General features: G+C 64.1%; 106 protein-coding genes, 6 tRNA genes and 1 riboswitch (1 of these 113 only partly in view). Of the genes, 53 read left to right on the forward strand and 59 right to left on the reverse strand.

The genetic code is table 11. The features are described from left to right. From VK98_RS07590 to rsmD, 6 genes are all read right to left on the reverse strand, one after another. On the reverse strand, positions 1-222 hold a 222-nt coding region (locus tag VK98_RS07590), incomplete at its 3' end, for a GTP-binding protein (RefSeq protein WP_048413476.1). A gap of 40 nt (positions 223-262) precedes the next feature. Then, a tRNA-Thr gene (locus tag VK98_RS07595) sits at positions 263-337 on the reverse strand. 22 nt (positions 338-359) lie between these two features. Then, a tRNA-Gly gene (locus VK98_RS07600) sits at positions 360-433 on the reverse strand. Positions 434-486: 53 nt separating this feature from the next. Beyond that, positions 487-571: transfer RNA gene (locus tag VK98_RS07605), tRNA-Tyr, on the reverse strand. Positions 572-709: 138 nt separating this feature from the next. Further along, positions 710-961, reverse strand: coding sequence for a YfhL family 4Fe-4S dicluster ferredoxin (locus VK98_RS07610; RefSeq protein WP_019100314.1), 252 nt, complete (start codon positions 959-961; stop codon positions 710-712). A 103-nt stretch (positions 962-1,064) separates the two neighbouring features. Beyond that, positions 1,065-1,622, reverse strand: a complete 558-nt coding sequence (rsmD, locus tag VK98_RS07615; RefSeq protein ID WP_048413477.1) for a 16S rRNA (guanine(966)-N(2))-methyltransferase RsmD — start codon at positions 1,620-1,622, stop codon at positions 1,065-1,067. A 236-nt stretch (positions 1,623-1,858) separates the two neighbouring features. Here rsmD and ftsY point away from each other — a divergent pair, with 236 nt between their 5' ends. The 4 genes from ftsY (at position 1,859) to rpoH (ending at position 5,666) form a co-directional block, all read left to right on the forward strand. Further along, on the forward strand, positions 1,859-2,998 hold the full coding sequence (ftsY, locus tag VK98_RS07620; RefSeq protein ID WP_048413478.1) for a signal recognition particle-docking protein FtsY: 1,140 nt from the start codon (positions 1,859-1,861) through the stop codon (positions 2,996-2,998). 60 nt (positions 2,999-3,058) lie between these two features. Further along, positions 3,059-3,712, forward strand: coding sequence for a cell division ATP-binding protein FtsE (gene ftsE, locus VK98_RS07625; protein WP_043592279.1), 654 nt, complete (start codon positions 3,059-3,061; stop codon positions 3,710-3,712). Further along, positions 3,709-4,617 (forward strand): permease-like cell division protein FtsX, encoded by a 909-nt coding sequence (gene ftsX / locus VK98_RS07630; protein WP_048413479.1) that lies wholly within the window; start codon positions 3,709-3,711, stop codon positions 4,615-4,617. The genes ftsE and ftsX overlap by 4 nt, the downstream gene beginning before the upstream one ends. 185 nt (positions 4,618-4,802) lie before the next feature. Further along, entirely contained in the window at positions 4,803-5,666 is an 864-nt protein-coding gene (rpoH, locus tag VK98_RS07635; protein ID WP_048413480.1) for an RNA polymerase sigma factor RpoH, read from the forward strand. Between the two features lie 77 nt (positions 5,667-5,743). On the opposite strand, the gene VK98_RS07640 is transcribed toward rpoH, so the two are convergent. The 4 genes from VK98_RS07640 to VK98_RS23265 form a co-directional block, all read right to left on the reverse strand. Continuing rightward, positions 5,744-7,528, reverse strand: coding sequence for a PglL family O-oligosaccharyltransferase (locus VK98_RS07640; RefSeq protein WP_048413481.1), 1,785 nt, complete (start codon positions 7,526-7,528; stop codon positions 5,744-5,746). Positions 7,529-7,603: 75 nt separating this feature from the next. Further along, positions 7,604-9,442, reverse strand: a complete 1,839-nt coding sequence (locus VK98_RS23255; RefSeq protein ID WP_156187793.1) for a PglL family O-oligosaccharyltransferase — start codon at positions 9,440-9,442, stop codon at positions 7,604-7,606. A 23-nt stretch (positions 9,443-9,465) separates the two neighbouring features. Continuing rightward, positions 9,466-9,903 (reverse strand): pilin, encoded by a 438-nt coding sequence (locus VK98_RS23260; protein ID WP_082158819.1) that lies wholly within the window; start codon positions 9,901-9,903, stop codon positions 9,466-9,468. A gap of 12 nt (positions 9,904-9,915) precedes the next feature. Further along, the gene (locus tag VK98_RS23265) at positions 9,916-10,335 is read right to left on the reverse strand and encodes a pilin (RefSeq protein WP_082158821.1); all 420 of its coding nucleotides are present in this window, start codon (positions 10,333-10,335) and stop codon (positions 9,916-9,918) included. Positions 10,336-10,528: 193 nt separating this feature from the next. Here VK98_RS23265 and VK98_RS07645 point away from each other — a divergent pair, with 193 nt between their 5' ends. From VK98_RS07645 to VK98_RS07660, 4 genes are all read left to right on the forward strand, one after another. Continuing rightward, on the forward strand, positions 10,529-11,881 hold the full coding sequence (locus tag VK98_RS07645) for an adenosylmethionine--8-amino-7-oxononanoate transaminase (protein WP_048413482.1): 1,353 nt from the start codon (positions 10,529-10,531) through the stop codon (positions 11,879-11,881). 101 nt (positions 11,882-11,982) lie between these two features. Further along, on the forward strand, positions 11,983-13,485 hold the full coding sequence (locus VK98_RS07650) for a hypothetical protein (protein WP_048413667.1): 1,503 nt from the start codon (positions 11,983-11,985) through the stop codon (positions 13,483-13,485). A gap of 200 nt (positions 13,486-13,685) precedes the next feature. Continuing rightward, entirely contained in the window at positions 13,686-14,804 is a 1,119-nt protein-coding gene (gene proB, locus VK98_RS07655) for a glutamate 5-kinase (RefSeq protein WP_048413483.1), read from the forward strand. Positions 14,805-14,877: 73 nt separating this feature from the next. Further along, positions 14,878-15,951 (forward strand): PotD/PotF family extracellular solute-binding protein, encoded by a 1,074-nt coding sequence (locus VK98_RS07660; protein ID WP_048413484.1) that lies wholly within the window; start codon positions 14,878-14,880, stop codon positions 15,949-15,951. Between the two features lie 48 nt (positions 15,952-15,999). Here VK98_RS07660 and VK98_RS07665 read toward each other — a convergent pair whose 3' ends face one another. Both VK98_RS07665 and ruvB read right to left on the reverse strand, forming a co-directional pair. Continuing rightward, positions 16,000-16,407 (reverse strand): hypothetical protein, encoded by a 408-nt coding sequence (locus VK98_RS07665; protein ID WP_019100519.1) that lies wholly within the window; start codon positions 16,405-16,407, stop codon positions 16,000-16,002. 119 nt (positions 16,408-16,526) lie between these two features. Beyond that, positions 16,527-17,561 carry a Holliday junction branch migration DNA helicase RuvB gene (gene ruvB / locus VK98_RS07670; RefSeq protein ID WP_048413485.1) on the reverse strand — a complete coding sequence of 345 codons (1,035 nt, stop codon included), beginning with the start codon at positions 17,559-17,561 and terminating at the stop codon, positions 16,527-16,529. Positions 17,562-17,649: 88 nt separating this feature from the next. Then, positions 17,650-17,796: riboswitch (FMN riboswitch) on the forward strand. Positions 17,797-17,920: 124 nt separating this feature from the next. On the opposite strand from ruvB, the gene ribB reads away from it, so the two are divergent. The 5 genes from ribB (at position 17,921) to VK98_RS07695 (ending at position 22,982) form a co-directional block, all read left to right on the forward strand. After that, positions 17,921-18,580 carry a 3,4-dihydroxy-2-butanone-4-phosphate synthase gene (gene ribB / locus VK98_RS07675; protein ID WP_231589226.1) on the forward strand — a complete coding sequence of 220 codons (660 nt, stop codon included), beginning with the start codon at positions 17,921-17,923 and terminating at the stop codon, positions 18,578-18,580. Between the two features lie 54 nt (positions 18,581-18,634). Next, a complete protein-coding gene (locus VK98_RS07680) occupies positions 18,635-20,044 on the forward strand; it encodes a HAMP domain-containing sensor histidine kinase (RefSeq protein WP_048413486.1) in 1,410 nt (469 codons plus the stop codon). Further along, entirely contained in the window at positions 20,041-20,571 is a 531-nt protein-coding gene (locus tag VK98_RS07685; protein WP_048413487.1) for a hypothetical protein, read from the forward strand. The genes VK98_RS07680 and VK98_RS07685 overlap by 4 nt, the downstream gene beginning before the upstream one ends. After that, positions 20,568-21,917: a sigma 54-interacting transcriptional regulator gene (locus VK98_RS07690; protein WP_048413488.1), complete on the forward strand. Its 1,350-nt coding sequence runs from the start codon at positions 20,568-20,570 to the stop codon at positions 21,915-21,917. The genes VK98_RS07685 and VK98_RS07690 overlap by 4 nt, the downstream gene beginning before the upstream one ends. Before the next feature lie 324 nt (positions 21,918-22,241). Next, on the forward strand, positions 22,242-22,982 hold the full coding sequence (locus tag VK98_RS07695; RefSeq protein WP_082158823.1) for a BON domain-containing protein: 741 nt from the start codon (positions 22,242-22,244) through the stop codon (positions 22,980-22,982). Positions 22,983-23,140: 158 nt separating this feature from the next. Here the strand turns inward: VK98_RS07695 and VK98_RS07700 are convergent, their stop codons facing one another. The 5 genes from VK98_RS07700 to amgK form a co-directional block, all read right to left on the reverse strand. Continuing rightward, positions 23,141-23,950, reverse strand: a complete 810-nt coding sequence (locus tag VK98_RS07700; RefSeq protein ID WP_197082994.1) for an ABC transporter substrate-binding protein — start codon at positions 23,948-23,950, stop codon at positions 23,141-23,143. Positions 23,951-24,197: 247 nt separating this feature from the next. Beyond that, the gene (ruvA, locus tag VK98_RS07705) at positions 24,198-24,791 is read right to left on the reverse strand and encodes a Holliday junction branch migration protein RuvA (RefSeq protein WP_048413490.1); all 594 of its coding nucleotides are present in this window, start codon (positions 24,789-24,791) and stop codon (positions 24,198-24,200) included. A 39-nt stretch (positions 24,792-24,830) separates the two neighbouring features. Beyond that, positions 24,831-25,382 carry a crossover junction endodeoxyribonuclease RuvC gene (gene ruvC, locus VK98_RS07710; RefSeq protein ID WP_048413491.1) on the reverse strand — a complete coding sequence of 184 codons (552 nt, stop codon included), beginning with the start codon at positions 25,380-25,382 and terminating at the stop codon, positions 24,831-24,833. A gap of 4 nt (positions 25,383-25,386) precedes the next feature. Beyond that, a complete protein-coding gene (gene murU, locus VK98_RS07715; RefSeq protein WP_197082995.1) occupies positions 25,387-26,094 on the reverse strand; it encodes an N-acetylmuramate alpha-1-phosphate uridylyltransferase MurU in 708 nt (235 codons plus the stop codon). Positions 26,095-26,096: 2 nt separating this feature from the next. Continuing rightward, positions 26,097-27,128, reverse strand: a complete 1,032-nt coding sequence (amgK, locus tag VK98_RS07720) for an N-acetylmuramate/N-acetylglucosamine kinase AmgK (RefSeq protein ID WP_048413492.1) — start codon at positions 27,126-27,128, stop codon at positions 26,097-26,099. Positions 27,129-27,202: 74 nt separating this feature from the next. Here amgK and VK98_RS07725 point away from each other — a divergent pair, with 74 nt between their 5' ends. From VK98_RS07725 to pdxA, 3 genes are read left to right on the forward strand one after another with little or no spacing between them, the layout of a single operon-like run. Continuing rightward, positions 27,203-29,476 (forward strand): LPS-assembly protein LptD, encoded by a 2,274-nt coding sequence (locus VK98_RS07725; protein WP_048413671.1) that lies wholly within the window; start codon positions 27,203-27,205, stop codon positions 29,474-29,476. A gap of 9 nt (positions 29,477-29,485) precedes the next feature. Beyond that, positions 29,486-30,775, forward strand: coding sequence for a peptidylprolyl isomerase (locus VK98_RS07730; protein WP_197082996.1), 1,290 nt, complete (start codon positions 29,486-29,488; stop codon positions 30,773-30,775). Between the two features lie 17 nt (positions 30,776-30,792). Then, positions 30,793-31,773: a 4-hydroxythreonine-4-phosphate dehydrogenase PdxA gene (gene pdxA, locus VK98_RS07735; RefSeq protein WP_048413494.1), complete on the forward strand. Its 981-nt coding sequence runs from the start codon at positions 30,793-30,795 to the stop codon at positions 31,771-31,773. Between the two features lies 1 nt (position 31,774). Here the strand turns inward: pdxA and VK98_RS07740 are convergent, their stop codons facing one another. The 3 genes from VK98_RS07740 to VK98_RS07750 are packed head-to-tail and all read right to left on the reverse strand — an operon-like array spanning position 31,775 to position 33,730. Beyond that, positions 31,775-32,281 carry a TPM domain-containing protein gene (locus VK98_RS07740; RefSeq protein WP_048413495.1) on the reverse strand — a complete coding sequence of 169 codons (507 nt, stop codon included), beginning with the start codon at positions 32,279-32,281 and terminating at the stop codon, positions 31,775-31,777. Continuing rightward, on the reverse strand, positions 32,281-33,105 hold the full coding sequence (locus tag VK98_RS07745; RefSeq protein ID WP_231589227.1) for a YgcG family protein: 825 nt from the start codon (positions 33,103-33,105) through the stop codon (positions 32,281-32,283). Before VK98_RS07745 ends, VK98_RS07740 begins: the two co-directional genes overlap by 1 nt. A 22-nt stretch (positions 33,106-33,127) precedes the next feature. Further along, positions 33,128-33,730 carry a LemA family protein gene (locus tag VK98_RS07750; RefSeq protein WP_156187797.1) on the reverse strand — a complete coding sequence of 201 codons (603 nt, stop codon included), beginning with the start codon at positions 33,728-33,730 and terminating at the stop codon, positions 33,128-33,130. A gap of 317 nt (positions 33,731-34,047) precedes the next feature. Here VK98_RS07750 and VK98_RS07755 point away from each other — a divergent pair, with 317 nt between their 5' ends. Continuing rightward, the gene (locus VK98_RS07755) at positions 34,048-37,899 is read left to right on the forward strand and encodes a DUF3683 domain-containing protein (RefSeq protein ID WP_048413498.1); all 3,852 of its coding nucleotides are present in this window, start codon (positions 34,048-34,050) and stop codon (positions 37,897-37,899) included. 18 nt (positions 37,900-37,917) lie between these two features. Beyond that, the gene (locus tag VK98_RS07760; RefSeq protein WP_048413499.1) at positions 37,918-38,466 is read left to right on the forward strand and encodes a cysteine hydrolase family protein; all 549 of its coding nucleotides are present in this window, start codon (positions 37,918-37,920) and stop codon (positions 38,464-38,466) included. A gap of 48 nt (positions 38,467-38,514) precedes the next feature. Here VK98_RS07760 and VK98_RS07765 read toward each other — a convergent pair whose 3' ends face one another. From VK98_RS07765 to VK98_RS07775, 3 genes are all read right to left on the reverse strand, one after another. After that, positions 38,515-40,125, reverse strand: a complete 1,611-nt coding sequence (locus VK98_RS07765; protein WP_048413500.1) for a glycosyl hydrolase family 18 protein — start codon at positions 40,123-40,125, stop codon at positions 38,515-38,517. 527 nt (positions 40,126-40,652) lie between these two features. After that, on the reverse strand, positions 40,653-40,985 hold the full coding sequence (locus tag VK98_RS07770; protein WP_197082997.1) for a hypothetical protein: 333 nt from the start codon (positions 40,983-40,985) through the stop codon (positions 40,653-40,655). Between the two features lie 337 nt (positions 40,986-41,322). Beyond that, the gene (locus VK98_RS07775; RefSeq protein ID WP_231589228.1) at positions 41,323-42,621 is read right to left on the reverse strand and encodes a hemolysin family protein; all 1,299 of its coding nucleotides are present in this window, start codon (positions 42,619-42,621) and stop codon (positions 41,323-41,325) included. A 179-nt stretch (positions 42,622-42,800) separates the two neighbouring features. Here VK98_RS07775 and VK98_RS24485 point away from each other — a divergent pair, with 179 nt between their 5' ends. Both VK98_RS24485 and VK98_RS07785 read left to right on the forward strand, forming a co-directional pair. Next, entirely contained in the window at positions 42,801-43,466 is a 666-nt protein-coding gene (locus VK98_RS24485) for an HIT family protein (RefSeq protein ID WP_156187794.1), read from the forward strand. 109 nt (positions 43,467-43,575) lie between these two features. Next, complete coding sequence (locus tag VK98_RS07785) at positions 43,576-44,412, forward strand: sulfurtransferase (protein ID WP_048413503.1); 837 nt, start codon at positions 43,576-43,578, stop codon at positions 44,410-44,412. A gap of 148 nt (positions 44,413-44,560) precedes the next feature. On the opposite strand, the gene VK98_RS07790 is transcribed toward VK98_RS07785, so the two are convergent. Both VK98_RS07790 and VK98_RS07795 read right to left on the reverse strand, forming a co-directional pair. Next, on the reverse strand, positions 44,561-45,154 hold the full coding sequence (locus VK98_RS07790; RefSeq protein ID WP_048413504.1) for an alpha/beta hydrolase: 594 nt from the start codon (positions 45,152-45,154) through the stop codon (positions 44,561-44,563). Continuing rightward, positions 45,154-45,930, reverse strand: coding sequence for an exodeoxyribonuclease III (locus tag VK98_RS07795; RefSeq protein WP_048413505.1), 777 nt, complete (start codon positions 45,928-45,930; stop codon positions 45,154-45,156). Before VK98_RS07795 ends, VK98_RS07790 begins: the two co-directional genes overlap by 1 nt. Before the next feature lie 74 nt (positions 45,931-46,004). Between VK98_RS07795 and pyrE the strand changes: the two genes are divergently transcribed. Together pyrE and VK98_RS07805 are read left to right on the forward strand one after the other, a co-directional pair. After that, entirely contained in the window at positions 46,005-46,649 is a 645-nt protein-coding gene (gene pyrE / locus VK98_RS07800; protein ID WP_048413506.1) for an orotate phosphoribosyltransferase, read from the forward strand. Beyond that, the gene (locus tag VK98_RS07805) at positions 46,649-47,239 is read left to right on the forward strand and encodes a DUF4124 domain-containing protein (protein WP_053077281.1); all 591 of its coding nucleotides are present in this window, start codon (positions 46,649-46,651) and stop codon (positions 47,237-47,239) included. The genes pyrE and VK98_RS07805 overlap by 1 nt, the downstream gene beginning before the upstream one ends. 15 nt (positions 47,240-47,254) lie before the next feature. Here the strand turns inward: VK98_RS07805 and VK98_RS07810 are convergent, their stop codons facing one another. The 6 genes from VK98_RS07810 to VK98_RS07835 all read right to left on the reverse strand — a co-directional run bounded on the left by VK98_RS07810 (position 47,255) and on the right by VK98_RS07835 (position 49,169). Continuing rightward, positions 47,255-47,584, reverse strand: coding sequence for a hypothetical protein (locus VK98_RS07810; RefSeq protein ID WP_048413674.1), 330 nt, complete (start codon positions 47,582-47,584; stop codon positions 47,255-47,257). Between the two features lie 35 nt (positions 47,585-47,619). Continuing rightward, a complete protein-coding gene (locus VK98_RS07815) occupies positions 47,620-48,066 on the reverse strand; it encodes a YbaN family protein (RefSeq protein ID WP_197082998.1) in 447 nt (148 codons plus the stop codon). Next, on the reverse strand, positions 48,063-48,644 hold the full coding sequence (locus tag VK98_RS07820) for a biliverdin-producing heme oxygenase (protein ID WP_048413507.1): 582 nt from the start codon (positions 48,642-48,644) through the stop codon (positions 48,063-48,065). The genes VK98_RS07815 and VK98_RS07820 overlap by 4 nt, the downstream gene beginning before the upstream one ends. 235 nt (positions 48,645-48,879) lie before the next feature. Continuing rightward, a tRNA-Lys gene (locus tag VK98_RS07825) sits at positions 48,880-48,955 on the reverse strand. Positions 48,956-48,980: 25 nt separating this feature from the next. Beyond that, positions 48,981-49,056 (reverse strand) — tRNA-Lys (locus VK98_RS07830). Positions 49,057-49,093: 37 nt separating this feature from the next. Next, a tRNA-Lys gene (locus VK98_RS07835) sits at positions 49,094-49,169 on the reverse strand. Between the two features lie 257 nt (positions 49,170-49,426). Between VK98_RS07835 and VK98_RS07840 the strand changes: the two genes are divergently transcribed. Further along, positions 49,427-49,858: an FxsA family protein gene (locus VK98_RS07840; protein ID WP_048413508.1), complete on the forward strand. Its 432-nt coding sequence runs from the start codon at positions 49,427-49,429 to the stop codon at positions 49,856-49,858. Here the strand turns inward: VK98_RS07840 and VK98_RS07845 are convergent. Next, positions 49,852-50,148, reverse strand: coding sequence for a DUF167 domain-containing protein (locus VK98_RS07845; protein ID WP_048413509.1), 297 nt, complete (start codon positions 50,146-50,148; stop codon positions 49,852-49,854). The genes VK98_RS07840 and VK98_RS07845 overlap by 7 nt on opposite strands. A 99-nt stretch (positions 50,149-50,247) precedes the next feature. On the opposite strand from VK98_RS07845, the gene VK98_RS07850 reads away from it, so the two are divergent. From VK98_RS07850 to VK98_RS07870, 5 genes are all read left to right on the forward strand, one after another. Beyond that, complete coding sequence (locus VK98_RS07850; RefSeq protein WP_019100310.1) at positions 50,248-50,715, forward strand: Dps family protein; 468 nt, start codon at positions 50,248-50,250, stop codon at positions 50,713-50,715. Positions 50,716-50,861: 146 nt separating this feature from the next. Then, a complete protein-coding gene (locus tag VK98_RS07855; protein ID WP_082158827.1) occupies positions 50,862-51,722 on the forward strand; it encodes an energy transducer TonB in 861 nt (286 codons plus the stop codon). A gap of 20 nt (positions 51,723-51,742) precedes the next feature. Next, positions 51,743-52,111, forward strand: coding sequence for a hypothetical protein (locus tag VK98_RS07860; protein WP_048413510.1), 369 nt, complete (start codon positions 51,743-51,745; stop codon positions 52,109-52,111). 68 nt (positions 52,112-52,179) lie between these two features. Further along, positions 52,180-52,593 (forward strand): thioesterase family protein, encoded by a 414-nt coding sequence (locus tag VK98_RS07865; protein WP_043592324.1) that lies wholly within the window; start codon positions 52,180-52,182, stop codon positions 52,591-52,593. Between the two features lie 55 nt (positions 52,594-52,648). After that, complete coding sequence (locus tag VK98_RS07870) at positions 52,649-53,134, forward strand: TlpA disulfide reductase family protein (protein WP_048413511.1); 486 nt, start codon at positions 52,649-52,651, stop codon at positions 53,132-53,134. Positions 53,135-53,179: 45 nt separating this feature from the next. On the opposite strand, the gene VK98_RS07875 is transcribed toward VK98_RS07870, so the two are convergent. The 8 genes from VK98_RS07875 to def form a co-directional block, all read right to left on the reverse strand. After that, a complete protein-coding gene (locus VK98_RS07875) occupies positions 53,180-53,935 on the reverse strand; it encodes a molybdopterin-synthase adenylyltransferase MoeB (RefSeq protein ID WP_048413512.1) in 756 nt (251 codons plus the stop codon). Between the two features lie 99 nt (positions 53,936-54,034). Next, entirely contained in the window at positions 54,035-55,303 is a 1,269-nt protein-coding gene (locus VK98_RS07880) for a sigma-54 dependent transcriptional regulator (protein ID WP_019100015.1), read from the reverse strand. Continuing rightward, positions 55,303-57,411 (reverse strand): ATP-binding protein, encoded by a 2,109-nt coding sequence (locus VK98_RS07885; protein ID WP_048413513.1) that lies wholly within the window; start codon positions 57,409-57,411, stop codon positions 55,303-55,305. The genes VK98_RS07880 and VK98_RS07885 overlap by 1 nt, the downstream gene beginning before the upstream one ends. Continuing rightward, entirely contained in the window at positions 57,411-57,983 is a 573-nt protein-coding gene (locus tag VK98_RS07890; RefSeq protein ID WP_231589229.1) for a DUF4390 domain-containing protein, read from the reverse strand. Before VK98_RS07890 ends, VK98_RS07885 begins: the two co-directional genes overlap by 1 nt. Then, positions 57,970-59,220, reverse strand: coding sequence for a 16S rRNA (cytosine(967)-C(5))-methyltransferase RsmB (rsmB, locus tag VK98_RS07895; protein WP_048413515.1), 1,251 nt, complete (start codon positions 59,218-59,220; stop codon positions 57,970-57,972). Before rsmB ends, VK98_RS07890 begins: the two co-directional genes overlap by 14 nt. 96 nt (positions 59,221-59,316) lie before the next feature. Next, entirely contained in the window at positions 59,317-60,174 is an 858-nt protein-coding gene (gene htpX / locus VK98_RS07900) for a zinc metalloprotease HtpX (RefSeq protein WP_048413516.1), read from the reverse strand. Positions 60,175-60,211: 37 nt separating this feature from the next. Further along, positions 60,212-61,132, reverse strand: a complete 921-nt coding sequence (gene fmt, locus VK98_RS07905; protein ID WP_048413517.1) for a methionyl-tRNA formyltransferase — start codon at positions 61,130-61,132, stop codon at positions 60,212-60,214. Positions 61,133-61,169: 37 nt separating this feature from the next. Further along, entirely contained in the window at positions 61,170-61,673 is a 504-nt protein-coding gene (gene def / locus VK98_RS07910; RefSeq protein ID WP_048413518.1) for a peptide deformylase, read from the reverse strand. A gap of 148 nt (positions 61,674-61,821) precedes the next feature. Between def and VK98_RS07915 the strand changes: the two genes are divergently transcribed. From VK98_RS07915 to topA, 4 genes are all read left to right on the forward strand, one after another. Then, positions 61,822-62,856, forward strand: coding sequence for a LysM peptidoglycan-binding domain-containing protein (locus VK98_RS07915; RefSeq protein ID WP_048413519.1), 1,035 nt, complete (start codon positions 61,822-61,824; stop codon positions 62,854-62,856). After that, the gene (dprA, locus tag VK98_RS07920) at positions 62,853-63,932 is read left to right on the forward strand and encodes a DNA-processing protein DprA (protein ID WP_048413520.1); all 1,080 of its coding nucleotides are present in this window, start codon (positions 62,853-62,855) and stop codon (positions 63,930-63,932) included. Before VK98_RS07915 ends, dprA begins: the two co-directional genes overlap by 4 nt. Positions 63,933-63,966: 34 nt before the next feature. Then, positions 63,967-64,425, forward strand: coding sequence for a DUF494 family protein (locus tag VK98_RS07925; RefSeq protein ID WP_048413521.1), 459 nt, complete (start codon positions 63,967-63,969; stop codon positions 64,423-64,425). Positions 64,426-64,691: 266 nt separating this feature from the next. Further along, on the forward strand, positions 64,692-66,992 hold the full coding sequence (gene topA / locus VK98_RS07930) for a type I DNA topoisomerase (protein WP_048413522.1): 2,301 nt from the start codon (positions 64,692-64,694) through the stop codon (positions 66,990-66,992). 97 nt (positions 66,993-67,089) lie between these two features. Here the strand turns inward: topA and VK98_RS07935 are convergent, their stop codons facing one another. The 6 genes from VK98_RS07935 to VK98_RS07960 form a co-directional block, all read right to left on the reverse strand. Next, positions 67,090-67,470 (reverse strand): DUF1622 domain-containing protein, encoded by a 381-nt coding sequence (locus VK98_RS07935; protein ID WP_048413523.1) that lies wholly within the window; start codon positions 67,468-67,470, stop codon positions 67,090-67,092. 44 nt (positions 67,471-67,514) lie between these two features. Beyond that, complete coding sequence (locus VK98_RS07940; protein WP_048413524.1) at positions 67,515-67,886, reverse strand: diacylglycerol kinase; 372 nt, start codon at positions 67,884-67,886, stop codon at positions 67,515-67,517. A gap of 121 nt (positions 67,887-68,007) precedes the next feature. Beyond that, a complete protein-coding gene (gene gshB, locus VK98_RS07945; RefSeq protein ID WP_048413525.1) occupies positions 68,008-68,967 on the reverse strand; it encodes a glutathione synthase in 960 nt (319 codons plus the stop codon). 2 nt (positions 68,968-68,969) lie between these two features. Further along, the gene (locus VK98_RS07950) at positions 68,970-69,590 is read right to left on the reverse strand and encodes a hypothetical protein (RefSeq protein WP_048413526.1); all 621 of its coding nucleotides are present in this window, start codon (positions 69,588-69,590) and stop codon (positions 68,970-68,972) included. Then, on the reverse strand, positions 69,587-70,876 hold the full coding sequence (gene gshA / locus VK98_RS07955; RefSeq protein ID WP_048413527.1) for a glutamate--cysteine ligase: 1,290 nt from the start codon (positions 70,874-70,876) through the stop codon (positions 69,587-69,589). Before gshA ends, VK98_RS07950 begins: the two co-directional genes overlap by 4 nt. A gap of 139 nt (positions 70,877-71,015) precedes the next feature. Continuing rightward, a complete protein-coding gene (locus VK98_RS07960; RefSeq protein ID WP_048413528.1) occupies positions 71,016-71,960 on the reverse strand; it encodes a carbohydrate kinase family protein in 945 nt (314 codons plus the stop codon). Between the two features lie 122 nt (positions 71,961-72,082). Between VK98_RS07960 and VK98_RS07965 the strand changes: the two genes are divergently transcribed. Continuing rightward, a complete protein-coding gene (locus VK98_RS07965; RefSeq protein ID WP_048413676.1) occupies positions 72,083-72,559 on the forward strand; it encodes a TlpA disulfide reductase family protein in 477 nt (158 codons plus the stop codon). Between the two features lie 34 nt (positions 72,560-72,593). Here the strand turns inward: VK98_RS07965 and VK98_RS07970 are convergent, their stop codons facing one another. Continuing rightward, positions 72,594-73,118: a DUF2087 domain-containing protein gene (locus VK98_RS07970; RefSeq protein ID WP_048413529.1), complete on the reverse strand. Its 525-nt coding sequence runs from the start codon at positions 73,116-73,118 to the stop codon at positions 72,594-72,596. A gap of 245 nt (positions 73,119-73,363) precedes the next feature. Then, on the reverse strand, positions 73,364-76,075 hold the full coding sequence (gene secA / locus VK98_RS07975; protein WP_048413530.1) for a preprotein translocase subunit SecA: 2,712 nt from the start codon (positions 76,073-76,075) through the stop codon (positions 73,364-73,366). Between the two features lie 414 nt (positions 76,076-76,489). Between secA and VK98_RS07980 the strand changes: the two genes are divergently transcribed. The 5 genes from VK98_RS07980 (at position 76,490) to VK98_RS08000 (ending at position 82,923) form a co-directional block, all read left to right on the forward strand. Then, entirely contained in the window at positions 76,490-78,529 is a 2,040-nt protein-coding gene (locus VK98_RS07980; protein WP_048413531.1) for an alkaline phosphatase, read from the forward strand. Positions 78,530-78,888: 359 nt separating this feature from the next. Further along, positions 78,889-80,628, forward strand: a complete 1,740-nt coding sequence (locus tag VK98_RS07985) for an ABC transporter permease subunit (protein ID WP_048413532.1) — start codon at positions 78,889-78,891, stop codon at positions 80,626-80,628. A gap of 10 nt (positions 80,629-80,638) precedes the next feature. Further along, positions 80,639-81,952: an AAA-associated domain-containing protein gene (locus VK98_RS07990; RefSeq protein ID WP_048413533.1), complete on the forward strand. Its 1,314-nt coding sequence runs from the start codon at positions 80,639-80,641 to the stop codon at positions 81,950-81,952. A gap of 83 nt (positions 81,953-82,035) precedes the next feature. Further along, positions 82,036-82,461 carry a DUF721 domain-containing protein gene (locus VK98_RS07995; RefSeq protein ID WP_048413534.1) on the forward strand — a complete coding sequence of 142 codons (426 nt, stop codon included), beginning with the start codon at positions 82,036-82,038 and terminating at the stop codon, positions 82,459-82,461. Positions 82,462-82,518: 57 nt separating this feature from the next. Next, positions 82,519-82,923: a hypothetical protein gene (locus tag VK98_RS08000; RefSeq protein ID WP_048413535.1), complete on the forward strand. Its 405-nt coding sequence runs from the start codon at positions 82,519-82,521 to the stop codon at positions 82,921-82,923. 2 nt (positions 82,924-82,925) lie between these two features. On the opposite strand, the gene VK98_RS08005 is transcribed toward VK98_RS08000, so the two are convergent. Continuing rightward, on the reverse strand, positions 82,926-84,536 hold the full coding sequence (locus VK98_RS08005) for an FMN-binding glutamate synthase family protein (protein ID WP_048413536.1): 1,611 nt from the start codon (positions 84,534-84,536) through the stop codon (positions 82,926-82,928). A gap of 238 nt (positions 84,537-84,774) precedes the next feature. Between VK98_RS08005 and VK98_RS08010 the strand changes: the two genes are divergently transcribed. The 3 genes from VK98_RS08010 (at position 84,775) to VK98_RS08020 (ending at position 88,815) form a co-directional block, all read left to right on the forward strand. Beyond that, complete coding sequence (locus VK98_RS08010) at positions 84,775-85,662, forward strand: phytanoyl-CoA dioxygenase family protein (protein ID WP_048413537.1); 888 nt, start codon at positions 84,775-84,777, stop codon at positions 85,660-85,662. A 260-nt stretch (positions 85,663-85,922) separates the two neighbouring features. After that, positions 85,923-87,590: an acid phosphatase gene (locus VK98_RS08015; protein ID WP_048413677.1), complete on the forward strand. Its 1,668-nt coding sequence runs from the start codon at positions 85,923-85,925 to the stop codon at positions 87,588-87,590. 775 nt (positions 87,591-88,365) lie between these two features. Then, positions 88,366-88,815, forward strand: coding sequence for a hypothetical protein (locus VK98_RS08020; protein ID WP_048413538.1), 450 nt, complete (start codon positions 88,366-88,368; stop codon positions 88,813-88,815). 284 nt (positions 88,816-89,099) lie between these two features. Here VK98_RS08020 and VK98_RS08025 read toward each other — a convergent pair whose 3' ends face one another. The 4 genes from VK98_RS08025 to VK98_RS08040 are packed head-to-tail and all read right to left on the reverse strand — an operon-like array spanning position 89,100 to position 92,925. Next, positions 89,100-90,176: a sulfate/molybdate ABC transporter ATP-binding protein gene (locus VK98_RS08025; RefSeq protein WP_048413539.1), complete on the reverse strand. Its 1,077-nt coding sequence runs from the start codon at positions 90,174-90,176 to the stop codon at positions 89,100-89,102. After that, the gene (cysW, locus tag VK98_RS08030; protein WP_048413540.1) at positions 90,173-91,069 is read right to left on the reverse strand and encodes a sulfate ABC transporter permease subunit CysW; all 897 of its coding nucleotides are present in this window, start codon (positions 91,067-91,069) and stop codon (positions 90,173-90,175) included. The genes VK98_RS08025 and cysW overlap by 4 nt, the downstream gene beginning before the upstream one ends. 1 nt (position 91,070) lies before the next feature. Beyond that, entirely contained in the window at positions 91,071-91,928 is an 858-nt protein-coding gene (gene cysT, locus VK98_RS08035) for a sulfate ABC transporter permease subunit CysT (protein ID WP_048413541.1), read from the reverse strand. Positions 91,929-91,932: 4 nt separating this feature from the next. Then, positions 91,933-92,925, reverse strand: a complete 993-nt coding sequence (locus VK98_RS08040; protein ID WP_048413542.1) for a sulfate ABC transporter substrate-binding protein — start codon at positions 92,923-92,925, stop codon at positions 91,933-91,935. Positions 92,926-93,298: 373 nt separating this feature from the next. Between VK98_RS08040 and VK98_RS08045 the strand changes: the two genes are divergently transcribed. The 8 genes from VK98_RS08045 (at position 93,299) to VK98_RS08080 (ending at position 102,948) form a co-directional block, all read left to right on the forward strand. Further along, positions 93,299-94,900: a mechanosensitive ion channel family protein gene (locus VK98_RS08045; RefSeq protein WP_048413543.1), complete on the forward strand. Its 1,602-nt coding sequence runs from the start codon at positions 93,299-93,301 to the stop codon at positions 94,898-94,900. 84 nt (positions 94,901-94,984) lie between these two features. Beyond that, the gene (locus tag VK98_RS08050; RefSeq protein WP_048413544.1) at positions 94,985-96,244 is read left to right on the forward strand and encodes a glutamate-5-semialdehyde dehydrogenase; all 1,260 of its coding nucleotides are present in this window, start codon (positions 94,985-94,987) and stop codon (positions 96,242-96,244) included. A 123-nt stretch (positions 96,245-96,367) separates the two neighbouring features. Then, positions 96,368-96,844: a WbuC family cupin fold metalloprotein gene (locus VK98_RS08055; RefSeq protein ID WP_048413545.1), complete on the forward strand. Its 477-nt coding sequence runs from the start codon at positions 96,368-96,370 to the stop codon at positions 96,842-96,844. A gap of 95 nt (positions 96,845-96,939) precedes the next feature. Next, positions 96,940-97,362 carry a DUF2214 family protein gene (locus VK98_RS22715; protein WP_053077285.1) on the forward strand — a complete coding sequence of 141 codons (423 nt, stop codon included), beginning with the start codon at positions 96,940-96,942 and terminating at the stop codon, positions 97,360-97,362. Positions 97,363-97,491: 129 nt separating this feature from the next. Beyond that, on the forward strand, positions 97,492-97,875 hold the full coding sequence (locus VK98_RS08065) for a hypothetical protein (protein ID WP_048413546.1): 384 nt from the start codon (positions 97,492-97,494) through the stop codon (positions 97,873-97,875). Positions 97,876-98,179: 304 nt separating this feature from the next. Then, on the forward strand, positions 98,180-99,571 hold the full coding sequence (locus VK98_RS08070; RefSeq protein ID WP_053077286.1) for a DUF2252 domain-containing protein: 1,392 nt from the start codon (positions 98,180-98,182) through the stop codon (positions 99,569-99,571). Positions 99,572-99,759: 188 nt separating this feature from the next. After that, on the forward strand, positions 99,760-101,367 hold the full coding sequence (locus tag VK98_RS08075) for a methyl-accepting chemotaxis protein (protein WP_048413547.1): 1,608 nt from the start codon (positions 99,760-99,762) through the stop codon (positions 101,365-101,367). A gap of 231 nt (positions 101,368-101,598) precedes the next feature. Continuing rightward, positions 101,599-102,948, forward strand: a complete 1,350-nt coding sequence (locus VK98_RS08080; RefSeq protein WP_048413548.1) for a glutamine synthetase family protein — start codon at positions 101,599-101,601, stop codon at positions 102,946-102,948. A 68-nt stretch (positions 102,949-103,016) separates the two neighbouring features. On the opposite strand, the gene VK98_RS08085 is transcribed toward VK98_RS08080, so the two are convergent. Further along, positions 103,017-103,337 (reverse strand): hypothetical protein, encoded by a 321-nt coding sequence (locus VK98_RS08085; protein ID WP_048413549.1) that lies wholly within the window; start codon positions 103,335-103,337, stop codon positions 103,017-103,019. Positions 103,338-103,508: 171 nt separating this feature from the next. On the opposite strand from VK98_RS08085, the gene VK98_RS08090 reads away from it, so the two are divergent. After that, positions 103,509-103,985: a universal stress protein gene (locus VK98_RS08090; RefSeq protein ID WP_048413550.1), complete on the forward strand. Its 477-nt coding sequence runs from the start codon at positions 103,509-103,511 to the stop codon at positions 103,983-103,985. Positions 103,986-104,040: 55 nt separating this feature from the next. Here the strand turns inward: VK98_RS08090 and VK98_RS08095 are convergent, their stop codons facing one another. Beyond that, positions 104,041-104,787, reverse strand: a complete 747-nt coding sequence (locus VK98_RS08095; protein WP_048413551.1) for a TlyA family RNA methyltransferase — start codon at positions 104,785-104,787, stop codon at positions 104,041-104,043. Positions 104,788-104,961: 174 nt separating this feature from the next. On the opposite strand from VK98_RS08095, the gene VK98_RS08100 reads away from it, so the two are divergent. Then, positions 104,962-105,603 carry a YceH family protein gene (locus VK98_RS08100; protein ID WP_048413552.1) on the forward strand — a complete coding sequence of 214 codons (642 nt, stop codon included), beginning with the start codon at positions 104,962-104,964 and terminating at the stop codon, positions 105,601-105,603. Between the two features lie 92 nt (positions 105,604-105,695). Beyond that, the gene (locus VK98_RS08105) at positions 105,696-106,232 is read left to right on the forward strand and encodes a YfaZ family outer membrane protein (protein WP_048413553.1); all 537 of its coding nucleotides are present in this window, start codon (positions 105,696-105,698) and stop codon (positions 106,230-106,232) included. A 68-nt stretch (positions 106,233-106,300) separates the two neighbouring features. On the opposite strand, the gene VK98_RS08110 is transcribed toward VK98_RS08105, so the two are convergent. Beyond that, a complete protein-coding gene (locus tag VK98_RS08110) occupies positions 106,301-106,675 on the reverse strand; it encodes a cupin domain-containing protein (RefSeq protein WP_048413680.1) in 375 nt (124 codons plus the stop codon). 69 nt (positions 106,676-106,744) lie between these two features. Next, positions 106,745-107,917, reverse strand: coding sequence for an MFS transporter (locus VK98_RS08115; RefSeq protein WP_048413554.1), 1,173 nt, complete (start codon positions 107,915-107,917; stop codon positions 106,745-106,747). A 95-nt stretch (positions 107,918-108,012) separates the two neighbouring features. On the opposite strand from VK98_RS08115, the gene VK98_RS08120 reads away from it, so the two are divergent. Beyond that, entirely contained in the window at positions 108,013-108,789 is a 777-nt protein-coding gene (locus tag VK98_RS08120; RefSeq protein ID WP_048413555.1) for a helix-turn-helix domain-containing protein, read from the forward strand. Positions 108,790-108,942: 153 nt separating this feature from the next. Here VK98_RS08120 and VK98_RS08125 read toward each other — a convergent pair whose 3' ends face one another. Both VK98_RS08125 and VK98_RS08130 read right to left on the reverse strand, forming a co-directional pair. Continuing rightward, positions 108,943-110,967 (reverse strand): M13 family metallopeptidase, encoded by a 2,025-nt coding sequence (locus tag VK98_RS08125; RefSeq protein WP_231589230.1) that lies wholly within the window; start codon positions 110,965-110,967, stop codon positions 108,943-108,945. A gap of 198 nt (positions 110,968-111,165) precedes the next feature. After that, positions 111,166-111,840, reverse strand: the 3' portion of a protein-coding gene (locus VK98_RS08130) for a glutathione S-transferase family protein (protein WP_048413556.1). 24 nt of this gene lie beyond the right edge of the window; only the last 675 of its 699 coding nucleotides appear in the window; its start codon lies off the right edge, out of view — the gene reads right to left on this strand; it ends in the stop codon at positions 111,166-111,168.

A 111,840-nucleotide genomic window follows, 5' to 3' on the forward strand; every position in this document is an offset into this window, starting at 1 on the left:
GGACTCGGTTTCGTATTCTACGTGGGCGGTATTAATGGTAATACCGCGAGCCTTTTCTTCCGGCGCGCTGTCGATCTGGGAGTAGTCTTTGGCTTCGCCACCGAACTTCTTCGACAGAATAGTGGTGATAGCAGCGGTCAGAGTGGTTTTACCATGGTCCACGTGACCGATGGTGCCGACGTTTACGTGCGGTTTAGTCCGCTCGAACTTTTCCTTAGCCATGGCAAAATTTCCTGGATACGAAACAACACAAAGTAAATGGTGGTGCCCATGGGCAGAATTGAACTGCCGACCTCTCCCTTACCAAGGGAGTGCTCTACCCCTGAGCTACATGGGCCCTTCAAAACAGGCTACACGCTTGGAGCGGGTGAAGGGAATCGAACCCTCGTCGTAAGCTTGGAAGGCTTCTGCTCTACCATTGAGCTACACCCGCCTGCAACAACAACCTCGAGCGACTTTCATCGCACACGCCAAGACGCTAAATTCTGGTGGAGGGAGAAGGATTCGAACCTTCGAAGGCAGAGCCGTCAGATTTACAGTCTGATCCCTTTGACCGCTCGGGAATCCCTCCTGAAAGAGACCCGAATATTATAGATAGCCCCGATGGCCGTCAACCGGTTTTTGCATTTTTTTCTAATTATTTTGCCTACCAAAGCAAAGCGCCCCGGCAAGCCCGGGGCGCTTCCAATAAATTCAAAAGCTTAGCGCGTCACGCCTGGCCGGAGATTCGCAAATACTTCTGATGCAAGGCCTCTTGCGTCTCCTCGTGAGACGGATCCAGAGGGATGCAATCGACCGGACAGACCTGCTGGCATTGCGGCTCATCGTAGTGGCCGACGCACTGCGTGCACAGATTGGGATCGATTTGGTAGATTTCCTCGCCTTGGGAAATCGCGTTATTGGGGCACTCCGGCTCACAGACGTCGCAGTTGATGCATTCGTCGGTAATCATCAAAGACATAGTAAATTCCTCAAGTATTCCACAACATGAATTTTGTCACCCGACAGTCGGGCTCGCAAGTTCGCCCCGTTATATATTTATGAGACTGCTGCAGGCAAACCGCTCAGGCCGGCTCCGCCGCCCGGCGCAGCAGACCGTAGTGCACTTGGCCGGCCTTGGCGCGCTTCAGCACCTCCCAACCCGGCAGCTCCTCGGGCCAACGGCGGCTCTCGATATACGCCAGGCCGTCTTCGCTCATCACCGGGGCCAGCAAGGGCAATACCTGAGCCAGCAAATCGGAGTCAAACGGCGGGTCGACGAAGACGACGTCGAAACGCTCGCGGCAGGCCTTCAGATAGGCCAGGGCCTCGAACTGCGCCACATCGATGGCCGCGGCGGACAACAATTGCCGGTTGGCCTTCAAGGATTCGGCCACCGCGCGGGACTTCTCCACCATCACCACGCGCCGCGCTTCGCGCGAAGCCGCTTCGAAGCCCAAAGCCCCGCTGCCGGCAAACAGGTCCAGGCAGGACTTGCCGTACAGTTGCTGGCCCAACCAGTTGAACAAGGTTTCCCGCACACGGTCCGGCGTTGGCCGCAAACCCTGAGCGTCGGGAAACGGCAAAAGCCGGCGTCGATACTCGCCGCCGATGATTCTGACCGTGTTACGCGACTGACTCATAATTCCAAGCTCAAAAAACAAGGGGCTGAGTGTAACCCGATACGCGCCGTCGCGCCTCATTGTCGCGCAAACCGGCCGCCATCTGTCGCTCCTCACGCCACAAGCAGCCGTCTATTCCTTATATATAGATTTCGGCGATGCCGCGGCGTCCGCCTCGCTACGCAGCAACAATTGGGTAAGCATCGCCATTTGAGGATACAATTTAGCCATTTATCGAATTCCGCCGGCCTTAACGCATGTTTAGCTTCTTCAAAAGAAAAACCCAATCCGAGCCCACGCCGCCGACAACCGTCCAGACGGAATCCGCCGCCGACGCCCAACCCGCCACGCTGCCCGCAACCGCCCCCCTCGCCGCCCAGCCTGAGACGCCGGCGCCCGCGCCGCAGCAAGCCGTCCCGGAACCCACGCCTGCCGTCACGGCGCCGTCAGCCGTCGCGCCGCTTGACCCCGCCCCCGCTTCGCTGAAGAAAATGAGCTGGGCCGAGCGCTTGAAGGCCGGCTTGTCGAAAACGCGCGACAAGCTGGGCAAATCGCTGGCGGGGCTGTTCGGCGGCGGCAAGATCGACGAAGACTTGTACGAGGAGCTGGAAACCGTGCTGCTCACCGCCGACATGGGGGTGGACGCCACGCTGCACTTGCTTGGCGACGTGCGCGAGCGCGTTTCTCTGAAAGGGCTGAAGGACGCCTCGGAACTGAAAGACGCGCTGAAAGAATCGCTCAGCGACCTGATCTCGCCGCTGGAGAAACCGCTGGACGTCAGCGGCAAGAAGCCTTTCGTCATCATGATGGCCGGCGTCAACGGCGCCGGCAAGACCACCTCGATTGGCAAGCTGGCCAAGTACTACCAGAGCCAGGGCAAGAGCGTGCTGCTGGCCGCCGGCGACACCTTCCGCGCCGCCGCGCGCGAACAGCTGATGGCCTGGGGCGAGCGCAACAACGTCACCGTGATCGCGCAACAAGGCGGCGACTCCGCCGCCGTCTGCTACGACGCGATCCAGGCCGCGGTCGCCCGCGGCATCGACATCGTGCTGGCCGACACCGCCGGCCGCCTGCCCACTCAGCTGCACCTGATGGAAGAAATCAAGAAGGTAAAGCGGGTCATTCAGAAGGCCTTGCCGGACGCGCCGCATGAAATCATCCTGGTTCTGGACGCCAACATCGGCCAGAACGCCATCAACCAGGTCAAGACCTTTGACGACGCCCTCGGCCTGACCGGGCTGATTCTGAGCAAGCTGGACGGCACGGCCAAGGGCGGAGTGATCGCCGCCATCGCCAAGCAACGCCCCGTTCCGCTGCGCTTTGTCGGCGTGGGCGAAAGCATAGACGACCTGCGGCCGTTCCAGGCCAAGGACTACATCGACGCGCTGTTCGACTGAACGCAGCAGCCATTGCAAGCTCTCACTCTTGCCGTCACCAGCTAACGCGGGAACAGAATAATGATCCAGTTCGACCAGGTCACCAAGCGCTACCCAGGTGGCAATGAAGCCCTGAAAAACCTGTCTTTCAACATCGACACCGGCGAAATGGTCTTTCTCGCCGGCCATTCCGGCGCCGGCAAGTCCACCTTGCTCAAGCTGATCGCCGGCATTGAGCGCGCCACCGCCGGCGGCGTCGTGGTCAATGGCCAGAATCTGTCCAAGCTGCGCTCCAGCCAGATTCCCTATGTGCGTCAGCACATCGGCCTGGTGTTCCAGGACCACAAGATCCTGTTCGACCGCAGCGTGTTCGACAACGTGATGCTGCCGCTGGACATCATAGGCTTCGATCGCCGCGACGCCGCCAAACGCGTGCGCGCCGCGCTGGACAAGGTGGGCCTGCTCGGCAAGGAAAAGAGCATGCCGATCCGCCTGTCCGGCGGCGAGCAGCAGCGCTTGTGCATCGCCCGAGCCGTGGTGCACCGCCCCAGCATCCTGCTTGCGGACGAACCCTCGGCCAACCTGGACCGCGCCTACGCGCTGGACATCATGGAATTGTTCAAATCCTTCCACCAGGTAGGCGTCACCGTGCTGATCTCCGCTCACGATGAAACCCTGATGGAAGACTACGGCCGCCGAATCATTCGCCTGCGGGAAGGACAATTTGCCGCATGAAACATTATCTCTATCTGAACTGGCAAAGCGCCAAACTGGCGCTGATCAAAATCCTGCGTCAGCCATTCGGCAGCTTGCTGACCTTGCTGATGCTGTCGCTGGCGCTGGCCTTGCCGCTCTCGCTTTATCTAGCCGTCAGCAGCGTGCAGGACTGGGTGGGCCGGCTGAGCGCCACGCCGCAGGTCACCCTGTTCATGGAACAGTCGTCGGAAGAAGCGGACCTGGCCGCGGTCACCTCCACGCTGACCCGCCACCCCAAGGTCAAGAGCTACAGCTTCGTCAGCAAGAGCAAGGCGCTGGCCGACATGGAGAAGCGCAACGGCCTGCCCGGCCTGACCGATGGCCTGGACAGCAACCCGCTGCCGGACGCCTTCGTCGTCACGCCGAAGGCGCTGGAGCCGCGCGAACTGGAGATGCTGCAAAAAGAACTCTCCGGCCTGCCCATGGTGGAACAAGCGCAATTCGACGCGGACTGGGCCAAACGCCTGTACGGCATGGTGGAAATGGGCAAGCACCTGACCTGGTTCTTGGCCATCGCCCTGGGCCTGGCGCTGGTGCTGGTGACCAATAACGCGATCCGCATGCAGATCCTGGCGCGGCAGGACGAAATCGAAGTGTCCAAACTGATAGGCGCGCCGGACAGCTTCATCCGCCGCCCCTTCATGTACCACGCGATGTGGCAGGGCATCCTGGCCGGCCTGGCCGCCTGGGCGCTGACCAGTTGGCTGACCTCGGTCGCCAACCCGGCGATCCGCGAATTCGCCCAGTTGTACGGCGAGCGGGTGGAACTGCGCAATCTGAGCCCGATCGAGCTGGCCGTCGCCGTCGCCGTTTCCGCCCTGCTGGCGATGCTGGGCGCCCGCCTCGCCTCGGACCATCATCTGCGCAAGATAGAACCCAAATGAATCGCGGCCGCTTCCCTGTCCATGTAAGCGGCGCAACAACTGTTAATCAGAGCGAACGGCGTCGGCGCACCGGCTGCGCTACTATCGAGACGATAGAAAAAATCATTGACGCTGGAACCTTTCATTGCTAGCACTCTCCATATACGAGTGCTAACATATCACTACCCAAGGAGGTAGTTATACAGATGACCACAACATTTGCCTTGCCCGTCCCGTCCACCAGCGGCAGCCTGGAGCAATACATCCAAGCTGTTAACAGCGTGCCCATGCTGACGCCTGAGCAGGAAAACGAGCTTGCAACGCGCTTTCAGGAGCAAAACGACCTGGAAGCCGCGCGCCAGCTGGTGCTCTCGCACCTGCGCGTGGTGGTGTCGATTTCCCGTGGCTACTCCGGTTACGGTTTGCCGCAAGCCGACTTGATCCAAGAAGGCAATATCGGCCTGATGAAGGCCGTCAAACGCTTCGAGCCTGATCGCGGCGTGCGACTGTTCTCCTTTGCCGTGCACTGGATCAAGGCGGAGATTCACGAATTCATCCTGCGCAACTGGCGCTTGGTGCGCATCGCCACCACCAAGCCTCAGCGCAAACTGTTCTTCAATCTGCGCAGCATGAAGAGCAGCTTCTCCGCGCTGTCGGAAAACGAAGCTCGCCAGATCGCGGCCGATCTGGGCGTCAAGCCGGAAGAAGTCCGCGAGATGGAAACCAGGATGAGCGGCCAGGACGTCGCCTTGCTGGCGGACGACAACGACGACGACGGCTACGCGCCGATCGACTGGCTGGCCGACCATCACAATGAGCCGACCCGCGAGCTGGAACGTCGCGCCTTCGACCACCTGCAAACCGAAGGCCTGCAACATGCATTGGCCGCGCTGGACCCGCGCAGCCGCCGCATCGTTGAAGCGCGCTGGCTGGCCGACGACAGCGGCTCCACCCTGCATGAGCTGGCCGCCGAATTCGGCGTCTCCGCCGAACGCATCCGCCAGATCGAGGCCAAGGCCTTGGGCAAGATGAAGGCAGCGCTGAGCCAGGGCGTGGTGATCGAAGGCTAAACCGCTCCCCGCTCAATAAAAAACCACAGGCTGACGCCTGTGGTTTTTTTATACCCGGAAAACCGGAAGAGGGCAGCCTACTCGCCCATGGTCTGGTACTTTGCCGGCAACTTGGCGTAGGCGTCTCTAGCCACCGCGCGCAAAGGCTCCCATTCCGCCCTATCGTCGTCCAAGGTGCCCAAGAACACGCCGGCGTAAGTCGGGAAAGAGGCCAGCGTCGTCCGCAGCGTCCGCTCCGCCTGAGCCTGCTTGCCGGCCAGCACCTCCAGCTGCGCTCGCTTCAACATCACTTCCGGATAAGGGCGGAACGCGGTCAAGCGGTTCTCCAGCGCCAATTTGCGCTCCAGTTGCTCCGGCCCCACTTTCAAGTAATCGTCCACCGTGTAAAGCGCATGGTAGGCGAACAGAGGCTTGGCGTCGGCGATCTCGATCAGACGCTCCATCCTAACCTCATCGCGTTTGGCGTCGTTGGTCGGCGTGTACAGGCCCACCAGTTCCCAGAACATCGACAGGCTGCTGATCGACAGCCAGCCCACCCAAACCAGCGCCGCGAACAGCGGCAGACGCAGCGGCCAAGCCAACTGCCGATCGCCGCGCGGCGCCATCGCGGCGAAGATCACCAGCATCGCCAGGAAGTAGTAATACCACAGCGGATACTCCAGCATGCTGTGCGTCAGCGTCACCGCCAGGCAGCCCAGGGCCAACACCCCTTCCAGCGTGGCGCGGCGGCCGAAGAACGGCCACAGCACCCAGGCAAAACCGCCGACGATCAGCAAAGTGACCACGCCCCCCATCTCGGCCAGCAATTGCAGGATCAGATTATGGGAGTTGGTGAACAAACCGCTGTTGAAACCGGATGCGGCGAACTGCGGCAGCGGCTGCAAACGCACGCTCTCCGCGGCGAACTGCGACCAGCCCACCCCCGTCAACGGATGCGACAGGAAACTCAGCCAAGCCTTGTGCATTTCGGCGAAACGCCGCGACCCCATATCGTCGCCATTGGCCGCCAAGCGGGCCAGGCCGGAACTGTTTTGCAGGTTTTCGTGCGTCAGCAGGGAAATCAGCTGATTGAACCAAGGCAGGGCGAACTGCATCGCCAACACCACCAGGCAGGACAGCCACATCGCCCACAGCATCCGGCGCGACTCCGCGCTGCCGATGCGCCAATGCCAGAGCGCAGCCAGCCCGGACAAGGCCACCAGATACAACAGAATGGTGCGCGAGCCCGCCCACCCCAGCATCAAAGCCAGGCCGAGCACGAGAATGGCCAGGCCCCAGCGCGGCAGCCGTCCGGCTGCATACAAATACACCCCGGCCACCACCGACCACATCAAATAATGCGCGTATTGATTGCGTTGGCCGATATGACCAAAGATATTGCTGGTGGGGTGAGAGCCATCGTAGAACAAGCCCAGCTCCGCGGCGTAGCCGGTCAACTGAGCCACGCCTATCGCCGCCTGCACCAAACCGCCAACGATCAAGCCCCAGGCCAGCCAAACCGCAAACGGGCGCTCCCCCATCTCCTCGCGCAAAGACACGGCAACCGCCGCGAGCAAGGCCGCGGCCAACCAGGCCAAGGCTGTGGCGTAATTCATCCCGGGGAACAGCGCGTCCACCCAGAACGGCTGCCCAGCCCAAAGCAGGCCCATGCCCAGACACCACCAGGCGCTGCGCGGCATGCAGCGGAACAATGATCCGCTCGGCAACAAGAAGACAGCCGCCGCCAGCAGCAGCCAGACCACATTGATTTCGCCAAACCACTGCGGCAGCGGCACATAGTGGATGCGAGAGGCGAAAGGCAGGATGGCGATGAGGCACAGGGCCAGCATCGCCAGGAATGTGGAAAATCTTTGAGCGCTCATATTACGGCTGTCGTTTGCTAGATAGAGGACGCAGGATACCGCAAGCGCGCGCTCAAACAAACCGCACTCTGGCGGTCAAAACAGTGTTTTTCGCGTCACAGGCGCGGCCACGGTCATCACTGCGGCCTGTTGCGCCGCTTGGCTATACGCAGGGTACTTGGCATAGGCTTGGGCCGCAGTCAGGGCAACCTCCCTCAAAGGGGCAACATGAGGTTCAGGAACTCTTGCCAGCATTTCAGAAAACTCTTTGACATGATCAGGATAACTGGCAATCGCAATCTTGAGCGACTGTAAGCCTTCACTTTCCCGTCCGCTGAGTGATTGAAAAACACTTAGTTTTATCAATACATTAGGGTAGGGACGATAGCTGGCCAGCGAATTAAAATGAGCCAACTTCAAGTCCAGTTGTTCACGACTCGGCAACATATAATTGCCAATTACGAGATCAACCTCTCTTGCGAAAAAAGGATTTTTGCCTGCCGAAGACAATTGTTGCAAGCGTGATATATTTTCTTTTACATCTATAACTGGAAAATTATTCCTAACAATCACAAAAAATGAAAACAAACCAACAACAAAATACAAAATAAATCCAAGCCCAAAAACACAAGAGAAGACCTTAAGGAACACAGGCCGAAACAAAAACACCCTCCCTCCACCATTGTCTATTAGCGCACAGATTGATACAAACATAATCAAAAATGGCATATACCACAATGGATACTCAAACATACTATGAGTCAACAACACCATAAATACACCGAACAACCAAAAATATTCCGCCTTCCTTTTCGCGCGCCACAAAAATAATGCAATGCAAAAAACAATACCGAGTGCAACAGGTAATGCACCAACCAGTCCAGATTCTGCCAAAATTTGAAAAAATAAATTATGACTATGAGTAAATAACCAGCTTTCTGAAAATTTTGGCAAGCCCGCAGTCAGTTCCATCTTTGTGGCCTCCGCGGCAAATCCACCCCAACCAAGCCCAAACCAAGGGTACTGAGAAAAAATTAACCATGCCTTGGTCCATTCAATACGTCTTTTGACAGCAAGACCTCCATCTGATATGCGTTCCGCCCCGCTCACCACATCAATCGGCAATCCAAGATAATTTAAAAAAACAACAATATCACGACTCCAAAATTGAAATACCGCAATCAACAACACTGAAACCGATACAGCTACCGCTAACCGGCCCAGCTCTTTCTCTCTTCCTCCTTTCCTAAACCAATACCAAACTAACACAACAGTCAATAATGCATAGACTAAAGGCAAACGAGCTCCAGACCAAGACTGCGCAAGCAAAATCGGAAGCAAACACAGCAAAGCAAACCCTACCCTAAGCTTTTCAACCGCATACAAATAACAAATCGAAAGCACGCCCCAAAATAGAAAATTAGCATACTGATTGCGCTGAGCCACATTCCCTACCACCACATTGGAATTTGGATCATATACAATAAATCCGTGAAAAAGGTAAGCCAATTTAAATGCCTGCAACAGCCCCATCAAAGACTGCAACAACGAAAAAACAGTAACCACACATGCAAAAACGAATACCAAATCATTGATATCAGATGAGTCAAGGCAATTTCTAAGCAAAATAGAAAACAGAGCCAACCCAATAAATAGTAGCGCTAGGTAACCATAGAAATTAGAGTGCAAAGCAGAAAAAGCAAGAACGAGCAAAACTAGCTCAAGCCATGACACAGATACCTTATCAATACTCAATAGACACAAACTACACATAGCAGCACCAAGAAGTGCGAGTGCAGAAGCATCCGAAAACCAATCTGGAAGTGGCGCATAACGAAGCCAACTTAAAAATGGAGCTGAAACTGAAAAAGAAATCAAAAAATAGACGAATATCTTTATATTTTTACTCATAATAAAAAGGGTGCCTTTCGGCACCCCATTTCAATTTAAATTAAACATCAGTTGCCCGAACGGCAGTTTGCAGGCAACCATTGAGATTTAACGCCATTTGAAGATGCTGCAGCGCAAATCCAAATAATGGCACCACCAGATGCCGATGGCGTCAAAGTCAATTTGTTATTGGTAGAGTCCACAAGCGTAGTACTGTAAGTTACGGTGAGAACCCCACTCGTGCCAACAGAAAGATCTGTCACCGAGTTACCAGAAATACTGGTTTGCAGTCCGGCAGAAGCATTGCTTGTTGGAAATGAGCCATTTGAAGCATAGTACTCTGCCACTGCAGTTTTGGCTGCCGAAGCCAAGCTTAGCCCCTCTGACACTCTAGCCCGTTTGGTATAGTCCTGATAAGCGGGAATAGCAATCGCGGCGAGAATACCAATAATAGCCACCACTATCATCAGTTCGATAAGAGTAAAACCTTGTTGAGATTTTTGCATTGCAAGCTCCATTTAATGGCAAGACGAAGGCACATATTGAGCATAAGCCGCATCGGTAGAGCACGACCACGCAACAGTACCACCACTAGCTACAGGGGTAAAGACCACAGTCAAACCAGAGACCACACTGCTATTAAACAATACGGTCACAGTACTGACTCCACTACTAACTCCAACCTGTACATTACTGACATAGTTTCCTGCCAAAGTATCAGGCAAACCTGCACTAGCATTAGTGCTTGGCCAAGTATTGCCAGCCAGATAGTATTCTGACACCGAGGTTTTGGCCTGATCCGCATAGGTCAGACCTTCCGCCACCTTGGCGCGAACCACATAGTTCTGATAAGCAGGAATCGCAATCGCCGCCAAAATTCCGATAATGGCGACAACAATCATTAGTTCAATCAAGGTAAAACCAGCCGCCTTCCTCATCACTCGGCTCCAGGGCTTGTTTTATAGAGAGCACTTATGCAGAAAGTATGCCACCCCCTTCTTCACGCTCATTCCTTCCAATCCGCCAGTCATAAACAGCGCAACAGGTAGAAATGTGACGTTCTTGGTCAGTCCGCTGCCTCGCTCTCCCTGTGATAGCATCGAACTCTTAGTCTGAATACATAGAACAGATATGAGTGATAACCAAGACTGGCTGCAGCGCAGCTTCAATACTGTCTGGCACCCCTGCACCCAGATGAAACGTCATGAGGCTTTGCCCATCGTACCCATCGCCAGCGCGAACGGCGTCTGGCTCAGCGACTTCGACGGCAAGCGCTATCTGGACGGGGTCAGCTCCTGGTGGGTCAATCTGTTTGGCCATGGCCACCCTCGCATCAAGCAGGCGATCAAGAATCAGCTGGACCAGCTGGAACACGTGATGTTGGCGGGCTTTACGCACCAGCCGGTGGTGGAGCTATCCGAGCGCCTATGCAAGCTCAGCGGCCTGGCCCACGTGTTTTATGGGTCCGACGGCGCCAGCGCCACGGAAATTGCGCTCAAGATGAGTTTTCACTACTGGCGCAACCAGGGGCTAGCGGACAAGACGCGTTTCATCAGTCTGGAAAATAGTTATCACGGCGAAACCGTGGGCGCCTTGGCCGTCACCGACGTTCCCTTGTTCTCCAACACCTACGCCGGCTTGCTGAAGCCGGGCCTGCGCGCGCCGTCTCCGGACGCCCGCCGCGCGCTGCCCGGTGAAAGCGCGGCCGATGCCGCGCGCAAAGCGATCCAGGCGCTGGAAAACCTGCTGGCCAAACACGCGGGAGAAGTGGCCGCCGTCATTGTGGAGCCTTTGGTTCAAGGCGCGGCCGGGATGGCGATGTACGATACGCTCTATCTGAGCGAGTTGCGCCGGCTGTGCGACCACCATCAGGTGCACTTGATCGCCGATGAAATCGCCGTCGGCTTTGGCCGGACCGGCAGCCTGTTCGCCTACCAGCAGGCCGGCATCACGCCGGACTTCCTCTGCCTGTCCAAAGGCATTACCGGCGGTTTCCTGCCGCTCTCCTGCGTGTTGACCAGCAACCCGATTTACCAGGCTTTCTACCACGACGACGTCACCCGCGGCTTCTTGCATTCGCACAGCTATACCGGCAATGCGCTGGCATGCGCCGCGGCGCTGGCGGTATTGGACATCTTCGAGGAGGAGGACGTCCTTGCCGTCAACGCCGCCAAGGCGCAGCGCTTCAACGCGATGATGGCCGGCCTGCAAGCGCGCCCGGATGTCAGGGACTTCCGCCACCGCGGCATGATCTGGGCCTTCGAGGTCGACACCACCCGAGCCGACTTCGCCCAGGCCTGCTTCGCCGCGATGCTGCGCCGCGGTTGCCTGCTGCGCCCGATCGGCAACACGGTGTATTTCATGCCGCCCTACACAATCACCGACGAGGAAATGGCCTTTCTGATCGCCGCCGCGGAAGCCACGCTGGAGGAACTGGCGCGCGCGCCCAACACTGCCGACGGCCAAAGCATCGCTTTGCCGTAATCCGCCTTGCCATGGCGGGGCGAGTGCTCATAGCATGGAAATGGCAAGATTTACATTGTGAATCGCCTTGCATGCCGCTGCTCATCCTGCCAGAACAAACTATGGATCCTCTGCTGATAGATACTCAACCGGATAGCGTGGCGGCCTGGCTGGAGCGGCTGCCCTTCACCGACCTGCCCGAATGCGGGCGCTTATTGAGCCAGTCCCTGCAAAACCTGTCCCGGGTTCCGCTGGACAGCCATTTGCGCCATAAGCTGCTGAAGCTGTATCTAAAGGCGGTGGATCGCTATTATCCGCTGCTGGAAAACGAGATTCGCCAGCACGACAGCCTAGGCACGCCAAAGGTGCGCCAACTAGCCTTGCTGAGCGTCGAATTGTTTGCGCTGATTTTCATCACCTTCAAGCAAACCTTGCACGACCGTCTGGCCAAGCGCAGCCTGCTGGATCGCGAACACCCGAAGATCGAGCTGATGGCCTACACCATGATGGCGGCACGCCAGTTGCTGAGCATCAGCCAGCAATGCTATAGCCCAATCACGCCGGATTTCTGGTACGACTGCCATCAGCTGCATGTCTTCGCCAGCAGCCGCGGCTGGCAGGACAAAGGGCTGGCCAACGACGACTCCATCCAGACCATCTATCTGCAAATCCTGCTGATGGGGCTGACGCCCAGCAACCGTCTTGCGCCCACCGAGCAAGCCTTGTCGCGGCAGTTGATCTTCGATCTGGCCGCCAAGGCCCGGCTGATTCCGGTAGAGGCCTTGACTCAGCCGGTGCATGGGTATCTGGTTGACCAGCAAATAGACTCCCCGCCCCGCTTTCTGCCGATCTCCGCAAGCAAATTGGGACCCGGCTGCTTTCTGCTGGATCTGGAACCGCTGCGCGACATTCTGGAGAAAAGCCACGAGGCGCTGCAAAAGGCGCAGAACAACCGCCAACAAGGCCTGATGATCGACGAATTGCAGCTGCTGTCCTTGCTGGTGGAGGAGTGGCATCAGCCCAAACGCCGTCGCCATCCGCGGCTCAAGACTCAAACCATCATCGAAATCGTCGCGGCGCTGCCGGGCATCTGGTTCCATCGCAACGATTTGAACTGGCGACTGCCGGGCATCGCCACCGAAGAGGACGCGCCTCGCCACCGGCCGCCGCCTCCGCCCTGCCTACTGGCCATTTCCAATCAGAGCGACAACGGCTTGCTGCTGCACGGCCAGCCGCGCGATCAGTCGCTGCGCGCCGGAGAGTTGTTGCTGATCACTCCGCCAAGCCAACCGGAAAACGCCAAGCTGGGCATCGCCCGCTGGGTCGCGCTGCGCGCGGACGGGCGGGAAATCGAATGCGGCGTGGAGTTTATCGGCGGGCCGCCTAGGCCCGCGCTGGTCATGCCCAGCATCACCCACCCCGGCGACAGCTTTCAGTTCGCCTTGCTGCTGGCCACCCCCGCGGGAATGCCCAGGCAGCTGTTGATGACGGGACGTCCGTACAGCCAGCTGCGCGAGTTCCGCCTGCACGACGGTGAAGGGGAAAGCCTGATCCGGGTATCGCGCTTGCACTCGCAGACTCCGCTGTTCCAGATCATGGAATATCGCGACAGCGAGCATTTCTGATCCAGATCAATATTTTATCTGGCCGCGCGGCCGGCCGAACGCCGCGCGCCGCGTCAAAGCCCGTGTAATCAACAGGCTGCCGACGCGGCGGCCGCTTCCTGCTGCGGTCCGCGAATATCCACCCCGCTGGAGACGGTCCGGCCCCCGCTTTTTCGGGTAAACTCCCCCGCATCTATCGTTTTTGACTCATGGAGTTTTGGATGCGCTCGGTTATTCACGCCGCCGACCGGATTGTGGTCAAGGTCGGCTCCAGTCTCGTCACCAATGACGGCAAGGGCCTGGACATGGCGGCGCTCAATCGCTGGGCCGCGGAGATCGCCGAATTGAAGCGGCGCGGCAAGCAGGTAGTGCTGGTTTCCAGCGGCGCGATCGCCGAAGGCTGCCAACGACTGGGCTGGACCGTTCGCCCCAAGGGCGTACACGAGTTGCAGGCCGCCGCCGCGGTTGGCCAGATGGGCCTGTGTCAGGCGTATGAAACCGCCTTCCGCGGCTTTGGCCTGCAGACCGCGCAAATCCTGCTGACGCATGAAGACCTGGCCGACCGCACCCGCTACCTGAACGCCCGCTCCACGCTGACCAGCCTGTTGAACCTGAACGCGGTGCCCATCATCAACGAGAACGACACCGTGGTCACCGACGAAATCCGCTTCGGCGACAACGACACTCTGGGCGCGCTGGTGACCAATCTGATCGAAGCCGACGCGCTGATCATTCTCACCGATCAGCAAGGCCTGTACAGCGCGGACCCGCGCAAACACCCGGACGCGGAATTCATTCACGAAGCCGTCGCCGGCGAGGCCCGGCTGGAAGAGATGGCCGGCGGCGCCGGCTCCAGCGTCGGCACCGGCGGCATGATCACCAAGATCCTGGCCGCCAAGCGCGCGGCGCGCAGCGGCGCGGCCACCGTGATCGCCTGCGGCCGCGAGCATCTGGTGCTGTCGCGCTTGGCGGACGGCGAGGGCATAGGCACCCAGTTGCTGCCGCCCACCAGCCGCATGGCGGCGCGCAAGCAATGGCTGGCGGACCATCTGAAACTGTCCGGCCGCCTGGTGCTGGACGCCGGCGCCGCGCTGGCGGTGCGGGAACGCGGCACCAGCTTGCTGCCTATCGGCGTTTGCGCGGTGGAAGGCGATTTTCTGCGCGGCGAGGCGGTGGCCTGCGTCGATCAGGAAGGCAAGGAAGTGGCGCGCGGTCTGGTCAACTACAGCTCCAGCGAAGCGCGCACCATCATGCAAAAACCCACCCGGGAGATCGAGGCCGCGCTCGGCTATATGATCGAACCGGAACTGATCCATCGCGACAATATGGTCGCGCTGTGACAGCGGCGCAGGCGCCGCGGCGCTTGCGCTCCGCTATTCCCATCCCATTCTTTGAACTGAAGGATTCACGCGTATGAAAAAGCTGGCCCTTTCGGCGCTTCTGGCTCTGACTTGGGGCTCGGCAATGGCCGAGGACGTACTCCATATCTACAACTGGAACAACGCCTTGTCCGCAGACACCGCCAAGCGTTTCGAGCAATCGTGCAAATGCAGGCTGGTGCAGGACTATTACGGGGACAACGAGGAGATGCTGGCCAAGCTGGCCGCCGGCGCCAAAGGCTACGACATGGTGTTTCCCACCGCCTTCGCCGTCAGCACGCTGATCAAGCAGGGCAAGACCCAGCCGCTGGACAAGGCCTTGCTGCCCAACTGGAAAAACCTCAACACCGGCTACCTGAGCCTGAACGCGCCGTTCGACGCCGGCAACAAGGTGGCCGCGCCCACCGTGGTGTCGCTGACCTTGCTCGGCTACAACGAGACCCAGTTGCGGAAAGCCGGCGTGCTGCCGCAGGCCAACAGCTGGGGCTTGATCTTCGATCCGGCGGTGCTGGCCAAGATCAAGGGCCGGGTCACCGTGCTGGATTCGCAACGCGAACTGATGTCCGCCGCCCTGCTCTACCTGGGCAAGGACGCCAACTCCACCAACCCCGCGGACTGGAAAGCCGCGGCCGAGGTGATCCGCAAGGCCAAGCCCTACTGGGCCGCCTTCAACAACCAGAGCTATATCAAGGAACTGACCGTAGGCAATATCTGGGTGGCCCACGGCTACTCCAACGACCTGTTCCAGGCGCAGCAGGACGCGCAACACGCCAAGCGCCCGTTCAAGCTGGCCTACCAGCCGCAGAAGGAAGGCAATATCCTGGCGGTGGACAATATGGTGATCTTGAAGGACGCACCGCGGCCGGACCTGGCGCACCGCTTCATCAATTTCATGCTGGACGGCAAGAACGCCGCCGAGATATCCAACCAGATCGGCGCCACCAACCCGGTCAAAGCGGCAGAAGCCTTCTTTAAGCCGCAAATCAAGGCCAACCCGGTGATCATGCTGGAGCCGGCCAAGGGCAAATACGTGGCGCTGAAAGATCTGGACGTGAAGTCCCGCCGCGATTTGAACCGTTTGTGGTCGCAGATCAAGATCGGCCGCTGAGCCGCCCCTGTTTCAACGAAAAATCCCGGTCAAGGCCCGGGATTTTTTTCATTCTTCGGGCGGCTGCTCGCCCTTGCGCATCTCAATCGCCTTGATGATCACATAGGCCAGCATCGCGCACAGGAAGAACAGCAACATCACCCAGGCGATGGAACGCAGCGTGTCGATGAAGGTGTTGAACAACTCCAGCAGCCAGCGCTCGCCGGTCAGCTCCATCATGGTGCTGCCCTTGCCCGCGGCCGGCGGCAGGTATTTCTCCAGCGACCACTGCCGCACCCCGCCGGAAACGCCGGTGACCACGATGGCGAAGAAAATGTACTTGCGCCAGGCGTCGGTCAAATCCCGCCCCAGAACCCGCGCCAGAATCTTGTTGACCGCCGGATCGAAAAAGCGCGCGGTGAATATCGAGGTGGCGATCGCCACCGCCAGAGTCAGGCCGAACAAAGCGTAAAACATAATCATCCCCCGCCGCAGCGGAATGCGTGAAAGCAGGAATTGTACGCCTGCGCGCCGGCGCAGGCGATCAGCGGATGGCCATGCTGCTGCGCGCAAGCGACAGCGCCGGCGAAGCCGCGTCAATCTTTCAACGGCAGCCCGAAATGCTGATAGGCCAGCGCCGTCGCCATCCGGCCGCGCGGGGTGCGCTGCAGATAGCCCTGCTGGATCAGGAAGGGCTCGATCACGTCCTCTATGGTGTCGGTGGATTCGCCGATGGCGGCCGCGACATTGTCCAGCCCCACCGGCCCGCCGGAAAACTTCTCCAGAATCGCCTGCAGCAGCTTGCGGTCCATCACGTCCAGACCGGCCGGGTCCACGTCCAGCATCGCCAGCGCGGCGTCCGCCACCTGTGCGCTGACCACGCCGTCGGCCCGGACTTCAGCGTAATCCCGCACCCGCCGCAGCAGCCGGTTGGCGATGCGCGGCGTGCCGCGGCTGCGGCGCGCCACTTCGAACGCGCCGTCGTCGGCCAGCTTGACGTTCAACAAACCGGCGGAACGGCTGACGATGCGGGTCAGCTCTTCCGCGTTGTAGAACTCCAGCCGCGCGACGATGCCGAATCGGTCGCGCAGCGGATTGGTCAGCATGCCGGCGCGGGTGGTCGCGCCCACCAGGGTGAACGGCGGCAGATCGATCTTGACCGAACGCGCCGCCGGCCCCTCGCCTATCATGATGTCGATCTGGTAATCCTCCAGCGCCGGATAGAGGATCTCCTCCACTACCGGACTCAGCCGATGGATCTCGTCGATGAACAACACATCGTGCGGCTCCAGATTGGTCAGCAGCGCGGCCAGGTCCCCGGCGCGTTCCAGCACCGGTCCCGAGGTTTGCCTCAAATTGACGCCCATTTCACGGGCGACGATATGCGCCAAGGTGGTCTTGCCCAGGCCGGGCGGGCCGAACAGCAGCACATGGTCCAGCGCTTCGCTGCGCCGCTTGGCCGCCTCGATGAAGATTTCCAGCTGTTCGCGCGCCTTCTTCTGGCCGACGTACTCGTCCAGCTGCTTGGGCCGCAAGGCGCGCTCCAGCGCCTCTTCCTGACTGGACAGGCTTTGCTGGGTGACGATGCGCGGCTCGGGCGCCCCGCCGTACAGGTTGTCGGTTTCAATCATGGTGTCAGCCGCCGGCCAAAAAAACGAATGCCCAATCTTACCACCGCGCTATAATCGCCGCTGGTCCGGCCGTCATCGCGGGCCAACGCAACGTCTTCAGGGCGGGGTGCAATTCCCCACCGGCGGTATGGCCCTTGGGCCGAGCCCGCGAGCGCTTTCGCCTCCCGGCGGAAGGTCAGCAGATCTGGTGACAGGCCAGAGCCGACGGTAATAGTCCGGATGAGAGAAGACGACATCGCCGTCCGCCGCGCTGCGCGCGGTCGCGGCGTGTTCGCTGCGCGCTTGGCGCGCGGGTGGGTTCGCGCCTGCCCTTTTCACGCCCTGGAACCTGTTTCTCAAACTATCCGAGGACCGTTTCCATGAGTATCGCCACACACCCCGACACCCTGTCCCAACGCGTCGAAACGGCGCTGAACGCCTTGCGCCGCGGCCTGCCGGTCATCGTTCCCGACGATCACGACCGCGAGAACGAAGCCGACCTGATCCTGGCCGCCGACGCGCTGAACGAAGCCGAAATGGCGCGCCTGATCCGCGATTGCAGCGGCATCGTCTGCCTGTGCCTGACCGCCGAGCACGCCGCCCGGCTGCAATTGCCGCCGATGACGCAACGCAACGGCAGCCGCTACGGCACCGCCTTCACCGTCAGCATCGAAGCTGCGCAGGGCGTATCCACCGGCGTGTCCGCCGCTGATCGGGTGCGCACCATCCAGGCCGCCGTCCATCCGCAGGCCCGGGCCGACGACGTGGTCAGCCCCGGCCATGTCTTCCCGCTGGTGGCCGCCGCAGGCGGCGTGCTCAGCCGCCGAGGCCATACCGAGGCCGCGGTGGAACTGGCGCGCTTGGCCGGCTTCCAGCCCGCCGGCGTGCTCTGCGAGCTGATGAACCCGGACGGCAGCATGATGCGCGGCGCGCAAATCGCGGACTACGCTCAAACGCACGCGCTGCCCGTTCTGAGCGTGGCCGAGCTGGCTGAATGGATTTCCCGCCAGAACTTAGCCGCAGCTCCGCTGTCTGCTTGATCTTTGCCCTTTAAGCCGCGGGCATGCGCCCGCGGCGTCGATGCCGACCCCATCATGCTTCGTTTCGTTTCTTTCCGCAGCCTGTTGCTGGCCAGCTTTCTGATCGTCGCCGTCGTGCCCTCCGCCGTGCTGATCCAGCTGCGCAACGAGTTGGGACACGCCGCCTCCACGCTGCGCTCGCATCAGGAACAAGCCAAGGAATGGCTGGACGCCAACCGCGTGTCGCGCGAACAATCCATTCAGTTCGAACGCGCCACCCGCCAGGCCCAAATCCTGAAAGACCGCGCGCTGGCCAACACCGCCGCCGGCGCCTGGCAGGAAATCGAACTGGCGCAACGCAAGCTGCAGCGAGGTGACGGCGACGAGCTGGCGCTCAGCGCCCGGGCCATCCTGGCGATCCAGCCGCAGCTCCAGGCCTTGCCGGCGCGCTCCGGCGCGCAACGCGACCGCTTGTTCCGCCAACTGGACCTGCACCTGACGGCGCAAGGCCAGTTGATCAACCGCCAACTGGAACAAAGCCAGCGCCAATGGCAGGACTCCATCACCGAAATGCGCCGCACCGCCGACAGGCTGGCCTGGCTGTCGCTGGCTTCCGCGCTGGCGCTGGCGCTGGCGATGACCTTGTTGATCAGCTGGCCGCTGCGCAAGCTGCAAGCCAAGATCGCGCGGATGAGCGACGGCGCGCGCTTGCAGGACTGGCGCCAGTCAGGCCCCGCCGACCTTCAACGCCTGGCGCGCGAACTGGCCCAGCTGGACCGCCGGCTGGCGGCGCTGGAAGAACAGAAGGGCCGCTTCTTCCGCCAGGCCTCCCATGAGCTGAAAACCCCGCTGGCCGCCATCCACGAAGCCGCCGCGCTGCTGCGCGAAGAGGTGATAGGACAGCTGTCCGCCCAGCAGCAGGAAATCGTCGCCATCCTGCAAAACAACGCGCAGACCCTGCGCCAGCGCGTGGAAGCCTTATTGCGCTATGATGCCGGCCAATGGCTGTCCGAAACCCTGACCGTGGAAACCTTCGATCTTCCAGCGCTGATTGCGGATCGACTGCAGGCCAGCCGCCCGCTGTTGCAGGCCAAGCGCCTGACCGCCGAAGTCCAGGGCGACGCGGAACGAGTCAGCGGCGACCGCTCCAAAGTGGAAACCATACTGGACAACCTGTTGATCAACGCCATCCGCCACAGCCCCGCCGGCAGCGCCTTGAGCATCCGCCACGGCCGCGACGCCGGCGGCGTCTGGCTGGAAATCAGCGACCAAGGCCCCGGCGTGCCGGAAGCCTGTCGGGAAAAGATTTTCGAACCGTTCTGGAGCGGCTCGCCGCCGCCGGGCGAACTGCCCGGCACCGGCCTGGGGCTGGCGATGGCGCGCGGCTTCGCCCAATTGATGCGCGGCGAGCTGACGCTGGAGCCCCAGCCTCAGACCGGCGCCTGCTTCCGCCTGCAATGGCCGGAACCGGAGAACAAGACATGAAGACACCTCGCCTTTTTATTCACAACGCGCGGCGGCTGCTCTGGATTTGCGGTCTGCTGGCCTTAAGCGCTTGCGCCCATCAGCGTCCGCCCGTCGCCGCGCCGGCCGCGCCCATCATCCTCTGCCCGGACGCCAACCAGATCCTGCTGCTGCTGAACCAGACGCGGGAGCTCCAAACGCTGGCCCTGGCCGGCCGGGAAAGCTGCGGCGGCAGCCGCTTGCTGGCCCTGCTCCAGCAGACTCAGGCTGCGGAGAGCCGCGCCGATGCGCAAAAACTGCAGGCGCAACTGGAAAGCCTGCTCGCCAAGGCCGACGCTCTGGATCCGGCCAGCCAGGGCCTGGCGCGGCTGCAGCTTCAACAGCTGCAGGAGCGACGCAAGCTGGCGGAAGCGCTGGAGCGGCAACAGGCGCAAAACCGAGATCTGCAAAAACGCTACGATGACCTGAGCGGCAAGCTCAACGCCTTGCGCGAAGTCGAACGCGAACTCCAGCTGAAGCCCAGCAAAACCAAGGGGAGCCAACCATGAGCGCCATCGCCCGCATCGTACTGGTGGACGACGATCCCGACCTGCTGCGCTTGCTCGGCCTTCGCCTCGGCGCCGCCGGCTACGAGGTCGAAGCGCTGGACAGCGCCGAAGCGGCGCTGAACGCCTTGGCGGCGCGCCGCGCCGACTTGTTGCTGACGGACTGGCGCCTGCCGGGCATGGACGGTTTGGAGCTGTTTGAACAGGTCCGCCAGCGCTATCCCGCGATGCCGGTGATTCTGCTGACCGCCCACGGCACCGTGCCGGATGCCGTGGAAGCGGTCAGCCGCGGCGTGTTCGGCTATCTGGTCAAGCCTTTCGACGGCAAGGCCCTCTTGGACAAGGTCGCCCAGGGCTTGTCGCTGGCGGGGCCGGGCCGGTCGGCCGACCAGGCCGCCACTGGCTGGCGCTCCGGCCTGGTCAGCCGCAGCCCGGCGATGGAGGAGTTGCTGGCCGAGGCCCGCATGGTCGCCGCCACCGGCGCCAGCGTGCTGCTGCGCGGCGAAAGCGGAACCGGCAAGGAGGTGCTGGCCAAAGCCATCCACCTGGCCAGCCCGCGCGCGGGCCAGCCCTTCATCGCGGTCAACTGCGGGGCGATTCCGGACAATCTGCTGGAAAGCGAGCTGTTCGGTCATGAAAAGGGCTCGTTCACCGGCGCCAACGCGCGCCAGACCGGTCTGATTCAACAGGCTGACGGCGGCACCCTGTTTCTGGACGAGATCGGCGACATGCCGCCGCCGCTGCAGGTCAAACTGCTGCGCGTGCTGCAAGAGCGCGAAGTGCGTCCGGTCGGCGCGACGCGCGCCAACCCGGTGGACATCCGCCTGATTTCCGCCACCCACCGCGAACTGGAGACCTTGATCCAGGAAGGCAGCTTCCGCGAAGACTTGTTCTACCGCCTGAACGTGGTGTCGTTGCGCCTGCCGCCGCTGGCCGAGCGCCGCGAAGACATCCCGCTGCTGGCCGCTCACTTCCTGGACAAAATCGCCACCCGCTACCAGAAAGCCGTCAGCGGTTTCGCCGCCGACGCGCTGGAATACCTGAGCGCGGCGCCCTGGCCGGGCAATATCCGGCAATTGGCCAATGTGGTGGAACAATGTTGCGTGCTGAGCACCGGCTCGCTGGTGACCTTGGCGCAGATACAGAAAGCCGTCGCCAGCGAGGAAAGCGCGATTCCGACGTTGGCGGAGGCCAAGCGCCAATTCGAGCGCGATTACCTGGAACGCTTGCTGCGTTTGACCGGCGGCAATGTCAGCGACGCCGCGCGCCTGGCCGACCGCAATCGCACCGAGTTCTACCGTCTGCTGCAAAAGCACGAGCTGACACCGGCGGCCTTCAAATTGGAATGAGCACGACTCAAACCATTTCCGTTCACCGCGCCAGCGGCAAAGCCGCGGCGCATCAGGCCGCCGGACTCCTGTCGCTGATCGGCGACATGAAAAATTCCTAATAAATCAAAGCCCTGTACATTACCCCCGCCATTCTGTCGCCTAGCGGCGACAGAATACACCTCCCCTGTGCTCTGCCTCAAAGCAAAAACCCATTAAGCCATTGAAAACAAAAGAAAAATAAAACCTGGCACGCCTTTTGCCATTAGGGGAAGTGCAAATGATCGAAGCGCGGCAGATTCAAGCGCAAGCGATGTGACTCACTCTCTCGAAAAGGTTAATCCCATGAAGAAATCCACTCTTGCCATTGCTCTGATGACTTCCCTGTTGACCGGTGCCAGCTGGGCCGCTCAAGACGCCAGCGCTCCAGCAGCTGGCGAGGCTCAACGCGCCACCGCAACCAAGGCCGATGCCAGCGCTCCGGCCGAACAAGCCCAACGCGCCACCGCGGCCAAGGGCGACGCCAGCGCCCCGGCTGAACAAGCTCAACGCGCCACCGCGGCCAAGGGCGACGCCAGCGCCCCGGCTGAACAAGCTCAACGCGCCACTGCCGCCAAGGGCGACGCCAGCGCCCCGGCTGAACAAGCTCAACGCGCCACCGCCGCCAAGGCTGACGCCAGTGCACCGGCCGAACAGGCTCAACGCGCCACCGCCGCCAAAGGCGACGCCAGCGCTCCGGCCGAACAGGCTCAACACGCCACCGCCGCCAAAGGCGACGCCAGCGCTCCGGCCGAACAGGCTCAACGCGCCACCGCCGCCAAAGGCGACGCCAGCGCCGCTGAAGCCCTGATCGCCGAAGCCGCGCCGAGCGCCGCCGCCGGTCTGAACCAGGCCGTGCAGGAAGCCGTGACCAAAGCCGCAGCCCAGGTTGGCGCCAATATCCAGACCAGCGTGAAGGCCGGCGAAGTCACCCTGAGCGGCACTGCGCCCAGCGAAGAAGCGCTGCGCCGCGTAGCCGAAGAAGCCTCCCGCGTGCCGGGCGTGACCTCGGTGCGCACCAACGTCAGCCTCAAGGCCGCCGGCTAATACCGCTTTGATTCGTCGGCGCGCAGTCCGCCTGGCTCGCTTGCCCTGAACCGCCGCGCCAACCCACGCTTTACCCGGAGTCGTCCCAAGGAACACACGGAAGTGTGCCCGCCTCCATTCGCCGCCCTGATGGGCGGCTTTTTTTATCCGCGGCCCGACTAGCGTTTCCCGCCGGCCCACACCGCGGCGGCGGCCTCTTCCCTGCTCATATAGCGGTTGATCAGACGCAACATGGTGCCGTCGCGGTTCATGCCGTCCACCAACAGGCGCCATGCCCTGGCTTCGGCTTCCGGGAATGTCCGCTTGGTCAGCACCAGGCTGCGCGGACTGGGCGCGTCGTCCTTCTCCCAGTCGGCCACTCTCACCTTGTCGTCCAAACCATGCTGTCTGATTTTCTGCCGATACACCATGGGCGTGGAGAAAATGCCCGCGACGCGGCGCTGATCCAGCATGCGGAACAGGACGTCCTCCTCCGCCACTTCCACCAAACGACGCTGCACGCCCAATTGCACCACCAGAGGATCGAAATAACGGCTGGTGCTATAGCTGCGCACAATCGCCCAGCGGCTGGACGGCACGTCCCGGATGAAAGCCTCCATCGAGCGGATGGAGTCGGGCACATCGATAGACAAAACCGCGTACTGGCGCAATTGGATGTAGTTGAGGAACCAATAGATTTTGCTGCGTTCCGGGGTCTCGATCGCGGAGCCGGTCATATCCAGCGAGCCGGCCTCCAGCTCCTGCCAGATGCGGGCCCGCGGCATCACCACGAACTCGAACTCGCAGCCGCTGCGCCGGCGCAACTCCTCCGCCACGTCCCGATCCAGTCCGCGGCCGGCGCTGTAGAACTGGCCGATTTCGTAAAAAGCGAAACGGATAGGCCGCGGCGGACACGACACGCCGCTGTGGACGCCGCCGGCCCAGCAGGCCGCCAGCAACAGACATGCTCGCGCCAGTCCTGTTTTCACGGTGGGTACGCCTCCCGGCCATGCCGGATTCATCGCCATGCCCAGCGCACGGCACTCCCCACTATAGGCAAAGCGCCGCCGGCTTTAAGAACCTGTTTACGATCTGCTACGCATCGGCGATACGGCGTTGAAACCGTCTTCAAAATGCTCATGTACCATTTGTACATTCCGCTTTCTCAGCCATTTTCGCCTTGTCTCGCTCTTGCTCGCGAGATCGTAAACACGTTCTAAGAGCCAGCTAGCGTTTTCAGAACTTCATCAAGCTCTTCAAGGCGAGACGCACGCCCTCGCTCACCGTCACGTCGGCCGGCAGCCCCTTGGTGGCGGCCGCGGCCTCCTTCTCGTTGTAACCCAAGGCCAGCAAGGCGTTGACGATGTCGCCCTTTTCATCCGGCGTGGCGGCGAAGGCCAGGCCTCCAGGCGCGGTCAGATTGCTGCCGGTGGCCAGTTTGCCGCGCAATTCCAGCACCAGCCGCTCGGCGGTCTTCTTGCCTATGCCCGGCACCGCGGACAAGCGCTTGATGTCCTCGCTGGCCACCGCCACCGCCAGATCGTCGGTGGTCATGCCGGAAAGAATGGCCAGGGCGATCTTGGCGCCGATGCCGGTCACCTTGACCAATTGCCGGAAGGTCTGGCGGTCCTCCTTGGAGGCGAAGCCGAACAGCAGATGAGCGTCCTCCCGCACCACCAGCTGGGTAAACAAAGTGACTTTCTGGCCCAGCGCCGGCAGTTGGTAAAACGTGGTCATCGGCACATCGAGTTCATAGCCGACGCCGTTGACGTCCAGCACCACTTGCGGCGGCAGCTTTTCCAGAAGATTGCCGCTCAGGCGTCCGATCATGTTCAGGTTCTTTCTATAAAGCGATAACAGGCGCGCCGGCTACACCAGCCGGCCGCCGCGGATTTTCAGGCCGCTTTGCGCCAACTGGCCCAGAGCGCCGGCGCTGAGATTGGCGTGCGCCAGGGCCACCGCCAGCGCGTCGGCGGCATCGGCCTGCGGCGTGCCGGACAGATTCAGCATCCGCACCACCATGTGCTGCACCTGCTCCTTGGCGGCCTTGCCGTGACCGGCGACGGACTGCTTGACCTGCAGCGCGGTGTATTCCGCCACCGGCAGATCCCGCAACACCAGCGCGGAAATGCAGGCGCCGCGCGCCTGGCCCAGCATCAGCGTGGCCGCCGGATTGACGTTGACGAACACCTGCTCGATCGCCGCCGCCTGCGGCTGGTAGGTATCGATCACGCCGAACAGGCCGTCGACGATCACGCGTATGCGCTCGCTCAAAGGCGCGCCCGGAGGCGTGCGGATGCAGCCGGAGGCCACGTAATGGCGCTGCTGGCCCAATAGGTCTATCACCCCGAAGCCGGTGATGCGGCTGCCGGGATCGATGCCGAGAATCCGGCGCGCGCCCGGAAGAGACGGAGCCGACATCGCCTCAGACCAGGCCGGCGCGCAACTGCGCGTCCAACTGCTGCAATTGCTGCGGCGTGCCCACATTGTGCCAGACGCCGCTGAAGTACTCGCCGCTGGCTCGCTCCGCCGCGATCGCCGCGTCGTAGAACGGACGCATCGGCGCGAAACGGCCAGCGGGGAGGCCGGCGAACATCCGGGTATCGTAGAGACCGATGCTGGAGAAGGTCAGCATGCGCGCGCCGTCCGCGCGCAGACCTCCGTCCGGCTCCAGCGCGAAATCGCCGCCGGCATGGAAGGCCGGGTTGTCCGTCATCACCAAGTGCATGCCCGGCTCCTCGCTGCGCTCCAGCGCGTCCAAACGCGGCAGCAGGCCTGCATAGTCGTAATCGGTGTAAATGTCCGCCGCCACGCACAGAAAGGCGCGCTCTCTCCCCGCTCGCAACAAGGGCAAGGCCTTGGCGATGCCGCCGGCGGTTTCCAAAGCTTCGCCCTCGGCGGAGTAAGCGATGCGCGCGCCGAAGCGGCCGCCGTCGCCCAGCGTCTGTTCGATCTGCGCGCCGAGCCAGGCGTGGTTGATCACGATATCGGCGAAGCCGGCCGCCACCAGGCGCTCGATCTGCCAGACGATCAAGGGCTTGCCGCCCACCGTCAGCAGAGGCTTGGGCGCATGGTCGGTCAGCGGCCGCATCCGCTCGCCGCGGCCGGCCGCCAGAATCATCGCTATCGGCATGCTCACCCCTTGTAGCTCAATAACGGATAGGTCGACTGTAGTTCTTCGTCGGTCTGATCCTTGCCCACCAGCTGCAACAGCAGTTGATAGAACGGCGCCAGCTCCTGGTAACGGCGGGTGGTCCGTTTCAGGTATTTGATGAAACGCGGTATTTCGGCGCGGTATTTGTCCTTGCCGTCGCGGTGGAACAGGCGCGCGAAAATGCCGGCCACTTTCAGGTGACGCTGCACCCCCATCCATTCGAAGTCGCGATAGAAGACGTCGAACTCGGCCGGCACCGGCAGGCCGGCGGCGCGCGCCTTTTCCCAATAGCGGATCGCAATGTCGAGCACGAAGGGCTCGTCCCACTCGATGAAGGCGTCGCGCAGCAGGCTGACGATGTCGTAGCTGACCGGGCCGTACACCGCGTCCTGGAAATCCAGCACCCCGGGCTTGCCCGGCGTCAGCATCAGGTTGCGCACGATGAAGTCCCTGTGCACGAACACCTTGGACTGGGCCTGCAACACCGGCAACAAGGCCTTGACCCCGGCGTCCCACAGCTGACGCTGGGCGAAAGTCAACGCCTGCCCCAGCTCCTTGGCACAGAACCATTCAGGAAACAGCGCAAGCTCGCGCGTCAGCAGCGCTTCGTCGTATTCCGGCAACACTCCCGGCCGGCTGGCGGACTGGATCTCCACCAGGGTGTCCAGCGCCTCCAGCAGCAAATGACGCTGCACCGGTTCGCGCGCATCGTGCTCCAAGGCGGCCAGATAGGTCACCCGGCCCAGGTCCTCCAGCAACAGCAAGCCCTGCTCGCGATCGCGCGCCAGCAGCTTGGGAACATTGACCATGGCGAAAACGTCGCGCACTTGCACATAGGCGTCGGTGCTCATTTTTTCCGGCGGCGCGTCCATCACGATGCAACTCGCGCCGTCCGGCCAGGTCGCACGGAAGTAGCGCCGGAAGTCGGCATCCGCGGCCGCGAATTCGAGCCCGATGTCCTGTCCCGGGTACAAATCCGCCAGCCATTTTTTAATGAGTTCCTGTCTATGCATGTCGCTTCGTCTTGGTGCTGATAGAATTGGCTGATTTTATACTGCCCCGCCGCCCCTTAGATATGGCTTTGTGCATGCCCAGAATCAAACCCAATCCGCTGGCCCTGGCGCTGGCGGCCGCGTTTTCCTTACAGCCGGCATTGGCGCTGGCCGATGAAGACGCCCCGATCGCCCTGCCCACCCCGCCCAAGGCCGAAGGCCAGACCCACGTCACCGCCGACGATATGGACGGCGAGATGAACGTGGAGCTTAAAGCCCGCGGCAACGTGGTGGTCACCCGCGACGACCAGAAGCTGGAGTCCGACTGGCTGGACTATTACCAGAACAAGGACAGGATCAAGGCCGGCGACCGTTTCAAGATGACGCGCGGCGTCGACGTGGTCACCGGCACCACGCTGGATTACAACGTCGCCAACTACAGCGGCACCGGCATGGACCCGGTGTTCGCGATGGGCAAACCGGCGCCGGCCGCCAAGGGCGCGCCGGCAAGCGCCCGCCCGATGAGCACGGTGCCGATGCGCGGCGACGGCCAGCAGGTGGACTTCCGCGGCCAAAACCAGTATCGGGTCTACAACAGCCGCATCAACAGCTGCGAGCCTGGCGACGACTCTTGGTATCTGAATTCCTCGCTGCTGGACCTCGACTACGTCAACGGCGTCGGCACCGCCCGCAACGCCAGGCTGAACTTCTACGGCGTGCCCATTCTGTACACGCCGTGGATGGATTTCCCGCTCAACGGCAACCGCAAGAGCGGCTTCCTGCCGCCCACTTTCAAGACCGGCAGCAACGGCACCGAGGTCGCGCTACCCTACTACTGGAATATCGCGCCCAACTACGACGCGACCATCACTCCGCACTTCAACGACAAGCACGGCCCCATGCTGGGCGCGGAGTTCCGCTATCTGCAGCCCAACTACTCCGGCTCGGTTTACACAGAGCAACTGCCCAAGGACAAGGTCACCGACAAGAACCGCTACGCTTGGTACGCGACACATGGCCAGACATTGGCGCCGGGCCTGACCTTCGGCTACAACGCCAACTACGTCTCCGACCCCAACTACTTCAAGGATTTCGGCGACCGCCTCAGCATCGCCACCAACGTCAACCTGGTACGCGAAGCCTGGCTCAGCTACGGCTTCGGCTGGCAGGGCGGCTCGGCCAACGCCACCTTGCGCGCACAACGCTATCAGACCCTGCTGGAAAACCCCGCGCCAGGCGACATTCCCTACGCGCGACTGCCGCAGCTGACTTTCACCGCCAACCAGCAACTGCCACAAGGCTTTAGCGCCAATTTGCAAAGCGAGTTGACTCGCTTCTCGCATCCGACGCTGCAGACCGGCGACCGCCTGGTCGCCTATCCCAGCCTGACCTGGAGCCTGGACAAGAGCTGGGGCTTTCTGCGGCCTAAGATCGGCCTCCACCTGACCGAATATAATCTGGACGCCTTGCCCGGCCAGCAGAGTCGCTCGGTGTCGCGCAGCCTGCCCATCTTCAGCACCGACGCCGGCCTCTACTTCGACCGCGACACCGAGTTCCTGGGTCAGGACCACCTGTTGACGCTGGAGCCGCGCTTGTTCTACGTCAATATTCCGACCCGCAGCCAAAACAATCTGCCCAATTTCGACACTTCGGAAAACGACTTCAATTTCGCGCAGCTGTTTACTGAAAACCGCTTTTCCGGCTCCGACCGCATCAACGGCGCCAATCAGTTAACCACAGCGCTGACCAGTCGCTTGATCAGTCAGGAAAACGGCATGGAACGAATCCGGCTGACGGTGGGCAAGCGCTACTACTTCAACCAAGACGACATCACTCTGGCTGGTATTCCACAACAGCGCACCGTCAGCGGCTCCAATCTGTTGCTGGGCGCCGGCGGCGATCTGGCCCAGGGCTGGCGACTGGACAGCTCCTACGAATGGAATGAGGCGCTGAAAACCACCGAGCGCTACAATGCCCAGCTGCGCTACAACCCGGCGCCCGGCAAGGTGCTCAGCGCGCGCTACCGCTATGGCCGTTACGAGCAACAAGACAACACTTCGCTCTACGGCCCGCTGCGCCAGATCGACATCGGCGCTCAATGGCCGATCGCCAAGAAATGGTATGCCTTGGGCCGCTACAACTACTCGCTGGCCGACCGCAAGCCGCTGGAACAACTGGCCGGATTCGAGTACAACGACGGTTGCTGGTCGGCGCGCCTGGTCGGCCAACGCTATGTCAGCGATCTGACCACCACCAAGAACGCCATTTATTTCCAGCTGGAATTCAAGGGCCTTGGCGGCTTCGGCAACAATCCGCTCAACACGCTGAAGCTGGCGATTCCCGGCTATAGCAAGACTAACGATTTATAAGCGATGATCATGAAACAGACTCTGCTCGCCCTGCTGCTGGCCGGCGCCCTGCAAGGCGCCGTCGCAGCTCCCGCCGCCCCGGTCAAAGAAGTGGACCGCATAGTCGCGGTGGTCAACAAGAACGTGATCACCTGGCTGGACCTGCAAGCCCGCGTCGACGAGGCGGTCAAGCAATTGCAGGCTCAGAACGTGACGCCGCCGGCGCGCACCGTGCTGGAAAAACAGATGCTGGAACAGATGATCACCGAGGAGGTTCAGCTGCAGTACGCCGCCAGCGGCGGCCTGCGCATCGACGACGCCGCGGTGGATCAGGCAGTGGCGAATCTGGCCAAGCAGAACAAGATGGACGTGGCCGGCCTGAAAGCCCAGCTGGCCAAGGAAGGCCTCGCTTTCGACAAGCTGCGCGCCGAAGTGCGCAAGGAACTGACCATCGCGCGCCTGCGCGACAGCGAAGTCGCCGCCAAGGTCAACGTCAACGAGACCGAAGTCGACCAGGTGCTGAAAAGCGCGCAGAGCGGCAACCGCGCCGAATACCACCTGGCCAGCGTCCTGATCAACGTCCCCGAGCGCGCCGACGCCAAGCAGATCGACGCCCTGTCGAAGAAAGCGGAAAAAGCCTTGGCTGAGCTGGACGCGGGCCAACCCTTCGCCAAGGTGTCGGCCAGCTACTCCGACGCCCCCAACGCGCTGAAAGGCGGCGACATGGGCTGGCGCAGCGCGGTATCGCTGCCGGTTGAGTTCGTGCAGATGCTGGAACAGCTGAAGACCGGCCAGCACACCAATGTGATCCGCACCCAGCAAGGCTTCTTCATCTTCCAATTGCAGAACAAGCGCGACAGCGGCGCGCCGTTGATGGTGGAGCAATACAATGTGCGCCACATCCTGATCCGCACCAACGAGGCGGTGTCGGCCAGCGACGCCAAGACCCGCATCGAGCAGGTGCGCGACCGCATCCAGCGCGGCGCCAAGTTCGCCGACATGGCCAAGCTCTACTCCGAAGACGGCAGCAACGCCAAGGGCGGCGACCTGGGCTGGGTCAACCTGGGCGATCTGGTGCCGGATTTTGAAAGCGCGATGACGCAGCTGCCTATCGGCCAGCTGTCGCAGCCGGTGCGCACGCCCTTCGGCTGGCATTTGATCCTGGTGGAAGGCAAGCGCAATCAGGACGTGTCCGGCGACCGCGAGCGGCTGGCGGTCAAACAGCAGATCCGTTCCCGCAAGATAGAGCAGGCGTACGCCGACTGGGTGCGCCAGTTGCGCGACTCCGCCTTCGTCGAAGAACGGCTGGACGAGAAGTAAACATGCATGAAGCGAGCATGAGCGCCCCCGTGCTGGCCATCACCACCGGCGAACCGGCCGGCGTCGGCCCGGACCTGGTACTGCGGCTGACGGAAGCCGGGGTCGACGCCCGTTGCGTGCTGATCGGCGACAAGACCCTGCTGGCCGCGCGCGCGCGCCAGCTGGGCCTTGCGCTCTCGCTGCGCGACTACGCGCCGGGCGCCCCGGCTCCGGCGGAAGGACTGGAAGTTTGCCATGTGCCGCTGGCGGCCCCCGCCGTCCCCGGACGGCTGGACCCGGCCAACGCCGGTTACGTGCTGGCGACGCTGGACCGCGCCATCGACGGCTGTCTGGCCGGCGAGTTCGCCGCCATGGTGACCGCGCCGGTGCACAAGGGGGCAATCAACGACAGCGGCGTCGCCTTCTCCGGCCACACCGAATACCTGGCCGAACGCACGCGCACGCCCAAGGTAGTGATGATGCTGGCCGGCGGCGGCATGCGCGTGGCGCTGGCCACCACCCACCTGCCGCTGCGCGAGGTCGCCGACGCCATCACGCCGGACAGCCTGGAGCAAGTCGTCCGCATCCTGCACGCGGACCTGCGCGCCAAGTTCGGCATCGCCGCGCCGCGAGTGCTGGTCGCTGGCCTGAACCCGCATGCGGGCGAAGGCGGCCACCTGGGCCGCGAGGAAATCGAAGTCATCGAACCTCTGCTGGAGCGGCTGCGCGGCGAGGGCATGGATCTGGTCGGGCCCTTGCCCGCCGACACCCTGTTCAATCCCGACAAGCTGCGGCATTGCGACGCGGTGCTGGCGATGTATCACGATCAGGGCTTGCCGGTGCTCAAATACGCCAGCTTCGGCACCGGCGTCAATATCACGCTGGGGCTGCCCATCGTCCGCACCTCGGTCGACCACGGCACCGCGCTGGACCTGGCCGGCAGCAGCAGCGCCCACCCCGGCAGCCTGTTCGAAGCGGTGCAACTGGCGGCTCAGCTGGCCGCCCCCGCCGCAGGCTGAGTCAGCGGACGATCACCTCGTCCGGCAGCTCGTTGACACCGGGGCCGCCTCGGCGCGGCGCATGCTCGATCAACAAGGCGTGTATGCGCCACAAGCCGGCCTCTAGGCCGGCCACTCGCTTGCCCTCCGCCATCGCGCGGCCGACTTCGGCGCAAATCTCCTCCCAGGCTCCCGACGGCACGCGCCGGTCTATGCCGCGATCGGCGACGATTTCAATTCGACGCTCCGCCAGCAGCACGTACACCAGCACGCCGGTGTTTTCCTCGGTGTCCCATACCCGCAACAGACCAAACCACTCCAAGGCCCGCGCGCGCGCGCTCATACCGCGCCAGGCGTCGCGCCAATCCAGCGCCGACTCCACCACAAAGCGCAGCTGACCGGCGTGTTCGCGTTCCGAAGCCGCGATGCCTTGCTGCAAACGCGCCAGCTCCGCGGCGGGAAAGCGCCGTCGCGCCAGCCAGCCGGTGCTGGCCAGATGCCGCAGCGCCCTATGCCATGATTTCCACATCACCAATCTCCCGAAGCGCCGCCGCCGCCAAAACCGCCGCCGCCGCCGGACCAACCACTCCCACCGCGGCCGCCGCCAGCTCCACCGCCTCCGCCCCAGCCGCCGCCTCCGCCGCCGAACGACACCCCGTGGGAACCGATCACCAGACAAAGCAGCGCCGCCACCGCCCCGGCCAGCAAGGCGAACACGACGCCTGCGCCCAGCAACAAGGCCGCGACGACGCCCAGGCAGCCCATGATGAAGCTGCCGATCAGCCGCCCGAACAGGCGGCTGACCATGCCGGCGCCGAACAAGACCGCGAACGCCAGCGCCGGCCAGCTGTCTTCCCAGCCCTGCTGCTGAGTCTGCGCCGGCGGCGGCAGTTTCTCGCCGTCGATCAGGCCCTCCAGCTGTTCAAGCGCCGCCTGGATGCCCTGGAAACGCAAGCCCTGCTTGAACAGCGGCCGCAGCGTGTCCTGCAGGATGCGCTTGGCGTAGATATCGGGAATCGCCCCCTCCAGGCCGCGCCCCACCAGCAGCTGGCTCTTGCGCTGGTCCGCCACAATCAATAGCAGCACGCCGTCGTCCACCCCCTTGCGGCCCAGCTTCCAGGCGTCCATCACCCGGGTGCCGTAATCAAACGGCGTCTCCGGCTCGACCGAAGGCACGATCAGCACCGCCAGCTGGCTGCCCTTGCGCTGATGAAACGCCAATAATTGCCGTTCCAATTGCCCGCGCTCGTCCGTCGATAAAAAGCCCGCCAGGTCCACCACCGGCGAACTGGCCGGCGGCACCGCCAGCTCCGCCCGCGCCAATTGTGCGCACAGCAGCAGTACAATACCCAAGCAACGCCATAGCGCCGTCATCTTATTTGCTCGCCTCCGGCTCGCCGAAGCTGACCTGCGGCGCGGCGGAGATGGCCTTCTCGTTCTCCACCGTGAAATTCGGCCGGGTCTTCAGGCTGAACATCATCGCGGTCAGATTGTTGGGAAAGGTGCGAACCGTGCTGTTGTACGCCTGCACCGAATCGATATAACGCTTGCGCGCCAGCGCGATGCGGTTCTCGGTGCCCTCCAGCTGCGCCTGCAGATCGCGGAACGATTGATCCGCCTTCAGCTGCGGATAGTTCTCCGACACCACCAGCAGGCGGGACAGCGCCGAACCCAGCTGATTCTGCGCCGCGGCGAAGTCATTGAGCTTTTTCTCGTCCGTCGCCGTCGCCGGATCCATCTGGATGCTGCCCACCCGCGCCCGCGCGGCGGTCACTTGAGTCAGCACTTCTTTTTCATGCTTGGCGTAGCCCTGCACCGTCTTGACCAGATTGGGGATCAGATCCGCGCGCCGCTGGTATTGGTTGATCACCTCGGACCAGGCCGCGTTGGCCGCCTCGTCCTGGGTCTGCATCGCGTTGTAACCGCAGCCGCTCAGCGACGCCGCCAACAACAAAGCCATCGCCCACTTCTTCCACATCATCCTGTTCTCCATTCCCGTCCTGCCCGCGCCATCCAAACGGGCGCAGCGCATCCAAGCCTCAGTTTACCCATAAAACGCATAAAATCAGCAGCTTTCGCCCCGCAAACGGAATAGCGCACAGCATTCCTTCTCCCGCGCAGCCAGGCCGCGGAAAACGGCGCGCCCCGCCCCCCGCCGTCCCTGCCCAACAATATACAATCTGCGCCAATATCTTGAAGTAAAGAGGGAAATCCCTAGTGAATGCAGGTTTTTCGCAACGCAACAATTGGGCTACACTGGTGGACGTTTTTCCAATAATGACAGCTGCACGGACAATGACCACCACCACCCAAGCCCGTGTGCGGGAGATCCCGTACAACTACACCTCGTATTCCGATCGCGAGATCTTCATCCGCCTGCTGGGCGCGCCGATGTGGAAACTGCTGGAGGAGCTGCGCGCCGAACGCAAGACCGGCCGCTCCGCCCGCATGCTGTTCGAAGTGCTGGGCGATATCTGGGTGGTGGACCGCAACCCCTATCTGGTCGACGACCTGCTGGACAATCCCAAGCGGCTGGCGGCCTTGGTGGACGCGATGCGCCACCGGCTGGCCGAAGTGGAGAAACGCCGCGAAGGCAACGACAAGGTGGGCAAGATGCTGACCGCGGCGCGCGCCGCGGTCGAACGCTTCGCCGAGCAATTCGAAGACACTCGCGAGCTGCGCGCCAAGATCCTGAAAAAACTGTCGCGGCTGACCCGCCGCGACAACATCCAGTTCGACGGCCTGTCCCGCGTCGCCCACGTCACCGACGCCACCGACTGGCGCGTCGAATATCCGTTCGTGGTGCTGAGCCCGGACGGCGAGGCCGAAATCGCGCCCCTGGTGCGCGCCTGTATCGAGCTGGGTCTGACCATCATCCCGCGCGGCGGCGGCACCGGCTACACCGGCGGCGCGGTGCCGCTGGACCGCATGAGCGCGGTGATCAACACCGAGAAGCTGGACCGCCACCTCGGCGTCGAGCAGATCGAACTGCCCGGCCTGGACGGCCCCCGCGCCACCATACAATGCGGCGCCGGCGTAGTCACCGCCCGCGTCGCCGAAGCCGCGGCCGCCTCCGGCCTGGTGTTCGCGGTGGACCCCACCTCGGCGGAAGCCTCCTGTATCGGCGGCAATATCGCGATGAACGCCGGCGGCAAGAAAGCCGTGCTGTGGGGCACCACGCTGGACAACCTCGCCAGCTGGAAAATGGTGGACGCCAACGGCCAATGGCAGTTCATCGAACGCCTGAGCCACAACTACGGCAAGATCCACGACGTCGACGTCGCCCGCTTCCGCGTCAGCCAGCTCAAGGACGACGGCCAGACCGTCGTCTCCAGCCGTCAGTTGGACATCCCCGGCAGCGCCTTCCGCAAAGTGGGCCTGGGCAAGGACGTCACCGACAAATTCCTGGCCGGCTTGCCCGGCGTGCAGAAGGAAGGCTGCGACGGCATCATCACCAGCGCCCGCTTCGTGCTGCACCGCATGCCCAAGCATATCCGCACCGTCTGTCTGGAATTCTTCGGCACCGTGGCCGAAGCCACGCCGGCCATCGTCGAAATCACCGATCTGTTCAAACCCGGCGGCGCCGCGCTGGCCGCCGGCGTGCAGCTGGCCGGTCTCGAACACCTGGACTGGCGCTATGTGCGCGCGGTGTCCTATGTGACCAAGGCCAAAAGCAAGGGCCGACCCAAGATGGTGCTGATCGCCGATCTGGTGTCCGATCACGAGGACGCGGCGGCGGAAGCCGCCAGCCAGGTGGTGAGGCTGGCCAACGCGCGCCACGGCGAGGGCTTCATCGCCATCACCCCGGAAACGCGCAAGCGCTTCTGGCTGGACCGCAGCCGCACCGCCGCCATCGCCAAGCACACCAACGCCTTCAAGATCAACGAAGACGTGGTGATCCCGCTGCCGCGGCTAGGCGATTACAGCGACGGCATCGAACGCATCAATATCGAACTGTCGATCCAGAACAAGCTACGCCTGCTCGACACCCTGACCGAGTATTTCCACGGCCGGCTGCCGGTGGACAAGCTGGACACCAATCTGCCGTCGGAAGAACTGATCGGCGACCGCCGCGCCTCGGCGCTGTCCCAGCTCGCCATCACCCGCGACCGCTGGCAATGGCTGTTGGAACACCTTGACCGTCCCTTCCACGAATACCGCGAGCGTTGGCCGAACGCGCCGCTGGAAGACGCCGCCGCCGCGCCGGACAGCGTGTTCCACGCGCTGCGCGACCTGGTCGTGCGCGTCAGCTGGAAGCGCGAAATGCAGGCCGAGTTGGAACAACTGTTCTCCGGCAACACCGACGGCCCCATCCTGGCCGCCATCCGCGCCATCCAGCAGAAAGTGCTGCGCAGCCGCGTGTTCGTCGCGCTGCACATGCACGCCGGCGACGGCAACGTCCACACCAACCTGCCGGTCAACTCCGACGACTACGAGATGCTGCAGAGCGCGCACAAGGCAGTGGAGCGCATCATGGCGCTGGCGCGCGCGCTGGGCGGCGTGATTTCCGGCGAGCACGGCATCGGCATCACCAAGCTGGAATTCCTCAGCGAGGAAGAAATCGCCCCGTTCCGCGCCTACAAGCAGCAAGTGGACCCCAACGGCCACTTCAACCGCGGCAAGCTGCTGCCCGGCGCCGACCTGGCCATGGCCTATACGCCGTCCTTCTCGCTGCTGGGCGCGGAATCGCTGATTCTGGAGCAATCCGACATCGGCGCCATCAGCGACTCGATCAAGGACTGTCTGCGCTGCGGCAAGTGCAAGCCGGTGTGTTCCACCCACGTGCCGCGCGCCAATCTGCTGTACTCGCCGCGCAACAAGATCCTCGGCGTCGGCCTGCTGACCGAGGCCTTCCTCTACGAGGAGCAGACCCGCCGCGGCGTCAGCCTCAAGCACTTCGAGGAATTGTCCGACGTCGCCGACCACTGCACGGTCTGCCACCGCTGCGTCAAGCCCTGCCCGGTCAAGATCGACTTCGGCGACGTCTCGGTGGCGATGCGCAACTTCCTGCGCAAAACCGGCAATAAAAGCTTCAACCCCGGCACCGCCGTCGGCATGGCCTTCCTCACCGCCAAGGACCCGGCCACCATCAAGGCCTTGCGCACCGGCCTGGTCGGCGTCGCCTACAAGGCGCAGCGGCTGGGCAACGCGGTGGGCAAACGGCTGGGCCTGATCGGCTCCCAGACCCGGCAGCCGCCGGCCACCGTCGGCAAGGCCCCGGTCAAGGAGCAGGTGATCCACTTCATCAACAAGCCCATGCCCGGCGGCCTGCCCAAGAAAACCGCGCGCGCGCTGCTGGACGTGGAAGACGCCAGCATCGTGCCCATCATCCGCAATCCCAAGCTGTCGGAAGACGCGGAAGCGGTGTTCTACTTCCCCGGCTGCGGCTCGGAACGCCTGTTCAGCCAGGTCGGCCTCGCCACTCAGGCCATGTTGTGGCATGTCGGCGCGCAGACGGTGCTGCCGCCCGGCTATCTGTGCTGCGGCTATCCGCAGACCAGCGCCGGCTATCAGGACAAGGGCGACGCCATCACCACCGAGAACCGGGTGCTGTTCCACCGCGTGGCCACCACGCTCAACTACCTGGACATCAAGACCGTGGTGGTCAGCTGCGGCACCTGCTACGACCAATTGTCGCAATACCGCTTCGAGGACATTTTCCCCGGCTGCCGCATCATCGACATCCACGAATACCTGATGGAAAAAGGCGTCAAGCTGGAAGGCGTCGGCGGCCAGCAATACCTGTACCACGATCCCTGCCACACGCCGATGAAGGCCTACCAGCCGATGAAGGTGGTCAACGAGCTTTTGGGCGGCGGCGTGGCGCTGTCGGACCGCTGCTGCGGCGAATCCGGCACCTTCGCCGCCAGCCGGCCGGACATCGCCACCCAGGTGCGCTCGCGCAAGGAAGAGGAAATCAACAAGAACCTGCAGGCCCTGACCGGCGGCGCCAAACCGGCCCAGCCGGTGAAGATCCTGACCTCCTGCCCGTCCTGCCTGCAAGGCCTGTCGCGCTACAGTCCGGACACCGGCACCGAGGCGGACTACATCGTGGTGGAAATCGCCAAGCACGTGCTGGGTCCCAACTGGTTGAAGCAGTACGTGGACCAGGCGCGCGACGGCGGCATTGAGCGCGTGCTGCTGTAAGTTGAAGAAGGACAATCCATGGACAACAAAGCGCTGATCATCATCGACGTTCAATACGGCCTGATCGAAGGCCAGCCGCGCGCCGGCCGCGCCGACGCCGTGCTGGCCAACCTCAACCGCGCCATCGCGCTGGCGCGCCGCCAAGACATGCCGGTGATCTTCATCCAGCACGACAGCGGCCCCGGCAGCGATCTGGCGCGCGACAGCGACGACTGGCGGCTGCATCCGGCGCTGGCGCGCGAGGACGGCGACGTCGTAGTGCACAAGCGCTTCAGCGACAGCTTCCAGCGCACCGCCTTGAACACCTTGTTGCGAGACGGCGAGATTGAGGAACTGTGGCTGGCCGGCTCCGCCACCGAGTTCTGCGTGGACAGCACGCTGCGCTCAGCGATGTCGCAGGAATACGCCGTCACCCTGATCGCCGACGCCCATACCTGCAAGCCGCGGCCGCGGCTGAGCGCGGAACAGGTGATCGATCACTTCAACTGGGTCTGGTCCAATCTGGACGAGACGCCCAAGCCCTTGCGGGTGCGCGGCATCGCCGAACTGGAAAACGGCGCGGCTTAAACAAAAACCGCCGGGCATGCCCGGCGGTTTCTCTTGCCTGCTTCCGTCTTACTTCAGCGGCGAAGCCACCGAGGCCTTGGCCGCCGCCTTCTTCTTGGCCGCGGCGGCGTCCTGACGCACTTCGCTGGTGGTCTTCAACAAGGTGCCTTGGGCATCGTCGCCGTCCAGAGACCAGCTGAACACCCCGCCCAACTGCTGCTGGCGCACGTAATCCAACTTGGTGCGGATGGTGGCCGGGTCGTCGTAGCTCCAGAACTCGTTGCCGTCGTAGGTCCACAGCTGTTTGCTGACCGGATGCACGAACTGCTTGGCGGAACGGGTCTTCAGCACTTTGTAGTCCTCGATGCCTGCCTCGTAAGTGCCCTTGCCCGCGCCGGTGGCCACCTGGTACAAGCCGTCGGCCTTGGGCCCAGCGGCCACGCCGGTCCAGCCGCGGCCATAGAACGGAATGCCCACGTTCAGCTTGGCCTTGGGCACGCCGGCGGTGACCAGGGTCTGGATCGAGTCATTGACGTTGTAGTAGACGCGATCGCCCGTCACCGGCGCGGCCGGGTCGCGGAACAGATTGGACTGGAAGTTGGTCGGCCCCTTGGCGTCCCAGCCGCCGTTGAAGTCGTAAGTCATCACATTGATCCAGTCCATATAGGCCGCGTACTTGGCCGGCTCGGTCTGGCGGATCTTGTCGACGCCGGAGCCGATCGCCGCGGTCAGGTAGTAGCGGCGCTTGTTCTGCGCGGTCAGCGCGTCCAGCTGGCTGCGGAACTCCGCCATCAGCAAGGTGAAGTTCTGCTTGTCGTTGGGATCCACGCTATTGCTAGGCAGGCCGCCGCCGCCCGGGTATTCCCAGTCGATGTCGATGCCGTCGAACACCCCCTTGGCCGCGCCGGCGCCGCCGGCGTTCTCGCCCACCGGCAGATTGCCTTTCAGATACAGATCGATGCAGGACGCCACCATGGTCTTGCGGCCGGCGTCGGTGGCGGCGAACTTGCCGAAATTCTTCGACCAGGTCCAGCCGCCCAACGAAATCAGCACTTTCAGCGAGGGATTGGCCAGCTTCAGCTTGCGCAGCTGATTGAAGTTGCCGCGCAGCGGGTCGCTCCAGCTGTCGGCCTTGCCGTCCACCGACTCATTGGCGCCGAAGGATTTCTGGTAATCGGCCCAGGCGTCGCCGCCGTCGCCGTTGCCGTTCTCGGCGCGGGTCACCATGCCGCATTTGCCGTCGGCGTAGACGTTGCCGAAGGCGTAATTCAGGAAGGTCAGCTTCTTGTCGCCGCCGGCGTCCACCAGATTGCGCAGCTTGTAATTGCGGCCGTAAATGCTCCATTGCGCGAAATAGGAGCCGACATGGCGGCCCACGGTCGGCGTCGGTTCCGGCGGCACCCCGGTGCCCGGGCCTGGGCCCGGATCGCCGCCGCCCGGCGTGCATTCGCTGGCCGGCCGTTCTTCCCACGGCCCCCATTGATCCGCGCCAGGCTGATTGTTCTGCGTCCACCACTTCGCGCGCCAGGTCTTGTTGGCGTACAAGGCGTAGTCGCCGCCGTTATAGGTCTGCGCGTTGCTCCACGCGTTGCAGGCCGGCGCGGCGAACGCCGCCGCGCTGCTCAACAACAAGCCAGCCCCCCCAAACAGCGCCGACAACGTCAACGAAAGTTTCGACATTCGGACCTCCTCAATTCTGTCAGTGATCACGGCAGCGTCATGCTGTCCCCGCTGCAGCACCGCAAGCCGGCGTTTTAGTTCGGACATGTGGTATTACAGTGGTATCAGATTCGAGCAATCACTCCACCGCTGCCAACCCAAATTTCACCAACCTGTCCTTAATAACAGTTAAAACAGGTCAAAAGGATTGCCTTACGTCGACATCGACGCGACGAATGCTCAAAAGTGCCGAAAAAATCAGATATACATGGATTTGGCGGAATTTATCGCAAGAAAATCGGAGAAAACGACGTAAACAGCGCATTTGGCGCTGGCGGTTTCCTGAGGGAGACAAGCAGCCAAACGCTGCAGGAATGCCTGTTGGCAATTGGAGACAATGCTTCACAACAAAAGCATGGGCTTCACAAAACCATGCCACTACAAAACCATTGCGTTTTCAATCACAGCTCAAACGCAAGCCGCGCCCGGCCCAAAACGCGAAAAGGAGGCCGTAGCCTCCTTCCGATACCCTGCCTGTAGCCGCAGAATCAAGCCGCTTTTTTCACATGCGCTTTTTTGTGGTGGTGCTTCTTCGCGTGTTTTTTGGCGGCTTGCGCTTTTTGGGCGGCCGGAGCGGAAGCCGCTTTCTTGGCGTGCTTCTTGTGATGGTGTTTCTTGGCGTGGTGCTTCTTGGCGTGCGCCGGAGCGGCGGCCTTGGCGGCCGGGCCGGAGGCGTCGGCGGCGAAGCCGGCGGCGGAAGTCAGGCCGAGTACGGAAGCCAGGATCAGTGCGGTGATCTTTTGCATGATGTTTCTCCAAGTCTGCGACTTATCGGTTGTCAGGGCACCGTCCTGGTGCGTCCTTGAATTCATCATATGCAAGCCGATTCGCCTCAGTCTGTGAGGCCTGTGTTAAATCGTGTAACCGATCGTACAAAGCCGTCAGAGCCTGCGAGCAAGAGCGAGATGAGGCGAAAACTAGCGAAACAGCGGAATGTCCGAATGGCACATGAGCATTTTGAGCTTGTGCTCACCGTTCAACGCTTCACGAAGTGCAGCAGACTTTGAACAGGCTCTCAGAACCTGTTTACGATCTGCTGCGCTGCGGCGATACGGCGTTGAAAACACCTTCGAAATGCTCATGTACCGTATGTACATTCCGCTTTCTCAGCCGTTTTCGCCTTGTCTCGCCCTTGCTCGCGAGATCGTAAACACGTTCTCAGGCCTGCGCAGGCTCCTTGGCCGCCACCCGCGTCACCAGGATCTGGTCGATCTTGTGATTGTCGATGTCCACCACCTCGAACTTGTAGCCGGCGTACTGCACGCAATCGGTGCGGCGCGGAATCTTGCGCAGCATATACATCATGAAACCCGCCACCGTCTCGTAGTTCTGGTCGTCCGGCAACTCGTCGATCTCCAGCACCCGCAACACATCCTCCACCGGCGTGATGCCGTCCACCAGCCAGGAATTCTCGTCGCGCTTGACGATCTGCTCCTCCTGCCCTTGTCCGACCAGATCGCCCATCACCGTGGACATCACGTCGTTGAGGGTGATCAGGCCCACCACAAAACCATATTCGTTCAGGATCACGGCGAAATCCTCGCGCGTGCCCTTGAACTGGTCCAGGGACTCCGACAAGGTCAGCGAATCCGGAATCATCAGCACCGTTTTCAACAAGCCCGGCTCTTTCAAGGAGATCGCCCGTCCGGCCAGCACCCGACGCAACAAGTCCTTGGAATCGACGTAGCCGACCACATTGTCGATGCCGTTGTCGCAGACCAAGAACTTGGAGTGCGGCTGCTCCGCCACTTTGGACTTGATGCTGTCCTCCGCCTCGTCCAGCGTGAAATAGATGATGCTCTCCCGCGGCGTCATCGACGACGGCACCAGCCGGCTTTCCAGCTCGAACACGTTCTCGATCACCTGGTGTTCCTGCCGATGCAGCACGCCGGCTTCGGCGCCGGCGTCCATCATCGCCGAGATGTCGTCGCTGGTGATCTCGTCGCGCGGGCTGGTCGGCATGCCCACCAGCCGCAGCAGCAGACCGGACAGTTCGTTGAACAGCCACACCAGCGGCTTGAACAGCAAGACCATGAACAGCATGGGACGCACGATGCGCACCGCCACCGACTCCGCCGCCACCATGCCCAGGCGCTTGGGGGTCAAGTCGGCGAACAGGATGAACAAGCTGGTCACCAACAGGAAGGAGGCCAGGAAGCCCAGGCTCTGCGCCAGCTCCGGGGACAGGAAAAAGCCCAGCACCCGGGCGAAGAAGGGCGTGAACGCCGCCTCGCCGACAATGCCGCCGAGGATGGCCACCGCATTGACGCCTATCTGCACCACGGTGAAGAAATGGCCCGGATGCTCCTGCAAGGCCAACACCTTCCCGGCGTTGGCGTTGCCCTCGTCCAGCATCTGGCGCAAGCGGATCTTGCGCGAGGCCGCCAGCGAAATCTCCGATACCGAGAAAAAGGCGCTGGCCAGGATCAGCGCCAGAATAATCATCATATCCGTCATCAAGCTCTCCGTTTTTGCCCGCCGCAGCGCCTGAACACCGCACAGGCGACGGCATAAGGCAGAAGGCATGATAAATAGTTCAAATCATAATTTCTGTAATGATAGCAGCGAACCGGGGTTTAGCCGAAGCCCGCGGCAACCGTTACAATAAGGCTTCCGCATTTCAAAAGGCCGCCATCATGGATTGTGAATTGTGCCGGGGCCCGTCCGGGCAAGTATTGCACGAAGACAACCGCCTCAAGGTCCTGCTGGTGGACGAGGAAGGCTATCCCGGATTCTGCCGGGTGATCTGGAAGGCCCACGTCAAGGAAATGACCGACCTGTCCGTCCTCGACCGGCTGCACCTGATGGACTGGGTCCATCATGTCGAAACCGCGCTGCTGCGCTGCACGCAAGCGGCCAAGATCAACCTGGCCAGCCTCGGCAATATGGTGCCGCACCTGCATTGGCACGTGATCCCCCGCTTCGCCGACGACGCCCACTTCCCCGCTCCGATCTGGGCCGCCGCCCGCCGCCAAGGCGCCCCGCGCGCCTGGCCGCAGCTGGCGGAGCAATTGCGCCGGCAGCTCGCCTCCGCCCAAACCCATTGCTGGCTGGACTATCAGATCCAGGTCGACCTGGTGCCGGACGGGCTGGAAGGCGCCGATTTGGCCTGCTACCGCTTCTTCGCGGAATCCGGCCTAAGCTGGCCGGTGGACGGCGTGGACGCCGACGGTCGCCACTGGCTGGCGCTGCGCCGTTGCGGCCGGGACGGTTCCGAGCAAGTGGACACCCTGCGCCTGGAGTCCGGCAGCTACCGGCTGCTGCCCTGCCCGCGTCCATACCAGGCCGAATTCCTGCGCTGAGACCCGATGCCGTCCGCCGGCAGTGAAGCTGTCCGGCGCCGACCTGGCGTCGCGGATCCGGCCAAAGCCGGTCCGGCGCCCCACCTCCCCAATCTGAAAGAGGAATGCCATGCACCAAACCTTGATCTCCGCGGAACAGCTGGCGGCGCTGCCGACGGAACGCCTCGTGATTCTGGATTGCCGCTTCCGGCTGGACCAAGCTGACTATGGCTTGACCGTCTATGAAGCCGGCCACCTGCCGAACGCGCATTACCTGAACCTGGATTACCATCTGTCCGGCAGCAAGAGCGGCGGCAACGGCCGCCATCCGCTGCCCGACGGCAGCCGCTTGGCGGTGGACTTCGGCGCGATCGGCATCACGCCGGACACCCAGGTGGTGGCCTACGACGACGCCGCCGGACAATACGCGGCCCGCGCCTGGTGGCTGCTGCGCTGGCTGGGCCACTCCGCGGTCGCGGTGCTGGACGGCGGCGTCCCAGCCTGGACCCGGGCCGGCTACGCCCTCGACAATCAGGCGGCGGAACGCCGTCCCTGCCGTTTCTCGATCAAACCGGCGCTGGAAGACACAGTCGACGCCGCCGCCGTGCTGGCCAATCTCGAGCATCCGGCCTTCACCGTGGTGGACGCCCGCTCCGCCGAGCGCTTCCGCGGCGAAGGCGAGACGCTGGACCCAGTGGGCGGCCATATCCCCGGCGCGGCCAACCGCTTCTTCATGCACAACGTCGACGCCGACAACCGCTTCAAGCCGGCTGAGCAACTGCGCGCCGAATGGCTGGCGGCGCTTGACGGCGTCGATGCGGCGGACGTCGTTCATCAATGCGGCTCCGGCGTCACCGCCTGCCACAACCTGCTGGCGATGCGCCACGCCGGTTTCGAAGGCGCCCGGCTCTACCCCGGCTCCTGGAGCGAGTGGTGCAGCGACCCGGCGCGGCCGGTGGCGCGTTAGCGCCTGTTCAAAGTCTCACGAGCAAGGGCGAGGCAAGGCGAAAGCTGGCGAAAAAGCGGAATGTACACGCGGTACACGAGCATTTTGCGCAGGTGCTCGCCATGCAAGGCTTCACCAAGCGCAGCAGACATTGAACAGGTTCCGAGGCTCAGGCCAGCATCAACTCCTGCAGCAGCTCCTGACCGAAACGCCAAGGCCCAAGGCGCGCGGCGCTGCCCAAATGCCCGTTCGCGCCGGCGTCGACCAAGGGACAGCCCCAGGCCCGCGCCATCGCCTCCGCCTCGGCCATCTCGCAGAACAAATCGTCGCGGCTGGCCACCAGCATCGCCGGCGCGGGCAAGCGCAGCATCGGCGCGCTGAAGCCGGCGAACGCGGGCAAGGGCGCGTCCTCCGGCAGTTCGCCGCTGGCGCGCGCCCGCGCCTCGCTGATGGGCAAGGCGGGCGGTGCCACCAGCAACAGCCCTTGCAGCCGCTTCTGCTCGCGCAGCGACAGCGTGCGCAGCCAGGCCGCCGCCGCGTGGCAGCCCAGGCTGTGCGCCGCCAGCAGCCAGCGGCCCGGCACCTGCTCCAGCGTGCGCCGGATGCCGTCCACCCAGGCCTCGCATTCCGGGTACAGCCAATCGTCCTGCTCCACCCGGCGCGCCAGCGGATAGCAGCGTTCCCAGCTGGTCTGCCAGTGTTCGGCGCCGGAGTTGCCCCAACCCGGCACCGTGATCAAGGTGACGTCGTCCTCGTCCAACATCACAAGCTCCGCTCGTAATCGACGATCAGCGGCGCATGGTCGGAAAACTTCTCGTCCTTGTACACCGAGGCGTTGCGCGCCAGTTCCATCAGCGACGGCGTCACGATGTGGTAGTCGATGCGCCAGCCCACGTCCTTGGCGTAAGCCTGGCCGCGGTTGCTCCACCAGGTGTAGCCCGGCGTGTCCGGATACAGGCTGCGCCACACATCGCGCCAGCCCACCCGGCCCAGCAAGTCCGTCATCCAGGCGCGCTCTTCCGGCAGGAAGCCGGAATTCTTCAGATTGCCCTTCCAGTTTTTCAGATCGATCTCATTGTGGGCGATGTTCCAGTCGCCGCAGATCACGATGTCGCGGCCGGCCGCGCGCAGCGTTTCCAGATGCGGCATGAACACGTCGAGGAAATCGAACTTCACCTGCTGGCGCTCGTCGCTGCTGGAGCCGGACGGCAGATACAGCGAAATCACGCTGAGATTGCCGAAGTCCAGCTGCAGGAAACGGCCTTCGGCGTCTATCCAGTCGACGCCCAGCCCCTCCACCACCGCGTCCGGCCGGTGGCGGGTGTACAGGCCGACGCCGCTATAGCCTTTCTTTTCCGCGTAGTGGAAATAACCGGTCATTCCATCCGGCTGACGCATGCGCTCGGACAGATCGCCGGCCTGGGCCTTCAGTTCCTGTACGCAGACGAAATCGGCGTTGATGCCGGCCAGCCAGTCGAAGAAACCTTTTTTATCGGCGGAGCGGATGCCGTTCAGATTGGCGGAAACGATTCGAAGCAAGAGACTCTCCCGTGATATGCTTGCCGGCAATTTTTTCAGCCGTTCAAACAGTTAACAGTTAATAAGGAGTAACGATGAGCGATTTCCGTCAGGATTTTATTCGTTTTGCGCTCGACAAGCAGGTTTTGAAGTTTGGCGAGTTCATCACCAAGGCCGGCCGCAAGTCACCCTACTTCTTCAACGCCGGCCTGTTCAACGACGGCCTGTCCACTTTGCACTTGTCCCGCTTCTACGCCAAGTCGATACTGGAAAGCGGCGTGCAATTCGACATGCTGTTCGGTCCGGCCTATAAAGGCATCATCCTGGCCGCCGGCGCGTGCATGGCCATGGCGGAACAGGGCCGCAATACGCCCTTCGCCTACAACCGCAAGGAAGCCAAGGATCACGGCGAAGGCGGCACTCTGGTGGGCGCTCCGCTGCAAGGCAAAGTGCTGATCATCGACGACGTGATCTCGGCCGGCACTTCGGTGCGCGAATCGGTGCAGCTGATCCGCGCCGCCGGCGCAGAACCGGCCGGGGTGGCCATCGCGCTGGACCGCATGGAGCGCGGCAGCGGCGAATTGTCCGCGGTACAAGAGGTTGCCCAGCAACACGGCCTGCCGGTGATCGCCATCGCCACGCTGAAAGACCTGCTCGGCTTCCTGGAACACAGCCCGGAACTGGCGGCGCACCTGGACGCGGTGCGCGCCTACCGGGCGCAATACGGAGTCAACGACTGATGAAACCTGCCGGACTCGCGCTGCTGATATTGGGAACCGCCGCCTACGCCGGCGGCCTCTACAAGTGGGTGGACGAGTCCGGCAAGGTGCACTACAGCGACTCCCCGCCGCTGCAGAGCCAGCAGCAGGGCGTCGCCGAGCTGTCCAAGCAGGGCGCCGTCACCAAGCCGGCGGAAAGCCCGGCCGCGCGCCAGGCGCGCGAAGCCGCCGAAGCCGCGCAAAAACAGCGCGACGCCCAGCAATTGGAAAACACCCGCCGCGACAACGCGCTGGTGGAAAGCTACGCCAATCTGCAGCAACTGCAGGCCGAACGCGCCAAACAGCAGGCGGTGCTGCAAAGCGCGCTGGATGCGCTGCAGCAACGCGGCCGCGGCCTGGCGCTGCAAATTCAAGGCATTCAGCAAGACATCGCGCAGAGCCAGCGCAACAAGCAGCCGCCTCCGCAAAACAGCCAGCGCAATCTGAACGTGCTGCAGGCGGAACAACGCGACCTGGCCAAGCAAATAGCCGTCAAGCAACAGGAATTGGCGGCTTTCCGCCAAAAAACCCAGAGCGACCTCAACCGTTACCGGCAATTGCGCGGCGGCTAGCCCGCCGGCGCGGCCTTACTGCCCGCCGTCCTTGCGTTGCCAAGCCTCGTTCAAGGCCTTGGTGGCCGCCTCGCTGGTCTGCGCCGCGGCGGCCTGGGCCGACTTGGCCGCTTCCAGTTCCGCGTTGGCGCCGCCCAAGCCCGCCTGAGCCTCCGTCAGGCGCTGCTCCGCCTTGAGCTTGTCGGACTCCGCCTGCGCCAAGCGCGCGTCCGCCTTTTGCTGCGCGCCGCGCACTTGCTGGTAGTACATCTGCGCCGCCAGCAACTGTTCGTCCGCCGTCTGCGCCAATGCCAAGGCCGGCAAGGCCAGCGCGGCCAAGGCCGCGACGATTCCGTTTACCTTCATCACACAGCTCCCGTTTTCGGTGTCGATGCGCAAGCTTAACGCGGCGGCGGGGTTTTGGCTAAATCCGGCTGCGCCGCGGGGGCCGCCCCCGCCAGGTCGACCGCCTGCGACGGCCGCGACAACAGATACAGCAAGACGCTCAATTCTATCGCCCCGACCAGCCACGGCACCCAGTGCGGCGGCCGCGCCAGCAGCAAGGCGACGAAACCCGCGCCCATGCCCAAGGCGGCGAAGCACTTGGCCTTGACCGGCACCACCCGCTGCTCGCGCCAGCGGCGCAGGCCGGGCCCGTAGCGCGGATGCGCCAGCAGCCGCTGTTCCAGCCGCGGGGAGGACTTGCTGAAGCAAGCCAGCGCCAAAATCAGGAAGATGGTGGTGGGCATCACCGGCAGCAGCGCGCCTATGATGCCCAGCGCCAGCATCAAGGCGCCGGCGCACAGATACAACCAGCGCACCGCGGGGTGCCGCGCGCGCTGACTCAAGCGTACACCTGGTCCAGATGACTGTTCATGCAGGCGAAAGCCGCCACCGCGCCGGCGGTGACGCGCTGCTCGGCCGCCTCGTCCAGCTGCAGGCCGTCCAGCGCGGCGGTGAACGCGCGCCAGTGGCGGGCGCGGCCGTCCGGATGGCCGGCCAGGTGGCGGGCGCCGCAGTTTTCATCCAGTCCCAGCTTGCCGGCCAGCTTGTACAAGATCGCCGCGCCCAGCTTGGAGCCTTCCACCACGTAGAGCCAACCCATCGCGCTGGCCACGTCCAGCGTGCTGCTGATCGGCGCCTCGCGCAATTCCGGCAACGGCCGGTCCAGATCGCGCAAATCGGCGGCGATGCTGTCGTAGCGGCGGCGCTCGGCCAGGTCCGGGAACAGGCGCGCCAGCTCGGGATTGTCGTAAAGCGCGTCGGCGTCGCGCAGGAAGCGGTACTGCGCCAGCAGGAAGCGCGCGTAGTTTTCTCGGGTGGCGAACGGCTGATTCGCCATGATGCGCTGGTCCAGCGCGTCGTGCGTTTCGTGGGTGCGGGCTTTCAGGTCCTGGGTGCGGGTTTTCTCGGCAACGGTCGTCATGCTCTGTGTTTCCTGTTTGATGCGAAACCGACAGCCCGCGCGCGGCGGCGCGGACGGCGGCAAGATGCGGTTAACTCGCCATTATAATGCGAATGATTCTTACAATCATTATCAAATTTACCATGGCGACGACATGACTGCCGAGACAGCAGGCAAACAAGAAGAGAGGGAGCAGGGAACACGGGAGAAAAACAAAAAGGCCAGTTCTCGCGAACTGGCCTGATTGCTATAAATTTGGTGGGTCGTGCGGGATTCGAACCTGCGACCAACGGATTAAAAGTCCGCTGCTCTACCAGCTGAGCTAACGACCCGATCCAGGGCGCTAAGAGTTTGTAGTGGTGGGTCGTGCGGGATTCGAACCTGCGACCAACGGATTAAAAGTCCGCTGCTCTACCAGCTGAGCTAACGACCCTCTAACAAAACTCTTGGCAATTTCCGGCATCGGAAACTGGTGGGTCGTGCGGGATTCGAACCTGCGACCAACGGATTAAAAGTCCGCTGCTCTACCAGCTGAGCTAACGACCCAAGAGAGAGCGCAACTATAATGAAACAGTTCAGGGTCGTCAACGGGTTTTTGCATTTTTTTTCATGAGAATGACAGCGTCACGACTGGAAAAGCCGGATGCAAACGGGAACCGAAGCGCCGCGAAATCATCTAAGCCCGAACGATAATTCCAAGCCGGCCTTGAAAGCCGACAAGCCATACCCATGTGTAGAATAAGGGATCAGGTTTACGCGTCCGCCGCCTGATCGCGAAACCCACTTATCGGATTCAGTTGCCCATGCGCACCTTCCTCATCCTGCTGTTGCTGTACCCCTTTGCTGAAATCGCCGCGCTGGTGGCTTTGGCGGATCGCTTCGGCGGCCTGGCCGTCTTCCTGTTCGTCGTGCTGTCTTCCCTGCTGGGCTTGTGGATGCTGCGCAATCAGCAGATCGGCGCCTTGTTCACCCTGGGCAGCGTGATGCGCCAGGGCGACCGCGTATCGCTGTATTCCCTGCTCTGGCCGCTGCGCTATTTGCTGGCCGGCGTGCTGTTCCTGATACCAGGCGTCATCAGCGACCTGGCCGCCGTACTATTGCTGCTGCCTTTCAAAGGCCCCAGCATTGCCGTCAACGCTCGCGCGGCGACCGGACCCGCGGCCGATCCCGACGCCATCGATGGAGAATTCACCCGGGTGGACAAGACCACCCCGCCCGACCGGCGCCTTCACTGAAAGTCCAGCCGCCGCAGCGCGTCCTCCTCGGTGATCTCGCATTGCAACAAGACCACCTTGTGCCGGCTCTTGTCGCCGGACAGCAGTTGGACGTCGCGCTTGGCCACGGCGAAGCGCTGCGCCAGCCAGGCCAGCAAGGCCGCATTGGCCTTGCCGTCCACCGGCGGCGCCGCCAAGCGCACTTTCAGGCAGTCGCCATGTTCGCCCGCCGCCTCGGTTTTCTTGGCGCCGGGCTGCACGTGCAGAGTGAGACGGACAGTGCCGTTGCGGCAGTCCAGCCAAGGTTTCATGATTTTTTCCCGCAAAACGGGAGAGTGTAGTCCAAAAGCCGCCGCGCCGGCGTCAGCCGGCCAGGCGTCCGCTCTCCCTTCACTTATGAGGATATCGCGATGGATATTGGAATCAACGAACAAGACCGCCAGGAAATCGCTCATGGCTTGTCCCGCCTGCTGGCCGACACTTACACCCTGTACCTGAAAACCCACAACTTCCACTGGAACGTCACCGGGCCGATGTTCAACACCCTGCACCTGATGTTCGAAACCCAGTACAACGAACTGGCGCTGGCGGTGGACGCCGTGGCCGAACGCATCCGCGCGCTGGGCCACCACGCGCCGGGCAGCTACGCCGACTACGCCAAGCTGACCGCGATCCAGGAAGCCGCCGGCGCTCCGCCCAAGGCGGAGGAGATGATCCGCCAACTGGTGGACGGCCATGAAACCGTGTGCCGCACCGCGCGCAGCATTTTCGCCGTGGTTGAACGCGCCTCCGACGAGCCCAGCGCCGACCTGTTGACCCAGCGCCTGCAGGTTCACGAGAAAACCGCCTGGATGCTGCGCAGCCTGCTGGAAAAATAATAGCCGTCGGTTTCGACGCACCGTCACGCCGCGCTCAGCGCGGCGTTTTTGCTGGCCGCCGTGCTACACTTTCAGCTGCACTCGGTTCCGCCTGCGGCGGCATCCGCGGCGAACTCCGCTTACCCGGTGAAAGCCAACAGCCACCCATGTCCACTAGCCCGCCCTCGCCCTCATCCCCCAGCGCCACCATGCTGCCGCTGGGCTTGACGCTGCTCGCCTCGCTGCTGGTTCATCTGCTGCTGTTCAGCCTGGAGATTCGCCCGCGCTCCAGCCCGCCCGCGCCCGCCTCCGCCCAGATCATCAATGTGCAGTTGAACCAGACGCCCAGCCGCCAGACGCCCAAGACCCGCCGGCTGGCGGAACACAACAATCAAGGGGCCGGCAACAGCGCGCAGGCGGACAAGCTGGCCAGCCACCGCGCCAAGCCGGTTGCCGTCCCTCAGGAGCCCGGAACCCCGGAACCCGCCGACGCCTCGCCGCGGCAGCAAACCATCGCCCGGCCGCCGGACGCCGGCAAGAAGCCGGCGCTGCCGCCGGCGCAGTCCGGCGCGGTCGGGCACGTCAGCGCCGGCAGCCTGCTGGCCCAGGTCGGCGACCTGAGCCGGCAGTTGGGCGACAGCGGCCTGGCCGACAATGAACAGGAAAGCGGCGGCAAACAGGGCAAGCTGGCCGAAAGCGCACGCGGCTACCCCTGGGCCCGCTATCAGGAAGACTGGCGGCTGAAAGTGGAGCGCATCGGCAACCTCAACTATCCGGAAGCCGCCCGCCGCCAGAACATCCACGGCGCGGTGACGCTGGAGGTGCTGATTTCCGCCGACGGCGGCCTGCGCGAGGTACGCGTGCTGCGCAGCTCCGGCTTCGGCGTGCTGGACGAGGCCGCGCGCCGCATCGTGGAACTGGCCGCGCCCTACGCGCCGTTCCCGGCCTCGCTCGCCGAGCAATACAGCTCTCAGCGCATCCGCCAAAAATTCGTTTTCACTCGCGACAACCAATTGTCCAGTCGCTGACACATCATCGAGGAATCCCCATGTACGAAGTCAATCGCAGCATCGCCCTGATCCGCCCTCTCGCCCCCTTTCACGCCTGGCTGCAAGCCTTGCCCGGCGGCCTGGACGAAGAGATCTCGCTGGCGCACCTGGGACAGGACTGCAACGCGCTGCTGATCCCGGCGGCGGAGGATTACGCCGACGCCCAGGCCTTCGTTCACGAGCGCTACCAGCAACTGTTCCAGGCCGAACTAGCCGACTGGTGCGATGACGACAGCCTGTGGCCGGAAGAATTGTCGCTGGAGCTGTTCCAGCAATGGTTCTCCGTGGAAATCCACTCCATCGTCACCGACCTGGTCGACGAGGCGCTGGAACGCGAAGCTTTCGTGCCGCTGGAACTGGGCGAATAAACCTGCGCGCCGCGGCGTCGCCGACGACGGCGCCGGGCGCCATCACGAGCAAAGGGGAAAACACCATCATGCAGCACGATACCAAGATCAAAGTGCGCGGCTACCATCTGGACCTGTACGGACACGTCAACAACGCCCGCTACCTGGAATTTCTGGAAGAGGCGCGCTGGAACTACTTCGAAAGCCGCGGCGACCTGCCCTGGTTCCTGCAATCCGGCCTGGCGCTGGTGGTCGTCAACATCAATATCGACTACCGCTACCCGGCCACCATGGGCGACGAGCTCGTGATCGAGACCGGGGTCAAGAGCATAGGCACCCGCAGCGCGGTGATGCATCAGCGCGTGAGCCTGGCCGGCGGCGGCAAGCTGGTGGCCGAGGCCGACGTCACCTTCGCGGTGTTTGACGCCAAACAAGGCAAGGCGGTGGCGCTGGACGGCAAGCTGAAGGAACTACTGGAACAAATGCTGGCCGAACAGGCTTGATCGTCATGGCATAAACAGTCCGGGCCGCGCCCGGACCTTACCGCAGGACAAGGAAATGAAGAAAGGTCTGCTCGCGCTGCTGGGCGTCGCGCTGGTCGCCGTCGTCGCCTATATGGCGCTGTTCGCCGGCTCGCCGGCCCCCCAGGTCAGCTACACCTCGCTCAACGGCCAAACCGCCAGCACCGAATCGCTGAAAGGCAAGGTGGTGCTGGTCAACTTCTGGGCCACCAGCTGTCCGGGCTGCGTCGAGGAGATGCCGGAAATCAAGAAGATGCATCAGGAGTTCGCCGGCAAGGGCTATGAAACCATCGCGGTGGCGCTCAGCTACGACCCGCCCAATTACGTGAAGAGCTTCGTGGACAAATACCAGCTGCCCTTTTTCGTGGCGCTGGACAGCAACGGCGAGATCGCCAAAGCCTTCGGCGACATCCAGCTGGCGCCGACCACTTTCCTGATCGACAAGCAGGGCAAGATCATCAAGCGCTACGTCGGCGTGATGGACTTCAAGGAAGTGCGCAAACTGGTGCAGCAGCACTTGTGAGCCCGCCGCTCTCAAAACAAACGCCCCGGTTCGCCGGGGCGTTTTTCATCGCGCGGCGCACACCGCGCAAGCGGGATCGCGCGGCACCCTGATTTGGCGGAATTCGCCGGCCAGACCATCGTACAGGGTCAAGCGGCCCAAGCATGGCGCCACGCCGGCCAGCAGCTTGACCGCCTCCACCGCCTGCAGGCTGCCGATCACCCCCACCAGCGGCGACAGCACGCCGAAAGTCGCGCAGGGCCCGTCGCCGGCCTCGCCCTCGTCGGGGAACAGGCAATGGTAGCAAGGCGACGCCGCGTCTCGTGGATCGAACACCGCCAGTTGTCCGGAGAAGCGCACCGCGGCGCCGGACACCAGCGGCGTGCCGGCAGCGACGCAAGCGCGATTCACCGCGTGGCGGGTAGCGAAATTGTCGCTGCAGTCCAGCACCAGATCGTGGCTGGCCGCCAATTGCTCCAGTTCCGCCAGGCCCAGCCGCCGCGTCAACGCGGTCACCGCCACCTCGGGATTGATGCCGCGCATCCTGTCGGCTGCGGACTCGGCCTTCAAGCGCCCCAGGCTGCCGCTGTCGTGCACGATCTGGCGCTGCAGATTGGACAGCTCCACCACGTCGTCGTCGGCGATGCTGATCCGCCCTACTCCGGCGCTGGCCAGGTAGAGCGCCACCGGCGAGCCCAGCCCGCCGGCGCCGACGATCAGCGCCCGCGCCCGGCTCAGCCGCTGTTGGCCGGCGATATCGATTTCCGGCAGCAGAATGTGCCGGCTGTAGCGCAAGAGCGCCTGGTCGTTAAGTTCTGTCATGTTTCCAGCCTAATCCGAACGCCGCCGCCGCGCCATCATCCAAAAGCATAAGGCCAGCCGGTATCCGGCTGGCCTTATGCGTCGAACGGCGAAGCGGACTTATTCTTCCACCGTCTTGCGGGCGAACTTGATGCCCAACTGCTTAAGCTTGCGGTACAGATGGGTGCGCTCCAGGCCCACTTTCTGCGCCACCCGGCTCATATTGCCGTTCTCCAGCGAGATATGGTACTCGAAGTAGCGGCGCTCCAGCTGCTCGCGCAACTCGCGCAGCGGCATGTTGAAGTCGAAACCCGACTCCTCCACCGGCTTCTCGTGGCGGAACTGCGCCAGCACCTTGTTGACTTCGCCTGCGTCCACTTCGTCCGACTCCGACGTCAGGGCCAGGCTCTTGATGATGCTGCGCAACTGCTCCAGATTGCCCGGCCAGTCGTACTGACGCAGCGCGTTGAGCGCCGCGGTGGTCAGCTTGCGCGCCGGCACCTGCTTGGACTCCACCAGCTCGGTCAGGATCTGCTCGGCGATGAAGATGATGTCCTCGGAATGCTCGCGCAACGGCGGAATCGGCACGATCACGCTGGACAAGGCCGTCAGCAGGCGATTGTCGCATTCGGGATCCACCAGCAATTCCTGCAGCGGGCGGCTGCAGGAACACAGCAGCCGCACATTGAAGCGGTCCAGCTTGGACAGCAGGAACAGCAGCCCTTGTTGCACGCGACGGCCGTACTGGCCGATCTCCGGCAGGAACAAGACGCCGTTGTTGGCCTTCTGCAGCAGCTCCAGCGGCGCGTCCGCCAGTTGCTCCTGCTTGGCCGGGGTCACCCATGGGGTATTGCCCTGGTGGAAGAAGCGCGCCACCAGTTCGAAACCGGAACCGGGTTCGCCGGTCAGCAACACCGGCGACTTGACCTTGGCCACGCGCTCCAGCTGCCGCTTCAGCTCCTGGATAGGCTCGCTGCGGCCCAGCTTGTCCAGGTTCAGCGAGGTGTTGGCCTGCATGTCGCCGTATTTCAGCGCCCGCTGCACCGTGGTCAGCAGCTTTTGCAGCGCGATCGGCTTCTCGAGGAAGTCGAAAGCGCCGATGCGAGTCGCCTCCACCGCGGTGTCTATGCTGGCGTGACCGGACATCATCACCACCGGCATGTTCAGCTGGCCGGACTTGGCCCACTCCTTGAGCAGCGTCACGCCGTCGCAATCCGGCATCCAGATGTCCAGCAACACCAATGCCGGACGTGTCTGGTTGCGCAGTTGCCTGGCCACCTCGGCGTTTTCCGCTAACGCAACGGTATACCCCTCGTCCTGCAGTATCTCGGAGAGCAATTCACGAATACCGATTTCGTCGTCAACAATCAAAATATCGCTGCTACGCATTAGGCCTCCAGCAATGGCAGGGAGAGAAGGATGCGCGCGCCGTTGGGTTCGAGATTGCCCACTTTGATCTGCCCGTGGTGGTCTTCAAGAATCTTCTTGACCACCGCCAGGCCAAGACCGGTGCCTTTGGTCTTGCTGGTCACATAGGGTTCGAACACGCGTTGCAGGATCTCCGGAGCGAAGCCCGGACCATTATCCTCCACGCAAACGAGCGCATAGCCTTCTTCTTTTCGGCTGCTAATTTGAATCATCGGGATGTCAACGTCAAGGACCGCATCTTGCGCGTTCTGAATCAGGTTATGTAAAACCTGCCGCAACAATGCCGCATCCGCCATGATCATCAACGGCCTTTCATCAAGCGCCATCTTAACAGCAGAGTTGGATTCGTAAAGAGCCATCACCTCCCGCACCACTTGATTCAGGTCCAATTCGGTCAACTTGGTGCGCGGCGCGCGCGCATAATCGCGGAACGCGTCCACCATGGCCTTGAGCGCGCCCACCTGCTTGATGATGGTGTCGGTGGAGCGGCGCAGCATGTCGGCGTCGGCGCCGGCCAGCTTGTCCTGCAGCTTCATCGCCAGGCGCTCGGCCGACAGCTGTATCGGCGTCAGCGGATTGCGGATCTCGTGCGCCAGCCGTTTGGCCACCTCGCCCCAGGCCGCGTCGCGCTGGGCGCGCGCCAGTTCGGTGATGTCGTCGAACACCACCACATAGCCTACCGCCGACGCTTCCGGCAGATGGGCGCCGCGCACCAGCAAGGTGCGCTCGCCCTGCACCGTCAAATAGTTGAGCTGGGTTTTCCAGTCGCTGTCGCTGTTCTTGGACGCGTACTCCAGCACGCATTCCACCAGCGGCGCCACCGCCGGAATCGACGTGGCCCAGTGCGGGAAATCCTGATCCGACACCTCGGCGAAATCCACGCCCAGAATGCGCGAGGCGCTGGTATTGGCGGCGCGCAGCTGCCAGTCGGCGCCGAAGGCTATCACCCCGGCGCTCAGGTTGGCCAGGATGCTTTCCAGGTAGAGCTTGCTGCTTTCCAGCTCGCTGCGGCTGAGGTCGGCGGCGTGGCGCGCGTCCTCCAGCTGCTGCGTCATCCGGTTGAACAAGGTGGTCAGCATGCCCAGTTCGTCGCGGCGGTACACCGGATGGCGCTTGGAGAAGTCGCCCTGCGCCACCGCCCGGGTGCCGGCGGCCAGTTCCGACAAGGGCGCCGACAGCCGCTCGGACAGGAACAAGGCGAAGGCCAGCGCCGCGGTCAGCGCCAACAACGCGGACAGCGCCAGCGTCAGCATGTAGAAGGTGGTCAGGCCCTCGCGGCCCAGCAGCAGCTGGCGGTATTCGGCGCGCGCGGTCTCGATCTGCTCCGCGTCCTGGGCGATGCGCCCGGGCGCGGACTGCAGGGCCTGCAGCACGCGCTGCTGGCTGTCCAGATTGCGGTAAATCAACAGCGACTTCAGCACCAGGCCGCTGCCGCCGTCGTTTTCGAAACTGTCCAGCGTCTGACGCGGCTTGAGCTTGCTTATGCTCTCGCGCGACAACGGAGGAGGCACTCGCTCGCTGAGCCCGCCGGCGAAGGCCAGCAGCTGGCCGCTGCGGCTATAGACAGCAAGCTCGCGCAATCCCAATTGCTCTCGCAGACGCTCCAGCCGCGCCGGCAGCAAGCCTTCCGGCAAGGATTCGATATCGTCCTGCACCGAACGCGCGCGGCGGCCCAGGTCCTCCTGCACGTACTGCAGCGAGTTGCGCGCCAGGCCCAGGCTGCGGTCCAGCGCGGACTCGACGCGGACGTCGAACCAGCTTTCAATGCTGCGGGTCAGGAACTGGGCGGACACGGTGAACACCAGGATGCCGGGCACCAGGGCCACCACCGCGAACATCATCACCAGCTTCTGGGTCAGCTTGGCGCCGAACACCCGTTGCCGCACCCGCTGCCGCAAGCGCAGCAGCTGGCGCGCCACCACGCCCAGCAGCGTGGCGAGCAAGAGGCCGTTCAGGCCGAACACCCACCAATAATATTCGTTAAGTTTGGACGCGTTGCCGGTGGCCAGAGCCAGCAGATAAAGCAGGATGGCGCCCAGCGTCGCCAGCGCAATCACCGCGTAGCGCATCAGCCGCCGTCCTTTACGTCCAGCTTGACCCAGTCGGACGACAGCGACCAATCCGCCGAGCCCAGCGCGTTCAGTTGGAAGGGTTTGGGCAGTTCGCCGATGTCCAGCAACAGCCGCACCTGGCCGGCCACGCGGCCGGGCGCGCGCGGGTCAAGAGTGCCGTTATTGAGCACGCGCCAGCCCTGGATGGCGCCCACCGCGCCCAGCGCTTCGCGCAGGGTGGGATAGTAATTGGAAAGGCCGCCGATGGTGACGCGGTAACGGTTGGTCAGCGACTGGTAGGACAGCTTGAAGCCGAGCTGGGCGTGCGGATCGAACCACTCGCTGAAATTCAGATAGTAAGCGGTCAAACGCGGCTTGGTCAGCTGGAACTCCAGCCGGAACGGCAGCACCACGCCCTGTTCCAGCGCGTCGCTGAGACTGGGCGTCAAGCGCGTCTGAAACCGGGTGCTGACGGACAGCTGGCCGTCGGCCGTCACCTCGGCCTCAGCCCGACGCGAGCTGATGGTTTCGGCCTGCGCCGCCATGGCGAGGCCGGCCAGCAAGCACAGCAGCAGGCTAACGTTTTTCAAGCAACGCGTAATAAAAGCCGTCATGACGCTCACAAGGAAGCAACTGCTCCTGTCTCAGGCACGCGGCATCCGCATGGCGATTCAGAAAGGAGTCTAGCTGTTGCTGATTCTCTTCGGGGAAAATGGAGCACGTAGCGTAAAGCATTTTGCCGCCCGAGGCGAGCAAAGGCCACAGCGCGTCGGCCATGGCGGCCTGCTGCACGCCCAGCGCGGCGAAGTCGCCGGGGCGGCGCAGCCACTTGATGTCCGGATGGCGACGCACCACGCCGCTGGCGGAACAGGGCACGTCGGCGAGGATGCGGTCGAAGGGCCGGCCGTCCCACCAGCCGTCCGGCTGGCCGGCGTCGGCCGCATGCAGCCGCGCGGTCGCGCCGATGCGCTCCAGATTGTCGGCCACGCGCTGCAGCCGCTGCTCGTCGATGTCCAGCGCGGTCACCTCCACGTCGGCGCTCTCCAGGATATGGCCGGTCTTGCCGCCGGGCGCGGCGCAGGCGTCCAGCACCCGCTGGCCGGCGCGCAGGTCCAGCCAATGCGCGGCCTGCTGCGCGCCCCAGTCCTGCACCGAGACTTCGCCGTCGGCGAAGCCGGGCAGCTCGCGCACATTGACCGGCCGCGCCAGCCGGATGGAAGCGCCGTCCAGCGCCTCGCCGTCCAGGCCGGCGGCGCGCAGCCGCTCCAGATAGGCCGCGGCGTCGCCATGGCGGCGGTTGACGCGCAAAGTCATCGGCGGATGGCCGTTGTCGGCGTCCAGCACGGCTTGCCAGGCGTCGGGGTAAGCGCGCTGCAAGCCCTTGATCCACCACAGCGGGTGGTTGAAGCTGGCCTCGATGTCCTTTTCCGCCGCCCGTTCCAGCGCCGCGCGCTGACGCAGGAAGTTGCGCAGCACTCCGTTGACCAGGCCCTTGAAATTGCCCTTGGCCAGCCGGCTGGCCAGGGTCACCGCCTCGTTCACCACCGCGTACTCGGCGGCGCGGGTGTGCTGCAATTGATAGAAAGCCACGATCAGCACCCGCTCCAGCACCGGCTCGGGCAAGGGCTTGGCCACCAATTGGCGCAAGTAAAAACGCAGCCGCGCCAGGTGGCGCAGGCTGCCGTAGGCCAGATCCTGCAAAGCGCCTCGCTCGGACGGCGTCAACTCCGGCGCCTTGCGTTGAGCCTCGGCCAGCGCCTCGGTCAGATTGGTTCCGGATTCGACGCGCAACAGAATGTTGGCGGCCAATTGCTGAATATGATGCATGGGTGCTTTCTATCAAACCATAACAAACAGGCCAATGCCGTCCGGCATTGGCCTTGCGCGATCCAGACGGCGCGGCGGCCGCCCGACGCCCTTCAATTAATATACGCCGCGCGCCATCGCCTGCAGCCGTTCGATGCGGTCCGCGGTCTGCGGGTGGGTGCGGAACAGATCGCCCATCCCGCCGCCGCCGGACAGCGGGTTGATGATCATCATCTGCGCGGTTTCCGGATGCGCCTCGGCGGTGGGCATCACGATGCCCTGCGCATAGTACTCGATCTTCTGCAGCGCGGAAGCCAAGGCCAGCGGATCGCCGGATATCTCGGCGCCGCCGCGGTCGGCCTCGAATTCGCGCGCGCGGGAAATCGCCATCTGTATAAGGCTGGCCGCCAGCGGCGCCAACAGGGCGATGGCCAGGCGCGGCAGCAAGCCCACCGGCTGGCCGTTCTCGTCGCGGCCGCCAAAGAACATGGCGAAGTTGGCCAGCGCGGAAATCGCGCCGGCCATGGTGGCGGAAAGGGTGGAGATCAAGGTGTCGCGATGCTGGACATGGGCCAGCTCATGCGCCATCACCCCGCGCAGCTCGCGGTAGTCCAGCAGGCGCATGATGCCGCTGGTGGCGGCCACCGCCGCGTGTTCGGGACTGCGGCCGGTGGCGAAGGCGTTGGGCTGCTCCTCGTGGATCACGTAGACGCGCGGCATAGGCAGGCCGGCGCGCTGCGCCAGTTCCGCCACCATGCCGTAGAACTCCGGCGCGCTCTGGGCGTCCACTTCCTGCGCGTTGTACATGCGCAGCACCATCTGGTCGGAATTCCACCAAGCGTAAACATTCATCGCCCCGCCGAACAACAGGGCCAGAATCATGCCGCTCTTGCCGCCTATCATGCCGCCGATCACGGCGAACAGCGCCAGAATCGCCGCCATCAGCAAGGTGGTCTTGAACCAGTTGTCCGTCATTGCCCGCTACCCTTTCCTCTCGCCTCAGTCAATCCGATCACTCGCCCAGCCGCGCGCCAACCAGTTGGCCTCTGCCGGCGACGAAGTCGCGCGCGGCCAGCCGCTTGCCGCCGGCCGCCTGCAACACCGTCAGCCGCACCAGGCCGGCGCCGCAGCCCACCAGCACGCCGTCCGCGTCCGCGGCGACGACCAGCCCCGGCTCGGCCTGGCCGGCTTCCGCGCCGGCCATCCACAGTTTCAGCGCTTCGCCGGCCAGCAGCGTATGCGCGCCGGGCGCCGGGTTGTAGGCGCGGATGGCCCGCGCCACCTCTTCCGCCGGCAGGCTCCAATCCACCAGCGCCTCGGCCTTGCTCAGCTTCTGCGCATAAGTGACGCCCGCCTCCGGCTGCTTGACCGGCTGAATCGTCTCCAGTCCGGCCAGCGTGGCGACGATGGCGCGCGCGCCCTCCACTGCCAGCTTGTCGTGCAGCGTGGCGCCGGTTTCGTCGGCGGCGATGGCCACCGGATGGATGGACAGCATGTCGCCGGTGTCCAGGCCCACGTCCATCTGCATGATGGTGATGCCGGTTTCGGCGTCGCCGGCCAGGATGGCGCGCTGTATCGGCGCCGCGCCGCGCCAGCGCGGCAGCAGCGAAGCGTGGATGTTCAGACAGCCGCGCGCGGGAATGTCCAGCACCGCCTGCGGCAGGATCAGCCCGTAAGCGGCCACCACCATCAGCTCGGCGCCGATGTCGCGCAGCATTTGCTGAGCTTCCTCGTTGCGCAAGGACGCCGGCTGCTCCACGCGCAAGCCGTGCTCCAGCGCCACTTCCTTGACCGGACTGGGCTTCAATTTCATGCCGCGGCCGGCCGGACGGTCCGGCTGGGTCAGCACCAGGGCGATTTCATGGCCGGCGGCGATCAACTCGCGCAGCGCGGCGGCGGCAAACTCCGGCGTACCGGCAAAGATCAATTTCATTCAAACCATTCCGGACGGGGCGCCCACGGCGCCGTCGTCACATATTCTGTTTTTCACGCTTTTTCAGCTTGGTCTTGATGCGGGTCTGCTTCATCTGCGACAGGTATTCGACAAACACCTTGCCGTCCAGATGGTCGATCTCGTGCTGGATGCAGATCGCCAGCAGGCCGTCGGCCTCCAGCTCGAACGGCTTGCCGTTGCGGTCCAGCGCGCGCACCTTGACGCGTTCGGCGCGGGTCACCTTGTCGTAGATGCCGGGCACGGACAGACAGCCCTCTTCGTACACCGTCTCGCCGTCCTTGCTCAGGATTTCCGGGTTGATGAACACACGGCGCTCGTTCCGCTCTTCGGAAATGTCCATCACCACCAGGCGGTGGTGGAAATCGACCTGGGTCGCGGCCAGGCCGATGCCTTTGGCTTCGTACATGGTCTCGAACATATTGTCGATCTGAGTCTGCAAGGCCTCGTCGAAGACCTCCACCGGTTTGGCCACGGTGTGCAGCCGTTCATCCGGGTAATGCAAAATATTCAACAATGCCATCGGATTTAATGACTCCCCATCGTTTCATTCACTCATCAAGTTGTCGTATCGCGATCGGCACGCCGATAATAGACATGTTCGAAACGCGATTCCTTGTATGCGGGCCACCCCGCAGGTGTCCGTCCACCTTCATATTGGGGCATTTCCCATGCGTAAAAGCATTATATCCTTCGCCTTGGCCCTCGGGCTCGCCGCGCCCGCCTTCGCCGCCGACCTCCAGTTGAAGGCTGACGCGCCCAGCCGCTACACCGTGAAGCGCGGCGACACGCTGTGGAGCATCTCCGGACGCTATCTGAACAGCCCCTGGAAGTGGCCGCGGCTGTGGCGGATGAACCAGGGCGAAATCAAGAACCCGCACTGGATCTATCCGGGCGACGTGCTGGCGCTGGACTACGTGGACGGCCAACCGCGGCTGTCGCTGGCGCGCGGCGCGCAGCGCGAAGTCAAACTGTCGCCGCAGGCCCGCGCCGAGACGCTGGACCAGGCGGTGGCCAGCATCCCCGCCTCGGCGATCGAGCCCTTCCTCAAACGGCCGCTGGTGGTGGACATGGCGCAGTTCCTGCAGTCGCCCAAGCTGATCGCCGGGCCGGAGGAACATCTCACCGTCGCCACCGGAGACCGCGTCTACGCCACCGGCGTCAACGAGGCCGGCACCTGGCAGGCTTACCGGCTGGGCAAGCCGCTGCTGGACCCGGACACCAAGAAGGTGCTGGGCGTGGAGGCGACTTACAGCGGCGATCTGACCGCGGACAAGCCTCAGGGCGAAGTCCAGACTCTGAAAGTCCGGAGCGTCAGCGAGGAAATCCTGGTGGGCGACCACCTGATGCGCGCGCCGCTGCAAAACTTCAACAACTACGCGCCGCACCCGGCCGACGCCCATCTGAGCGGCAAGGTGGTCTCGGTCTACAACGGCGTGGACGGCGCGGCCCAATACTCTACTATTGTACTCAATCTGGGCCAGTCGCAGGGCGTCGAAAACGGCCATGTGTTCGGCCTGTTCAAAAAAGGACGCCCGCTGGAAATCAAGGACGAACAAGGCAAGCGCACGGTGACGTTGCCGGCGGAACGCGCCGGCAACGCCTTCGTCTACCGCGTGTTCGACAAAGTCTCCTACGCGCTGGTGCTGGACAGCCGCGGGCCGATCTACGTGGGCGACGGCGTGGCCAGCCCCGAACAGGAATGAAGGCTCCGCCGCACGACTGGCTGTTGCTGGCGCTGACCCCCGGCATCGGCCCGGCCGGCTTTTTGCGGCTGATCGACGCCTTCGGCGGCGCCGACGCCGCCTTGAACGCCAACAGCCGCCAGACCGAGCCCTTGATCGGCAAAGAAGCGGCCGAAGCCCTGCGACGGCGCGAGGCCGCCGCCTCCGCCGAGGCGGCGCTGGAATGGGCGCAGGCGCCGGGCTGCCAGCTGCTGTCCTTGCTGGACGACGATTATCCGCCGCAACTGGCCGAATCCAACTCGCCGCCGCCGCTGCTGTTCGCCCGCGGCCGGCGCGAACTGCTGGCCGAGCCCATGCTCGCCATCGTGGGCAGCCGCGCCGCCACGCCGCAGGGCAGGCAGAACGCCGAGAGCTTTGCCGGCGAACTGGCCGAGCACGGCTATTGCATCGTCAGCGGCATGGCCAGCGGCATCGACGCCGCCGCCCATCACGGCGCCTTGCCCCAGGCCGCCTCCACCATCGCCGTGGTCGGCACCGGCATCGACCGCGTCTACCCGGCCGGCAACCGCCAGCTGGCGCACCGCATCGCCGAGGAAGGCCTGATCCTGTCCGAGTTCGCGCTGGGCATGGGGCCGCTGGCCGGCCATTTTCCGCGCCGCAACCGCATCATCGCCGGCCTCAGCCGCGGCTGTCTGGTGGCGGAGGCCAACACCGGCTCCGGCTCGCTGATCACCGCGCGGCTGGCGATGGAGAACAATCGCGAAGTGATGGCCATCCCCGGCTCCATCCACAATCCGCAGTCCCGCGGCTGTCACCGGCTGATCAAGGACGGCGCCAAACTGGTGGAAACCGTGGACGACGTGCTGGACGAAGTGGGCAGGCTGCAGCGCAAGCGCCCCCTCGCCAAGCCGGCGGCCCCCGCTGCGGAATCGCCGCTGCTTGAAGCCATGGGATTCGACCCCATCAGTATGGATGCGCTTTCGACCACGCTCGGGTTGACTGTGGGGGAGCTTTACGCGATGCTGCTCGAACTTGAGCTGGCCGGCCTGGTGGCCAGCCATCCCGGCGGGCTTTTCCAGCGCCTGAAACCGGGCTGAACCGCGTTAACCCGCACTTTAAGAAGATAGATTGATGTTTGACGTACTCGCCTTCCTGTTTGAACAATTCCGCGATCCGGACGCTTTCGGCGACCGCGGCGCGCTGATGCGCCAATTGGAGGCCGCCGGTTTCGAGGACGAGGAGATCAACGACGCGCTGGATTGGCTGGACGGCATCAGCGGTCTGGACGACAGCGGCTACGTCGGCGCCAACGAAGCCAGCGGCATGCGCGTTTACGCCGAAGACGAACTGGAGCACCTGCCCGCCGACGTGCGCGGCCTGCTGCAGTTCCTGGAGGACCACGGCGCCTTGACGCCCGCTCAGCGCGAAATGGTCATCGACCGCCTGATGGAGCTGCACGGCGACGACATCAACGTCGGCAGCGCCAAGCTGGTGGCCTTGATGGTGTTGTGGGCGCAACAGGCGGAACTGCCCATTCTGCTGGGCGAGGCGCTGTTGGATGCCGTGCATGGCGAACCCACCATGCAATGACTTGTCAGCCTCATGGAGCGGGCTTAACATGCCGCCCTTGGCCGCCGGCGCCGGCGGCCGATCCAAGAGCGCTCTTGCGCTCTTGTTTTATTTGACGAATATATTTTCTGTCGACGCGAAATTTTTCAGGGTGAAGCCTTCATCCTCCTTGTCGACGGGAACGCAGCAGCCCACGCACGGGCCTGGCGACCTTCTGCCGCGCGGCAGAAACGCCCGGACCGGACGGATCGGCCGGCATGCCGGCGATTGCACATAGAAAAGATAATATGCCCACCAGTCTCTTGATCGTCGAATCGCCCTCCAAGGCGAAAACGCTGAAGAAATACCTAGGCCCTGACTTTGAAGTCCTGGCCTCCTACGGCCATGTGCGCGATCTGGTGCCCAAGAACGGCGCAGTGGACCCTGAAAAAGGGTTCGCGATGAAATACCAGCTGATCGCGCGCAACAGCAAACACGTCGACGCCATCGTCAAAGCGGTGGGCGACGCCGAACACATCTATCTGGCGACTGACCCGGACCGCGAAGGCGAGGCCATTTCCTGGCATCTGGTGCAGATCCTCAACGGCAAGAAGCTGCTGAAGAACAAGACCGCCCAGCGCGTGGTCTTCCACGAGATCACCAAGAACGCGGTGCTGGAAGCGATCCAGAACCCGCGCGAAATCGCGCAGAACCTGGTGGACGCGCAGCAGACCCGCCGCGCGCTGGACTACCTGGTGGGCTTCAATCTGTCGCCGCTGCTGTGGAAGAAGATCCGCCGCGGCCTGTCCGCCGGCCGAGTGCAGAGCCCCGCGCTGCGCCTGATCTGCGAGCGCGAGAACGAAATCCGCGCCTTCGTCGAGCAGGAATACTGGTCGGTGCATCTGGACAGCCACAAGGGCCGCACCAAATTCGGCGCCAAGCTGACCTCGATGGCCGGCAAGAAACTGGAACAGTTCGACATCCCCAACGAGGCCGAGCAGGCCAGCGTGCTGGCGCGGCTGGAAGGCCACCCGGCGGTGGTCAGCAGCATCGAGAAGAAAAAGAAATCGCGCAGCCCGGCCGCGCCGTTCACCACCTCCACGCTGCAGCAGGAAGCCGTGCGCAAGCTGGGCATGACCACCGACCGCACCATGCGCACCGCGCAGCAGCTGTACGAGGGCATAGACATCGGCCAGGGCACCGTCGGCCTGATCACCTATATGCGTACCGACTCGGTGGCGCTGGCGGGCGAGGCGGTGGAGGAAATCCGCGGCTACATCGGCCTTAAATTCGACGGCGACTACCTGCCCAAGAACCCGGTGGCCTACAAGAACAAGTCCAAGAACGCCCAGGAAGCGCACGAGGCGATCCGCCCCACGTCCATCCTGCGCACCCCGGACATGGTCAAGCCCTTCCTGACCTCGGACCAGTTCAAGCTCTACGACATGGTCTGGAAGCGGACCCTGGCCTGCCAGATGGCGCCGGCCAAGTTCGACACCACCAGCATAGACATCGCCGTCGGCGAAGGCGTGTTCCGCGCCACCGGCCAGGTGCAGACCTTCGCCGGCTTCCTCGCCGTGTACGAGGAGGACGTCGACGACGCCGAGGACGAGGACAACGCCAAGCTGCCGCTGCTGGAAGAGGGCGAGACCCTGCCGGTGGACAAGCTCTACGGCACCCAGCACTTCACCCAGCCGCCGCCGCGTTACTCGGAAGCCTCGCTGGTGAAGGCTTTGGAAGAGTTCGGCATCGGCCGGCCGTCCACCTACGCCAGCATCATCTCGACGCTGAAGGACCGCGAATACGTGGTGCTGGACAAGAAGCGCTTCCAGCCCACCGACACCGGCGACATCGTCAACAAATTCCTGACCGAACACTTCGCGCAGTACGTGGACTACAACTTCACCGCCAAGCTGGAAAACCAGCTGGATGAAGTGGCCAACGGCCAGCGCGAGTGGGTGCCGGTGATGGACAGCTTCTGGAAGAACTTCTCCAAGCAGATCGCGGAGAAGGAAAGCATCTCCCGCGCCGAGGTCACCACCGAGAGCCTGGACGAAGCCTGTCCAAAATGCAGCAAGCCGCTGTCCATCAAGTTCGGCAAGCGCGGTCGCTTCATCGCCTGCACCGGCTATCCGGACTGCGATTACACCCGCAATATCGGCGAAACCGCCGAACAGGCGGCGGAAGAGGCGGAAGCCCCGACGGTGATCGAGGGCCGCAGCTGCCCGGAATGCGGCGGCGAACTGCACATTAAGAAGGGCCGCTACGGCAAGTTCATCGGCTGCGCCAACTATCCTAAGTGCAAGCACATCGAGCCGCTGGAGAAGCCGCGCGAAACCGGCGTGGAATGCCCGGAGTGCAAGGCCGGCCAGCTGATCGAACGCAAGAGCCGCTACGGCAAGCTGTTCTACAGCTGCAACACCTACCCCAAGTGCAAATACGCCACCTGGAATCCGCCGGTGGCCGAGCCCTGCCCCAAGTGCAACTGGCCGATCCTGACCATCAAGACCACCAAGCGCCGCGGCACCGAGAAAGTCTGCCCGCAGAAGGAATGCGGCTATAGCGAGGTGATCGCGCCGCCGGAAGGCAAGGAAGCCGAACCGGCTTAAGCCGGCCGCGCTTGCGACGACAGCCCTGCACGGCAAGACCGCGCAGGGCTGTTTTCATTGAAGGGGAAGATGGACGGGACTTGCCCCAAACACCGGATCAGCCGGTCGGCGGCTCCTTGAGCCGGCGCGCCGCCTCGGCTTCGCGAATTTCCCTGCCCAGAAAGTAATTGAGCGCGGTGCGCAGCACCGCGATGGCGCCCAGCTTGCCGATCTGGTCCCAACTGGGCGCCACCGCTGTGGACAGAATATCCGCCGCCAGTTGCAACTCCAGCGCCAGCGCCAGGAAGCGGGCGAAGCTGAGCCGCACCTGGTTGTAATCGTCATGGTTGGCGCTGAGGCAGCGGCGAACATAGCGGACGCCCAGGGCCAGGATGCCTACGCCTATCACCAACGCGCCCAGCGCCTCCACGCCCAGCTTGAGCCAGAGCACGATGTTCAACACCCACTCCTCGACTCCGGATTCCACTGGCGACATCATCGGACGGCTCCCTCTTGGTTCAGGCAGCCGTCACCATACCCGCTTCAGGCGAACAACACCAGACACCACACCGCGGCCAGATTGATCAGGCCCAGCAACTGGGCGGCGCTGCCCATGTCCTTGGCGCGCTTGGCCAGCGGATGCCGCTCCAGCGAGGTGTGGTCCACCGCCGCCTCGATCGCGGAGTTCAGCAATTCGATGATCAGCGTCGCCAGCGAGCTGGCCACCAGCAAGGCGCGCTCCAGCGGCTGGGCGTGGATGACGAAGGCCAGCGGGATCAGCAGCGCCGCCAGCAGCACCAGCTGGCGGAAGGCGTCCTCGTGCCGGAACGCCGCCTTGAGGCCGTCCAGCGAATAGCCGAAGGCGTTGATCAGGCGGGTGATCCCGGTTTTGCCTTTGAACGGGCTTTCTTTCATGGGGGAGTCCGTAAAATTGGCGCGGCGGCCGGCGCCTCAGCATGCCAGCCCAAGATGACGCCAATAAAAAACAAAACGGCCGGCTTGCGGCCGACCGTGGCGAAAGGAAGAAACAGCGGCCTCAGTGCGGCTGGCAGCGCCGCTCCAGCGCGTCGATGTACAGACCGGCGACCTTGATCTCGGTCTGGTCCATGATTTCGCGGAAGCAGGTGGGGCTGGTGACGTTGACCTCGGTCAGATAGTTGCCGATCACGTCCAGGCCCGCCAGCAGGATGCCGCGCTTCTTCAGCTCCGGCCCCACCGTCCTGGCGATTTCGCGATCGCGCTCGGTCAGCGGCCGCGCCTCGCCGCGACCGCCGGCGGCCAGATTGCCGCGGGTCTCGCCCGCGGCCGGAATGCGCGCCAGGCACCAGTCCACCGGCTCGCCGTCTATCACCAGGATGCGCTTGTCGCCGTCGCGGATCTCCGGGATATAGCGCTGCGCCATCACCGTGCGCTTGCCGCGCAGCGTGATGGTTTCAATGATCACCGACAGATTGGCGTCGTCCGGGCGCAACCGGAAGATGCTGTCGCCGCCCATGCTGTCCAGCGGCTTCAGGATCACGTCCTGATGCTGGTTGATGAAGGCGCGCAGCCGGTGCGACTCGCCGGTGATCAGGGTGGGCGCGGTCAGTTCCGGGAATTGCAGAATGGCCAGCTTCTCGTTGAAATCGCGCAGCGCCTGGCCGCTGGTGAACACCTTGGCGCCCTGCGCCTCCGCCAGCGTGAACAGCTGCGAGGCGTACAGGTATTCCATGTCGAAGGGCGGGTCCTTGCGCATCACGGTCGCGCTGAAGGACTGCAGAGGCTGGCGATACACCTCGCCCAGCTTGAACCAGGCCGGATGCTCGCCTTCGTACTGGCCGGTCAGGCTCAGATCGCGCGCGTCCACCAGCACGCGCCCGCCCTCCACCGACAATTGATGAGCCTGGGCGAAGCTGAGGGCGTGGCCGCGCGCGGCGGCCTCCTGCATCATCGCGAAGGTGGTGTCCTTGTAAAGCTTGAAGTGATCCAGGGGATCGGCAATGAACAGGATGCGCATGTTTATCGGTCCTCGCTTGGCTTGGCGGCGTCGCGCAGCATACGCTCCATGCCGCTGCGCGCCGTTTGCATCATCTCGTCGGCCTGGGCGGCGACGGAAAGGAAAGTTTGCTCGTCGGCCCCATTATAGGAGCAGCCGAGGTAACGCAGCGGCGCGTCCTGCTGCGGCGCGCCCAACAAGGCCGCCAGAGGATTGGCCGGCATCTCGTAGGCGGACAACATCGGGCCGTCATTACCGACGAAGCGGTAATGCTGCTCCGCCGCCTTGATCGGCGCCCGCTTGAGCCGCAACCGCGACGCGGCCTCGGCCATCGTCCAGTCGGACGGCAGCGGCACCGACACGAACTCCTTGTGCAGCGCCAGCCGCGTCGTCTCCGCGCCGAACACCCGGATCGGCCGCTTCAGATCGTAGGCGTAAACGCCCAGGGTGCTGGCCTGCTCGTTCTTGCGTATCCAGTCCGGGCCCTTGTCGAACACCACGTCCAGCAAGGCCGGTTGCAGCGCCTGGTAGCGCTCGAAGGACGCGCACTGCACCAGTTCCTCCAGCGCCTGCGGCGTCAAGGCCTCGTCGGCGAGCGCGGGGGCAGTAGCCGCCAGCAGCGCCAGGCTCAGCCAGGCTTTCATTCGTCGGCGTCCGGATCGGTGGCTTCCAGCTCCAGCGAGGCGGCCAGCAGCGCCAGCCGCGAAATCACGCCGTAGGAATAGAAACGGTTGGGCGCGCAGTCCGGCGTGCCCTGCTTGTCCGGCAGGCAGGCGGTTTCGAACGACAGCGGCACGAAATGCATGCCGGGCGCGTTCAGGTTTTCGTCGATGCCGCGGCCGGTGTGCACGCGGTAGAAGCCGCCGGTCACATAGCGGTCCATCATGTAGACCACCGGCTCGGCCACCGCGTCCTCCACCGTCTCGAAGGTGTACACGCCCTCCTGGACGATGACCTCGGACACCTCCAGGCCCTCCTTGACCACCGACATCTTGTTGCGCGCCTTGCGGTTCAGGCCCAGCACTTCGTCCGGGCTCTTCACGCTCATCACGCCCATGCCGTAGGTGCCGGCGTCGGCCTTGACGATGACGAAGGGATCATTGTCTATGCCGTATTCGCGGTATTTGACGCGAATCTTGTCCAGCATCCGCGACACCTCGTCCGCCAATTGCTCCTCGCCGGTGCGGGCGTGGAAATCCAGGCCGCTACAGCTGGCGAAATACGGGTTGATGGTCCAGGGATCGATGGAGATCAAACGCGCGAAGTCCTCGCACACCTTGTCGTAGGCGGCGAAGTGATTGCTCTTGCGGCGCACCGCCCAGCCGGCGTGCAGCGGCGGCAGCAGGTTCTGCTCCAAGCCTTTGAGCAGGTCGGGAATGCCGCCGGACAAATCGTTGTTGAGCAGGACCACGCAGGGGTTGAAGCCGTCCGCCAGCACCAGGCGGTTGCCGCGGCGTTCGATGGGCTCCAAGCGCACGGTGTCGCCGTTGGCCGATTGCAGTTCGGTCGGCTCGGTGATTTCCGGGTTCAGCGAACCCAGGCGCACCTTGAGGCCGGCCTGTTCGAAAATATGCACCAGCGCGGCGATGTTTTGCAGGTAGAAAGTGTTGCGGGTGTGGTTTTCCGGAATCAGCAGCACGCTGCGCGCTTCCGGACACACTTTTTCCACCGCGCTTTGCGCGGCGTGCACCGCCAGCGGCAGAAAGTCGCGGTTCAGGTTGTTGTGGCCGCCGGGGAACAGGTTCATGTCCACCGGCGCCAGCTTGAAACCGCTGTTGCGCAGGTCCACCGAGCCGTAGAACGGCGCCGCGTGGTTATGCCACTGACTGCGGAACCAGTGTTCGATCTGAGGCTGGGCGGTCAGGATGCGGCTTTCCAGTTCGTAAAGCGGGCCGGTCAGTGCGGTTGCCAGATGCGGAACGGGCGGCATGGAATCCCCTTGGGTTTTCGAATTGAATTCGCTAATGGTGGGGGTGGCGCGGGATGAATTCAAGACTTGTTGCGTTGGGACCGTCAAAAAGCAAAGGACGCTTGCGCGTCCTCGTCGGTTTGGCCCGCGGGCCGCATCGTCACAACGGCCAGGGTTCGCCGTAAGCCTGCTGATACAGATCCTTCAGCGACTCCCAGTCGAAGAAGTGATTCTGGCAGCCCGGAGTGGTGACCTTGATCGCGCCGATCACATTGGCCAAGCGGCCGGTGATCTTCCAGTCCAGGCCGCGGCTGATGCCGTAGAGCAGGCCGGCGCGGAAGGCGTCGCCGCAACCCATCGGGTCCACCGGCTTGATCGGCATTTGCACGCGCGGGATCAGGTGCACGGTGTCGCCGACGTAGATTTCCGCTCCCTTGGAGCCGCGGGTGACGATCAGCGCCTCCACCTTCTTGCGCAAATCCTCCACCGACAAGCCGGCGCGTTCGCGCATCAGCTCGCTCTCGTAGTCGTTGATGGCCACATAGCTGGCCAGCTCGACGATCTCGTGGATCTCGTCGCGCGACAGCAGCGGCAGCTCCTGGCCCGGGTCGAAGATGAAGGGGATGCCGGCCGCGGCCAACTCCTTGGAGTGTTGCAGGAAGGCGCTGTAGCCGCCGGGCGACAGAATCGCCAGCTCGATCGGATCCGGAATATCCGATATGTGGTTTTCAGTGGCAAAATCCATGGCGCCGGGATGGAAGGCCATCAACTGATTGCCATCCTTGTCGGCGATGCCGAAGCACTGCGAGGTATACTGCTTGCGGATCAAGCGAATGAAGCGGTCGTCCACGCCGGCGCGTTTCAGATGTTGGCGATACGGCTCGAAATCCTCACCCACCACGCCCATGACGATGGGGGTTTCGCCCAACAGGCACAGGCTGTAGGCGATATTGCCGGCCATGCCGCCAAATTCGCGGCGCATGGTCGGGGCCAGGAAGGTCGTGGAAATTTTGTGCAGCTGATCCGGCAGGATCTGGCTGTCAAAACGGCCATGAAACGAGAACAGGGTATCGTATGCGAGGGCCCCGCAGACGAGGATAGACATGCCCACTCCGCAAAAAGGTCAATCGACCATTTTAACATGAAACATTTGTTTGGTTCACGTCGAGAACTTTGACCTTGTCGGATATCCAATACACTTCAAACACCTACCGGAAGCTCAACAAGATGCTGAAACGACTGCTAGCCCCCGCGCTGATCGCGCTGCTGCCGCTCTCCGCCATGGCCGCGCCCACGCTGGAGCAAACCAATTTCACCAAGCTGCAAGGCGGCAACGCCACCATCGCCGCCTACAAGGGCAAGGTCACCGTGCTGAACTTCTGGGCCACCTGGTGCGGCCCCTGCCGCGAAGAAATGCCTATGCTGAACCGCCTGCGCGCCAAGCTGGCGCCCAAGGGCGTGGAAGTGGTGGGCGTGGCGCTGGACAACAAGGAGGAAGTCAGCGCCTTCGTCGGCCAACTGAAGATAGGCTATCCCATCCTGCTGGGCGACAGCGACACCCTGAACCTGATGCGCAGCCTGGGCAACGCCACCGGCGGCCTGCCCTACACCCTGATCCTGGACCGCAAGGGCAAGATCGCCGCCAAGCTCACCGGCCTCCTGGACGAGAAAAAGCTGGAAGCGGCGATCAAAGCCCAGTTGTAAGGCGACGGAGGAGGCAGTCGACGCCCAAGCCGCTTCAACGGCCGGCTCTGCGCCGGCCCACTTCCGCCGCCAGGGCCTCGGCCTCCGCCGGCAGCGCCTGCTCCACATGCCAATACTGCCGGCAATCCGGCGTCCGCCCCAGCAAGCCCTGCTCCACCAGTTCGCGCCGCAGCAGCACATGATCGCCAAAGGCTTCGCCGGCGCGGATCAAGGCGTTGACCTCCGGCTCCGACCACCTCTCCCCGCGCGGCAGGCCGGCCCACAAGACCCACAGGCAGACGCGCTGCTCGCTGAATTTCTTCGGCCAGCGCGTCAAGCGCCCGTCGGCGTCGTAATGGCGCAACAGCCGCGTCGTCGCCGCGGACAGCTCGGCCGGCGGCGCCGGGCGATCGCACTCCGCGCGCCAGTGCTGGAAATTGTGGAAGCCGGCGGAGCGCGCCAGCATATTGAGGATGTGCAGATGGCTGGGCGGAGCGCTTTCCTGCGCCCATTGCTGTTTGAGCGAGCGCGCCAGCGCGGAGATGTCGCTGCAGTAAAAGGGATAAAGCGTACGAGACATGGTTCGAATCCTGTCGTCGTGCCAAGGTCGGGGTGGACTGCCGCGGTCGCCGTTACGGCCTGGCACGGGTTCGAGCCAAGCGGGATGAATCTAGCCAAGACAGGTTTAGCGTGGTGAGGGCACCGGCGACGCCTGGGTGAACTGTTGACCCGCGACGATGCTAACACCGCGCCGCCCGCTTGCAAAGCGCGCCGGCATGAAAAAAGCCGACGCAAGCGTCGGCTTTTTCTTCCGCGGCGGTGGAATCAATCCAGACGGCCGTGGCACTGCTTGTACTTCTTGCCGCTGCCGCAAGGGCAGGCGTCGTTGCGGCCGATGCGCAGGCCTTGCGCCGCCAGCGCGTCCGGGGACAGCGGATTGTCCTCGTCCTCGCCCAGCGCCGAACCCGGTGCGGCGTGCTGCATTTCGTACTCGCCCACCTGATGCGGCTCCACCGCGTCCACGTCTTCCTGGCTGCGGATCTGCACCGTCATCAGCACATTGACCACGCTGCGCTTGATGCGCTCCAGCATGTCGGCGAACAGCTCAAAGGCTTCGCGCTTGTATTCCTGCTTCGGGTTCTTCTGCGCGTAACCGCGCAGATGGATGCCCTGGCGCAGGTGATCCATCGCCGCCAGGTGTTCGCGCCAGTGGTTGTCCAGCATCTGCAGCACCAGGCTGCGTTCGAACTGGCGCATCACGCCGTCGCCGGCCAGTTCCACCTTGGCCTGATAGGTCTCGGCGGCCTGTTCGATGATGCGTTCGCGGATGGACTCGATATCCAGCGCCGGTTCGGCCTTCAGCCATTCGCTGACCTTGATCGGCAGCAGGAACTCGGCTTCCAGCGTTTTCTCCAGGCCCGGCAGATCCCACTGCTCTTCCATGGATTCCGGCGGCAGATGCTGGTCCACCAGGTCGGACAACACGCCTTCGCGCATATTGACCACCACGTCGGACACATCGGTTTCCACCAGAATTTCATTGCGCTGCTGGTAGATCACCTTGCGCTGGTCGTTGGCGACGTCGTCGTATTCCAGCAATTGCTTGCGGATGTCGAAGTTGCGGCCTTCCACCTTGCGCTGGGCGTTCTCGATGGAACGGGACACCCACGGGTGTTCGATCGCCTCGCCTTCCGGCATCTTCAGCCGGTCCATGATCGCGGCGACGCGGTCGGAAGCGAAGATGCGCAGCAGCGGGTCTTCCAGGCACAGGTAGAAGCGGGAGGAGCCCGGGTCGCCCTGACGGCCGGAACGGCCGCGCAGCTGGTTGTCGATGCGGCGCGATTCATGGCGCTCGGTGCCCACGATGTGCAGGCCGCCGGCGGCCAGCACCTTGTCGTGCACCACTTGCCAGTCGGCGCGGATCTTGGCGATGCGCGCGCGCTTCTCTTCGGCGGACAGGCTGTCGTCGGATTCGACGCCCTTGATCTCCGGCTCCGGATTGCCGCCCAGCACGATGTCGGTGCCGCGGCCGGCCATATTGGTGGCCACGGTGATCACGCCGGGGCTGCCGGCCTGCACCACGATGTCGGCTTCGCGCGCGTGTTCCTTGGCGTTCAGCACATTGTGCGGCAGCTTGGCCTTTTGCAGCAGATTGGCGATCAGCTCGGAGTTTTCAATGCTGGTGGTGCCCACCAGCACCGGCTGGCCGCGCTCGTGGCAATCCTTGATGTCGGCCAGGATGGCGTCGTACTTCTCCTTGGCGGAGCGGTAGACCTTGTCCTGCGCGTCCTTGCGTATCATCGGCCGGTTGGTCGGGATCACCACGGTTTCCAGGCCGTAAATGCTCTGGAATTCATAAGCTTCGGTGTCGGCGGTGCCGGTCATGCCGGCCAGCTTGCCGTACAGGCGGAAGTAGTTCTGGAAGGTGATCGAGGCCAGGGTCTGGTTCTCGCGGTTGATCTCCACGCCTTCCTTGGCTTCCACCGCCTGGTGCAGGCCTTCGGACCAGCGGCGGCCGGACATCAGACGGCCGGTGAATTCGTCCACGATCACCACTTCGCCGTCCTGCACCACGTAGTGCTGGTCCTTGTGGAACAGCGAATGGGCGCGCAGGGCGGCCATCAGATGGTGCATCAGGGTGATGTTGGTGGCGGAATACAGGCTGTCGCCTTCCTTCAGCAGGCCCAGGCGGGTCAGGATTTCTTCGCTGTGCTCGTGGCCGGCTTCGGACATCATCACCGAGTTGGCCTTTTCGTCCACCCAGTAATCGCCCTCGCCCTCTTCGGTTTCCTGACGCTTCAGCATCGGCGGCACCGCGTTCATGCGCTGGTACATGTCGATATTGTCGTCGGCCGGGCCGGAGATGATCAGCGGGGTGCGCGCTTCGTCGATCAGGATGGAGTCCACCTCGTCGATCACCGCGTAGGCCAGCTTGCGCTGCACCTTCTCTTCCACGCTGAACACCATATTGTCGCGCAGATAGTCGAAGCCGAATTCGTTGTTGGTGCCGTAGGTGATGTCGCAGGCGTAGGCTTGCTGCTTCTCGTCGTGCGGCATCTGGGACAGGTTGACGCCGACGGAGAGGCCGAGGAAGTTGTACAGCTTGGCCATGATGCCGGCGTCGCGGCTGGCCAGGTAGTCGTTGACGGTGACGACATGCACGCCGTCGCCGGTCAGCGCGTTCAGGTAGGACGGCAGCGTGGCCACCAGGGTCTTGCCCTCGCCGGTGCGCATCTCGGCGATCTTGCCGTAGTGCAGCACCATGCCGCCGATCAGCTGCACGTCGAAGTGGCGCATGCCCAGCACGCGGCGCGAGGCCTCGCGGCACACCGCGAAGGCTTCCGGCAACAGGCCGTCCACCGTCTCGCCCTGGGCCAGACGTTGCTTGAACTCATCGGTTTTGGCCGCCAAAGCCTCGTCGGACAACGCTTTCAAGCCCTCTTCCAGAGCGTTGATGCGCACCACCGTCTGGTGGAATTGCTTCAGAAGCCGGTCATTGCGGCTGCCGAATACTTTTTTAAGCAAAGAAGAAATCATGTAATCGAATTCCAGAGACCAGCGGGCTGTTTAGGTAAGGTGTCCGCAAAAATGCTTGAAAGTGTAGCACATTAGCCGCCTTATTTTATGGGGGCGCGCTTGCGCTGTATCAAGGGGGCCGGCGCTTGCGCGCGGTCTTTATTTTCGTTTGCGCCCGGCCGCCGCCGGATGCGCGCGCGCCAAGCGCCCGCCGCGGCGCGGCCGTGTCCGTCGGCGCGCGAAACCCGACCAAACTCAAACAAGTGTTGGTTTTAATCCACGTTTTCCGCGCGAATTGGAGCAAACACTCAATTAAATTGACACCTGTTGTCATGCCACTTTAATAATCCCCTCAAACAATAGCGCCTTCCGACAAGGGCCGCCCACGGCCCGATTTCAGCACAAGCACGCATAGACAATAGAGGGGAGACATCGATGGACCGCAGACAGTTTCTGAAGTGGAGCGGCTTCTTGACCGCTTCCGTCGCCGCCGGCGGCTTGACCGCATGCGGCGGCGGCGGCGCGGGCAGCCTGCCCGGGGGCGCCGGCTCGACCTTAGGCATCAACGGCAGCGGCTTCGGCCAGGGGGTGGCCTCCGGCGACCCCAAGCCGGACAGCATCGTGTTGTGGACCCGGGTCGACGGCGGCGACGGCCGCCAGAACGTCAAGGTCACGCTGCAATTGTCCGACCGCGCCGACTTCTCCACCCTGCTGGTGAACGTGGCGCTCAGCGCCCAGCCGGACTGGGACTACACCATCCGCCACAAGGTCACCGGCCTCGGCAACGCCGCCACCTACTACTACCGCTTCCTCACCGGCCAGGCGGTCAGCATGACCGGCCGCACCAAGACCGCGCCGGCCGCCGGCGCGCCGCTGTCCCAGCTCAAGTTCGCCTTCATTTCCTGTCAGGACTGGAGCGTCAACCACTGGGGCGCTTTCGACGAGTTGGCCAATCAGGACCTGGACTTCATCGTCCACCTGGGCGACTACATCTATGAAACCGTCGGCGCCGGCTTCCAGAGCGGCGGCAATGAAAGCCGCCATCCGGCGCTGAGCCTGCCCAACGGCACCCTGCGCGCCGACGGCGCCCGCTACGCCACCACGCTGGCGGACTACCGCACGCTGTACAAGTCCTACCGCAACGACGCCCGGCTGCAAAAGCTGCACGCCAGCTTCCCGATGATAGCGATCTGGGACGACCACGAGTTTTCCGACGACTGCTGGCAGGACCGCCAGGAATACTCCGCCACCGACGACAGCTCGCCGCAAACCGCGCGCCGCCGCAGCGCCAGCCAGGCCTGGTTCGAGAATATGCCGGCCGACGTGCAGCTGGACTTGAACACCCCCTCCTTCCAGAACATCCAGATCTACCGCAGCTTCGCCTTCGGCGATCTGGCCACTCTGGTGATGACCGACGAGCGCCTGTACCGCAGCGACCACATCATCCCGGAAACCCAGGCCGGCGGCGAAATCGGCAGCCGCTACTTCGTGCAGAAAAACACCCTGGCCCAGGTGGAAGCCAGCAAGATGGCCTCCACCGGCGGCAATCTGCTCAATGTCTCCATTCTGGGCGAAACCCAGCGCGCCTGGTGGCAGAGCCAGATGAAGTCCGCCGCCACCACCTGGAAGCTGTGGGGCAATGAAGTCTCCTTGCTGCGCATGGGCTTCGACGGCACCGTCGCGGTGGCCTCGCTGCTGACCCAGGGCCTCGTGCCGCAGCTGGCCGGCCTGGGCCTGACGCTGACCCAGCCGCAAATCGCCCAGTTGCAAAGCGCGCTCTATCTGGACCTGGCCGCCGCCAACACCAGCGGCTCCACCCCGGTGGTCAGCTATGCCAATACCCAGCCGCTGCTGAGCACCCTCAGCGGCGGCGCGATTTCCGCCGGCACCTTCAACGCCGCCATCAAGCCCGGCCTGGACGCCGGCCTGCCGCCGTCGATGTTCTTCGACAAATTCATCCTTAACGCCGACCAGTGGGACGGCTACAACGCCGAGCGCAAAGCGCTGATGGCCTATCTGAAAACCCAGGCCATCGGCAATGTGGTGGCGCTCACCGGCGACATCCACGCCTTCTTCGCCGGCCCGGTGATGGACGACTACGACGCCGCCAGCCCCAGTCCGGTGATGGTGGACCTGGTTACCGCCGGCGTGTCCAGCAACTCGCTGTTCAGCTATTTCAAGAACGTGGTGGACACCGTGCCGGCCTTCTCCAAGGCCAAGCCGCTGATCTACACCACGGTCAGCGGCCAGGTGGTCAACACCTTCACCAACACCCTGCAAAGCTTCAACAGCTGGCTCAAATACGTGGACAGCGACGCCCAGGGTTACGCGCTGGTGACGCTGACGCCGGCCAAGCTCAGCTGCGCCTTCCACAAAGTGGGCGCGCTGAACGCCGGCGCGGCGCCCAGCCCGGCCACCGCCAGCGTCAAGACCGTGGAGGTGGCGGCCGGCAGCGCCGCCGTCAACGTGTTGTAAGCATCGGCGCGGCCACCCGCTCGGAACCCCCGCCGCGGGTGGCGAAACGCCACTCAGTTTCAAACAGTACAATCCGTCACAAAAGCCCAACAAATCTGCGGCGTCGGTAACATTCCCGTCCACGCAACTCTGCTAGTATCCAGCGCCTACGCCACGCGCATTTCTCCCGCCGCCAACCCGCCCCCGCGACAGCCTCGCCAGCCGCGATGCTGACCTATGCTGTGAAGGCAGGCGAGCCGATCCCGGCCGCGCGTCGCGCCGCAATGCCAGACAGTCGGGCCGGCTTTCCGCCGCAACTCCGCCCGGACAAAACAGACAACGAACCGCCGGCGCCGGCGGCGATAAACCGGAGAGGCCCGATGACAGCCCTTGTCCGCCATTTCATGCCCGCCACGGCCAAGCGGCTGATCCCCAACCGCTGGGATCTGATCGCGTTTCCGCTTCTGCTCGGCTTCCTGCTGATGGCCACCACCGGCATCCGCGAAACCTGGGCGCCGCTGACCGCGCTGCAAACCGTTCCCATCACGCTGGACCCGGCCAATCTGCCGGAATACGCGCTGCGCACCACGCTGCGCATGCTGGCCGCGATGACCGCCGCGCTGGTCTTCACCCTGATCTACGGCACGCTGGCGGCCAAGAGCCGCCGCGCCGGCCTGCTGCTGGTGCCCATGCTGGACATCCTGCAATCGGTGCCGGTGCTGGGCTATATCTCCTTCACCGTCACCTTCTTCCTGGCGCTGTTCCCCGGTCGGGTGCTGGGCGCGGAGTTCGCCGCCATCTTCGCCATCTTCACCAGCCAGGCCTGGAACATGACCTTCAGCTTCTACCAATCGCTGCGCACCGTGCCGCGCGATCTGGAGGAAGTTTCGCTCAATCTGCGGCTGACGCCGTGGCAGAAATTCTGGAAGCTGGAAGTGCCGTTCTCCATGCCCGGCATGATCTGGAACATGATGATGAGCATGTCCGGCGGCTGGTTCTTCGTGGTGGCGTCGGAAGCCATCACCGTCGGCGACAAGACCGTCACCCTGCCCGGCGTCGGCTCCTACCTGGCCATGGCCATCCAGCACAAGGACCTGGCCGCGGTGGGCTGGGTGATCCTGACCATGACCGTGGTCATCGTCGTCTACGACCAGTTCCTGTTCCGCCCTATGGTGGCCTGGGCCGACAAATTCCGCCTGGAGGACACCTCCAGCCAATCGGCGCCGGAGTCCTGGGTGCTGAAGCTGATCCAGCGCACCCGCGCCATCCAGCTGCTGCTCAAGCCCTTCGGCAAACTGCTGCGCAAAACCGCCCGGCTGCGCCTCAACTACAGCCTGCCGCAAGGCCTGCACTCGGAGGCGCAAACCCCGGTGTCGCGCGGCATCGACGTGGCCTGGTGGCTGCTGGTGGCGGCGCTGGGCCTGCTGGCCGCCTGGAAACTGGTGAGCTTCATCCACACCGAAGTGGGCCCGGCCGAAGTGCTGCGCGTGCTGGGCCTGGGCCTGATCACCCTGCTGCGGGTCACCTTGCTGATCCTGCTGGCCTCGCTGATCTGGGTGCCGCTGGGCGTGCACATCGGCCTGCGCCCGGCGCTGGCGGAAAAAATCCAGCCGCTGGCGCAGTTCCTGGCCGCCTTCCCGGCCAATCTGCTGTTCCCGGTGTTCGTGGTCTTCATCGTCCACTTCAAGCTCAACCCGGACATCTGGCTGTCGCCGCTGATCGTGCTGGGCACCCAGTGGTACATCCTGTTCAACGTGGTGGCCGGCGCCAGCGCCTTTCCCAACGATTTTCGCGAAGCCGCGGCCAATTTCCGCATCCGCGGCTGGCAGTGGTGGCGGCAAGTGATGCTGCCCGGCATCTTCCCCTACTACGTCACCGGCGCGATAACGGCGTCGGGCGGCGCCTGGAACGCCAGCATCGTGTCCGAATACGTGTCCTGGGGCGACGACAAGCTGGCCGCCCACGGCCTGGGCGCCTACATCGCCCAGACCACCGCCGCCGGCGACTACCCCAAGATCCTGCTGGGCATCGCCGTGATGTCCATCTTCGTCGTTCTGTTCAACCGCCTGCTGTGGCGTCCGCTGTACGCCATCGCCGAAAACAAACTCCGTCTCAGCTAAGGGGGCAACCATGACACCAGACACCACCACCTTGGGACGGGAAATCTTCCAGCTGGAAAACGTCTGCCGCGGCTTCAACAAGGGCAACGACGAAATCCAGGTGCTGGACGACGTCAACCTGACGCTGCGCGAAGGCGAGATCGTCGGCCTGCTGGGCCGCTCCGGCTCCGGCAAATCCACCTTGCTGCGCATCATCGCCGGCCTGATCAAGCCCAGCAGCGGCAAAGTCGCCTACCAGGGCCGGCCGCTGAGCGGCCCGGCCGAGGGCGTGGCCATGGTGTTCCAGACTTTCGCGCTGTTCCCGTGGCTGACCGTGCTGCAAAATGTGGAGGCCGGGCTGGAGGCGCTGGGGGTGGAAGCCAAGGAGCGCCGCCGCCGCGCGCTGGCCGCCATCGACCTGATCGGCCTGGACGGCTTCGAGAACGCCTACCCGCGCGAACTGTCCGGCGGCATGCGCCAGCGCGTCGGCTTCGCCCGCGGCCTGGTGGTCAACCCCACCCTGCTGTTGATGGACGAACCCTTCTCCGCGCTGGACGTGCTCACCGCCGAAACGCTGCGCACCGACATGCTGGACCTGTGGAGCGAAGGCCAGCTGCCGATCCAGTCCGTGCTCATCGTCACCCACAACATCGAAGAAGCCGTGTTCATGTGCGACCGCATCCTGGTGCTGTCGTCCAACCCCGGCCGGGTGGTGGCGGAAATCAAGGTGGCGTTCCCGCACCGCCGCAACCGGCTGGACCCGGCCTTCCGCAAGATGGTGGACGACATCTACGCGCTGATGACCGCGCGCCGCAGCGCCCACACTCTGCACAAGCTGCCGCTGGAAATCGGCAGCCAGCTGAGCGAGGTGTCCACCAACCTGATGGCCGGCCTGATCGAGGAAGTGGCGCAAGCGCCCTATCACGGCAAGGCCGACATGCCGGAAATCGCCGAAAAACTGCGGCTGGAAGTGGACGAGTTGTTCCCGGTGGCGGAAATCCTGGAGCACCTGGGCTTCGCCGAGCTGAAGGACGGCGACATCCTGCTCACCGCCGCCGGCAAGCTGTTCGCCGACTACGGCACTCAGGAGCGCAAGGTTCAGTTCGCCGAACATCTGCTGCGCCATGTGCCGATGGCCGCCCATATCCGCAAAGTGTTGCAGGAGCGCCCCGGCCAGCGCGCCCCCCGGCTGCGCTTCGCCCAGGAGCTGGAAGACTCGCTGTCCGACGAGACCGCCGAGGAAACGCTGGACACCGTGATCAGCTGGGGACGCTACGCGGAGATCTTCTCCTACAACGACCATACCGAGACCTTCAGCCTGGAAGACGTGGAAGGCGGACAGTAAGACTTGGGGGCGCCGCCGGCCCAAGGCTCCCCAAGCGCCCCCCTCAGCGGCTACAATGGACTGTTTTCACTAGACTGCCCGCCATGTTCGGACGCCAATTCAACGACATCGCCAGCAAAGACAGCACCCTGACCCGGCTCACCGCCGAAGCCAAAGAGCTGATGAAGCTGGACCGCGCCTTCCAGAAACTGCTGCCGCCGCTCTTGGTCGGCAGCTGCCGCGCCGTGCGCATCCGCGACGACGAGCTGGTGATTTACACTGACACCGGCATCATCGCCGCCCGCCTGCGCATGCTGGCCCCCGGCCTGTTGCCGCAGTTGGCCAAGCAAGGTTTCATCGCCGGCAAGACCCGGGTCAAGGTGGACGTCCGCCTGGCGCGCAAGCCGCGTGAAAAAAAGCTGAAAATCAGCCAGAACGCGCTGGACGGCATGGAAGAAGCCGCCGCCAGCGTCAGCAATCCGCTGGTCAGCGCCGCGCTGGCCAAGCTGATCGCCCACCACCGCAAGTAAAGGCCGGGACCGCCGCCCAGCTTGCCGCCGCCGGCCAAACCGGCTTAAAGTCGCGGCATGAAACAACACATCATCATATTGATCACCGGTCTCGCCGCCGGCTTCGCCCAGGCCGCGCCGACGGAACAGCCGACCCCGGCCGAGGCGGAAGCCGCTTTCAAGGCCCAGGCGCTCGCCTCATTCGATTCCAAGCCGGAATCCACCCACACCCTGCTGATGCGCTCCATGGTAGAGTCCACGCTCAAAGACCTGCGCGTCACCGCGGTGAACGACTGCCAGAACGACGAGGAAAACGCCACGCTGGACTGCGAAGTCAGCTATCAGGCCCGCAAGCTCACCGGCAAGCCGGTGGAGCGCGAACAACGGATGCGCTTCAGCCGCAAGGACGGCCAATGGCGCATCGTACCGCCGCCCAAGGACGCGGACGACGAAGAAAGCGGCGCCGCCTCCGCCCCGCAATAGGCTCAGGCCGGCTGGGCCTCGAAACTGTCCGCCCGCGCCATCTGCCACATGCGGCCGTAAAAGGCCGCCTTGATCTCCGGCTGCAGCAGCTCTCCCGGCTGCAAAAAAACGTGCAGCTGCGAGAACAGCCGGATCTCGGTATCGCTGACGCGGCGCACCAAGTGGTGCGGCCGCAATTGCGACGGATGTTCCAGCCCGGCCGAGGCCAGCATCTCCGCCAGCGCCTTCATGGTGTTGCGGTGGAAATGAAACACCCGGTCCGCCTTGTCCGGCACCACCAGCGCGCGCTGGCGCAGCGCGTCCTGCGTCGCCACCCCGGTGGGGCAGCGGTTGGTGTGGCAACTCTGGCTCTGAATGCAGCCGATGGCGAACATGAAGCCGCGCGCGGAATTGGCCCAGTCCGCGCCTATCGCCAGCACGCTGGCGATGTCGAAGGCGCTGACCAGCTTGCCGCTGGCGCCTATCTTGATCTTGTCGCGCAGATTCAAGCCCACCAGCACATTGTGGACGAACAGCAGGCCCTCGCGCAGCGGCACGCCGATATGGTCGGTGAACTCCAGCGGCGCGGCGCCGGTGCCGCCCTCCTTGCCGTCCACCACGATGAAGTCCGGCAGAATACCCGTTTCCAGCATCGCCTTGGCGATGCCCATGAACTCCCACGGGTGGCCCAGGCAGAACTTGAAGCCCACCGGCTTGCCGCCGGACAGCTCTCGCAGCCGGGCGATGAAGCGCATCAGTTCGATCGGCGTGGAAAACGCGCTGTGGCGCGACGGCGACACGCAATCCTGCCCCAGCGGCACGCCGCGGGTGGCGGCGATTTCCGGCGTCACCTTGTGCTTGGGCAGAATGCCGCCATGGCCGGGCTTGGCGCCCTGGCTCAGCTTGATCTCAATCATTTTCACCTGCGGATTGCGCGCCTGCTCGGCGAAGCGCTCCGCGTCGAAACCGCCGGCCGCGTCGCGGCAGCCGAAATAGCCGCTGCCCAGCTCCCACACCAGCGCGCCGCCATGTTCCAAGTGGTAAGGGCTGATGCTGCCCTCGCCGGTGTCGTGATAGAAGTCGCCGCGTTGCGCGCCCTGGTTCAAGGCGCGGATGGCGTTGGCGCTGAGCGCGCCGAAACTCATTGCCGACACATTGAACAGAGACGCCGAATACGGCTGCGCGCACTGCGGGCCGCCGATCTCCACGCGGAAGCCGGCCGGATCGCTCAGCGGCGCCGGCCGCATCGAATGGCTGATGAACTCGAAGCCCGGCTGATACACATCGATCAAGGTGCCGAACGGCTTGTCCGCGCCCTCGTTCTTGGCCCGCGCGTACACCAGCGAACGCTGCGCGCGCGAAAACGGCAGCTGCTCGCGGTCGGACTCCAGCAAATACTGGCGGATTTCCGGACGGATGCTTTCCACCAGGTAACGGATATTGCCCAGGATCGGGTAATTACGCCGCACCGCGTGACGGGTTTGCAGCAGATCGAACACCCCCAGCAGCGTCAGCGCGGCCGCCGCCAGCGTGAACGGCCACAACCACTCGTAATGGACGAAAGGCAGGCTGAACAAGGTGAACAACAGGCAACAGGAGAAAAAAGCGTAGCGGCTCAACAGGGACACACTCATGGGGACTCCAGACTGGGGGGCGGGGAAGGCTCAGGGTAAGGTCGACAACCCGCCGGGCGCAAGGCGCGACAAGCGCCGATTTACATTAATAAATACATTCACTATATGGATAATCCATCACCTGACCTAAAGGCCGGCTCCACAAACACGACGGCTATCCGGAAGATAACATCGCTCGACATCCACACCGCCGCGGCCCGGCCGCCGGTTCATTAGATAAAACGATGGAACCCAAGACATGCCCAGCCTGCAACGCTTCCGCCCGGACACCGCGCCGGAAACCCTGATCGCCGCGCTCGAACAAGACGGCGGCATCGTGATAGAACATCTGTTGACCCCGGAAGGCCTGGCGCAGTTCCGCGCCCAGTTGCAACCGCTGCTGGACCGCTCCGCCCCCTGCCAGGGCGATTTCTACGGCTACGCCACTCGTCGGATCAGCGGCCTGATCGAACGCGTGCCCGCCACCCGCGAACTCGCCATCCACCCGCTGATCCTGCAAGTGATGGACGCCTTCCTGCTGCGCGGCTGCCGCGAATACCAGCTCAACCTCACCCAGGCCATCAGCATAGGCCCCGGCGAGCCGCGCCAATTCCTGCACAGCGACGACCTGATGTTCCCCGGCACCGCGCCCGGATCGGAAAAAATGATCAACTGCATGTACGCGCTGGACGACTTCACCGAGCACAACGGCGCCACCTGCGTCGTGCCCGGCAGCCACCGCTGGCCGGAGCCGCGCGACCCCAGGCCGGAAGAAGTCATCAGCGCCGCCATGCCCGCCGGCTCGGTGCTGATCTACCTGGGCTCGCTGATCCACGGCGGCGGCGCCAACCAGACAAAGCAACCGCGCACCGGCGTCGTCATCAGCTACAACCTGGGCTGGCTGCGCCAGGCGGAAAACCAATATCTCGCCGTCACCAGGGAACTGGCCCGCGCGCTGCCGCCGCGGCTGCAACGGCTGCTGGGCTACTTCGTCCACGCGCCCAACCTCGGCAGCATAGACGGCCGCGACCCGATCGAACTGCTGCGCGGGCAACCGCCGGCGGACGCGCTGTTCCGCGAATTCCTGCCGGAGGAAATTATCCAGCCGCTGGCGGAAGCGCGCGCCGCCGCGCTGCGCGCCGACTGAGACCTCCTTCACCGCCGACATCCCGCCGCAACACCGCGGCGGGATGATGGACGATGTCGCGCGCCGGCCACCCGGCTGACGCGCCCTTAGAACGTGTTTACGATCTCGCGAGCTAAGGAGAGACAAGGCGAAAACGAGCGAAAAAGCGGAATGTACTCGTGGTACATGAGCATTTTGAGCTCGGTTTCAACGCCGTATCGCCGACGCGCAGCAGAGCGTAAACAGGTTCGTACATGCTGGACCCCAGACAAGGACACATCATGACCACCGCCGATGAGCAGGACCGCCCGCCGCAGACCGAAGCGGACGCCCCGCAAGACCCTTCCCGCCGCCGTCTGTTCGAAGGCCTGGCCGCCATCGGCGCCAGCTGTGCGCTGCCCGCGGCGGCCGCGGCGACGCCGTCCGGCCATCCACGCCGCGGCCCGTTGGACGCCCTGCTCAAGGCCAATATCAAGAACGTGGTGGTGATCTACCTGGAAAACCGCAGCTTCAACAACCTTTACGGCAACTTCCCCGGCGTGGCCAAACCACTGAGCGCGGTCAGGCCGGAACAGGCGCAGCAACGCGACCGCGACGGCCGCCCGCTGTCCGGCCTGCCCAAGATCTGGGGCGGCCTGGTGCCCACCGGCCAGACCGTGGCCGGCAAGCGCTACTTCATCGAGGAAAAAGACATCCAGGGCTTGCCCAACGCGCCGTTCCCGCTGAAAGACGCCGAGGGCCAACCCTTGCCGGAAGCGGTGATCACCCGCGACCTCTGCCATCTGTTCTATCACAACCAGATGCAGATCAACGACGGCCGCAACGACCAGTTCGCCGCCTGGGGCGACTCCGGCGCGCTGGTGATGGGCCACTACCCGGACACCGCGCGCACCCTCAACCAATGGCAGATCGCCCGCCGCTTCACCCTGTGCGACAACTTCTTCATGGCGGCCTTCGGCGGCTCCTACCTCAACCACCAGTTCCTGATCGCCGCGCGCACCCCGGAATACTTCAACGCCGCCCAGACCCCCGCCAAGAAGAAAATCGCCGTGCTGGCCGACGGCCCCACCGGCCGCCGGCTGGCGCTGGACCCCAAATCCCCGGCTTCGGCGCTGGACGGCCCGCCCAAATTCGTCAACAGCGGCGCCATCACCCCGGACGGCTACGCGGTCAACACCATGGCCCCGCCCTACCAGCCCAGCTTCGTGCGCCCGGCGGAAGGCGGCGACAAGCGCTACGCCGACCCGCAAGACCCCAGCACCCTGCCGCCGCAAAGCTACCGCACCATCGGCGATCTACTGTCCAACAAGCGCATTGGCTGGGCCTGGTACGGCGGCAGCTGGCAGGCGGCGCTGGACGGCAAGGGCGGCGGCGACGCGCCCAATTTCCAGTACCATCACCAGCCCTTCAATTACTTCCGCCAGTTCGCACCCGGCAGCGCCACGCGCGAGCGCCATCTGCTGGACGGCGGCCTGGGCGACAGCCCGATTTCCAACCGCTTCATCGCCGACGCCGTGGCCGGCAAACTGCCCGCGGTGGCCTTCTACAAACCGCAGGGGAATCTGAACATGCACGCCGGTTATTCCGACGTGGAGTCCGGCGACCGTCACGTGGCCAATGTGTTGCAGCATTTGATGAGCGGGCCGCAATGGAAGCACATGCTGGTGGTGATCACCCATGACGAGAACGGTGGCTGGTGGGACCATGTGGCGCCGCCGCAGGGGGACCGCTGGGGGCCGGGTTCGCGGATTCCGGCGATCATCGTGTCGCCGTTCGCCAAGCGCGGGCATGTGGATCACACCTTTTACGATACGACGTCCATCATCCGTTTCATCAGCCGGCTGCATGATTTGCCGGAGCTAGAAGGGGTCAGCGCGCGCAATGCGGCGTTCCGCGCGCGCGGCGCGCAGCCGCCGGGGGATTTGACCGGGGCTTTGGTATTTGCGTGAGGGGGTTGTTGCATCCGCTTTGCGGATGATGTTTCAAGAAGAAACCACGTAGCCGACGCGCCCCTAGTCCCTTCAAGCCTGCCGACGGGTGGCAGGCCCGAGGTCTTAAGCGGCTGCCTGTTCGAGCAGCGCGACGGTAGCGCGCTGCGAGTTCAGCCGCGCCTCGGGCCTGACGGGCCCCGGCGGGAAGCCGTAGGCCAGGCTTGCAGGGCGGCCTTTGGGGTGAAGGGGAATTTGGCCGCGCAAATTCCCCTTCCTGCCCGCCGGGCAGCCCCGGCAATGAAAATCATCATCCGCGCAGCGGATTCAAAACCCTCTCACCTAACCAAACTCACCACGTCGCCTTGATCCACCCCTTTTCCTCGGCAACAATCCCAGCCTTGCTACGTCATTTGGCAGGCGCATGGAGGGAGAGTGTAATGCACTCACCGGTTTGGGGTTCACTCGGTACGCCAATCCCGCTACGCGCTTGCCTAATCCTCACCCGCACACCTTGCTGAACCAGCCACACCGCCTTGACCCCAAGCACTCCCTCAGGAACAATCCCCACGTTGCCGCCCACATGCGGCACACGGGATTGGCGTCTCGTTTCCGAAGTCGACAAGCCAACGCAGCATGCTGCGTTGGCTGCTTTATCCATGGCAAAGCCATTTTGGCAGGCGCATGGTGGGCTATAAGCCTGCACTTTCAACGATTTGATTTGTTTAGACGCCAATCCTGCTCCCTCCGACTTGGGATCAGGTGCTTCATCTTGTGTCATTACAGGAGAAACACCATGCAACATCCTCAAAACTTTCCCCGTCGCCGCCGTTACAAACTGCACTCGCTGGAGCAACAGGAAGCGCTGCTCCCCTTCGTCCGCTTCTGCCCCGGCCGTACCTATGCGCATTACTGGCAGATGCCCGCGCCCAGCAAGGACTACCCCGCCGACAACGCCTACGGCCGCGAATGTGCGGCCCACCTGTTGCAATGGCTGAAGGACAATCGGGAATACGTCGGCAAGGGCCTGCTCAGCCGTGTCGCCCGCGACATCGATTTTGACCACCGCGATGGACGCGGCCAGTGGATGGGTTTCTTCAACTATCTGGAAATAATCATGCTGTTGGGCGCCGACCGGGTCCGCGTCTACCGCCATGTGGATAGCCAACACCAGATCTACCTGGCGCTGGGACAACGGCTCAAGCTGGAAGCGCGTTTCCGCCGCATCCGCCTGCGCAATCGCTGACCTCGGCTGGTGGGTATCGCTGCGCTCCACCCACCCTACGGCGGGGGATTTGTAGGGTGGGTGGAGCCGCAGGCGATACCCACCAAAAACCCCGCCATCGAAACCCAAGGATGGATTCCGCCGCATATCTGCGTGGGTATCGCTGCGCTCTACCCACCCTACGGCAGGAGGATTTGTAGGGTGGGTGGAGCCGTAGGCGATACCCACCAACAAGCTAGACCAACCATCGTTCAAACAAAAAACGCCCCGGAAACCGGGGCGTTTTGAATGAAGACGACAAGCGCTCAGATCACGTAATCCTGACCTTCCGGTTTGGCGAACACCGACAGCTTCTTCGGCGTCACGTACAGGCTGTCGCCGGGCAATACCCCCAGCTCGCGGTAGCGCTCCTTGCTCACCGCCGCCTCGATGCTCTGGCCGTCGGCCTGCACCAGCTCCACCCGCACAATGGGGCCCACCGCGTGGATATGCTCCACCGTGCCCTGCGCCAGCGCGCCGTCGGCGTGGCGCGACAGGTCCAGATCATGCGGGCGCACATAGGCCACCGCCTCGTCGCCGCTGGCCAGGCTCAGCCCTTCCAGCGCATGAGCGTAGCCGCCGATCTGCAACTGGCCGCGCTCAATGCGGCCGTGGAACAGGTTCACATCGCCCAGGAACTGCGTGACGAAGGGCGTGGCCGGGTTTTCGTAGATGTCGTCCGGACGGCCCACTTGCTCGATGTGGCCGTGGTCCATCACCACTACCCGGTCCGACACTTCCAGCGCTTCTTCCTGATCGTGGGTGACGAACACGCTGGTGATGTGCATATCGTTGTGCAGGTCGCGCAGCCAGCGGCGCAAGTCCTTGCGCACCTTGGCGTCCAGCGCGCCGAAGGGTTCGTCCAGCAGCAACACCTTGGGTTCCACCGCCAGCGAGCGCGCCAGCGCGATGCGCTGACGCTGGCCGCCGGACAGCTGGCCTGGATAGGCGTCCGCCAGCCAGTCCAGCTGCACCATTTTCAGAAGCTGCATCACTTTGTCGCGGATCTCGTCCTTGCCGGGCCGGTTCTTGCGCGGCTTGACGCTGAGGCCGAAGGCCACGTTGTCGAACACCGTCATGTGACGAAACAGCGCGTAATGCTGGAACACGAAGCCCACTTCGCGCTCGGCCACGTGGGTGTGGGTGGCGTCGGCGCCGGCAAACAGCACCTGCCCGGCATCCGGCTGTTCCAGGCCGGCGATGATGCGCAGCAAGGTGGTCTTGCCGCAGCCGGACGGCCCCAGCAGCGCCAGCAGTTCGCCGGCCTCCACGTTGAGGCTGACATTGTCCAGCGCGACGAAGTCGCCGAACTGCTTGCGGATATTGCGGATTTCTATGCTCATGCGGGCTGGTCCTTGGCTATGGCGCGGCCGGCGGCGGCCAGGCGAGCGGCCGCGCTGCGTTCCGCGGCGGCGTCGCTCTGTCGCGCCATCCGCCACTCCACCAGGCTCTTGACGCCCAGGGTCACCAGGGCGAGGAAGGCCAATAGCGAAGCGCAAGCGAAGGCGCCGACGAAGTTGTACTCGTTGTACAGGATTTCCACGTGCAGCGGAATGGTGTTGGTCTGGCCGCGAATATGGCCGGAAACCACGCTCACCGCGCCGAATTCCCCCATCGCGCGGGCATTGGTCAGGATCACGCCGTAGAGCAGGCCCCATTTGACGTTGGGCAGGGTCACGCGCCAGAAGGTCTGCCAGCCGGAAGCGCCCAACACCAGCGCCGCCTGCTCCTCGTCCGCGCCCTGGGCCTGCATCAGAGGGATCAGCTCGCGGGCCACGAAGGGGAAGGTGACGAAGACGGTGGCCAGCACGATGCCGGGCACGGCGAAGATCACTTGCAGGCCGTGCTGTTGCAGCCAGCCGCCCAGCGCGGTGTTGACGCCGAACAAGAGCACGTACATCAGGCCGGCCACCACCGGCGACACCGCGAACGGCAGGTCGATCAGCGTGGTCAGGAAGCTTTTGCCGCGGAATTCGAAGCGGGCGATGGCCCAGGCCGCGGCCACGCCGAACACCAGGTTAAGCGGCACGGCGATCACGGCGGCGGTCAGCGTCAGCTTGATCGCCGCCAGCGCGTCCGGTTCGGTCAGCGCGGCCAGGTACAGATCCCAGCCCTTGCGGAAGGCTTCCCAGAACACCGCCAGCAGCGGCACCAGCAGGAACAGGAACAGGAAGGCCAGGGCCAGGCCGGTCAGCAGATAGCGCACCAGGCGCGATTCAGTGGTCAGGCTTTGCATGTCATTTACCCGCGCCGTAGCGGCGCGCGGCCCACCATTGGATGAGGTTGATGGCGAACAGGAACAGGAAGGAGATGGCCAGCATCACCAGCGCCACCGCCACCGCGCCGTTTTGATCGAACTGGTCCAGCTTGGCGGCGATGATCAGCGGGGCAATTTCCGACACCATCGGGATATTGCCGGCGATGAAGATCACCGAGCCGTACTCGCCGGTGGCGCGGGCGAAGGCCATTGCGCCGCCGGTGATCAAGGCAGGCAGCGCCGCCGGGAAGATCACGCGCCGGAAGATGTCCCAGCGCCCGGCGCCCAGACAGGTGGCGGCTTCTTCCAGCTCGCGCTCTAGGTCTTCCAGCACCGGCTGCACAGTGCGCACCACGAAGGGCAGGCCGATGAAGGTCAGCGCGACGATGATGCCCAGCGGGGTGAACGACACTTTCAGGCCCAGCGGCTCCAGGTATTGGCCTATCCAGCCGTTGGGCGCGTACAGCGTGGTCAGCGCGATGCCGGCCACCGCGGTGGGCAGCGCGAACGGCAGGTCCACCAGCGCGTCGATCAAGCGCTTGCCGGGAAAGCGGTAGCGCACCAGCACCCAGGCCACCAGGAAGCCGAACAGCAGATTGATCAGCGCGGCGATGCCGGCTGAGACGAAGGACAGGCGGATGGCGGCCATCACGCGCTCATGGGCCACCGCATCAACAAAGGCCGCCCAGCCCATGCCGTGCGCGGACCACAGCAGCGCGGCGAAGGGCAGCAGCACGATCAGGCCCAGCCAGAACAGGGTAATGCCGAAGGACAGGCCGAAGCCGGGCAGCACCGAATGGCGCTTGTTGATCAGATTGAAGCCGCTGGCCGCCATCATGCGCTCATTTCTTGCTGAAGATCTGGTCGAAGCTGCCGCCGTCGGCGAAGTGCTTCTGATTGACCGCGGCCCAGGAGCCGAACACGCTGGCCACGGTAAAAGTCTTCACCGCCGGGAAGCGGGCGGCGAACTGCTTGGCCACCGCCGGATCCTGCGGGCGCAGGTAGTTGTCGGCGGCCAGCTTCTGGCCTTCCGGGCTCCACAGGTATTGCAGATAGGCTTCCGCCTGCTTGCGGCTGCCCTTGCGGTCCACCACCTTGTCCACCACCGACACCGGGTTCTCGGCCAGCACCGACAGGCTGGGATAGACCAGCTCGAAACCGCCGCGGCCGAATTCGCGGGCGATCATTTCCGCCTCGTTCTCGAAGGTCACCAACACATCGCCGATCTGGCGCTGCATGAAGGTGGTGGTGGCGGCGCGGCCGCCGCCGTCCAGCACCGGCACGTTCTTGAAGATGCGGCCCACCAGGTCCTGGGCCTTGGCCTCGTTGCCGCCCGGCTGCTTCAAGGCATAGCCCCAGGCCGCCAGATAGCTGTAACGGCCGTTGCCGGAGGTCTTGGGATTGGGGATCACCACCTTGAGGCCGGGCTTGGCCAGGTCGCTCCAGTCGCGCACTTGCTGCGGATTGCCCTTGCGCACCAGGAACACGATGGTGGAGGTAAACGGCACCGCGTGGTTGGGCAGACGGCTGGCCCAATTGGCCGGCAGCAGGCCCTTGCCGGCCAGCAGATCGATGTCGGTGGCCTGGTTCATCGTGATCACGTCAGCGGCCAGGCCGTTGGCCACCGCCAGCGCCTGCTTGCTGGAGCCGCCGTGCGACTGTTGCAGGGTGACGGTTTCGCCGGTCTTGGCCTTATAGGCCTTCTGGAAGGCCGGGTTGTAGTCCTTGTAGAAGTCGCGCATCACGTCGTAGGACACGTTGAGCAGGGTGGCGTCGGCCAGCGCGGAGCCGGACGCGGCCAGCAGCAGGGCGGCCAGGGCAAGGCGGAGCTTCATGGACAGACCTTTTCTTAAGGAGTAATCGGCGATGTTCCCGACTATACCCAAGGACTGTTATATCCATAAATAATATTGTGAAATACCTTTATCCCTCAATCATCTAACAAGACCCTCTCATTTCCCTGACATCCCATCGCGTTTTAGCGCCTGCGCCACGTCTCGCGAACCAAACGAACTTGGCGCAAATAGCCAAGGGGGTGGATGTCACAGACCTTATGAACAGCCTTTCAAAGGCGCGCTCATCGTGCCGCCGCTGACAACCGGCGGCAGAACGCAAACCGCTTCATCGCCTTCCCATGAAAACGGCGGCGGCTTCCGCTACTCTGAAACCAGGTAATGACATTAAAATATTTCGACAAAGAGGATGCGGATGCCAACCCTTGCCCGCTATTGCCTGCTGTTGCTCTGCCTGTACAGCCCAGTCGCGCCCGCCGCCGAACCCAGACAAAACCCAAGCCCGGAAGACAGCGCGCGCACGCTGACGGTGGGCAATCAGGACATCGTGCTGCTGCTGTCCAAACAAGGCGCGCTAACGCCGGAAGCGCGCGTGGCCCGCGCGCTGGAACGCGGCAAGAACTTGAGCGGCGAGGACCTGCAACAAGCAGTGCAGGCCGCGCCGCTTCAGGCGAATGGCGTCAAGGCGCTGCAATTCAGCCTGAACGGAAAGCCTCTGTTCGTGCTTTATGAGCAAGACCTGGACCCCGGCGATTTCCTCAGCCTGGAACAAGCGGGCCAGCGAGTGCGGCAAAGGCTGGATCAGGTGCGGCTGCAAGCGCTGGAACTACGCTCGCCCGGCCATATGCTGCGCGCCGCCGCACTGGCGCTGTTGGCCACGCTGGCGCTGGGCGGCCTGCTCTGGCTGATCAGTCGGCTGAGACGCGCCTCCTTGCGCAAGCTGGCCGCCTCAAGCGGCGGCGGTTCTCGCTACAATCTGCTGCTGCTCTTGCGCCGAGCGGAACAGCGACTGGTGGATTTGACCGCTGTGCTCAGCGCCCTGATGGCCTGCTATGTCTACTTGTCCTTTGTGCTGAAGCAATTCCCCTACACCCGCAGCTGGGGCCAGCAACTGGGACGCTCGCTGATGCGGCTGCTGGCCGACATCGCCAGCAGCACGTTGGCGGCGGTGCCCGGCCTCGTGACGGTAGTCGTCATCTTCCTGCTGACCCGCTTGCTGAACAAAGGCCTGGCCGCCTTGTTCGCCCTGGTGGAGCGCGGCCAGCTGGAACTGCCCGGCCTGCACTCGGAAACCGTGGGGGCTACGCGGCGGCTCGCCTCCGGGGTCTTGTGGCTATTCGCGCTGACGGTGGCCTACCCTTATCTTCCCGGCGCCAATTCCGATGCTTTCAAGGGCGTCAGCGTCTTCTTCGGCCTGATGGTGACCCTGGGATCGGCCGGCATCATGACGCATGCGATGAGCGGGCTGGTGCTGATTTACTCGCGGGCCTTCCGTCCTGGCGACTATGTTCAGATCGGCGACGTGGAAGGCAAGATCACCGAGCTCTCGGCGCTGTCCACCAAAATCCAGACGCGCGCCGAATATGAAATCACCCTGCCCAACGCGGTGGTGGTCAGCGGCAAGGTGGTCAATCTCAGCCGCCACTCGCGGCGCAAAGGCCTGGCGGTCTGCACCAAAGTGACCATAGGCTACGACACCCCGTGGCGGCAGGTTCAGGCGCTGCTGGAACTGGCGGCGCGGCGCGCGGAATCGGTAGACCCCGCCGTCGCGCCGCAAGTGCGGCAACTGAGCTTGCAGGATTACTACGTTGAATACGAGCTCCAGGCGCAATTACGCCCCGGCGTGCTGCCGGCCGAGGGACGCCACGCGCTGCACGCTCAGATTCAGGACGTCTTCAATGAGTTCGGCGTGCAAATCATGTCGCCCAACTTCGTGGCCCAGCCGGAACAGCCGGTAGTGGTGCCGGCCGCCGCGTGGTACGCCCCGCCGGCCGCGCCGCCCGATACCGCCCCCTGAGCGGGGCTACGGGCTGGCCGCTCTCCGCGCTTTGGTTTACTCTCGGTCCATTCCACACGTTTTTGCAATCCCGGACTCAAAGACATGAACGTCAAAGACTATATGCAACAGGCGGGCAAGGCCGCCCGCAAGGCCAGCCGCGAACTGGCCCGCGCCGACACCGCGCAGAAGAACCGCGCGCTGCTGGCGATGGCGGACGCCATCCTGCGCGACCAGGCCAAGCTGTTGGCCGCCAACGCCCAGGACATGGACGCGGCGCGCAAGGCCGGCCTGGAGCCGGCGCTGCTGGACCGCCTGGCCTTGAACGAGAAAACCGTCGCCGGCATCGCCGAAGGCCTGCGCCAGATCGCCGCGCTGCCGGACCCGGTGGGCGAGGTCAGCGACATGGCTTACCGGCCGTCCGGCATTCAGCTGGGCAAGATGCGAGTGCCGCTGGGCGTGGTGGGCATCATTTACGAGGCGCGGCCCAACGTCACCGCCGACGCCGCCGGCCTGTGCCTGAAATCCGGCAACGCCGCGCTGCTGCGCGGCGGTTCCGAAGCCTTCCACAGCAACCAGGCCATCGCCGCCTGCGTGCACGAAGGCCTGCGCGAAGCCGGCCTGCCGGCCGAGGCGGTTCAAGTGCTGGCCACCACCGACCGCGCCGCGGTGGGCGAGCTGATCACCATGCCGGAATACGTGGACGTGATCGTGCCGCGCGGCGGCAAGGGCCTGATCGCCCGCATCAGCGCCGAGGCGCGGGTGCCGGTGATCAAGCATCTGGACGGCAATTGCCATGTCTACATCGACGACACCGCCAGCCCGGACAAGGCCTTCGACATCGCGCTGAACGCCAAAACCCACCGCTACGGCACCTGCAACACCATGGAAACCCTGCTGGTGCACACCGCCTTCGCGGAATTCATCCTGCCGCGCCTGGCTGAGGCCTATTGGGAAAAAGGCGTGGAGCTGCGCGGCTGCGAGCGCACCCGCGCGATTCTGGGCGACAAGGTGCGGCCGGCCGGCGACGAGGACTGGGCCAGCGAATACCTGGCGCCCATCCTGGCGGTCAAGGTGGTCAAGGATCTGGACGACGCCATCGAACACATTAACCACTGGGGCAGCCACCACACCGACGCCATCGTGTCCGAGGACTACGGCCGCGCGCGCCGCTTCCTGCGCGAGGTGGATTCCGCCAGCGTGATGGTCAACGCCTCCACTCGCTTCGCCGACGGCTTCGAGTACGGGCTGGGCGCGGAAATCGGCATTTCCACCGACAAGATCCACGCCCGCGGCCCGGTGGGCCTGACCGGCCTGACCAGCCAGAAGTGGATCGTGCTGGGCGACGGCCAGATCCGCTCCTGATTCCGCCGCCCGGGGAGCCGGCCTCTGGCCGGTTTCCGCCCAGGCGCGAACAACGCCGCCGGCCTCGCTGCCGGCGGCGTTTTCATTGATAATCGCTGCTTTGCTTCCCTACCGGGCAATTCCATGCTGACCCTGAACCAACAAGACCTGGCCGCGCTATCGGCCAAAGCCGCCTGTGCGCCGCGCCTGCGCGCCAACCAGAATTTCCACGCCCAGCTGGAAGACCCGATCCAGCGCCTGGCCATCGCCATGGAGCCGGACACCTATGTCCGCCCGCACCGCCACGACCACAGCTGGGAAATGCTGATCGCGCTCAGCGGCGCCTTCGAGGTGATCGTGTTCGACGATGCCGGCGTGGTGCAAGGCCGCCACCGCCTGGGCGAAGACGGCGCGCGCGTGTTCGAAATGCCGGCGAATACCTGGCACTCGGTGGTGTCGCTGCTGCCGGGCAGCGTGGTGTTCGAAGTCAAGCACGGCCCTTATCTGCCGCTGCAGGAACAGAACCTGGCCGCCTGGTCCCCGGCCGAAGGTTCCGAGCGCGTGCCCGCCATGCTGGATTTCCTGCGCCGCGCCCAGCCTGGGCAGCGCTTCGGCGGCTAAAGCCGCAGCCGGTCAAGCGGCGAACCAAATAAGCTTGCCAGCCGCCGCGCCCCTGTTTACCGTGTAGGGCATCTCTTGGGGGCGGGAGGCGAACCATGTTGTGGCATTGGCTGCTGGCAAGCTTGCATCTACTGGCTCTGGGCGCAGGCCTGGCCGCGCTCTGGAGCCGCGCCGGCCTGCTGCGCCAGCAACAATTCCCCAGCCAGACCCCGCAGCTGTTCCGCAGCCATCGCTGGTGGCTGCTGGCGCTGGCGCTGTGGACCGTCAGCGGGCTGGGCCTGCTGTCGCTGGACCCCGCCCGCCTGCAACAACCGCTCTTCATGCTCAAGCTGCTGACCCTGGCCCCGCTGTTGCTGCTGGAAGTCCGCGCTTCGCGCGGCCTGATGCGCTGGCAAAGCCAGCTGCGCATCCAGCGCAGCCTGGAGCTGCGCGGCGCCGATTCGCTGGCGCGCAGCAGCCATTGGCAAATCTGGCTGCTGCTCGCCATCGTCGGCGAGTCCGCCGCGCTGCACGGCTGAAGACCGGTCCAAGGCGCCCTTCCCTCCCCCGTTCCCAAACTCCTTAACACCTGCAAGCGGCCTAACTCGAACTTGCGCGCGACGCGGCGTTTCCAACCCTGGTACGTCGTCCTTCTGCAAGTTAAAGCCATGCCCAATCTGATCGAACACTGCAAATCCCTATTGCTGCAAACCGCGCTCGGCGTCGCCCTGAGCTGCGCGGTGGTGCCTGCTCTCGCCAATCTGAACGACCCGGTCGCCACGCTGAAAGCCAAGGCCCCGCCGCCCGTCGTGGCCAACTGCCTGGACGAGCGCATGCGCAAGCTGCGCATCCCCAGCGAATACATCGAACGCGAGCGCGGCGGAGAGCGCGGCGAAGCCGTGCGCCTGACCAACCCCGCCACCAATAAGGACGGGCTGGAAATCCTCATCCGGCCGGACGGCGACGCCAGCAGGCTGACGGTGAACACCCACGGCCTCAGTTACAGCAAGGCTTGGCGCAAGCTGGTCAACGACTGCGCGCAACGCGGCTGATCCGTCCCCCGGCCGGGCTGTGGACAGCGCCGGCCGCGGCCCCTCCGCTGTGGAAAATGTGCGCAAACTGTGCACAACACTGTGGATAACCATAAAGTGGCTCCGCCAAACGCCCGGTTTGATTGCATCCGCTTGCCTTTCTCTCTTGTGCACAACTTTTAAAACGCCCGCCGCGCTGTGCGCAATGTGGATGAAACGGGGACAAGTCTGTGGATAAGCGCGGCCGTGGTCCGGCGCCGCTTCCCCGCTGACAAAAATCCTCCAGCGGTTACACTGGACAGGAGATCTTCGCCCAGGAGCCCGCATGTCCAATTACCACGCCAAGTACGAACTGCACTACGCCGCCGGCAAGGCGTTGCGCCAATCCTGCTCCCGCACCCTGCAAGCGGAAAACCGGCTCAGCGCGCCGCGCGACGTCGTGGCCATGGTGGAGCACACCTCCCAAGGCCGGGTGCAGGGACTGATTCCGCTGCGCTACAGCCGGATGCAGGTCTCGCCGTTCACCTTCTTCCGCGGCTTCGCCATGATCCAGGCCGCCGACCTGGCCGCCAACCCGTCCAGCGGCCTGAAGCTGCAGATCTGCGGCGACGCCCACCTGATGAACTACGGCTTCTTCGCCTCTCCCGAGCGGCAGCTGATCTTCGACATCAACGATTTCGACGAAACCCACCACGGCCCGTGGGAATGGGATTTGAAACGGCTGGCGGTCAGCCTGGTGCTGGCCGCGCGCGGCCAGAGCTTTAGCGAAAGCCAGGCGCGGGACATGGTGTGCCGCGCCAGCGAGGTCTACCGGCGCCGCGTCAACGAGTACGCGCGCATGGGGCAGCTGGAGCTGTGGTACACCAAGGTGGGCTTCGAGCAATTGCTGGAGCGCGCGCCCACCGACGCCATCCGCCAGCAAATGCTCAAGCTGTCCGACAAGGCCAGGCACCAGACCCAGGAAAAGCTGCTGCCCAAGATGACGGAGCTGGAGGACGGCACGCTGCGCCTGCGCGACAACCCGCCGGTGATCTTCCATCTGCACGACAAGAACACCCTGCTGGACAACGACGACAGCTGGCTGTCCACCGACGACGCCGAGGCGCTGGTCAAGCCGATGCTGGACAACTACATCGACACGCTGAAGGAAGACCGCCGCCAGTTGCTGGAGCGTTTCCGGCTGGTGGACTGCGCGTTCAAGGTGGTGGGGGTGGGCAGCGTGGGCACCCGCTGTCTGGTGATGCTGTTGCAAGACAACTTCGACCAGCCGCTGTTCCTGCAATTGAAGGAGGCGCGTCCCTCGGTGCTGGAGCCCTACACCCAGGCCTGCGTGCATGGCCACCAGGGCAAGCGCGTGGTGTTCGGCCAGCGCCTGATGCAGGCGGCCAGCGACCTGTTCCTGGGCTGGACCACCGGCCCGGCCGGCCGCCACTTCTACGTGCGCCAGCTGCGCGACATGAAGGCGGCGCCGTCGCTGGAGGCCTTCGTCACGTCGGAAGCGCTGACCGCCTACGGCCAGGCCTGCGCCTGGGCGCTGGCGCGCGCCCACTCCAAATCCGGCGGCCAGGCCGCCCAACTGGCCGGCTATGTGGGCGACAGCGACAAGCTGGACCAGGCCATCGCCGGCTACGCGCTGGCCTATGCCGACCAGGTGGAAGCCGATTACCAGGTGTTCAAGGCCGCCATCGCCAGCGGCCGACTGCAAGTCCACGACTGAAAACCCCGTCGCAACGCCGCCGCCGGCGGCGTTCATCCTTCCGTATTAATACCAAACCCTTGATCTTGTTGCTTGTAATGTCATAAAACCATACTAGAACAGGCGATAATCCCGGCCCTGTCCTTGCCGCCGGCAAAGACAGGGCCGACAGCCCACAATCAGACATCCACCTTCGAAAAGCGAACATCATGCGGGTCAATACCAGACTGTTCATCATCATGGCGGCCAGCCTGCTGGCTCTGCTCAGCATCGCGGCCGTGGCGCTGCTTTCCACCCGCGCCACGCTGGGCCAGGAAAAGCGCGAGCAAATCACCCACCTGCTGCGCATGGCGGAAGGCACCATGAGCCACTTCCAGAAACTGGAAGAAAAAGGCCTGCCGCGCGCCGACGCCCAGAAACAAGCCATCGCCGCGCTCAACGCGCTCAAGGTGGACGACATCTACTTCTTCGGCCGCAACCCGCAAAACGTGGTGATGTTCCACCCCAACAAGGACCGGGTGGGCAAGGTGGACATGGGCAGCACGCTGCCGGACGGCCGCACCACGGTGGCGGTGTACGAGGAAGCGCTGCAGAAAGACCATTACGGCCTGGTGACCATCCAGACCACGCGCAAGGGCAGCAAGGAAGAGGTTCCCAAGCTCAACGGCGTGGTGCGCTTCGACCCCTGGGGCTGGATGGTGGGCACCGGCATCTTCATCGACGACATCGACCAGCTGTTCTGGAGCCAGGCGCGCACGCTGCTGATCATCGCCGGCATCGGCATGATCACGCTGGCCGCGCTGATCCTGCTGGTATCCCGCAGCATCATGCAATCGCTGGGCGGCGATCCCAATTACGCGGCGCAGGTGGTCAAGGCCATCGCCGACGGCGACCTGGGCACCGACATCGCGGTGCAGGGCCCGCCGCACAGCCTGCTGGCGGCGATGCGCGAAATGCAGCTGAAGCTGCGCCAGATGATTGAGGAGATCCGCCTGGCCGCCACCAATATCAACCAGGCCAGCCGCCAGCTTTCCAGCGACATGGACAAGGTGCACGACGTCTCCGGCGTGGCCAGCTCCTCCACCAGCTCCGCCGCCGCCGCCATCGAACAGCTGTCGGTGAGCATAGATCACGTCACCGCCAGCGCCCGCGACACCGAATCCGGCTCGCGCGACACCGTGGAGCTGGCGCGCCAGGGCGAATCGCTGGCCGCCCAGGCCGCCGACGGCATCCGCAACATCGCCGGCCAGGTGCATGACGCCAGCGATATGGTGGGCAAGCTGGCGGAACGCACCCGCAACATCAGCGGCATCGCCGAAACCATTCGCGACATCGCCAACCAGACCAATCTGCTGGCGCTGAACGCGGCGATCGAAGCCGCGCGTGCCGGCGAAATGGGCCGCGGCTTCGCGGTGGTGGCCGACGAGGTGCGCAAGCTGGCGGAACGCACCGCCGCCGCCACCGACGAAATCTCCACCATCGTGCAGGCGGTGGTCAGCGAAACCGGCAGCGTGTCCAAGCATATGGACGAAATCCGTCCGGCGGTGGAAGGCGGCGTCGAGCAGGTGCAGCAGGCGGCCCAGACCCTGGACGCCATCAGCAAGCAGGCCAGCCAGGCGCTGGAGCACGTGCACAACGTGGTGGTGGCGATGGGCGAGCAAAGCCAGGCCGGCACCAATATCGCCGGCAATGTGGAACAGGTGGCCGGCGTGGTGGAGGAAACCCAGAATTCGGTCAGCAACGCCGTGCACGCGGTGCGCGCCATCGATCAGCAGGCGGACACCCTGCAGCAGACCGTGGGCCGCTTCCGCTTGTAAGGGTTCCGTTCAGGCCGCAGGCCGCGAACCGCGGCCAAGCCTTCCCCTCCCCGCATTTCCCCAAGCCCCGTCTCGCCGGGGCTTTTTGCCGTCTCAATGCGGGGCTTGCCCTCCCGCCCCTGCCTGATGGCATAATGGCCGCAGAGCAAACGCTCCAAAAATAAAACAACGCCACGGACAGACAGACCCAAACATGCAAACAATAACGCGCAAGCGCATCGGGAGAGACTCATGTCCCAGGCCACCATCCCGGCGGACTTGGCCGAATGGCTGATTCAGCAGAATGTTCGTGACGTAGAACTGGCTTTCGCCGACGTGCACGGTTTTGCCCGCGGCAAAACCCTGCCGGCCAAGGCCTTCATCAAGGGGCAGCCGCTGCGCATCGCGCGCGCGGTGCCCATTCAAAGCTGCATAGGCGAATTCCCGGACTACCGCTTCTACGGCGAGCACGATCCGGACGTGACCCTGGTCCCGGACTTCGCCACCCTGCGCCAGGTGCCGTGGGCCAAGACCCCGCGCGCCAGCGTGATCTGCGATTGCGTCGATCACGACGGCAGCCTGACGCCGCTGGCGCCGCGCTCGGCGCTGAAAGCGGTGCTGGCGCGCTACGCGGCGCGCGGCTGGACGCCGGTGGTGGCGCCGGAGCTGGAGTTCTACATCTTCGCCGCCCACGGCGACCCGCAACAGCCCTTCCAGCCGCCCACGCTGCGCAGCGGCCGCCGCGAAGCCGGTTTCGACTCCTTCAGCTTCTCCTCGCTCAACGATCTGGAAGCCTATTTCGACGATCTGTACCGCGCCTGCGAAATGCTGGGCATCGCCACCGACACCTTCGTCCACGAGATGGGCCCCAGCCAGTTCGAAATCAATCTCAAGCACGGCGACGCGCTGGCGCTGGCCGACCAGACCTTTTTGTTCAAGACCGCGCTGAAGGAGATAGGCAACCGCCACGGCCTCAGCGTGGTGTGCATGGCCAAGCCGCTGCCGGGCCAGCCGGGCAGTTCGATGCACTTGCACCAAAGCGTGGTGGACCAGCGCGGCGACAATGTGTTCAGCCGCGCCGACGGCGAAGCCTCCGACACCTTCCACGGCTTCATCGCCGGGCTGCAGCGCTATCTGCCGGAACTGATGCCGCTGTTTTGCCCCAGCCCCAACTCCTACCGCCGCTTCGTCAAGGGCATGGCCGCGCCGGTCAACCTGAGCTGGGGCCTGGACAACCGCTCGGTGGGTCTGCGGGTGCCGGTGTCCGGCCCCGAGGGCCGCCGCGTGGAAAACCGGCTGCCGGGCTGCGACGCCAACCCCTATTTGTCGCTGGCGGCCAGCCTGGGCGCCGGCCTGCTGGGCATAGAAGGCCGCTTAGAGCCCAGCGAGCCCGCCACCGGCAATGTGTTCAAGAGCGAACGCGCCAGCCTGCCCAACACCCTGGACGCCGCCTGCGAGACGATGGCCGCGGGCGACGCCGCCGAGCGGCTGTTCGGCGCGGAGTTCAGCGCCGCCTACCTGGCGGTGAAGGAGGTGGAGCTGACCCATTACCACAGCCAGATCACGCCGTGGGAGCGCCAATACCTGGGTCTGCTGGCCTGAGAACCCGTTGACCAATGCAAACAGGCCCGCTCATGCGGGCCTGTTTTCGTTCACTCGCGCCAAGCGCCTCAGTTGCGGCTCAACAGCAAGCGCCGCGCCAGCAGTTCGATCGCCTCCTCGCGGCTGACCGGCACGCTGCCGCGGTACTGCTCGGCCACGATCCACTTCTCCACCGCGGCGCGGTCGCCGCGCGCGGCCTTGAGCAGCACGCCGAAGGCCGCGCCGGTGGAATGCTCCGGCGGCTCCACCGCGCGGATCTGGGTGTTCAAGGCGTACACCTTGTCCTCCGCGCGCGTCCGCTTGACCTGGAGCGGCGCGCGGCGCGAGTACAGCACCCATCCCAGCAAAGCCAACAAGCACGCGCCCACGATCAATAGAAAAACAAGCATTTCAAATCAAACCCTTAAACAGATGATCGAATTGTAAAACACCGCCCCGGCCCGCCGTCAACGCCTTGCGCCAGGTCAAGCCCGGTCCACGCCGGCTTGGCCTGAGTCTCCCGCCGCGTTATGCTGTCACGATAATCCCACTGTCTCACCAGCCATAAAGGACATAAGGACATGTACCAACTCATCATCGCCGCGCTGGACGGCAGCAGCAATTCGGACAAAGCGCTGCGTGAAGCCATCCGGATCGCCAAGTTCAGCAAGGCCAGCCTGACCCTGTTCCACATCGCCAGCCTGCGCGATCTGGCGGTGGAAGGCGTCGGCCTGCTCGGCACTCACGAACTGCACGATCAAGCGTTCCGCGACGGCAACCGCGTGCTGGAACAGGCGCGCAAACAGGCGGTGGAAGCCGGCGTGGAGCAGGTGCAGATTCACATGGCGGAAAGCTGGGACGGCGGCGCCGACATGGCGGAACTGCTGGTGCGCTACGCGGACAGCCACAACGCCGATCTGGTCGTGCTCGGCACCCATGGCCGCAGCGGCATCGCCCACCTGCTGTTGGGCAGCTTCGCCCAAAACCTGCTGCGCCGCGCCAACTGCCCGGTCATGGTGCTGCGCAGCGAACAAAGCGAGTTCGGCCAAGCGGAATAATACCCGCCGCGCGCGGGCCTGGCGATGCCCTCATCATAACAGGGCTTCGCCTCGCTCAGCGCTTGCGCGCGTAGATGAAGAATTCGCGGTTGCCGTCGCCGCCGGTGATCGGGCTGTCGAACCATTTCAGCAACTCGAAACCCTGCTCCCGCACCGCTTCGCTGATCTTGTCGCGCACCCGCGGATACAGGCTCTCGTCGCGGACGATGCCGCCCCTGGCCAAACCCTCGCGTCCCACCTCGAACTGCGGCTTCACCAGGCTGAGCAGATGACCGCCGGGGCGGATCAAGGGCAGCGCCGACGGCAGCACCAGGGTCAGCGAGATGAAGGACACGTCGCACACCATCAGGTCGAAGGGCAGGCCGTCGTTGGCCGCCAACAGCGCCGCGTGGTCCAAGGCCCTGGCGTTCACCCCTTCGAAATAACGGACGCGCGGATCCGTCCGCAGCCGCGAATGCAATTGATCGTGGCCCACGTCCACGCCCACCACCCGCCGCGCGCCTTGTTGCAGCAGGCAATCGCTGAAACCGCCGGTGGACTGGCCCACGTCCAGCGCCAGCGCGTCGCGCGGGTCCAGGCCGGACGACTCCAGCGCGCCCAGCATCTTCAGCCCTCCGCGCGACACGAAACGATCGGAGGGATCCGCGGCGATATCGAAACGGCAACCCGGCGCGCACTTCTGGCTGGGTTTGCTCACCGGCGCGCCGTCGCAACTGACCCGCCCGGCGGCGATCAGGTTCTGCGCCGCCGTGCGCGAAGCCGCCAGGCCCAGTTCCACCAGCAACACGTCCACTCGCGTCATCGCGCACTCCCCAAGCATCGACAAAAACCGCACAGCGTGGCAAGCGCGCCGGCCGCTGTCAAGCCAAGACCATGATCTCACCGTGCGGAGGGCCCGCCAACCGCGCTAGAATCGCTACATGCCAATCCGGCCCGCCGCCGCCCCCGGCGTCGGCAGCCTCAAGCGGAGACATGGATGGACACACATCAACTGGAAGCGCATGAAGTGCGCGTGCTGGGCGCCCTGGTGGAAAAACAGGCGCTGACCCCGGACGCCTACCCGATGACCTTGAACGGCCTGGCCTCGGCCTGCAATCAGCTGACCAGCCGCGAACCGGTGATGCAGCTGTCCGAAGCCGACATCAGCGCGGCGCTGGACAGCCTGATCGCCAAGAAGCTGGCGAGCGAGCGGCTGCCGGCCGGCAGCCGGGTGGCCAAGTACGAGCACAGGCTCAATTACGAATGGAATATCGAAGGCGCGCGGCTGGCGGCGCTGGCGCTGCTGATGCTGCGCGGGCCGCAGACCGCGGCGGAGATCCGCACCCGCTCCGGCCGCATCTACGGCTTCAGCGGCGTGGAGGAAGTGGAAACCGCCCTCAACGCGCTGGCCGACAAATACCCGCCGCTGGTGCTGAAGCTGGAACGTCAGCCCGGCGAGCGCGAGGCGCGCTGGGCCCATCTGCTCAGCGGCGAGCCGCAAGCGCTGCCGGTCTCCGGCGACAACGGCTGCGGCGTGATCGAGGTGGGCATCGCCGGCCGCGTCGCCGCGCTGGAAGCGGAAGTGGCCGCCCTCAAGACCCGGCTGCTGGAACTGGAAAACCTGCTCGCCAGCGAATGATCCGCACAAGAAATATTGGGCGGAATGCGAACTTGTTATTTAAAAAGCGGTCACTTCCCTTGTTGTCTAACTCACCCAAGAGAAGTGACCCCATGAAAACTCTGCAACTGGGCGCCGCCGCCGCGCTGCTCTCCCTGGCCGCCGCCGCCCACGCCGCCGATTACAGCTTCATCGCAGGCAAGGATTTCCAGCAATTCAGCCGCACCCCCCAAGGCCTGGGCCTGGGTCTTTCCATCGACTACCTGAACAGCGACCACAAAGGCAACGCCGGCGGCGCCGGCCTGGAGTTCGCGATTCCGCTGGGCCCGGTCACCCTGGCCGGCGGCGGCAAACTGATGGGCCTGAACCCGGACAGCGGCTCCGGCACCGCCGCCCTGCTCGGCGGCCGCGCCAACATCCAGCTGGCGCCCAAGGTCAGCCTCTACGGCCAGGCCTATTACGCCGGCGACAGCATGGCCAGCGGCAGCGTCAAGAACGTCAGCGACCTCGCCGCCGGCGTGCGCTGGAACCCGATCGGCCCGTTCACCGTGGAGGCCGGCTACCGCTACTTCGACATCGAACGCAAGGACGGCAACCGCAACCGCCGCTTGGCCGACGGCATGTACATCGGCGCCGGCTTCACTTTTTAAGCTCAGCGCCTCCGCCACGAAAAACAGCCCCGCAGTGCGGGGCTGTTTCGCATTTCAGCGCAGCCGCCCTATTCCTGCGGCTGCCGCGGCTCGAACACCGCGTAAGTCTTGCAAGCCGGCTCCAGCACCTGCCAGACGCCGACGAAGCCGGCGGGGATCACGAAATGGTCGCCCTGCGTCAACTCCACGCTGTGCCCGGCCTCGTCGCTGACCCGCACCCGGCCTTGCAGCAAGGTGCAGAACTCGTGCTCGCTGTAGCGCACTTTCCAGCGCCCCAGGCCGCCGCTCCAGATGCCGGCGTGGAACTGGCCGCTGGGGTCGGAATAATGGTTGGCCACGCTTTGCCTGCATTCGCCGGCGACGCGGCGATCCTCCGCCGCCACAAAAGACTCAACCGCCACGTCGTGGCGCTGGAACACAATGATATCGCTGGCCTGCTTCATCGCGCTGCTCTCCATTGATGTTTTAAATTTTCAACACAATGCCATGAATCGGTCAGAATATTCAACTACCTAGCGCTCCAACCGCCGCGCCGCCGGCCACATCGCCGCGCACAGCAAGGCCATGACCAGCGGCTGGTAGCAGACATGGGGCTGATAGGCCGCGCTGATCAGGCCCAGCCCGCCGGCGATCAACAGGTAGTACATCAGGCCCAGCAGCGCGCCGGCCGTGCCTTGCACTTGGCGATAATCCCTCAACGCTTCCGCCAGCAAGGGCGGAATCGCGCAGCCGAAGGCCGCCGCGATCGCCAGCTGGCAAACCAGCAACACGCCGACGGCCGCGATCGGCCAAAGGCCCGGCCAGGCGCTGAACAACTGAATCAGCGCCGCCGCCGTGGCAGCCGTCAGCGCCAGACGCGGCAAGCGTTCGCCGCCGCCGCGCGCCGCCAAGCGGCGGTTGACGAAGGCGCCGAACAGACCGCCGGCGGCCACCAGCAAGCCGCTGAGGCCGAACAGCCAGGGCGGCATGCCCAGCAATTGCAGCGTGAACGGCGCCAGCGTGTAAAAGCCGAACAGCAACAGATTGAAGCCGGCCACCAGCCATACCGTGGCCAGCACCCGCGGATCGCGCGCCATCCTGGCCGCCACCGCGCCCAACGCCGCCGGCGGCGGCAAGTCCGCCGGCCGGGTCTCGCCGGCCAGCTTGCAGGACAGCAGCAGCAACAGCGCCGCCAAGCCGCACAAGGCGGCGAACACGCCCTGGTGGCCGAAACCGGCCACCAGCAACGCGCCCAGCGGCGGGCCGAGCGCCGGCGACAACGACAAGGCGGCGCTGACGGTGGCGAACACCGCCAGCAAGGCCGGGCCCTGATAACGGTCGCGCAGCATGGTCTGCACCACCACCGAACCAGCGCTGGCGCCGAAAGCCAGCAATAGGCGGGCCAGCAACAGCACGGCGAAATCGCGGCTCAGCACGGCCAGGAGCGCGCCCGCGCCGTAGCAGGCCAAAGCGGCCAGCAGAGCCGGCCGTCGTCCGTACACGTCGGCGCAACGTCCCCAGCACACCACGCCGAAGGCGAAAGCCAGGAAGTAGACGCTCATCGTCAATTGCGCCTGGCCGGCGCTGACATGGTAAGCCAGCGCGATCTCGGTCAAGGCCGGCGCGTAAATGGTTTCGCTCAATTGCGGAAAACCCAGCAATAGAATCAGCAGCGCCAGCGGCGCCGCACGGATCGCGGATTTCATTTTTGTTCTCCTTCAAACATCGAGCACGGATTGTAGGAGAACGAAGTCCCGCCTATTATCGATGGATAGCCATGAAACATTGAGAATCGGACATAATGCCGCGCTACCAGCCCGCCACGGCCCCAGACCCGGATCAACTCGCCGACCCCATCGTGGGCATGGCGATAGACGCGCCGGCGCCGCATGATTCCGGCCTGCACCGCCACCGCCGCGCGCAACTGATGTACGCGGTCAGCGGCGTGCTGCAAATCCGCATCGGTCATACCCGCTGCGTGCTGCCGCCCACGATGGCGGCCTGGATTCCTTCGGGGCTATGGCACCAGGCCGAAACCGGCAAACCCTTCGCCTACCGCAGCCTGTACTTCGACCCGGCGGCCTATCCCGCGCTGCCGCGGCGGCCGCAGGTCATCGCCGTCAGCCCGTTGCTGCGGGAGTTGATCGTGCGGGTGGCGGAATGGCCGCTGTCGCCGCTGGAACCGGCGCAGCAAAGGCTGGTGGAGGTGTTGCTGGACGAGGCCGGCCGCGCGCCGGAGCAGGCGCTGAGTCTGCCGCTGCCGCAGGACCGGCGGCTGCTGCGCATCGCCGAGCAGCTGTTGCAGCAGCCCGGCGACGAGGCCACGCTGGAGCAACTGGCCGCGCAGGCCGGCGCCAGCGCCCGCACCGTCAACCGGCTGTTCCAGCAACAGACCGGCCTCGGCTTCAGCGCCTGGCGGCGGCAATTGAAAATGATGGAGGCCAGCCGGCTGCTGGCCGAGGGGGAAAGCGTAAGCCGGGTGGCGGCGGAACTGGGCTATGCGCAGGACAGCGCCTTCATCGCCATGTTCCGCCGCCATGCCGGGCTCACGCCCGGCCAACTCAAACGTTTACTCTGAGAATGTCCTATAGCCTGCTCAAAATCTTGCGAGCAAGAGCGAGACAAGGCGAAAACGGCTGAGAAAGCGGAATGGTCAAGTGGTACATGAGCATTTCGAAGCGGTACTCACCGTGCGGCGTCTCACGCAGCGCAGCAGATTATGAGCCGGCTCTTACCACCACAAATGGAAACGCTGCTTGGGCGGCAGATACATCTTGTCGCCCGGCTTGACGCCGAAAGCCTGGTAGAACGGTTCCATATTGCTGGTGGTGCCGATAGGCCGCCACAAGTCCGGCGTGTGCGGGTCCGACACCAGCTGCTTGAGGGTGGCCTCGTCCCGGGTTTTGCTGCGCCAGGATTGGGCGAAGGCGATGAAGAAGCGCTGGTCGCCGCTCATGCCGTCCAGCAGCGGCGCGGTCTTGCCGCCGAGCGCCAGACGATAGGCCTTGTACGCCACTTCCAGGCCGGCGTTGTCGGCGATGTTCTCGCCCAGCGTCAATTCGCCGTTGACGTAGTGGCCGGGCACCGGCTGGTAGCGACCGTATTGCTTGACCAGCTTGCGCGTGGCCGCCTTGAAGCGCGCCTTGTCGCTGGCGGTCCACCAGTTGCGCATATTGCCGTCGCCGTCGAACTGGCTGCCCTGGTCGTCGAAACCGTGACTGATTTCGTGACCTATGGTGGCGCCTATGCTGCCGTAGTTGACTGCCGGATCGAAGCCGGGATCGAAATACGGCGCCTGCAGGATGGCGGCCGGAAACACGATTTCATTATTGGCCGGGTTGTAATAGGCGTTCACCGTCTGCGGCGTCATGCTCCATTCCTTGCGGTCCACCGGCTGCCCCAGCTTGTCGGTCATATACCGGTAGTTGAAGCTTGCGATGCGCCGCACATTGCCGGCCAGATCGTCCGGCGCCAGCTGCAGGCCGCCGTAATCGCGCCACTTGTCCGGATAGCCTATCTTCAGCGTGTACTTGGACAGCTTGACGTGAGCCTGGCGCTTGGTGGCGGCGCTCATCCAGTCCAGGGTGTCGATGGACTGGTCGTAGGCCTTCAGCAGATTGCGCACCAGCTCGTCGGCCTGGCGCTTGGCTTCCGGCGTGAAGTAGCGCGCCACGTAGAGCTTGCCCAGCGCCTCGCCCAGGCCGTTTTCCACCATGCCCACGCCGCGTTTCCAGCGCGGCCGGTTCTGTTTGCGGCCTTCCAGCGTCTTGCCGTAGAAGTCGAAGTGGGCGTCGACGAAGGCCGGCGTCAGGCTGGGCGCGTAGGCGTCCAGCGTGCGCGCCAGCAGGTAGTTGCGCAGCGTGGCCGCCGGCGCGGCCCGCAGCAGCGGCGCCAGCTTGCTCAGATAGCCGGGCTGGTCCAGGTTCAGCTGTTTGGCTTCGCCCAGGCCGGCGTCGGCCAGCAGCGCCGTCCAGTCGTAGCCGGGCTGCCGGCGCGCCAGCTCGGCCAGGCTCAGCTTGTTGTAGGTTTTCTGGATGTCGCGGTTTTCGACATTGGTCCACTGGATTTTCGCCAGCCGCGTCTCGAAGGCCAGCACGTCGCGGGCGCGGCTTTGCGGCTGGTCCAGTTCCGCCAGCGCGAACAAGCGCTCCAGATAAGCCAGATAAGCCTGGCGCGCGGCGGCGAAGTCGGCGGATTTGCCCAGATAGTAGTCCTGGTCCATCGCCAGGCCGGACTGGCCGACGCCGGCCAGGTAGGCGGCGGAATCCTTGGGGTCCTGGCTGACGTAGAAGCGGAACGGCGTATCCACCGGCTGGTCCTGCAGCCGGCCCATATAGCGCACCGCCTCCGCCGCCGAGCCCAGGCCGGCCACTGTCCGCAGCGATTCGCGCAGCGGCTCCAGCCCGCGCCGGGCGACGGCGTCCTCGTCCATGAAGCTGCGGTACAAGGCGGCGATCTGCCGCGCCTCGGCGCCGGTCGCCTCGCCCTGCCCGGCCTGCTCTATCAGCTGGCGCAGCCGTTCCAGATTGCGCTCCGCCAGCACTTCCGCCACCCCGGTGGAGGAGCGCTCGGCCGGAATCGCCGCGCGCTTGAGCCAGCCTCCGTTGGCGTGCAGCGACAGATTGTCCTGCGCCCGCACCGTCGGATCGATGCCGTTCAGATCAATGCCGTAGCGTCCGTAGTCCAGCGCGGCGTCCGCCCAGGCGCCGGCCGCGCACAAGCAGGCCGCCCATGGCAGCAGTTTCCCCAACTTCATGTTTTCCCCTTTGTTTTTGTCTTAGAACGTGTTTACGCTCTCGCGAGCTAAGGCGAGACAAGACGGAAACGAGCGAAAAAGCGGAATGTACACGTGGTACATGAGCATTTTGAGCTTGTCCTCACCGTGCAACGCTTCACGACGCGCAGCAGATCGTAAACAGGTTCTTACTGCGGCGCGGCGAATCCACCCGGCCCATCAGCCGTAAAACTCGGCCCGCAGCCTCTCCGCATACGCCACCAGATTGGGCCGCGCCGCCACCAGCGTCCGCGACGCGGTCTCCCCCATCGCGTCGGTCAAGGCGCTGCTGACGAAGGCGTAGACGCTGGCGTCTATCCAGGTGGCGGCCTCGCCCATGAAATAGGGCTTGTCGCCCAGCAAGGCGGACAGCGCCGCCACGTCCGTCTCCAGCAGCCGCAGCCGCTCGGCCGCGCTGAAGCGGCCCATGCCCTGTCCTTGCAGATTGGCGCGCACCTTGCGCCGCACCAGCGTCGTCACCAGGCCGCGCAGCAAGGCCGGCACCGCCTTGAAGAACACGCTGGGACCGCGCGCGAAATTCTCGTCCACCATCCAGCGTTCATGCACGATGCCCCAGTAGAAGTGATCGCCCAACATGCAGTCCACGCTCCAGGCCAGCGCCTTCTGCTCCTCGCTGAGACCGGCGTCCAGCGTGAGGCCGTGCTTGTCCGCCAGGTGCAGGCGGATCAGCGTGGAGTCCGGCACGATCTGGCCGTCGTCGTCGATATAAGGCAGCTTGCCCTTGGGCGCCTTGCGCATGTCGCCGCGCACGCGGCGGTAGGACAGGCCGGACAGCTTCAGCAACAGGTCCGCCTTCATCACGAAGGGGCTGGGGTCCACCAAGCCCATGGCCGG

Source organism: Chromobacterium sp. LK11 (assembly GCF_001043705.1).
Taxonomy (GTDB): domain Bacteria; phylum Pseudomonadota; class Gammaproteobacteria; order Burkholderiales; family Chromobacteriaceae; genus Chromobacterium; species Chromobacterium alkanivorans.

Excerpts from the sequence above, each read along its gene's own strand:
- VK98_RS22715 (WP_053077285.1), top strand. The coding sequence starts at position 96,940 with ATGTTGTGGCATTGGCTGCTGGCAAGCTTGCATCTACTGGCTCTGGGC.
- VK98_RS23265 (WP_082158821.1), bottom strand. The coding sequence starts at position 10,335 with ATGAGGAAGGCGGCTGGTTTTACCTTGATTGAACTAATGATTGTTGTC.
- VK98_RS08085 (WP_048413549.1), bottom strand. The coding sequence starts at position 103,337 with ATGCTTGTTTTTCTATTGATCGTGGGCGCGTGCTTGTTGGCTTTGCTG.
- VK98_RS07740 (WP_048413495.1), bottom strand. The coding sequence starts at position 32,281 with ATGTGGAAATCATGGCATAGGGCGCTGCGGCATCTGGCCAGCACCGGC.
- VK98_RS07860 (WP_048413510.1), top strand. The coding sequence starts at position 51,743 with ATGTACGAAGTCAATCGCAGCATCGCCCTGATCCGCCCTCTCGCCCCC.
- cysT (WP_048413541.1), bottom strand. The coding sequence starts at position 91,928 with ATGATGGCGGCCAGCGGCTTCAATCTGATCAACAAGCGCCATTCGGTG.
- VK98_RS07775 (WP_231589228.1), bottom strand. The coding sequence starts at position 42,621 with ATGACGGATATGATGATTATTCTGGCGCTGATCCTGGCCAGCGCCTTT.
- pdxA (WP_048413494.1), top strand. The coding sequence starts at position 30,793 with ATGAGCGCCCCCGTGCTGGCCATCACCACCGGCGAACCGGCCGGCGTC.
- VK98_RS08100 (WP_048413552.1), top strand. The coding sequence starts at position 104,962 with ATGGACACACATCAACTGGAAGCGCATGAAGTGCGCGTGCTGGGCGCC.
- VK98_RS07725 (WP_048413671.1), top strand. The coding sequence starts at position 27,203 with ATGCCCAGAATCAAACCCAATCCGCTGGCCCTGGCGCTGGCGGCCGCG.
- VK98_RS08120 (WP_048413555.1), top strand. The coding sequence starts at position 108,013 with ATGCCGCGCTACCAGCCCGCCACGGCCCCAGACCCGGATCAACTCGCC.
- VK98_RS07870 (WP_048413511.1), top strand. The coding sequence starts at position 52,649 with ATGAAGAAAGGTCTGCTCGCGCTGCTGGGCGTCGCGCTGGTCGCCGTC.
- ruvA (WP_048413490.1), bottom strand. The coding sequence starts at position 24,791 with ATGATCGGACGCCTGAGCGGCAATCTTCTGGAAAAGCTGCCGCCGCAA.
- ftsE (WP_043592279.1), top strand. The coding sequence starts at position 3,059 with ATGATCCAGTTCGACCAGGTCACCAAGCGCTACCCAGGTGGCAATGAA.
- VK98_RS08125 (WP_231589230.1), bottom strand. The coding sequence starts at position 110,967 with ATGAAGTTGGGGAAACTGCTGCCATGGGCGGCCTGCTTGTGCGCGGCC.
- rsmB (WP_048413515.1), bottom strand. The coding sequence starts at position 59,220 with ATGCATCATATTCAGCAATTGGCCGCCAACATTCTGTTGCGCGTCGAA.
- VK98_RS07640 (WP_048413481.1), bottom strand. The coding sequence starts at position 7,528 with ATGAGCGCTCAAAGATTTTCCACATTCCTGGCGATGCTGGCCCTGTGC.
- VK98_RS23260 (WP_082158819.1), bottom strand. The coding sequence starts at position 9,903 with ATGCAAAAATCTCAACAAGGTTTTACTCTTATCGAACTGATGATAGTG.
- VK98_RS07950 (WP_048413526.1), bottom strand. The coding sequence starts at position 69,590 with ATGAAAGCCTGGCTGAGCCTGGCGCTGCTGGCGGCTACTGCCCCCGCG.
- VK98_RS07695 (WP_082158823.1), top strand. The coding sequence starts at position 22,242 with ATGAAGAAATCCACTCTTGCCATTGCTCTGATGACTTCCCTGTTGACC.
- VK98_RS08050 (WP_048413544.1), top strand. The coding sequence starts at position 94,985 with ATGAACGTCAAAGACTATATGCAACAGGCGGGCAAGGCCGCCCGCAAG.
- VK98_RS07840 (WP_048413508.1), top strand. The coding sequence starts at position 49,427 with ATGCGCACCTTCCTCATCCTGCTGTTGCTGTACCCCTTTGCTGAAATC.
- VK98_RS08055 (WP_048413545.1), top strand. The coding sequence starts at position 96,368 with ATGCTGACCCTGAACCAACAAGACCTGGCCGCGCTATCGGCCAAAGCC.
- VK98_RS07785 (WP_048413503.1), top strand. The coding sequence starts at position 43,576 with ATGCACCAAACCTTGATCTCCGCGGAACAGCTGGCGGCGCTGCCGACG.
- VK98_RS07750 (WP_156187797.1), bottom strand. The coding sequence starts at position 33,730 with ATGTGGAAGAAGTGGGCGATGGCTTTGTTGTTGGCGGCGTCGCTGAGC.
- VK98_RS08075 (WP_048413547.1), top strand. The coding sequence starts at position 99,760 with ATGCGGGTCAATACCAGACTGTTCATCATCATGGCGGCCAGCCTGCTG.
- VK98_RS08110 (WP_048413680.1), bottom strand. The coding sequence starts at position 106,675 with ATGAAGCAGGCCAGCGATATCATTGTGTTCCAGCGCCACGACGTGGCG.
- VK98_RS07865 (WP_043592324.1), top strand. The coding sequence starts at position 52,180 with ATGCAGCACGATACCAAGATCAAAGTGCGCGGCTACCATCTGGACCTG.
- VK98_RS07665 (WP_019100519.1), bottom strand. The coding sequence starts at position 16,407 with ATGTTTTACGCTTTGTTCGGCCTGACTCTGGCGGTGGCGATCGCCACC.
- pyrE (WP_048413506.1), top strand. The coding sequence starts at position 46,005 with ATGAGCGATTTCCGTCAGGATTTTATTCGTTTTGCGCTCGACAAGCAG.
- VK98_RS08010 (WP_048413537.1), top strand. The coding sequence starts at position 84,775 with ATGCCCAGCCTGCAACGCTTCCGCCCGGACACCGCGCCGGAAACCCTG.
- VK98_RS07980 (WP_048413531.1), top strand. The coding sequence starts at position 76,490 with ATGGACCGCAGACAGTTTCTGAAGTGGAGCGGCTTCTTGACCGCTTCC.
- topA (WP_048413522.1), top strand. The coding sequence starts at position 64,692 with ATGCCCACCAGTCTCTTGATCGTCGAATCGCCCTCCAAGGCGAAAACG.
- VK98_RS07880 (WP_019100015.1), bottom strand. The coding sequence starts at position 55,303 with ATGCGTAGCAGCGATATTTTGATTGTTGACGACGAAATCGGTATTCGT.
- VK98_RS07990 (WP_048413533.1), top strand. The coding sequence starts at position 80,639 with ATGACACCAGACACCACCACCTTGGGACGGGAAATCTTCCAGCTGGAA.
- ruvC (WP_048413491.1), bottom strand. The coding sequence starts at position 25,382 with ATGTCGGCTCCGTCTCTTCCGGGCGCGCGCCGGATTCTCGGCATCGAT.
- VK98_RS07965 (WP_048413676.1), top strand. The coding sequence starts at position 72,083 with ATGCTGAAACGACTGCTAGCCCCCGCGCTGATCGCGCTGCTGCCGCTC.
- cysW (WP_048413540.1), bottom strand. The coding sequence starts at position 91,069 with ATGCAAAGCCTGACCACTGAATCGCGCCTGGTGCGCTATCTGCTGACC.
- VK98_RS07610 (WP_019100314.1), bottom strand. The coding sequence starts at position 961 with ATGTCTTTGATGATTACCGACGAATGCATCAACTGCGACGTCTGTGAG.
- VK98_RS08090 (WP_048413550.1), top strand. The coding sequence starts at position 103,509 with ATGTACCAACTCATCATCGCCGCGCTGGACGGCAGCAGCAATTCGGAC.
- VK98_RS07805 (WP_053077281.1), top strand. The coding sequence starts at position 46,649 with ATGAAACCTGCCGGACTCGCGCTGCTGATATTGGGAACCGCCGCCTAC.
- ribB (WP_231589226.1), top strand. The coding sequence starts at position 17,921 with ATGAGTATCGCCACACACCCCGACACCCTGTCCCAACGCGTCGAAACG.
- VK98_RS07915 (WP_048413519.1), top strand. The coding sequence starts at position 61,822 with ATGCGTAAAAGCATTATATCCTTCGCCTTGGCCCTCGGGCTCGCCGCG.
- VK98_RS07690 (WP_048413488.1), top strand. The coding sequence starts at position 20,568 with ATGAGCGCCATCGCCCGCATCGTACTGGTGGACGACGATCCCGACCTG.
- proB (WP_048413483.1), top strand. The coding sequence starts at position 13,686 with ATGCGCTCGGTTATTCACGCCGCCGACCGGATTGTGGTCAAGGTCGGC.
- VK98_RS08005 (WP_048413536.1), bottom strand. The coding sequence starts at position 84,536 with ATGAGTGTGTCCCTGTTGAGCCGCTACGCTTTTTTCTCCTGTTGCCTG.
- murU (WP_197082995.1), bottom strand. The coding sequence starts at position 26,094 with ATGCCGATAGCGATGATTCTGGCGGCCGGCCGCGGCGAGCGGATGCGG.
- VK98_RS07850 (WP_019100310.1), top strand. The coding sequence starts at position 50,248 with ATGGATATTGGAATCAACGAACAAGACCGCCAGGAAATCGCTCATGGC.
- VK98_RS07995 (WP_048413534.1), top strand. The coding sequence starts at position 82,036 with ATGTTCGGACGCCAATTCAACGACATCGCCAGCAAAGACAGCACCCTG.
- VK98_RS08070 (WP_053077286.1), top strand. The coding sequence starts at position 98,180 with ATGTCCAATTACCACGCCAAGTACGAACTGCACTACGCCGCCGGCAAG.
- VK98_RS07970 (WP_048413529.1), bottom strand. The coding sequence starts at position 73,118 with ATGTCTCGTACGCTTTATCCCTTTTACTGCAGCGACATCTCCGCGCTG.
- VK98_RS08025 (WP_048413539.1), bottom strand. The coding sequence starts at position 90,176 with ATGAGCATAGAAATCCGCAATATCCGCAAGCAGTTCGGCGACTTCGTC.
- VK98_RS08095 (WP_048413551.1), bottom strand. The coding sequence starts at position 104,787 with ATGACGCGAGTGGACGTGTTGCTGGTGGAACTGGGCCTGGCGGCTTCG.
- VK98_RS07885 (WP_048413513.1), bottom strand. The coding sequence starts at position 57,411 with ATGCGCTACGCGGTGATTGCGCTGGCGACGCTGGGCGCCATCCTGCTT.
- VK98_RS07935 (WP_048413523.1), bottom strand. The coding sequence starts at position 67,470 with ATGATGTCGCCAGTGGAATCCGGAGTCGAGGAGTGGGTGTTGAACATC.
- secA (WP_048413530.1), bottom strand. The coding sequence starts at position 76,075 with ATGATTTCTTCTTTGCTTAAAAAAGTATTCGGCAGCCGCAATGACCGG.
- VK98_RS07875 (WP_048413512.1), bottom strand. The coding sequence starts at position 53,935 with ATGACAGAACTTAACGACCAGGCGCTCTTGCGCTACAGCCGGCACATT.
- ftsY (WP_048413478.1), top strand. The coding sequence starts at position 1,859 with ATGTTTAGCTTCTTCAAAAGAAAAACCCAATCCGAGCCCACGCCGCCG.
- VK98_RS24485 (WP_156187794.1), top strand. The coding sequence starts at position 42,801 with ATGGATTGTGAATTGTGCCGGGGCCCGTCCGGGCAAGTATTGCACGAA.
- VK98_RS08015 (WP_048413677.1), top strand. The coding sequence starts at position 85,923 with ATGACCACCGCCGATGAGCAGGACCGCCCGCCGCAGACCGAAGCGGAC.
- VK98_RS07810 (WP_048413674.1), bottom strand. The coding sequence starts at position 47,584 with ATGAAGGTAAACGGAATCGTCGCGGCCTTGGCCGCGCTGGCCTTGCCG.
- VK98_RS07940 (WP_048413524.1), bottom strand. The coding sequence starts at position 67,886 with ATGAAAGAAAGCCCGTTCAAAGGCAAAACCGGGATCACCCGCCTGATC.
- VK98_RS08105 (WP_048413553.1), top strand. The coding sequence starts at position 105,696 with ATGAAAACTCTGCAACTGGGCGCCGCCGCCGCGCTGCTCTCCCTGGCC.
- ftsX (WP_048413479.1), top strand. The coding sequence starts at position 3,709 with ATGAAACATTATCTCTATCTGAACTGGCAAAGCGCCAAACTGGCGCTG.
- VK98_RS08020 (WP_048413538.1), top strand. The coding sequence starts at position 88,366 with ATGCAACATCCTCAAAACTTTCCCCGTCGCCGCCGTTACAAACTGCAC.
- VK98_RS08115 (WP_048413554.1), bottom strand. The coding sequence starts at position 107,917 with ATGAAATCCGCGATCCGTGCGGCGCCGCTGGCGCTGCTGATTCTATTG.
- VK98_RS08000 (WP_048413535.1), top strand. The coding sequence starts at position 82,519 with ATGAAACAACACATCATCATATTGATCACCGGTCTCGCCGCCGGCTTC.
- VK98_RS08040 (WP_048413542.1), bottom strand. The coding sequence starts at position 92,925 with ATGAAGCTCCGCCTTGCCCTGGCCGCCCTGCTGCTGGCCGCGTCCGGC.
- VK98_RS08045 (WP_048413543.1), top strand. The coding sequence starts at position 93,299 with ATGCCAACCCTTGCCCGCTATTGCCTGCTGTTGCTCTGCCTGTACAGC.
- amgK (WP_048413492.1), bottom strand. The coding sequence starts at position 27,128 with ATGCATAGACAGGAACTCATTAAAAAATGGCTGGCGGATTTGTACCCG.
- rpoH (WP_048413480.1), top strand. The coding sequence starts at position 4,803 with ATGACCACAACATTTGCCTTGCCCGTCCCGTCCACCAGCGGCAGCCTG.
- VK98_RS07960 (WP_048413528.1), bottom strand. The coding sequence starts at position 71,960 with ATGTCTATCCTCGTCTGCGGGGCCCTCGCATACGATACCCTGTTCTCG.
- VK98_RS07765 (WP_048413500.1), bottom strand. The coding sequence starts at position 40,125 with ATGTCGAAACTTTCGTTGACGTTGTCGGCGCTGTTTGGGGGGGCTGGC.
- dprA (WP_048413520.1), top strand. The coding sequence starts at position 62,853 with ATGAAGGCTCCGCCGCACGACTGGCTGTTGCTGGCGCTGACCCCCGGC.
- VK98_RS07845 (WP_048413509.1), bottom strand. The coding sequence starts at position 50,148 with ATGAAACCTTGGCTGGACTGCCGCAACGGCACTGTCCGTCTCACTCTG.
- VK98_RS08065 (WP_048413546.1), top strand. The coding sequence starts at position 97,492 with ATGCCCAATCTGATCGAACACTGCAAATCCCTATTGCTGCAAACCGCG.
- gshA (WP_048413527.1), bottom strand. The coding sequence starts at position 70,876 with ATGCCGCCCGTTCCGCATCTGGCAACCGCACTGACCGGCCCGCTTTAC.
- htpX (WP_048413516.1), bottom strand. The coding sequence starts at position 60,174 with ATGACGGACAACTGGTTCAAGACCACCTTGCTGATGGCGGCGATTCTG.
- ruvB (WP_048413485.1), bottom strand. The coding sequence starts at position 17,561 with ATGATTGAAACCGACAACCTGTACGGCGGGGCGCCCGAGCCGCGCATC.
- rsmD (WP_048413477.1), bottom strand. The coding sequence starts at position 1,622 with ATGAGTCAGTCGCGTAACACGGTCAGAATCATCGGCGGCGAGTATCGA.
- VK98_RS07730 (WP_197082996.1), top strand. The coding sequence starts at position 29,486 with ATGAAACAGACTCTGCTCGCCCTGCTGCTGGCCGGCGCCCTGCAAGGC.
- def (WP_048413518.1), bottom strand. The coding sequence starts at position 61,673 with ATGGCATTGTTGAATATTTTGCATTACCCGGATGAACGGCTGCACACC.
- VK98_RS07645 (WP_048413482.1), top strand. The coding sequence starts at position 10,529 with ATGAGTGATAACCAAGACTGGCTGCAGCGCAGCTTCAATACTGTCTGG.
- VK98_RS07925 (WP_048413521.1), top strand. The coding sequence starts at position 63,967 with ATGTTTGACGTACTCGCCTTCCTGTTTGAACAATTCCGCGATCCGGAC.
- VK98_RS07760 (WP_048413499.1), top strand. The coding sequence starts at position 37,918 with ATGGACAACAAAGCGCTGATCATCATCGACGTTCAATACGGCCTGATC.
- VK98_RS07790 (WP_048413504.1), bottom strand. The coding sequence starts at position 45,154 with ATGTTGGACGAGGACGACGTCACCTTGATCACGGTGCCGGGTTGGGGC.
- VK98_RS07660 (WP_048413484.1), top strand. The coding sequence starts at position 14,878 with ATGAAAAAGCTGGCCCTTTCGGCGCTTCTGGCTCTGACTTGGGGCTCG.
- VK98_RS07755 (WP_048413498.1), top strand. The coding sequence starts at position 34,048 with ATGACCACCACCACCCAAGCCCGTGTGCGGGAGATCCCGTACAACTAC.
- VK98_RS07820 (WP_048413507.1), bottom strand. The coding sequence starts at position 48,644 with ATGACGACCGTTGCCGAGAAAACCCGCACCCAGGACCTGAAAGCCCGC.
- VK98_RS07685 (WP_048413487.1), top strand. The coding sequence starts at position 20,041 with ATGAAGACACCTCGCCTTTTTATTCACAACGCGCGGCGGCTGCTCTGG.
- VK98_RS08080 (WP_048413548.1), top strand. The coding sequence starts at position 101,599 with ATGTCCCAGGCCACCATCCCGGCGGACTTGGCCGAATGGCTGATTCAG.
- VK98_RS07650 (WP_048413667.1), top strand. The coding sequence starts at position 11,983 with ATGGATCCTCTGCTGATAGATACTCAACCGGATAGCGTGGCGGCCTGG.
- VK98_RS07855 (WP_082158827.1), top strand. The coding sequence starts at position 50,862 with ATGTCCACTAGCCCGCCCTCGCCCTCATCCCCCAGCGCCACCATGCTG.
- VK98_RS07680 (WP_048413486.1), top strand. The coding sequence starts at position 18,635 with ATGCTTCGTTTCGTTTCTTTCCGCAGCCTGTTGCTGGCCAGCTTTCTG.
- VK98_RS07985 (WP_048413532.1), top strand. The coding sequence starts at position 78,889 with ATGACAGCCCTTGTCCGCCATTTCATGCCCGCCACGGCCAAGCGGCTG.
- gshB (WP_048413525.1), bottom strand. The coding sequence starts at position 68,967 with ATGCGCATCCTGTTCATTGCCGATCCCCTGGATCACTTCAAGCTTTAC.
- fmt (WP_048413517.1), bottom strand. The coding sequence starts at position 61,132 with ATGAAATTGATCTTTGCCGGTACGCCGGAGTTTGCCGCCGCCGCGCTG.